The following is a 115,343-nucleotide window of genomic DNA, read 5'->3' as shown; positions in this document are numbered from 1 at the left end:
AACAACCTATTTATTTTTATAAGTGTTCTTAATATCATTACATATTGAGTTGACAACTTTGTTTATTAAAATTTATATTGCTCTACTCTTGTTTGTTAGACAGCTTCTATTTAATAAATATAAATAATCCTATGTTATCTTTATATTAATCACGACAAAATTTCTAAATTATTTTTTAATGTATAATAAAATAGAATTTATTCTTGTTTTCTGCAATATACTTTTGTTTAGAGACTTCGGATTCCAATTTTAAAAGCACCCCATTTTGTGATATTCCTCACTTCTTGAGATGCTTACTCTATAATTATATTTAGGTGTTTTTTACCTATATTCAAATACTATTACTAAATTAATATTTCGCTATAATAAATGAACGTTTTAAATGACCACACTGATATGTGCATGTGCATAAAAAGCCCCATTATCCCCCTTAATATTTGTTTAAAAATTTTTTAATAAATCAGTCAAGTGATTCATATCTGTGTTTTTAGTCTAATCATAATGACTTGTATGCATAGCTCACATTATTCATTTGCATTTTAACTTGTCATTTTTCCCTTTTCTAACCATAAAAAAAGCACTGAGATTTTCATCTCAGCGCTTAATCAATTAAAACTTAACTTAATATAAGAGATAGGATAAATGTCCAGATACACCAGAATATTAATAATCCTACACTATATTTTAAAGTCATTTTTAATAGTTCAGATTCTTTACCTACTTGTTTAACTGCTGCTGTTGCAATGGCGATTGATTGTGGTGAAATCAATTTACCAATCGCACCCCCTGCCGTATTCGCACCAACGAGTAATGCCCCGCTTGTGCCGACTTGTGGTGCTACAGAAGCTTGGATAGGTGCAAACAACGCGTTGTTGTTTGTTACTGATCCTGTCATAAATACGCCAATCCAACCTAAAATTGGTGACAAGAATGGGAAGACTTTACCTGTTTTAGAAATACCTTCACCCATTGCATTTGTTAAGCCACCGTATGTTGTAATTTTAGCGATGGCAAGAATGAAACAAATTGTTAAAATAGGTAACCATAATTCTTTAAATGCTTCGCCAAGTAATGCACCTGCACGTTTGAAATTGACTGTTTTCGAAAGCAAGATTGTAATGACACCTGCTAACAATAATGCTGTTCCTGTTTGGTTGATAATGTTGAAAGTCAACATTATTGGATGGCCAGAAACATCGTTGTTAGTGCCTGGAATGCCAAATTGAAGGTTGAAGAATGACAATGCGCCACCTTCAGCAAATAAACCTTTGAATGATTTAGAACTCCAAACAAGTACTAATGCTGTTAAGATAATAAATGGACTCCAAGCAAAAATGATTTCTTTTGCTGAGTGATGTGGCACTTCTAATTTTTGTTCGTCTTTATTCAAACGGAAAATGTTTTTCGGTTGGAATTTTTTAGAGAACAACGCTAAAGATGCCATTGATGCAAGTGGTGGAATAATATCCACTAACTCTGGTCCGAAAAATTGGTTAAATATGATTTGTAACACAACGAACGGAACAACAGTAACAATAATCGCTGGTAATGTTTCTTTGATACCTTTCATACCATCTAAAATAAAGATCAACATAAAAGGAACAATGATACTTAAAATAGGTAAGCTTAGATTTAATGCTTGCGATACTTGTAAAGCAGAAATGTGACCATGTAATGCTAATGTATCAATAACAGAAACCGGTAGACCGATGGCACCATAAGCACCAGCTGCACCGTTTGCAACTAAACAAAGCATCGCTGCTTGCAATGGTTTAAATCCTAATTGAATTAATAATACCGCACAGATAGCGATAGGTACACCGAATCCTGCAACACCTTCTAAAAATGCGTTAAATGCAAAACCGATGAGTAATAATTGGATACGTTGGTCTTCAGAAACCGTTGTAATACTGTCTTGAACGACTGAAAATTGTCCGCTTTCAACAATAACTTTATAAAGCCAAACTGCCATAATAACGATGAAGCCAATTGGTAAGATACCTTGGTAAAAACCTTCTACGATACCACCAGAGGCAACACCCACTGGCAATTTGAATATGAATAATGCAATCACAAGTGTCACAACAAGTGTTGTCACAGCTGCGTAGATTCCTTTCATTTTAAAGACTGTTAAACATAACAGGAATAAAATGATCGGGATACTTGCAATCAATGCAGAAATTGCAAGATTGTGAAATGGATCATAACTCTCTACTAACATCTCTTTTCATCTACCTTCAATATTTATTTTTATATGCAATCGTCATGCCAAAACATGTGATTGTTTTCACATAAAATATAACATTCTAAAGGCCGCAATTCAATATGTATATGAAAAAATCTGAAAAATCAAAAACAGACGTTTTGAACTGCACGCTAAAAATTTAAAATGAAATTTGTAATATAAATGACGATTTATTTAAGATTATATAAGTTGTGTTATACAATTGCAATGGTATATTTTCTATATCAGGTATGCCTTTCAAAGGGATTTGACATCGTGAACGAGTTTAAATCGCACGATTGACTGATAAATCCGAACTGTATTTTCCAATCGACAAAAAATCCTTACATTCAATTTTTATGCGATATATCCAGAGGTATAATCGCTGAATGTAAGGATTTCATTAAATTTGTTATTAAACTTTTAAATGATAGAATCACATTGTTTGCAAAATAGCCCTATTATTGACGGTATGTTGGGTCAATAATTTTTGCAGTACCTGTATAATCCACTGTGACAATGACATATGTGCCAGGTTGTGATTGATTAATAAAACTAAATAGGTAACTATATTGGCCACCAGCACCTTGTAATGCATAGTCATTATATGGGTTCTGTTGACCATTCAATTGGCCGACTTCTTGACGTGCTGAATCTAATGCGACTTGGAAGTTCGGTAAGTTTTGAAGTGCTTGTTGACGATTGACCTTTTCTCTCGCAATATTTTGAGCGACTGGTACAACATTTTCACCTTGGTAAGGTGCTACATATTGCGATTTTGTTTGTGATGTTTGTTCATTTTGGCTGTTATTTTGTTGTTGATTTGAAGCTTGTCCGTTGGCTTGTGTACTTGAGCTTTGATCATTCTGCTGTGCTTGTTGCTGCTTGCCTTCTGTGTTTTGGTTGTTCATTTCTGATTGCTGATCGTTGTTTTGATCATTGGCATCTGATTTTGACGTTTTTGCTTGATCAGATGAATTGGATTCATCTTTTGATTTGGACGATGCTTGTTCTTTGTGATCATTTTTGTCCTGTTTAGTAGACTGCTCTTGTTTAGCATGGTCATCTTTCTTCGGTTCTTTATCCTCATCATTAGAACATGCGGCTAAAACAATTGATAATGCAAACAAACTAGCAAGTACCTTTTTCATGATGATTCCCTCCAAATTCTATTCTATAGTATAAAATCGTCTATCACTTTTTTATACACTATTATTTTAAACGACAAACACTTTTTTTGTTAAATTTTTTCTAAATTATTTTTCCAATTGTTTCTTGATATCTATTTTTATAGTAGAGGAGATTCCTTTATTTTTTGTTCGTATTTTTAATAAAAAATAATAAAGTTATCATTATTTTAAAAAGAGCAACTTTATTGTTATTTGATTGACTTTTTGATAAAGTGTGTACGAATAAAAACTGAGGAGGATTAGAACCATGGCTCAAGCTTTTAGAGCATTTCTTGTTGATCAACACGAGGATCAATTCGTAGGAGATTTTAAAGAAATAACACTAGACCATTTACCTGACGGTGATGTGACAATTCGTGTGCATTATTCAAGTATCAATTTTAAAGATATGTTAGCCACACGTGCTCACAACAAAATCATACGAAAATACCCAATGATACCGGGTATTGATTTAGCTGGTGTAGTGATGGAATCTGAACACCCATCATTTAAAGAAGGAGATAAAGTTATCGCAACTGGCTATGACTTAGGTGTTTCTCATTACGGTGGATTTAGTGAAGTCGCACGTGTGAATGGCGATTGGCTAGTTCATCTCCCTGATGATTTAACACTTGAAGAAGCAATGATTATCGGGACTGCCGGTTTTACTGCTGCATTGTCAATCCAATTGCTAGAAGATAATAAAATCACTTCAACTAACGGTCCAGTACTTGTTCGTGGTGCAACTGGCGGTGTAGGTTCAATGGCTGTAATGATGTTGAACGAAATTGGTTACAAGGTCGTTGCTAGTTCTGGTCACAAAGATTACCACGAAAAACTTTTAGAATTAGGTGCGAGAGAAGTTATTTCTAGAGTGGAAGACGTAACTGAAAAAGCACTGGCACATACGCAATGGCAAGCAGCAATTGATCCTGTAGGTGGCGAAACTGTATCAGAAGTTTTAAAACGCATCCACCCACATGGTGCTGTTGCTTTAAGCGGAAACGTTAGCGGTAATACTTTCTCAAGTACTGTATTTCCATTTATTTTACGCGGTATCCGTCTCATCGGTGTTGATTCTGTTTCATTCCCTATGAAACGTAGACAACATTTATGGCGTCGTCTATCAAAAGATCTAAAACCACGTCATTTGCATGATGTAAAAAATGTGATTCCTTTTGATCACCTCCAAGACGGTTTAGATTGTGTACAAAATCATGATTTTATCGGACGCATTGTTGTAGATTTACGTCCTGATGCAAACAACTAAAATGTTGGAATGACAATAAAAAAATCAAACTACATCAGCGATTGCTTGATGCTACATTAATGGGTTGGAAACACGAAATCGATTTGATTTCTGTTCCAACCCATTAATGTTTTAATCCAAATTCCAACAAACTCAAAACTTCCCTTTTTTCGTCGTTCCCAACTGAAAATAAGCCATAAAAAATTTTGTTGTCTTCTCCTAAATTTTCTTTTGTCGATAATTAATATAAATTATTTTATTCTCATAAATTCAATATTTACAATTTACTAATATCTTATGAAAGCGTATACTTGTATTGCATAACAGTACGGGAGGTTACATAATGAAAATTAATAAAAAGCTTATTTTCTTCATTGGCGCACTCGGTGGACTCTTATACGGGTACGATATGGGTGTTATTTCTGGGGCGCTCCTTTATTTGAAAAATGATATTCATTTAAATCCTTTCACTGAAGGATTAGTCGTTTCATCTATGCTTGTCGGGGCAATATTTGGTTCAGGTTTTAGTGGTCCCCTCTCAGAAAAACTTGGACGTCGCCGTTTAGTTTTTATTATTTCTATCGTCTTTATTATAGGTGCACTCATTCTAGCTTCAGCACCATCGATGGAAGTGCTCGTGATTGGACGTTTAGTCATTGGCTTTGCGGTAGGGGGTTCTACAGCGATCGTGCCTGTTTACCTTTCTGAACTCGCACCAACAGAGGCTCGGGGTTCTTTAAGTTCTTTAAACCAACTTATGATTACCATTGGTATTTTATCTTCTTATCTTGTCAATTATGCATTTGCACCAATTGAAGGTTGGCGCTGGATGCTCGGCCTTGCTGTTGTTCCTTCATTAATATTAATGATTGGCGTTATCTTCATGCCAGAAAGTCCGCGTTGGTTATTAGAAAAACGTGGCGAGAAAGCAGCAAGAGATGTAATGAAATTAACATATCCCGCTTCTGAAATTGACGGTGAAATTGAAAATATGAAAAAAATTAATGCCATCTCTGACAGTACATGGACTGTTTTAAAATCTCCATGGCTGTTATCTACTATTATTATTGGTAGTGTGTTTGCATTATTACAACAATTGATTGGTATTAATGCGATTATTTACTACGCACCTAAAATTTTTGCGAAAGCAGGATTAGGTGACTCTACCGCAATTTTAAGTACAGTTGGCATTGGTGTTGTCAACGTATTAGTTACGATTGTTGCGATATTTATTATTGATAAAGTCGATCGTAAAAAACTGCTCGTTATCGGTAACATTGGTATGGTGGCTTCATTATTAATTATGAGTATCCTTATTTGGATCATGGGTGTGAACAGTGCCGCGTGGATTATGATGATTTGTTTAACTACATTCATTATTTTCTTTGGTATCTCTTGGGGCCCTATTTTATGGGTTATGCTTCCAGAATTATTCCCAATGCGTGCACGTGGTGCAGCAACAGGTATTGCGGCACTCGTTCTTTCAATTGGTAGTTTACTCGTAGCCCAACTGTTTCCACTTCTAACGGAAGTACTTGAAATTCAAGAAGTATTTTTAATTTTTGCGGTTATCGGTGTAATTGCACTCTTCTTTGTTGTTAAATTTTTACCAGAAACACGTGGACGTAGCTTAGAACAAATAGAGGCAGATTTACGTCAACGTACAAACGCAACTGTTGCGGATGTAAAAAAATAATGGATAAAGAGACAGTATAGATCTCCAATTTGTTTATATGAAAAATCAAAACAATTGATGACTGGGCTCTTCTTCGCTTTTTTAGCTCGAATAGCCCTACTCATCCTTGCCGGGGCAGGACAACGAAATCATGTAGATTTCTGTCCTGCATGATATGCTTTTTGTTATCTTTAAGAGCGCAGTAGATGACTGGGCTCTTCTTCGCTTTTCTAGCTTGAACAGCCCTACTCATCCTTGCCGGGGCAGGACAACGAAATCATGTAGATTTCTGTCCTGCATGATATGCTTTTTGTTATCTTTAAGAGCGCAGTAGATGACTGGGCTCTTCTTCGCTTTTCTAGCTTGAACAGCCCTACTCATCCTTGCCGGGGCAGGACAACGAAATCATGTAGATTTCTGTCCTGCTCCCTTTCTATTATAAAATTACATTGTGCTGTATGATTAGGAATATATGTATTTCAATGTCTAAGAAAGGAGAGTCTTTATGACCATTGATGTTCAATTTACAATTCCTAATGTTGAGGATTATTGTAATTTGAGAAAAGTTTGTGGCTTAAGTGAAAAGTCTAGAAGTGCTGCACAAAAGGGCTTAAACGGGGCTTGTTTTACCGTAACGCTTTATGATGCTGACCGACTTATCGGTTTAGGGCGAGTTATCGGTGATGGTGGCACAGCTTTCCAAATTATTGATATCGCTGTCCATCCAAACTATCAAGGACAAGGATATGGTAAAACTGTCATGACGCATATTATGAATTATATTGATTCCGTTCGTTTACCTGGAACTTATGTCAGTCTAATCGCCGACTACCCGGCTGATCAACTTTACAAACAGTTTGGATTCAAATCAACTGAACCTCATTCTGGCGGTATGTTTTTACATTTTCCTGTTACACCATAAAAAAGGGACGTCTATCAAAGAAGCGGTGGCCAAACATCCAATAAAAGATGTCGCCACCGCTCTATCACGATGCTTAAATATAAGAAAACTTGAATTAAATCGTAGCGCTATGAAATTTGCGCTACCTCATGACCTCGCACGCGTTTATCCTCACTTGATGACTTACTTCTCAATTTGTTCTTGATTTGCGCGTTTTCGATGTTTTCGGGTTAACGGTTCTCCGTCTCTAGGCTCTGTAATAATGGCCTGTCTCAATAAAAAGAATAGCAAAATGAAGCCGACTGTAATCGTCACGTGACCAATACCGGCAAAACCAGCAAACGAATCAGGTATCGGTTGACGTGCAATTTGTTTAAAACCTTTTAAAAATTGCATCGTTACTGTCACAATAACACCGATGTTATAAATAATGAAATACCAATTAAATAAATAATAGCTGCTAAGTTTAAAAAGCTTTTCAATAGGTATCAACATTAAAAACATAAACATCCCTAACGTTAACAAATGCGTGTGCATGACACTCATTTGTGTTGAACCTGTGAATTCATAATGTACAGTGAGTTCTCTATATGTAAAGCCACTGAACAACCCTAACATTGTATAGGTCATAAACGCGTATAATATACGTTTCATCCTTTTCACACTCCATCTTATTTCACACCGTCACGCCATTAAACACGGCTGAATTTTTCATTTCTAGCTCATTCAAATTTTCATTCGAGGCCCTTTACCAATCTCACTTCACTCAGCTTCACACTTTCGATTATCGTAATCTCGAAAGACGATGTCAATACTTATTCGTTGTCAGATTTCGTAAAGTTTTTACGTTTAAAGAGCGCTACAATTGAAATAATGAGTGCTAAGATAGAAATAATCCATACAAATGGTGATGTATGTGATGATTGTGCGTCATCATGGTGATCTGCTTTAACAGGTTCACTTTTTTTCACTTCTGTTGTAGGTGCGGGCGTTTCACTTTTTTCATCATCGCTTGTCCATTTCACTGTTTTACCATCTTTATATGTTTGCATGGCTTTCCATTTGAATTGACCTTCTTTTTCTGGATTTGCGACTACAATTGGAAAGTCCATATGTTCGTGTTTGCCAATTCCTTTATCTGTTGCTTTCCAAGTGATTTTAGTGATTTTTCCAGACTTGTCTTCTTTAAATTCATGTTTAAATCCTGGAACAGGCTCAACAGTTGATAAAGTTACACCATCTGGAACTTCTAATTCAAGTTTTACCGTATTTTGATCACGTTCAACTGGAACTCTGACTTGATATTCTTCGTATGAACCGGGTTCACTCACTTTTGGATTAAGCGTTACGTGAGCATCTGCTACAGATGTCATACCTAATAGCACAAGAAATGACACAGCACTTAATAAAAACTTTGTAATTTTCATATATATTGATCCTTTCAATTATAATGGAATTTCGATTTGACTCATGATGACGCCCGCTAAAATCAAACAAATACCTAAGGCGAATTCAAGATATAACAGTGGTCGATTCACACGACGGCGCTTTTGCATCGCTTTAAATGTTTGTAAACCACCTAAAATCATCATAATGATGGTGAATCCCACTTTCATAAACCATAAGCTACTATATAACGTAGGTTGGGTGACAATCACTTTTAACGATGTGGCATCAATGGACATTAAAATACCTGTCAGTATAACGATAATCACTGCGGTCACATTTGCTTTTAACAGCACATCTTTAATTATTAAAATGTAAGAATGCTTGTGCTTGGCAGACATGTATGCGATTAAATAAGCAAAACTGCCCAGCCAAATGGAAATCCCCATTAAGTGTAACGTCCGTAAAATGATAGAATACAACGGCACTGCTTGCGCCCATGCATGACCTGAAATCGCAAGACTCAGCATCAAAAAGAGCGGCATCACTTTATACCATATAGACTCCATTCGCCGTAATGAAAATAGGATTAACATGATGATTAAACTGACCATTGATAAAACAAATGGAAATTGCATCCAAACGCTGAAATCAAGCGTCAATATAGAATGAATGGCATCTTTAGGTAACGTCATTAAATAAACGATACCCGTTGTAAAAGCAACCATAATCAATAATAAAATCGCACTGCGATGACGTGGAATCATATCATATGTAGGTACTTCTTGACGTTTCATAAGAAGATTAATCATATATAAGCCCGTAAAAATAAGTAACACAGCTTGTAAAACAAATCGTACTAAGCCTAACCAGAAAAAAGCATCGGTGTAAAAAGGCTTCGCTGTTTCTATTGTATGAGCTGTTTTTTCTCCGATTGAAAAATAATACTGTCCACTTATCTCATGACCATCTAATGAGACAGTCTCCCATCGAACGGCATATGTGCCATGTTCAACTTTTGACGTATCAAAAGTCACTTTTTTTGAATCCTCTTGCTCTTTAGGCTTCAATACACCTACTTCTTTGCCCTTGTCATTATAAATTTTGACTTTAGTATATTGCGTATGAACAGGCTCATTGAACTCAAGTTGAATCGCTTCTGGTTTGGATTGTACGACTTCATTCTCAGCGGGTTGTTGTTTTTCTAAAGTGGCATGTGCAGAGGCTTGATTGAATGGTATACTCACACAGATCATCATGATAAATGCAATGAGCGTGGCTGCCCAAAATTTATTAAACGTACGCAATTTAACACCCCCTCAAGTGATTATAAAATGTAGATTTTAAGACATGGTTGCACATCACTTCCCTCATATGTGACATGCATTAACAAGTTGAATCGCTTGGATGACGACAACTTTTGGCCAATACCCAATACTTTCTTCCCTCCATGGCTCATCCTATAAGATTTTATCAAACTTATATGTGAATACAATGTATTTAGACTTGAACCGCCTTTTTTGTCACTGATTTGTCAAAATAATGACGTCATCTGTTTTTGATAGCTATTTTATATTTAATCAATCCACTAGAAATGCAAAAAGCCGAAAAGCAACGAGATAACATCGTTACTTTTCGACTTTTATCATCGATCTATTCAGAGTGAGGTGATTAACTTATACCGTCGCGATTTCTTCTTCGGTCGGTACATCATTGTTCAATCCCACCATTGCTTCAGTGATATTTCTAGAGTTATAGCCAATTCGTTCAAGAATCGCAATAATATCAACATATAGCAAGCCACCGTCAGTTGAACATTCACCTCTGTTCAATCTTTTAATATGACCTTTTCTTAATTTATGTTCAATGTTAAATGCTTCTCTACTCCGCTCCACCACTTCATCTTTTTTAGTCGTATCATAGACGTTTAAAGTATCAATTGCTTTGTGGAAGGACTCATCAACAAAGTTGAACAATTTTTCAATGCCTCGTTCAGCATCTTCAGTTAAAATAATATTTTTACTTTTTTGTCTTTCGATTTGCGCAATGTATGATTCTGTTAGTTCTGACACTTTCACAATCGAGCGATTGACATCAAACATCACGGCAAGACGTTCAACATCACTTTTATTAATATTTTTTGTAGAAATGCGCACCAAGTAATTTCGAATACTGTCGCTAATGGTAATCACTGCTTGATGTTTCTGTTGCACAGTTTTAATCATTTTCTTATCCATCGTCGCAGGATTACGGACATCGTCTAACATTGATTGAACAATATGCCCAATGTTTTGTAGCTCTTTTTGAGTTTCTTGTAATGCGACACCAGGCGCATGATACACTAAATCTTTATTAAGATGTTGAGGTTTATAATCTTCTGTAATGTCTTTACCCGGTACAATCTTAGTTACTAGCCAAGCAAGCGCACCTACAAATGGAAGTTGAATAAGTGTATTCGTTACATTAAATGCACCGTGAGCAAATGCAATCGCCATTGCTGGTTTAAGGTGCCATGCTTCTTGTAACATCCCTATCAAATGCGTTACAACCGGTAAAAATAGCGCGAAGATGATTACACCAATCACATTAAAAATAACGTGCACAAATGCCGCACGCTTAGCTGCTAATGAACCCGCTAAACTTGCTAACACTGCAGTAATCGTTGTTCCGATATTATCTCCTAGTAAAACTGGAATCGCACCTTTCAAGTCAACTAAACCTTGACTGTAAAATTCTTGCAGTATCCCAATTGTTGCACTCGAACTTTGAACTAACGCAGTTAAACCTACGCCGGCTAAAATACCGTACACCGGATGCGATGACATATCTAAAATGATTTGTCTAAACCCTTCTAATTGGGCAAGCGGCTTAACCGCATCTCCCATGAATTCTAAACCAAAAAAGAGTGAGCCAAATCCAAATAAAATTCGTCCAACATTGTTAATATTGGAACGCTTAAAGAAGAAAATAAGAAATGCCCCCAATGCCAAGATTGGCATTGCATATTCTCCTAAATCAATCCCAATTATAAAAGCAGTCACTGTCGTTCCAATATTGGCGCCCATAATAACACCAATCGCTTGTTTTAAAGTCATAAACCCCGCAGTCACAAGCCCTATTGTTATAACAGTTGTCCCAGAACTACTTTGTATTAAGATTGTAACAATCATACCGGCTAATACACCCAGTACTGGATTGGCGGTAAATTTATTTAAAATATTTCGCAATCGATCTCCTGCTGCTGCTTGTAAACCGTCCCCCATTACTTTCAAACCATAAAGGAAAATACCTAGGCCACCTAAAAAAGAAAAGATGACTTCAGTTACCGACATTTCCATTCTTTCACCTCAGTATTAAATTTCTGTTCATATACACATCATTGTCGAATGATTCATCTCGATTATCTCTTATAATTGTAAATTTAATGTTAAGATTTTATTAATTCTGACTTAACATTTCTATTTATGCGACTTTTATTAAGACATAACCCACTTTTTTCTTTATTTATGTTACATTATCTCCTTAATATTGACTACATATTCTTTACTATTTTCGTCGTCTCTTTATCGTTGCTTTCCACCTCCGCACACAAACAACAGTCCTCAAATCTTACTATATCCTTTATAAGATTTCAATCCGAACATGAATACGACAATTACAGTTTTTTCATCTCATTTATTTCCATTAAAAGTTAAGCCAATCCTCTTATGATTTAAAAATTATCTCCTTGACTCATTCGCTATGACCATGACAGATGGACAAATCTTTACTATAATATAGAAGAGTTTTTAGAAAAGGAAGTCCGAAAATGACACAAAATAATGATTACGCTTTACTTCTGTTTTATTATGCTTATCAAACATTTACAAAAACGGCTGATGATATCATTACTGAATATGGTATGAGTCGACAGCATCATCGATTCCTATTTTTTATCAATAAGCTTCCAGGTATTACAACGAAAAAATTATTAGAAAATCTTGAAATTTCTAAACAAGGCTCACATGCCACTTTGAAATTATTGAAAGAAAAAGGTCTCATCTTTGAGCGCCCTGATTTGACTGATCGCCGTTTAAAATGTTTGTTTCCAACTGAAGAAGGGAAAGCGCTCATAGAAGAACTCAACCAAGCACAAAATGACCTATTTAATCGAATCAAAGCCGAGCAAGGTGATGATTGGTATGCGATTATGGAGGGTTTTGCGTCTTATAGACAAGGCTACAAAGATATACAGCATTTGAAATAAGAGAATGAAGAAGGTGATTCGCTATGATTAAAGCGTACTACAATGATGCAAATTTGCATGTCCTAGAAACAGAAGAATGGCAACAAGCGCAATGGCTAAACGTTGTCAAACCGACACAAGACGAATTACAACAACTCATTGAAACATATGGTTTTCCACAAGACTTTTTGGAAGATGCATTAGATAGTGAAGAAAGTTCACGTATTGAATATGATGATGATAGCGGCTACTCTTTAATAATCAGCGACTTACCTATTACTGAAACTGGAAAGCATCAATTAAAAAGTTTCATGACGTTACCGTTAGGGATCATCATCGGTAAAAACATTATTGTTACGGTTTGTGCGAAACCTTTTCATTATTTTGACCACATCGTCAAAAAACCTATTAACTTAAAATACAAAAGTCAATTTGCTTTAAAATTAATGTACGATATGACTGCGCAATACAATAGAGGCTTACGCTTATTAAATAAAGAGCTCCGTCAAGTTGAATATAACTTGCAACAACGTGTCACAAATCAACGTCTTTATTTATTAAGCGACATTGAGAAAAGTTTAGTTTACTTTTTAGGATCACTTAAAACTAACTCTTCTACGATTCGAACTCTATTTCGTTTGCCTGCCATTAAACGCTTTGACGATGACGAAGAATTATTAGAAGACTTACAAAATGAGCACCAACAAGCGGTTGAAACGACTGAATTATATTTACGTATTGTTGAAAGTATGTCGAATTCATATGCGTCTTTGTTATCAAACCAACTGAATACCACTATGAAAACATTGACTATTTTTACCGTGCTGCTCACTTTACCTACGCTTGTATTTAGTTTTTTCGGTATGAATGTACCTTTACCTATTAATACCGAAAGCGCGCTTTCATGGATTATTATTATTGTAATTTCAATTATTCTCGTCGTAGTCATGTTTACATTTTTATGGCGCAACGACAAACTTTGACGTGATTCCGTAATCGTTTATCCATACAGGACTTGCCTATCCTCTATATCAATGATGGGCATGAGAAAATGCTTTTGCTACATCTTCACATGCCCATCATTGATTATCATTTTATTCTTTAATTCACTTTTCTTCGCACCATCATACTTTAACTGATTTTTTAACCCTCTATAAACAACGTCAGACTTTTTTAACACCTTGTTTAAGCTTTATACACACTACTCATATAACTCCCTATAAATATATGCCGTATTTTTTACTTATTTAAGCATTTAATTTAACTTTATTCCATTTCTTTAACACTTATGACACATTAATTATGCCGTTATTTTCTAATATGCGTCATTCCTTATACAATGCACACAATATTATTGTAGAAAAGGAATCGATATTTTTATAATGATGTATATTTATCAACTAGTTTCTCCGGACTTGAGAAACTTGAAAGAGGTCAACTATGCAAGGCATTAATATTGAACTAATGAAACAATATACGTCTTCTGCTTATCGTGTTTTTAATCATGTAGAATTATTTGTTTCGTTTGAAGGCGTTCTGACACTCGAGCTCAACGGTAAAGTGACTCACTTTCATCATCAAATTGCCATCGTGAATCACAATGACTTAGTCAAAGTGACCCAAGCGCAAGCCATCGTCAAATTGACAGTGCCTCTACAGTATTTTTCTGAATTTAATGCTGATTATTTCCTAGGTTATTTTAATCCTAATAAACTCTCTTCTCATAATAAAATTAAAGAAATCATAAAACATCTCATCGTTGAAGAAAACAGTGATATGTACTATGAAAACATTCAAACTTTGATTAAATTACTCTACAATGAAACATTCATTGAATTGGGTCGAATTTATATCCCGCATATACACGTGAATAGTATTTTATTTAATAATATGATTGATTATGTACATCAACACGCCAAATATCGCCTATCGTTACAAGAATTAAGTGAACATTTCTTTGTTTCCCAATCCTATGTGTCTATCCTTTTTGGCAAATACTTAGACTATAATTTTAAAAAATACTACGCTTCAATGAAAATCGCATTGTCTATGTACAACCTAGCCACATCGCATGATTCGATTAATCAAATTGCGACACAATACAGTTTTACAAACTACAACCATTATTCTAAGCAGTTTAAGCGTTTTGTAGGTATCAGTCCGATAGAATTTCGCAAACAAAGCCAAAAAAGAAGTCATCAAGTCACGGTCGTCCCTTTCGATACACAATATTTTGATACCCATTTGAGAAAATCCAGTACAATTCCTTCACCACATAAGGTGGACATATTTTTAGATCAACTCACTCCACCTCAATGGATTGAAAAGAAAGAAGTATTACTTGAAATCGTTAACTTAGACGACATCAGTCAAATATTTGGTAGTCAAAATCAATTAGAGGCACATCATCATGCACATGCCATTCAGTTGTTTTTTAATCCATCAGATCTTGAAACATTTCATTTTGGACATACACATCATATTGAATTACTCAGTCAATTGCTATGTGAATACGGTTATAAAGTGGCATATCGAATCCATTCATTACAAGCGTATGAAATCTTTAAAAATCAATTCTATTATCCGTTAATACGTATCATAGAACAGCAGCCTAATGATTTTAATCAGCATAAATTCAAGCTCAATATCATATTAGACCATGAATCTCTATCTGTTCATGAAATTCAATCTATCATTGAAAAAGTGAAAGCTTTACATTCGGATAGTCAGTTCACACTTGATATTGCGCTACCTTTAACACCAAGTAAAAAAGCGCAATTAAAGTTATTACTTCAACAACGCATCGTTTTTGATTATTATATGTTGGATGCTTTACAACTCAACCAAATTTATATGTATCACCTTGATTTACATACGCAATTTGAGTCAAAATTTGCGCAAGTGATACAAACGTTGCGACAAGAATATCAACTTGCGCAAACACCGATGATTATCAAATCAGTGCCACAACTTTTCACAGCGAAACAACATGCGATGCCACGTGAAGAGCAACTTCTTAAGCTTTGGCTGAATGTAGATGCGCTATGCTTACCACTGATTTCCAAGGACAGCCAAAATAACGGCTTTTATAATCGTTTCGGTCATCATAATGCCATTCAACATGTATTTAATTTATTGCAACCTTTTAGCCATACGTTTAGTGTTCGAACATCTACCTATCTCATTCATGAAACCGCGTATGCATATGAAATTTTGTTATTTCATGCAGATCAAGCGCCCAAAAATGTTTCTTTTGATTTATATGGTACCAACCAATTGCATCGTCATTTTGTGGTTGAATATACTTACCACCCCACATACAGCAACCTAGACCATATCATGCATGTGCAAACGCAAGATTATTACGTCCCAAGACACTTTGTCTCTTCTATTCATATGACAAATCATCTCTTATTTCATATTCAATTACATCACTTTGAACATACATCATACGAAACGACATTACCACAGGGAGTCATGAAACTCATTAAAATTATTAAAAATAAAGCAACACGTCACTCAGACGTGTTGTGAAATTCACATACGATATAAAAAAGGAACGCACGCACAAAATCTTCATTCAATGATAGATTTCTTAGCGACGTTCCTTTTTGCTTTATCGATCTTCAATATATGCATTTTGTGTGGCATACATCCCGGCAGCGAAGACACCGACGACCATCACAAAAAATAATATAATCGCGATGGTCCAACCATGAAAGTGATCATGCGCTACACCTAAAATAAAGGGTCCTAAAGCTGCAACCCAATACCCTATAGATTGCCCAAATCCTGACAACATCGTACTTCCAGCAGTCGTGCGCGAACGAATTGAAAAGAGTGTCATACATAAACTGAAACATGCGCCAATGCCCATTCCTGTCAATATCATCGCAATGAGCAAGACCACCACTTGCTGACTAAGTAATAAACTAAATCCCAATCCCATGAGGCATGTAATAATGATAACGAGACTTCTCTGTGTCTGCATTTTAGCAGCGATAATTGGAAACACAAAGGTCATCGGTAGTTGTGCGAATTGATTCAGCATCAGAAAGTAGCCCGCCGTCTCGGGTGCAATCCCTTTACTTACTAAAATAGAAGGATACCATGCGACAATACTATAAAACATCATCGATTGAAAGGCCATCGTCAAAGCGACTGCCCAAGCCATTTTAGAGCGATAAATTGGCTTTTTTAATCCATGACCTGTTTGTGTTGAAACATGGGGATTTTGTTTGAGTTGCGGAAGCCACACGATGAGTGCCAGTATTGCGAAAATAATCCAAAACGAGAGTGAAAGGCGATAAGACAAGGGCGATAAAGAAGCAAGCGGAAAACTCAATCCGCCTCCCAATCCTGCAGTAAAGTTCATTGTTGCACTATAAATGCCCGTAATGAGGCCAATTTGTAATGGAAAAGATGCTTTTGCGTATGCGGGTAAAGTCACATTCGCTAAAGCAATCGCTATACCTAAAAACAGTGTGCCAATGAAAAAGGCACTCACACCACCAGAAACTCTCACGACTAATGAGATGACAGTCAAAATCAGCGTCATAAATAAAAGTTGTGACATTGAAATACGAGAAAGGATACGTGCTACAAATGGTGACACCATACCGAAAATGATAAGCGGGATTGTCGTAATCAGTCCTGCAATTCCGTTATTAATATGTAAATCTTGCTTTATTGGGTCAATGACAGGTCCAACAGACGTAAGTGGCGCACGTAACGTCGAGGCAATCAACACGATGCCAATTACGCGTAGCCATTGATTTTGAATTTTATGATTCAGTAATTGTTCTGACATATGATTCCTCCTTACATGAAATGCAATGTCATCTTCAAATTAAGACTGCCTTTTAATTGTAAAACAAAACACGGATAAAACCTAAATAGGCTTTCCCGTGTCATATTCGACTGTAAACATGACTTTTACATGCTTTCATTATTAAATCGTATATCAAGTTATTTTGCCCCATACAATTGAATCGCACGTTTCACTGTTTCAATCAATTCATTATCTACAGTATTGAGTTGATTAAAGTAAAATAAAATTTCTTCAGGCTGAATTAATTCTCTAGGGTAAGATGGATCTTCTTCAAGATGTGCGGCCAACGTCCCAAGAGGTGTATCATCGCCTAAAAAATCTAACATAAAATCATAAAAACTCATAACAACACCTCTACTTTTTTGAGGTTAAAATGAATAGTACACTTTTAGAACGTATAATCAAATATATTTCTTTTACAGCCTAATTATATAATTTTTCAAAATAAATGCAAGACACAAAAACGACATATTTTACTCTAACTTTTACTTTCTGTCTTAAAACGAATTCGCTACAATGGAATATAAGAGTGTGACAAAGATTTGACGATTGTTATTTTGAGTCACCTCATACAACACTTAGAGTTCACATTTTATATAAAGGAGCGAGAAATAATGAAGCAAAAACAATCTCTTGGTATTATCATCATTATTGCGATGCTAATTGTGACGGTAGGTGTCGTTGTTGCGATGATGCTTTCTGGTCAAAAAGAAATATATTACGGATATATGAAAGACAGCACAACAGCTGAAAAAGTAATCAGTGAATCTGATAAGACGGTTAAAGAAAACGTCAAAATCCCTACGGATAATAATTTCCAACCTAAAAAAGGCGACTTTGTTAAATTAACAGCTAAAAAAGATGATCCAGATCATTTCGTTAAAAAACAAATCGTATCACATGATGATGTTCCACATGGCTTAATGATGAAAATTCATGACATGCATAACATGGACATGCATCACCATTAATTTAATATTTTTCGTATCATTAATAAGCAATGAAGAAAATGTTCTCAGCCATTTCCTTCATTGCTTTTTACTTTAGTATCACGATTTAATTACCAGATGATTTCATCAACAACATCATCATTGAGTGCACGAATGATTTCTGTCACCAGTTGAACTGCTTTTTGATAATCTTTTTGGTCAATAACAGATACATTTGAGTGCATATAACGTAACGGAATTGATAGCGCAATAGAAGGAATACCATCTAATGCGGTATGCATATTCCCAGCATCTGTTCCGCCACCCGGCATTGAATCCCATTGTAATTCAATGTTATGCGCTTTTGCGACCTTTTTAACATGGCGAATAAGCCCTACATGACCCACATTTGTAGCATCTAATGTTAAGACGATTGGTCCTTGACCTATTTTCACATCGCCATCACTTTCAAGTCCTGGTGTATCATATGCAACACCGACATCAACCGCAATGGCTAAATCAGGTTTCACTTTATGTGCTGCTACTTTAGCACCGCGAAGCCCCACTTCTTCTTGGACATTAGCGCCTGCAACTAAGTTAATATCGAGTGCTTCATTTTTCAATTCATCTAATACATCGACTGCTAAAGCACATCCAAAACGGTTATCAAACGCTTTTGAGGTTACATAATCTTCATTCAAGAGCGTTTCAAATTCTGAATAAGGTGTAATCATGTTACCTACTTCAATTCCCGCTGCTTCAACTTCTGCTTTATCTTTTGCACCGACATCGATGAACATATGTTTCATATCGACAGGTTTATTACGTTCTTCTGCACCTAAAACGTGTGGCGGTTTAGAACCTATGATGCCGCGTATTTCGCGACCTTCATCCGTTGTGATTGTCACTTTTTGGGATAACATCACTTGGTTCCACCATCCCCCTATTGGTGTAAATCGAATAAAGCCTTGCGCTTCGATTTTAGTCACCATAAAGCCAATTTCATCAAGGTGTCCCGCTATCATAATCGTACGCTGACCAGATTGGCTCTTTTTCTTGCCAAAGACACCACCGAGATTATCATAGATCATTTCATCACTATTGGGTTCTAATAATTCAACCATCGCTTTTTTAACCTGATGTTCATGTCCAGCGATTCCATTAAGATCTGTTAATTTTTTTAATAAGCCTTTTGTATTTTTCATCTAAGTTAAACCCCTTTCCGATTAAATTCTATTTAATTTTAACAAACTTTTCTGACAAAAGTATGATTTAAGCATTGTGCAACTTTTGTTTTTCATTGCATAGAAGAATTTTGAAAGTATATACTAGAGGTATCTAGAAAATTCTGAAATAAAAGACAAATTGTTGACATGCCTTTTGCGAATCGGATTCAGTTGATATCATCTTCATTCTCACTTAATGAATCATCAATGGAAATCCAACGCTTTTCAACAATAAGAGCCATGTCTAACTTTTTAGCATGCGCGCAATCGCACATATACACGATGTCAAATTTTGGATGGCACACACTAATATTTTGCTCATCCATGACATCCTCACTTTCTTCAGCGTCATGCTCATCATCAATATGATAGATCGATAAGGAGGTCACATCATGACACATAAAGTCGCTTTAATTGGACTCGGTCGTGTAGGAAGCCAAGTACTAACGGACATTCAATACACAGGCCTATTTCAAGAAATCATCTTAATTGATACCAATCTGAACCGTGCGGAAGGAGAGGCAATGGACCATCGCCATTTCCAATCTTACAGTGGGACACATCATACGAAAATAAAAGCAGGCAACTACACAGATTTAGCAGATGTTGACATGATTATCATCTCTGCAAGCATCCCTTCTACAGCAGATATGGCTGATCGCACAACGTTAACATTCGGTAATGCTGCGATTATCCAAGAGATTATGTCAAACATTACTGCGGTAACAACCTCACCACATATTATTATGATTTCAAATCCTGTAGATACGATGACTTATTTAGCAGAGATACAACATGATTATCCACATGAAAAAATTATGGGAACAGGCACATTATTAGAATCATCTCGCTTCCGTACATTGATTGCAGACCACTATGACGTTGATCCGAAAAGTGTCGAAGCTTTCGTTATTGGAGAGCACGGCAAAACGACTGTACCGGTATGGAGCCGTGTCCGTATTGCAGGCATGCCTCTCGATGAATATGAACAACTGAGCCATGCGCAAGCTATCTCGAAACAAAAGATTCGCGATGAAATTGACAAAGTGTCATTTGACGTGATGCGCAATAAAGGTTGGACGAATTCTGCTATCTCTCGCGCAACAATCGATCTTGTAGAAGCCATTCTTTATGATGAAAATCGTATTTTACCTATTTCGACAGTCCATCAGCACGTTTATGATTATCAAAATGTCGCATTTAGTCTTCCAACACTTGTTAATAAAGAAGGGCATCACACTGTCTTCCCGTTTGCACTAGATGCTGAAGAAAAACAAGCACTTGATCATGCGGTTCAATACATTCAATCAACAATTGCGTCTGTCACAGATTAAGTCACGCAATCATTTTAGACGGCACTACTTGCCATTTGAAATTCATTTATTTTGGCAGAGATGACACAGACAATGCAAATTTAAAATATCCACTTTAATTCATGTCTCCATTAAAAAAGCACTGAAATCCATAACCGATTTCAGTGCTTTACTTAATCAACGACCTTGAATTGCCATTATTTCATTTTATAATTTTCATTGAAATAATTGTATTTCGCTTTTTTATCATGCTTTTTCGTTTTTGAATCGAAGCCTTGTAAGAAAAAGCCGCGTTTGAGATGAATAGGCTGAGCAATATATGTATTTTTTTCGTCACCTTTTAAGGTTAATTCTTTATAAAACACACCTTTTCTTGGATCATACTCAGACTTTTCTTTAATAACTTTATCACTCAAATGATGTTCAGTTAAATACTGATCGATTAACTTTAGGTTTTGACTTTTTTGATAACCCTTATACGCAAAAAAGCCAGCCGCAACAATTACAAATAACAACACTAAAGCCAAAACGAGTTTTAAAATTTTCTTTGCCATTTCATGTGCCTCCACCTTATTACAATCTTATTATACATCTTATCATAAATCTTTTTCTTACATTACTTTCAGTATTTGTCGTCACATAAAAGTCATAATCCAATCGGTATCTAAATTGCGATTTCACAGCGAACCATCAAAAAGTAAAACTTAAAAATCACTATGTTACACATATAAAAACGTCTTTAAAGACGAGCGGTCACCCGTTTCAAAGACGTTTTTTATCATTCGATGATCATTTTAAAAGTGAGATTATTCGACTGTGGACACCGCTTGTTCGCGTTTAGATAAATTAAACATTGTTAATAATGCCACAATCCCAAAAATACTTAAGAATATAAAGGCAAGATGGCTTGACCCTGTGAGCGATGTCACTGCTGTAATCACTAATGGTGGGAAGAAACCTCCAAGACCGCCCATCATTGAGACAATACCATTTGCAACACCAGCTTCTGTTGTGAAATAAAGTGGAACGAGCTTAAACACTAAGCCATTACCGATACCGACACAGATACTCACTGTTAAACATCCAATTGTAAATAAGAAAATTTGACTGGAAACACCTAAAATGAGTGCACCTATAATCATAATTGAAAAGAAAATTTTAAGCATAGAGACAGCGTTAAACTTATCCCCTAAAATACCACCAAGTGGTCGTAAACATGTCGCTAAAGCAATGAAAACTCCCGTACGAATCCCTGCATCTACTTTATCAATGCCAAAGTTTTGAACAAGGAAGTTCGGTAAGAAAAGACCGAAAGCCACGAATGCACCAAATGTAATAAAATACCAAAAACTTAAATAATAAAGTTTGTAATTACGCATTAACTTTCTTGATTGTTCGACTAAAGGCACTTTGACTTTAGGTTCATTGCCGTCACCTAAGAAAAACATGATAACCGCAAACACAGCCATAATAATTAAATAGCTACGCACTGTATTTTGCCAACCAATCACACCTGCAATTGGAGGTGCTAAAAATGAAGACACTGCAGTACCGAGGTTACCCATACCATATATCCCATTCGCAAGACCCACTTTATCTTTAGAAAAATATTTAGGTAATGAGGTTACCCCTACTGAGAAGATTGCCCCACCCACACCGAGGAAAAAGCCTGCAAACATGAGCGCCCCTGGAGATGTCGCTTGGCTTAATAAGAATATAGGCACGAGTAGCACTAAAAAGCTTGTAAAGAATACCCATTTGGCACCGACAATATTCGTTAAATAACCAAACGGTACACGCAAGACGGAGCCTAATATAACTGGAATGGCTAAAATAATTGAAAGTTGACCACTCGAGATTTGAACATCTTGCGAAATAAAAGGAATCAATGGTGCGATAATACTCCATGCCATAAACCCTGCCACTAAACTCAATGTTTGAAGCCCTAATTGTAAACCCGCTTTTGACTTATTCATTGATCATTCACCTTTCTCGTTTGACTCCATTTCGGATCAAATTCACTAAATTTTCTCTACGCGTTGATAAAATGATAATTTAAACATTTCCAACTCAAATACAGTTTAACTTTATTGTGAAATTTATAACATAAGGACTTCCCCTATACGCAGTGTGGGGTATCCCCTAACCTGAAATTGATGTATAAACATTGTTAAAAATTAGACAAAATCGGGATAAAGACGGGATTGACAACACTTTATATTTAACAATCAGACATCTCATAAATCGCTTTTCCACCTGCCTAAATCAATGCGCAAAGACAGAATATTCATAATATAAAGGACAGCCAATAGGGACATGCGGAGGATTATGTTATACTCATTTATAATAGAGAATGACTACAATCATCAACATGCAATTATATTTAAAAAAGAAGGTGCATTGCTTGAAAAAAACAGTTGAGTGGCTCATCGCAATTGTCAGTGCCATTGCGATTGTGTTACTGATTAGAACTTTTATTGGAACACCCTATACCGTTAAAGGGCAATCTATGTTCCCCACTTTTCACGATAAAGATCGGGTCATTGTCAGCAAGATTTCAAAGTCATTGAACCATCTCAATCGGGGAGATGTCATTGTCTTTCATGAAAATCAGCATAAAGATTTTATTAAGCGATTGATTGGTCGTCCAGGAGACACTGTGGTGTATAAAGACGATCAACTTTACGTTAACGGTAAAAAAATAAAAGAGCCCTATTTGAATTCTAATAAAAAGTACAAAATCGGGGACTTTCTGACCGAAGATTTTAATGTGGAAGATTTAAAAAATGCGCAAGGTCAGTCTAAAATCCCTGCACATCGCTATTTAGTATTAGGGGATAATCGCCAAAATAGTATTGATAGTCGACGTCCTGAAGTGGGTCTGATTTCAGAACGACAGATTGTCGGTAAAGTGACCGTAAGAGTTTGGCCTTTCATCCGAATCCAATTTGGCTTTAACCCCGATACTTTTAAATAACAAAAGAGCCAACATTTCAATTTTTGATAATCTTGCCTTCATGAACTCGCTTGCTTAGGGGCTGAAGTCTCAACTAAATTTGGCTTAATTGAAGCTGAAAATTGATGAAGCCAAATTGGATTTTGGGCGCATTACAGAAATATCATGTGCAACAAATATTTCGTTGTATTGCCCCCGCAAAGCTGACTAGACTTCACAAAAGCAAGTTTGAACTCGTGTGAAGTCAGACAGCCACTGCGTAAAACAATGAATCACTATTAGAATAGGTAGACAAGTTTAATTTTTTCACTCTTCCCTCAAGCGTCTCGTTCATTGTGGCAATCATGCCATAATCATAAAGGTATAGAGGACAATTTTAGGAGACGATGAAAGCTTTTTAGAAAGTCAAAACTGTAAAAATTAGAGCGATGTATCAAAGTAAAGGTATTATCAATTAAATATCGCTTATTTTGATATGTGTACCTTTTAAATTCTAAACGTTTATGATATGGACAAATATCGTGGATTTTTTATCTTTATTAATTAAATGATACGAAAGTGACTTATTTTTTTAAAATTATAATAGTGAATGGTGACTTGCAGAAACGAAGTATTTATGACGAGACTCCTGAGGGAACAGGACGAGCCGAAGATTACAGGCTGAGGCTGTCCCCTCGGAAAGCGAAGTCATATAATACGAAGTTTCATCATATAAAAAGCGCTAAGACAATTTTCTATTAAAAATCATCTTAGCGCTTTTTATTTTGTAATTGATGTGCCGAACTTTTTTACACACACCTTTTGATTATTCAAAACCCTCCGTATATTGGAATTGTTTATGCTTCAAAAAACACTTCATTTTCGTCGACTAGAAATCTAATAGCTTTTTCTTTAATGCATACTCCACGAGCTCTGGCTTTGATTTTAAATTAAGTTTATCCATAATACGCGTTTTATGCGCTTCTACTGTTTTAACAGAGACAAATAGCTTTTCAGCAATATCTTTATTCCCATATCCTTTAGCAATTAACGGTAAAATTTCAAGTTCACGTTTCGATAAAATCTTGAATGGGTCATTTGAGTACGATTCATCTTGTGAAGATTGAACAAATTCTTTAACTAAAGACGTCGTCATTTTAGGATCAATATAAGTTTGACCTTGATAGACCGTGCGAATCGCTAACAATAATTGTTCATCTGGCGCATTCTTTAAAATATAGCCACTCGCCCCGCTTCGCAAGACGTGGAATAAATATTCTTCGTCATCGTACATCGTCAATATCAGAATTTTAGTATTCGGAAAACTATCTAAGATTTTACTCGTCGCAATTAATCCTGATTCACCCGGCGGCATACTGAGATCCATAATGAGTACGTCCGGCTCATATTTCATCACTTTTTGATACGCCTCTACGCCATCGGCAGCCGTCCCTACCACTTCCATATCCTCTTGAAAGTTGAGTATCATAGAAAAGCCTGTACGTACAACGGCGTGATCATCAGCAATTACGATTCTCATGCTTTATTCCCCTCACTTTTGACTAATTGGTACTTCGAGCGATACGATGGTGCCTTTACCTTTCTGCGTTTCAATATTCAAATGCCCGTTGACCAACTCAGCACGTTCATACATCCCATATAAGCCTAATCCAGAACCTTTAGGCGAATCGCTCGGTTCAAAACCTAAACCTTGATCTGAAACTTCAGCATAGAGATAATTTTGGTCTTTTCGTAAGATGACATCGACATCATCAACATCTGCATATTTCATCGCATTGAAAACCGCTTCTTGAACGATACGATAGACAACGGTTTCGATTTCAGTATCAAAACGTTCTGGTTCAATATCAAAGTGATAATTCACAACTAATCCATAATTATTTTCAAGCTGCTTAAAGTAAGACTTGAATGCGGCATCTAACCCTAAATCATCTAAAGAGGAAGGACGCAACTCTGATGATAAATTTCGAATATCATCAATTAATTTCGTCATTAAGCCTTCAATATTTCTAGAGTTTGCTAATAATGAATCCATATCTTGCTGATATTTGAGCAAGCGCATTTCAACATTCACATTAATCAACTCTTGAACTACACCATCATGCAGTTCTCTAGAGATACGTTTCCGCTCATTTTCTTGTGCTGCAATCGTCTTTTGAATCATGTTACGTTGATAAAGTTCTTCTTGTCTTTGCAGTTGTGCTGTGACATTTTGTAACGTAAACGCCTTAATCTGTTGTGCTTCATCAATCGTTTGATATGTGGCTGTAAAAGGCTCGATTTTATTGTCGGTCGTCTTCATAAAAACTTGAAAAGTCGTATTCCCTAACGTTTCTGAATGTAAAAAACAGTTTTGACATGTACGTAAATCATGTTCATTGGTATAGCCTTCACATCGGCCACATATTGTATTAGAAATGCCGCTCATATCATTATCTGGCGAGATGATACGTTTCGCTGCTTCATTCATATAAATCACTTTACCATTGCGGTCAATAAAAATAATCATTTCTGACGTCTTATGGTAATACGACAATAAGAACGACAATAAATCATGTGTCTTTTCTGTCATCATAACATCACCTTATCTTCACTCGTTAAACCACCAATACCTTTAATTAACGACAAGTCACGTGCAATCTGAGGCAACGGTTTTTGATTACGTTGGCCTAATAAGAGCACACCTTTCACACGGTGATTATGCCATAGAGGTATGGCAATTAATGCGGTAATCTGTTCACTCATTAAGATTGGAAAGTTAAAAAGTGAACTTTGAATTTCATGATGTGTCGTATCTGGAATTACCATAGGCTTCCCTGTCTTCATCACATTACCCGCCACACCATGACCATGACGTAAGACGATGCGTTGATAACGCTCATTTAAGTTGCCTGACACGTAACGCCATTTGATCTTTGTGCCAACATGATCTTCTGAAGGTAATGCGATACCGGCAAAGTCAAACTCATATTCATGACGTATTCTATCTATTTCATCTTGATAATCATGTTGAGAAAAATCAATCTGGTTCACGGTCATCACTCCAATTTAAATTTTGTGTTTACGATAAATAATATAACTGCGACTCGCGTAAGATAAAGGGACACTCCACACGTGCACAAGACGTGTGAACGGCCAACATGCCATAATCGTAAAGCCAAGTAAAATATGCAATTTAAATGTTAACGGAACACTTACCATGAGACTTGCATCAGGGCGCAACGTAAATAAACCTCTAAACCATATTGAAATCGTTTGTCGATAATCAAAGTCAGGTGTCGTTGCATTTGTCACTAATGTGGCATAACATCCAATAAAAACAATTAATAACAATAAGAAATTGACAAAAATGTCTGATGCAGAGCTTAAACGGCGCACATTTTGTTTAGTCACGCGTCTTGCAGTTAACAACAACATACCGATTAACGTTATTATACCAAAAATACTTCCGATATACACCGCTCCGATATGGTAGATATGATTGTTCACACCGATTGCCGTTAACCAATGTGCTGGAATCAACAATCCAACGACATGACCGAAAAATACAGGAATAATCCCTAAATGAAACATGAGACTGCCCCATTTAAGTTGCTTCTTTTCAATAAATTCACTCGATTTTGCAGTCCATGAAAACTGATCATATTGGTAGCGAACAATATGACCAATCACAAAGATTGCAAGACAGAGGTACGGGAAAATCACCCATAAAAATTGATTAAACATGATGTCTCACCTCTTCGACTTGTACAATGCATTGCTTTAACGTTTCTCTAAGACCTTTAATTAAGTGACGATAAGGATTGCCTTTTTCTTCAAGATATTTCATCATCGGATACGTGCCATCTTCAATAATCATCACTAATAATTGTGCATTTTCTTGTGCCCTGTCATCCCCGTCAAATTGGGCAGCGTATAAGAACTCCAACATCAATGGTAAATAATCTGACAGCTCAGATGAAGGCATCTCTAGGCCAAACATTTCATAAAGCACTTTTAATTTTGCTAACATTTGTCCGCGTTCTTTTTGTGTATCAAATTGATTAAATGTCATGTAGAGTGTCGCTTTTTTATTAAAATCAAACGTATCGGTATAAAGCATTTGAATTTCAGATAAACTCTTTTCATACATTTCTTCTCGATATTGTTTGACATAGGGATAGGCAGGGTGCGCTTCATGAAAAATTTCTTCAAAGACTTTAGGATGGAAGGTTAACTTTTCTGGAAAAATTAACTGCTGGCTCATGTAACCGAGCGTCTCTTTATAGCTGTTCAGCCGATCAAGATTAATCACGGAAAATCCCTCCATAGAAATTGTCGTTATAAATTTCACGTCCTGTTTTACCACCTGCACCTACAGGCACACCACAACCATCACAGTTCGCGCCGAAATGTTCACCACCATAGCCTTGACTGCCTTGCGCTGCATAAGTGTCCATGTATTGCTCTTTATGTGACGTTGGAATCACAAAGCGATCTTCATGTTTCGCAATCGCCAACAAACGGTACATGTCTTTTGCTTGTCTTTCTGTGAGACCGACACGTTCTAAGCGAGACATGTCAAACTCACGACCTGTATTTTGTGCACGCATATAACTTCTCATCATAGCCATACGTTGAAGTGATCCTTTCACAGCTTTTGTATCGCCAGCTGTGAAAAGTTCTGCTAAATATTGAACAGGCAAGCGCATTTCTTCAATTGCTGGGAAGATAGCATCAGGATTGTTTCCGGCATTTTGTCCTTCAAAATAATTCATTATTGGACTTAATGGCGGACAATACCAAACCATCGGCATTGTACGATATTCTGGATGTAATGGAAACGCTAACTTATATTCGATTGCCAATTTATAAATCGGTGAATTTTGAGCTGCTTCAATCCATTCTTGAGAAATACCATCTTTCTCAGCTTGTTCAATAACCGCTTCGTCATAAGGATTCAAAAATAAATCCAATTGTTTTTCATATAAGTCTTGTTCATTTTCAGCAGAAGCTGCTTCTTGAACGCGATCCGCATCGTATAATAGGACCCCTAAATAACGCATACGACCTGTACATGTTTCAGAACAAACTGTCGGAATTCCTGCTTCCACACGAGGGAAACAAAATGTACATTTTTCTGCTTTATTTGTTTTCCAGTTGAAGTATACTTTTTTATAAGGACAACCTGTCATACAGTAACGCCAACCACGACACGCTTCTTGATCAACTAAGACGATACCGTCTTCATCACGCTTGTACATTGCCCCAGATGGACAAGATGCGACACAGCTTGGGTTTAAGCAATGTTCACAAAGGCGAGGTAAATACATCATAAACGTTTGATCAAAGTTAAATTTAATTTCTTCTTCAATTTTTTGAATGTTAGGATCTTGAGGGCCCGTAATATGTCCGCCTGCTAAGTCGTCTTCCCAGTTAGGACCCCAGTCTAAGTCCATGCGCTGTCCTGTCATCAATGAATGGGCTTTTGCGACTGGAGAATGTTGGGCAGGTTTAGCTGTTGTTAAGTGCTCATAGTTATATGTCCAAGGTTCATAGTAATCTTTAATCACTGGCATATCTGGGTTATAGAAAATTTTACCAAGTGCTATTTTGTTCAAGCGTGTTCCTGACTTTAACTCCAGCTTACCTTTTTTGTTTAATGTCCATCCCCCTTTGTATTGTTCTTGATCTTCCCATCGTTTTGGATAGCCGATACCCGGTTTTGTTTCTACATTGTTAAACCACATATATTCTGCGCCAGGTCGATTTGTCCAAGTACTTTTACACGTCACACTACATGTATGACATCCGATACATTTGTCTAAGTTCAGAACCATTGCCACTTGCGCCTTAATCTTCAAGCCAATCCACCTCTTTCATCTTTCTCACTGCCACGTATACATCCCGTTGGTTCCCAATTGGACCATAATAATTGAATGAATAACTGATTTGGGCATAGCCCCCCATTAATTGTGTCGGTTTTAAGTGAATACGCGTTGGCGCATTGTGCGATCCACCACGTGTTCCCGAAATTTCAGATCCCGGTGTTTCAATATGTTTATCCTGTGCATGATACATATACATTGTGCCTCGAGGCATCCGATGTGACACAACTGCACGCGCTGTGACTACACCATTACGGTTATACACTTCTAACCAATCATTATCATTAATGTCATGTTGTGCTGCGTCTTCATTTGAAATCCATACCGTCGGCCCCCCACGGAACAACGTCAACATATGTTGGTTATCTTGGTATGTTGAATGGATATTCCATTTTCCATGTGGTGTTAAATAGCGAAGTACGAGCGTATCGACGCCACCTTTAACAGGCTTATCCTTCGTTCCAAATACCATTGGTGGTAATGTTGGTTTATAAACAGGTAACGCTTCACCAAATTGTTGGAAAACTTCATGATCAATATAGAAACTTTGGCGTCCTGTTAACGTTCTAAATGGCACGAGTCGCTCAATATTCGTTGTAAACGGAGAATAACGTCTACCTTGTTTGTTCGAACCCGGGAAGACTGCTGTTGGAATCACTTCACGCGGTTGTGATGTGATATTTAAGAATGAAATTTTCTCAGATGCACGTTCTGCTGAAATATCTTTCAATGGCATCCCTGTTTGTCGTTCTAAGTCTTCATAAGATTTTTGTGAGACCCGTCCATTTGATGCGGATGAAACATTTAAAATCACATCTGCTACTTTACGCGCTGTATCAATCCGCGGTTTATTATTTTTAATCGAATCATCTTCCCATGTCCCTACCATGCTTAGAAGTTCATCGTATTGTTCTTTGACCGAAAAGCTCACGCCATGAGCACCCACTTTACCGTTTTCTAGTAAAGGTCCTACAGAAATAAATTTGTCATAAACGTCAGTATAAGTACGATCAACCACTGCAAAGCCTGGCATCGTTTGACCCGGAATTGGTTCAATTTCACCTTTTGTCCAGTCGTGCACTTTACCGTAAGCAAGTGAGATTTCTTGCTTAGAGTCGTGTGCGAGCGGTGATGTTACAACATCTTTATAAGTACCAGTAAGGTGAACACGAGCCATTTCAGAGAATGTTCGGCTAATCGTTTTGAAAATATCCCAGTCTGAACGTGATTCCCATAAAGGGTCGATTGCCGGATTGAATGGGTGAATGAAAGGATGCATATCTGTTGAAGAGATATCATGTTTTTCATACCAAGTGGCCGCTGGTAAAACAATGTCAGAATATAAAGGCGTTGCCGTCATACGGAAGTCTAAAGAAACAAGGAGATCAAGTTTACCTACTGTATCTTCTCCCCACTCAATCTCTTCAGGTCGATCCGTTTCATTTGGCTCAGCCATTAATGCTGATTTTGCACCTAGTAAATGTTTCATAAAGTATTCTTGACCTTTAGCAGAACTTGAAATCAAATTCGAGCGCCAAACAAATAAAGTCTTCGGATGATTTTTACGTAAATCTGGATTTTCAACCGCAAATTTTGTTTTACGTGATTTCACATCTTCAATGGCACGTTTTAAAATGGCTTCATTATTAAATTCTCCCGCATCGCGTGCTTCTTCTCCCCATAAAAGACTATTGCGGTCAAACTGCGGATAAGAAGGTAACCAGCCATTGCGTGCAGCTAAAACATTATAATCAGCAGGATGTTGTAATTTGATATTCTCTGCAAGTGGCGAAGCTAAGCGATCTACACCTGACTCTTCATATTTCCATTGGTCTGTCGCAAAGTAAAACCAGCTTGTTCCATTTTGTAAACGCGGTGGCCCTTGCCAGTCTTTAGCGAAAGCAATCGTATTCCAACCTTCAATCGGACGACACTTTTCTTGTCCAACATAATGCGCCCATCCGCCACCATTCACGCCTTGACAGCCACATAAAACGACTAAGTTTAATACAGAACGATAAATGGTGTCTGAATTAAACCAATGGTTAATTCCTGCGCCCATAATAATCATGGAACGTCCACCTGTATCGATGGCATTTTGCGCAAATTCTTTTGCCACTTGTGTCACAACATTCGCTTTGACACCTGTAATCTTCTCTTGCCAAGCAGGTGTATAGAAAGAAGCCGCATCATCAAAACCTTTTGATTCTAGTTCATGATTAAAACGTTTCACACCGTATTGACTTGCCATTAAATCATAAACGGTTGCGATGTACGTTTCTTCACCGTTCGCTAACGTTACTTTACGCACTGGAATCACACGCTCAAATACGCCATTGCCCGCATTATCAAAATATGGGAATTGAATTATGATGTACTCAAAGTCACCCGTTGCAACTGTCATTGCAGGATCAATTTTAGCGCCCGCTTCATTTTCTAGTTTTAAGTTCCATTGTTTGCCATCTTCCCAACGTTGACCCATTGTCCCATTTGGAACTTGAATCGTGTCTGTCAAAGAATCTAAAACAACCGGTTTCCATTCACTATTCTCAGACTGACTGCCAAAGTCACTTGAACGGAGGAAACGTCCCGCTTTGTAACCTTTATCATCTTGATCTAATCGAATTATAAACGGCATATCTGTATATTGTTTGGCATAGTTGATAAACATTTCTGAAGGTTCATCTTCGTAGTAAGTTTGTAAAATAACATGCGTCATTGCTTGTGCCAACGCTGCATCTGTACCTGGATTAGGAGCCAACCAGTTATCGGCAAACTTTACATTTTCAGCATAGTCTGGCGCGACAGAAACGACTTTAGCCCCTTTATATCGAACTTCAGTCATAAAGTGTGCGTCTGGTGTCCGAGTGAGTGGGACGTTTGAACCCCACATCATAATATAGCTCGCATTGTACCAGTCGCTCGATTCTGGTACATCTGTTTGTTCACCCCAAATTTGCGGTGATGCTGGCGGTAAATCCGCATACCAATCATAGAAACTCAACATTTCTCCACCTAATAGCGAAATAAAACGTGCACCTGCCGCGTAACTAATCATAGACATCGCTGGAATTGGCGTAAATCCTGCGATTCTGTCAGGTCCATCTTTTTTGATTGTATAAATCAATTGAGCTGAAATAAGTTGTGCCACATCTTTCCAGCTCGCACGGACATGTCCACCTTTACCGCGTGCTGACTTATATATACGTGCTTTTTCTTCGTTTTCTACAATTGAGGCCCATGCTTTAATTGGATCTTGATACGTTTCCAACGCTTCTGTCCATAATTCCCATAACTTTCCACGAACGTAAGGATACTTTACACGGAGTGGACTATATTCATACCAGGAGAATGAAGCGCCACGTGGACAACCTCGTGGTTCAAATTCTGGCATATCTGGTCCGCAACTTGGATAGTCAATTTGTTGATTCTCCCAAGTAATCACACCATTTTTCACAAAGACTTTCCATGAGCATGAGCCTGTACAATTCACGCCATGCGTTGTGCGGACTACTTTGTCATGACTCCATCTTTCTCGATACATTTTTTCCCATTCACGACTTTTGTGTTCTAATACCGACCAATTCCCGTTAAATTTTTCAGTAGGCTTAAAAAAATTCAGTCCAAATCTAGCCATTGTCATCCTCCTCTTACACATAGACTTCAGTCATCACCCATATTGTACATTTATTCACAAGCGTATCCTATTAGGGATTTACCTATTTCATTAAGTGGAATCCCTATGCTTTTTCATACCTCACACGTGGTTCTAAATCGCTTGCTTAACGGCTAAATGCTCAACTCAATTTGGCTGAGATTCGGCAGTAACTTGGTGAAAGTAAATTGGATTTTGAGCGCAATACAGAAATATCATGTGCAACAAATATTTCGTTGTATTGCCCCCGCAAAGCTGACTAGACTTCACAAAATCGACTTGTTCTTAACTCTAATAGTGAATGATTATATGCATAAACGAAGTATGGATGACGAGACGCCTGAGGGAACAGGACGAACCGAAGACTACAGGCTGAGGCTGTCCCCTCGGAAAGCAACGTCATACAATACGAAGTTTTTATCATAAGAAGAAAGCGCTAAGACAATTTTTATGATAAATCATCTTAGCTCTACTTAATTAACGAGATATTTAAATTTTTTACAAATCAACGACCTGTGTAAAAGTCGTATCTTGAATGAGTTGGGTGATTTTTTCAATTTGAGAAGCATGTAAATCAGAATAGTGGCGATCATCAATCACGACCTGATGCCCCGCTTCGAAATAGTCAAAAGCACGCGCTATCGCTTCCAATCGCTCCCCTCTAATTAACACTGTTTCGTAGTTTCTTGAGGTGTTCGCGACGTCTGTTTGCACATCCCTGACGACTTGTCCCACAATGGTAACACCTGGCCCTAGACGTTCAGGCAACATTTCAATTTGTTCAACAATGGTATTCACTGTTCCACTTATCACGCGTTGGTTAGGATGTGTCGCATTAAAGACAATCGCTACTGGAAAATCGATGCCCATTTTATTTTTAATATCATGCATTAATCGAGGCAAACGTTTAATCCCCATATAAATAGCTAACGTCCCCCCATGTTCCAATGTCGTCATATCAATTTCATTTTCTTCGTTGTTTTTAAAGTGGCCCGTCGTAAAAGTAATATTCGTCGATACATTTCGTTCTGTTAAGCCTTTTCCTAGTTGACTTACTGCAGCACTCGCAGCCGTAATCCCCGGAACAATCTCATAATCAATATGGTGTGCACGTAACGTTTCAACTTCTTCAGCGACCCGCCCAAAAATAGCAGGATCGCCTCCTTTGAGTCTTACAATGGTTTGTGCGGTTTGTGCTTTTTCGACGATTAACTGATTAATACGCTCTTGCTTAATATATTTCGTATAAGGCGTCTTACCTACGTGAATCCATTCTGTCTCTGGTGAAGACAAATGAAGTAAAAAGGGATGAACTAACTGATCATATAAAATGACATCTGCCTTTTGAAGGCAACGCTCTGCTTTTTTAGTTAGTAAACAGGGATGTCCTGGCCCTGCGCCAATAAGATAAACTTTAGGTGGAGACGCGTTTAAGGCAGACATACGTAAATATCTCCATCTACAATTTCAACAGGATAAGTCGCAACACATCCCTCATCAGGCGCTTGAACTTCACCGGTATTCAAATCAATTTTCTGATCATGTAATGGACAAAAGACATAGTCTCCGCTCACTGTTCCTTCTGATAAAGGGCCTTGTTTATGAGGACAAACGTTATGAATAGCTTTAATTTCGCCCGCTTCAGTTAGAAACAAACCTATTTCTAAATCTCCGACAATGACTTTTTTACCAATTAAAGGTTCTAATTCTGAAACTTTAGCAACTTTAACTTTTTCCTTTAACATATGCCTCACACCTTCTCAACTTCAAATATTTTCTGTTTCATTTCATCTTGAACAATCTCATTCCATGGTTCTTTGGAAACGGCCGCTTTTGCTTCCATAATACGTTCATAGAGTGCTTCTTGTTTTTCAGGGTCCAAGACAACCGATTTGACTTGATCAAAGCCTATACGTCTTAACCATGGTGCTGTCCGCTCAGCATAAATCGCTGTTTCACGATAATACTGCATATAAGCACCACAAAGTTTAACCACTTCATCTTCTGTTTCAACCGTTGTTAAATGTTCAGCGATTTCCACAGTTGTACCGCCATTACCACCTACGTATATTTGGAAGCCATTTTCAACACCGATTACGCCAAAATCTTTGACTCCTGATTCTACACAACTTCTTGGGCATCCAGAGACACCCATTTTAAATTTATGTGGTGTATCAATATATTCGAATGTTTTTTCTAAACGTATACCTAATTTTGTTGTATATTGTGTACCAAATCGACAGAATTCTTTACCTACACAACTTTTAACAGAACGTGTTTTCTTACCGTATGCAGAAGCTGAGCGCATATCTAAATCTTCCCATACTTTTGGTAATTCTTCTTTTTTCACACCATATAAACCAATACGCTGAGAACCTGTCACTTTAACGAGCGGTACATCATATTTTTTGGCTACTTCACCGAGACGAATCAATTGATCTGCATCCGTCACACCACCACGCATTTGAGGAATCACAGAGAACGTACCATCATTTTGAATATTGGCATGGTAGCGTTCATTGGCAAAGCGTGATGCTCTTTCATCTTCATGATCTTCCGGATAGACCATATTTAAATAATAGTTCAGTGCAGGTCGACATTTTGGACAACCGCCTTTATCTTTAAAGTCCAATACATGACGTACTTCTTTTGACGTTTTTAATCCTTTTGCGCGAATTTGTGTCACAATTTGATCTCTTGATAAATCTGTACAGCCACAAATACCCGTTGGTGCACTTGCTTCAAAGTCATCACCAAGTGTATATTCAAGTAATTCTGCAATTTGTCCTTTACACTTACCGCAAGAATTACCGGCCTTTGTCACACGTGTGACATCGGCAACTGATGTTAAACCTTGTTCTGTAATCGCGTTGACAATTGTACCTTTAGAGACTCCGTTACAACCACAAATCGTCTCATCGTCATCCATTTCTGCCACACTAATGGCGTCAACTTCACCCGCTTTATGCAAGATGGATACTAATGTATAATCATCAATGGTTTCGCCTTTTTTCATCATATTGTAGAAGCGATTACCTTCTTCTGTGTCTCCATAAAGCACTGCGCCGACAATCGCTTTATCTTTAACGAAGACTTTTTTATAAATATTATCGACACCATTAAACGTCTCAATACCATGAACTTCATTGTTTTCAGTAATTTGACCTGCACTAAAAAGATCACATCCCGAAACTTTTAATGAAGTGAAAGTCGTTGAACCTTGATACCCTTCAGTTGGACGTCCTGTTATATGGTCCGCTAAAATTTTGCCTTGTTCATATAATGGCGCAACTAAACCATACACTTTTGAACGGTGCTCAGCACATTCACCTACCGCATAAATATTAGGATCACTCGTTTTCATAAAATCATCGACAATGATACCGCGTCCAATTTCTAATCCTGCTGCACGTGCTTCTTTTGTGACAGGTCGAATACCGACAGCCATTACAACCATATCTGCATCTAATACACGACCATCAGATAAGCGGATGCCTTCTACATTTTTCTCGCCTAAGATTTCTTGTGTATTGGCTTGAAGTTCAAATTTAATACCTTGTTTTTCTAAATCTTTTTTAAGGAGTTCACCGGCTTTACGATCTAATTGAACCTCCATGAGCCACTCTGCTAAATGAACAACTGTAACATCCATCCCTTGATCAACGAGACCTCTTGCACACTCTAGTCCTAAAAGTCCCCCACCAATGACGATTGCTTTTTGTTTCGTTTTCGCAATCTCTAACATTTTCTCTGTGTCATCAATGGTTCTAAAACCGACAACACCTTCTAAACGTGAACCATCAATCGGTAAAATAAAAGAATCTGACCCCGTTGCGATAATCATTTGATCATAGCCCACAATTTGACCTTGTTCTGTTTCAACTTGTTGTTTTTCGCGATCAATTTGAACAACCTTATCCCCTGTAATGAGCTGAATATGATTTTCTTCATACCATTCATAAGGATTCATTATGGTTTCTTTTACAGTCATTTTATTTTGTAAAATGTTAGATAACATGATTCGGTTATAGTTAGGATACGGTTCTTTACCAATAATTGTGATATCAAAGCGCTCAGGATCTCGCTCTAATATTTCTTCTATTGTACGGACACCTGCCATTCCGTTACCCACCATTAATAATCTTGTTTTACTCATGGAAATCCTCCTCAAGCGTTTCTAAATACGCTTTTATTTTTGCGCCGTATGCTTGTGTGCGTTGAATAGATTGCCCTTCAGAACTCACACTAATTGTCATTTCGTTGTGTACAAAATCGAATGAATTATAAAAATCAGATTGTCGTCGATCTCCGGTGTGATTTACCCACTGTTCAGGACGCGCATCATCACGTACTTGCTGGTTCACCTTTGCGTCATTCGTTGCGATGATGATGAGATTGGCATCCGCAATGTCTTTTGAATCATAAGTTTTTTTATCCAAAGTGATATGGGGTGCCCACGTCCTTGTGTAAAACGCCGGATTAAATTCAGGACTGACCACTTTAACCGTCTTCGCTTCATGCATGACCTTTTTAAATTTCCGCCAAGCGATTTTTCCACCACCAATGATGACGACCGTCTTATTCGATAAATTTAACTGTATTGGATACACGGGACACCTCCTCGACATTCAGATAAACGACTTAAGATGATTTCTTTTAATATCGGGTGAAAGTTGATGGCATTTGTAAATGTCACTTCACAAGGTAACTGCATCATTCTAATTTGCGCTTTTGTCCGTTGTACTAAAAAACCATCAAATAAGAAAAACGGAACAATACACAAAGTGTCATGTTGTCGTGCAATTTGTAGTAGGCGCGTTTTAAAATCTAATGCCCCATAAACCATGCTGGGATAGCAAGTTTCCTGCGCGGTCGAAAGTTGATTGGCAATACGGGTTAAGGCCAAATCTGGTTCATCGAATCTTTCACTCCCGTGAGCAAGAAGGACCACCCCTACATTTTGACCTGGTGTTCGTTCCATTGCTTCAATACGATAACGCGCCCATGTCTCCATCTTAAGATGTGTACCGAGTGGTTTCGTTAAATGAAAGACAACATTCGGATATTGCGCTTGCCATTCCTCTAAAGCCACGACAATATCTTCATAATAATGAGACGCTGAGAAAAGTAACAATGGGACAAGATATAAAGTGTCGGCACCTTGACGAATATGCTTTGTAAGCGTCGTGTTCAAATCTTTCGTTTCACTCTCTAAAAACGCAATATCATAATCTAACTTGTCACCTTCAAACAATTGGTCAACAAATTGAATTAATTTTTGGTTGAGCTCGCCTTTTCTCATACCGTGTACAATTAATATTACTTTTTCCATCACTTCACCCCCACGCTTTTATTGTAGACGAAATCCGTTTGTTTATGTGATAAAATTCACAGAAAACATAAAAACTAGGGAATCCCCTCCAGCTGAATTTGAGGGAATTCCCTAGTTCGATCATACCTTTATTTCGTATGCTTTAACGTTTGAGTTGCCACTACCACAACCTATTTGACCAAGTGATTACTCGTAACTTATCCATCTCAACGTATCTCATTTTAACCTCGTCTTTAAGCAAGACAAAACCCGAGATATTATCGGACTTTCATGAAAATCTCGGGTTTTTATAAATGATTAAGTTCATTTAACACGCTAATTAAATGTTATCCTAGTACGGTGTTTAAGACTCACCTTCAAACCATGGAGGTGGTGCTAATAATGAACGATTAAAACGTTCGGGTATTAATACTTTAACCATCATGGCACCTTGATCACCACTCGGTTCTTCAAGCGTAAAAAATGTTTCATAGCCACGTCTTTCATATACATCTTTTAACCAGCTCATTTTACGTGCAGATGTCCCTAACACAACGGCGGGCGCTTTAAGCGTATCACGCAAAATCGTATTTTCGACATAAGACATCATTTGATGTCCGTAGCCTTGTCCGCTATAATCAGGATCCGTTGCAAACCACCAAACAAACGGATATTTCGACACTGGATTTTTAGGCTCCCAAGGAAAGCGAATACTTAACGTTGAAATCACTTCTCCATCTTTCTCCAATACATACGCAGCATTGTACTTAATATTCTTTTCGATCATTTCTAAATCGACATTCACAGACGGCCAATCGATGCCCACTTCTCTTAACGGTGTAAATGCGCGATACATCAGTTGTTGCAATCTCTCAGCATCATCCAATGTCGCCAACCGGATATTGATTTGAGACATTTTCTCTCCCCTTTTCCCATAAGATTCATAAGTAGATTATCAAATATAAAGTAGGATAGAAAAGAATACGCTCCAACCGAAGCGTATTCACCGCGGGTCATTATATGACCATTCTATTTAAAAATGAGCGTTCTCTGTATTAATAAAGCTTTTTCAGAATAAGCATAGACCTTATTCCACGCGACGTGAACCGTTAAGATAAGCGTAAAGCAAGCCGACCATCAAGCCTCCACCAATATAGTTACCAATAAAAGCAAAGACGATGTTTTTTAATACGCCTAACCCTGAAAGGCCATCGAAATTGTAGAAAATCATACCTACAAATAAACCTGCGTTATATACGACGTGTTCATAAGCCATAAATACGAAAATAATAACGCCAACTGCAATAAAGAAAGCTTTTGAGAGACCTTCTTTAAATTGCATAGAGACATAAATCCCAATATTAATAAAAAAGTTTGCAAAAATGGCTTTAACGAGTATCGCATGCCACGTGGGTTCAACCGTTTTGGCTGTAACAGTTGCGGTTAATGCATGTACCATCTCTGGCGTCATTACTTTTGTAAAATACATTAAAATAAATAACACAAAAGCACCTAAAATATTGCCAATAAAACAAACAATAAACAACCACATCGCCTTTGTGATAGAAATTGTTCGATAGTACATCCCAACTGTCATATACATAAAGTTACTCGTTAATAATTCAGAATGTGTCAAGACGATTAAGACTAAGGCAATGCTGAATGCGATGGCGCCCATTAAGTTGACCACCCCGGGTAAAGCACCGGCCATTTGCGTTTTAATAGCTAACATAAAGACCGTTACAATCGCTAATAAAAATCCAGACATCATAGATTTAACCATATAACGTGGCATTGCGCGATCAAGCATGACCTCTTTCATCGCTACCGCATGGATAATGTCATTAATTGTATGACGCGACGCATAGGTATCCTCAATTGTTTTTGACGGTTTTTGAATCCCCATTTCAAAGCCTCCATTTTAATTTTTAAGTTGATGTTTTGTTTTAACCTTGCTGCTTCCATTTTACATGACGCCCTACAATGTTGTACATCATCATCAGCGAATAAAAAAAGGAAAGGGAATAGAAAATAAAATGTGTGATACAAGCTTTACTTTCTATTGCTTCCCTTTCCTTAAAAGAGGTGATTGCCACATTCTAGGTGACTTTTCAAATCAATATAATTAGGAATGTTTATACTTTTTCATTATTTTTAAGCCACTCGCAAAAATACCGTAGCCAATCACTGTTTTTGTAAACCACTTAAAGAAACAGTTTGATGAATTGATTTTATCGAGTAAAGCAGGAATTGCTGCACTGACAAAATAAAGACCTAAAACTTTCAAATAACGTTCGTTCATGACATCGTCCTCCTACGTAATAGATAATAAGTTTGCTTTAACTTGACGTATACCCGCCTCTTTTTTATGACTGTCAAACTCCACAAATAGCACCAAAACATATTTTTGATGATACACATCTTCAATATCTACGCGTGCCGCGCCCTTATATCCATGCGACAGCAAATGTGAAATTTGCACATGCGTTAACATTTCACGATGGTTCCATAAAAATAATTTGAATTGGGTTAAGTCTTCAAAAATACGTGTTTCATTCAAGATGATTTGTAGTTGCGTGTGCGTCATCACACGATCAAGCATGAGTGTATCATAAGTGATACAACCGATAATGAAATCACGCATTTTTTTCATTTTTGGTGCGTTTTCACAGTCTAAATCACATTCAATCTGAACGGGTAATTCTACATGGTGTGCATCTAAAGCAACGGGCTGCTGAAATGTATAGCCAGCGATTTGCATGTCGACTTCTAGTTGCTTCGCCTCTTCTTTATTGAGTTCCATTAGATTCGTGACGGTTTGAAAAGTCACATTCTCTAATATTTTTAAATCTTCAACACCAAACTGCCTTAATTTTCTATATAAATTCATGGTATCAACCCCACTTTGTTTGCCCCATTCTCATTTTATCACTTATTCATAATATTAATTTTTAATATTTTGACAATATCAGTAAAAGAAACTACACCCACAACTCATTTATATTTTATGGTAAGTCGTATAAAGGTCTGGAACATAATATTCTTGATTACCCTACATTCATGAAGACGCTTGCTTAGGGGTTAAAGTCTCAACTCAATTTGGCTTAATTGAAATAGAAGCGCGATAAACCCATATCAATTTGTCGTTTTTTTAATTTTTGTCGTGATTAATGATATGAGACGAAAGTGACTTGTTTTTAACTCTAATCGTAAATAATGATATACATAAAAGTAAGCCCTCAGACGAATTTCTATTAAAAATCATCTGAGCGCTAGTTATTTTGGGATTGATGTCTCAACACCTGGCATCATATAGTTAAAGCAACGGCATATCCTTTCACCTTTTATTCATTGATACTAAGGTGACTTTACAATAGGCTAAGCCATTGCCAATAAGTCATACTGAATAACACAACGAGCAAGTAGCCAATCACAGTAATCGGAATACCTGCTTTCAAGAAATCTTTAACTGTAAATGTTTCTGTACCGTATGCGAGCATACTTTGTGGTGAACTGACAGGCAATAAGAAACCAAAGCTAATCACAAACTGTTGGATAAGTACAAAGCCAATCGCATGATCTCCTAGACTTAAAGTTGAAGTCAATGAGATGAATACTGGAATTAATGCTGAAGCTAAACTTGTCGCACTTGCAAATCCGAGATGGATTAAAATATTAAATAAAGAAATTAACGCGATTGTCGCAACGATTGGCATTCCTTTTAAGCCTAACAATCCGAATGTTGCATCGCTCAACCATTGCGCGGCATGTGTTTGTAATAGTACATTTCCTAATGAAATCCCTACTCCAAAAACAATAATCGTTCCCCAAGGGATACGCTGTTCTGCTTCTTTCCAACTCATAACACCAATTTTTGGCGTTAACATCACGGCTAAAGCTAATAATGTGATTGATGATGAATCAATTGGATGTAATACTTTTTCCGTTGACCATAATACTAATAATAAGACAGAGATGATGATTAAACGCCACTCTTTAGGTTTTACAGGACCGAGTTCAGCGAGTTGTTGTTTAACGAGCTCTGTGCCACCTTCAATTTCATTTTTTTCTGGCGGTACGACTTTGAGCATGACAAAGTAAAGCACAATCGACATGACGATAGACCATGGTGCTGCATATAAAAACCACTCGCCCCATGAGACATCATGACCTAACTGATCATTGATAAAGTTAACTGCCACAATATTTTGTGCCGCTGCAGTTTTAATCCCAACATTCCATATCGAAACAGCTTGAACCGCTGTAATGATTAGTAAAGCTGCGAGTTTACTTTCTTTTGCAGCACCAAATGCAGCGACCATACCGAGTAAAATAGGCACAACCGCGCCTGCACGTGCAGTTGCAGAAGGTACGAAAAAGGCTAAAATAATTGAAACTAAAATGGCCCCAATGACGATGCGCTTCGTTTTATTACCTACAAGTGATAGAACTAATAAAGCGAGTCGTTTATGTAAATTTGTGACTTGCATTGCTGTGGCGAGAAACAGTGCGGCAGCAACTAACGCAACAGCACTAGATGAAAAACCACTGAAGGCTAGTTTTAACGCGTTTCCTGTGCCAAATACATCTGCCCCTTTTAAGACTTGGCCCCCAACTTTAGGATTTCCATGCGACTCAGTAAGATGTTGAATTGGACTAAAGCCAAGAAGTAAAATAATCAAACCGACAATCATTGTCGCTGATACCGGATAAGTGACCGCTTCAGTGACCCATAAAATGACTGCAAACGCTAAAATAGCTAACGCACATTTTCCCATCACTGGAAGCTGGTCTGATGTCGGTAATAAAAGCACTATAAAAAGTGCTACAAAACTTAAGATAAACCATAAAGGCTTAAATGTTGTTCCCTCTTTCTTCTTTGAAGATGTTGCCATACATGGCGCCCCCTTTGTTGAGATCTTTAACCTTATTGTAACAAGAAAGCGCTTTAAAAAGATATACGTGTTTTAACATTCACAAAATTTTAAAGATATTTTACTCACTTACATTTAACTTTTGATCCCCATCGTGAATCCATTGACGCTTACGCATAAAATGATAAATCACATAAGTCACTGCGATAGGTAAAATAAAGTGGAAGACAGCAATACGTATCCATGTATCTAATTGACTTCCCATCGTATGTATCGTCATAATTTGACCAACAAAGCCACTCGTTCCCATTCCTGCACCTGCCGCATTATTGGTCATCGGAAACATTGTTGTCATAATCGGTGCAATGATTGCGCTTGCGAGTGTAGGTGGGATAAGAATGAATGGTTTTAATAAAATATTTGGTACCTGCAACATACTTGTTCCAATCCCAATTGAAATCAAACCACTGATGCCGTTATCTTTATAGCCTGTAACAGCAAAACCAACCATCTGACAGACACATCCGATTGTTGCTGCACCTGCTGCTAATCCTGATAAATCAAGCATCAAGACTAACGCAGCGCTGGAAATCGGTGCAGTCAGACACAATCCAAAGATAACCGCAACTAAAATTCCCATTAAAAATGGTTGCTGCTCTGTAGAGATAACAATCACTCTTCCAATGGCACGCATCATTTGATTTAGAAAAGGGCCTAAAAACTTTGCCACAACGCCACCTATCACTAATGTTAAAAATGGAGAGACAATGATATCGATTTTTGTTTTAGATGCATATAATCGACTCACTTCAACGGCGACTAAAGTTGCAAAGTAGGCCCCTACTGCACCACCGGAAAACGTATCATAACCGAGCATCCCCACAATGACACTGGCAAAAATGACGAGGGGTTTTGCTTTCAACCCATAGGCAATAGCCGCACCGATTGCAGCACCAGTTAAACTTTGTGCTACTGTTCCTATCTCGACTAAAAAGCCTAAATGGAGATTAGGAAATAATGTTTGTTTACCTAACGTTTGCATAATTAATCCGATAATTAAGGAGCTGAACAGCCCTAACGTCATATAACTTAAACCTTCAATAAACCAACGCCTTAATAATTGTTTCACTTTTCTCACACTCTCTTCCTCAGTTTGTTAACATACAAAATTTTTATATTAACATCATACAAAAAAATCGTATTAAATAATAGAAACAGCAGCAATGTTTTGTCCTAGGAGATGATTGGAAAAATAGGCTGTACACTTTATATGGTGGTTATGTGTCTATAATAATTAAGTCGCAAACTTCCGAATGCTTCTTCGAGTCTCGCTTTCCCAGGCGCCTTACCTCAACTAATTTTGGCTTTTATTGTAGCTCATAAGAAGCCAAAATGGATTTTCGGTTTCGGCTCTATGCCTCGGGAGTCTCGACTCGGTACGCAATCTATTTAAGCAATTTCACTATTGAAAAGTGGCATTGCTTTTTTCTTTGGTCTTTTATACAGTCTAAAAATAATAAAAATGCGATTTTTGAAGTTATAAAAGTTGCGATAGCCATATGAAACTCTTTTAATCAGTTTAACTTTTTGATTAATTCCTTCAATCGCTCCATTATTGAATTGAGGGGTTCCAAGTGATTTTAATATTATTATCTTTAATTTTTAGTAACTTTAATATATCATTACACATAGGCGCAATATGTCTCCTTTATTTTTGGTTTAGTCACTTAAAATTATAGAGGCATTTGCGCTATTTTTGTACAAAAAAGCAGGATGACTTATGTCATCCCACCATAAAAAATGAAGAACCGAAAAATAAAATAAACGCCATTAAAAAAGAACCGATGCGCGGGGACACATCGGTTCTACACCAACTAAGGCTTAACTTATCTTATCTTTAAAGGAGGTTTAGGATACTTGATTTTTTATCGGGGTGATCAAGTATACTTACACTGAGATGAGTGTGAACAGTTTATCTAATGGGAATATTGATTTACTGTTCTATGTACAGTATACCCCTTGATTTTTCATGACACATCCGACAAGAGTACGGACTTTTTCTCAGACTCGAGAATGATAAATTTTTACAAATCGAAATGTTTCCTATTTACAAAAGTTTGGAACTCAGCTATAATTGCTTGCAGATACTTCTCACACATCTCTGATAAGATGAAGTGTCACAGGTAAATTTGATTGTTCATTTTTCCTCAAGAGTAATCATATTAAACAATTGAATTCATTACCTAACTAAGGTGTCAGTCATTTTCTAACATGAGTCTTCCATAAAAAACTCATGACTACAATGTTTAGAAGCATGAGCCGTTGATACGGTTTAACTTCTCTTTCCCCAGTATGCAAGCCTCCTTTTATGGAGGCTTGTTTTTTTATTACCCCGTCTTACGCATCAATCATTTTACCGCCTTTCGAAAGGCACATTTTTCTTAATGAGTCAGATTAATTTACCTTTTAGACATATCGATTTAAAATAAGACTATGAAAGATTTGTTTTGGAACATTTTAAAAAGTCGCTCACCAATGAATTCACAACACAAAAATATAACGCTTTTTATAATGTTGAACTAAAAGGAGGCAATATTATGGGTATCAATGTTAAGGATTATGTTTCTGATCAATATGAACTGTTTATTGGCGGAGAATTTGTAAAGCCAGAATCTGGCGAGTACTTAGATGTCAGCAATCCAGCAACAGGCGAAGTTTTAGCAAAAGTCGCTAAAGCCAATGAACAAGACGTCGATAAAGCTGTTAAAGCAGCGCAAGACGCATTTCCAGAATGGAGCCGCAAATCAAAACAAGAACGTTCAAATTTATTACGTCAAATCCATGATAAATTAATGGAGAAAAAAGATCATTTTGCGACAATTGAAACATTGAATACAGGTAAAGCAATTCGTGAGTCTGCAAATATCGACATTCCTTCTGCAGCACGCCATTACCAATATTTCGCAAGTGTTGTGGATACGGATGAAGGTTCTCTCAACAATATTGAAGACAATGTTATGAGCATTATTCAACACGAACCCATTGGTGTTGTCGGTGCTGTCGTTGCATGGAACTTCCCAATGTTACTTGCTTCATGGAAATTAGGTCCAGCTTTAGCTGCTGGTAACACAGTCGTTATTCAACCTTCTTCTTCGACACCGCTAAGTTTAATTGAACTGGCTAAAATCTTCCAAGAAGTTTTACCAGCAGGTGTTGTCAACGTCGTAACAGGTAAAGGTTCAGAATCTGGTAACGCGATTTTCAATCATGAAGGTGTCGACAAATTATCATTCACTGGTTCTACTGATGTGGGTTATCAAGTTGCAGAAGCAGGTGCAAAACGTATCGTACCCGCAACACTTGAACTTGGTGGTAAAAGTGCCAATATTATTTTAGATGACGCAAACCTAGATTTAGCTTTAGAAGGCATCCAACTCGGTATCTTATTCAACCAAGGTGAAGTATGTAGTGCAGGTTCTCGTTTACTTGTGCATGAAAAAATTTATGACACACTTGTACCACGACTTGTTGAAGCATTTAAACAAATTCGAGTTGGCGATCCACTTGATAGTGCAACACAAATGGGTTCTCAAACAGGCCAAGCACAAATCGATAAAATTCAAGGTTATATCGACTATGCGAAAGAAAATGATGCCAATATTCTTGTCGGCGGTCACCGTTTAACTGATAACGGATTAGATAAAGGTCATTTCTTTGAACCTACACTAATCGAAGTGAAAGATAATAAAAATAAATTAGCGCAAGAAGAAATCTTTGGTCCTGTATTAACAATTATTAAAGTGAAAGACGATGAAGAAGCGATTCAAATCGCTAATGACTCTGAATACGGCTTAGCTGGTGGTGTTTTCTCAACAAATATCAACCGTGCATTAAATGTAGCTAAAAATGTCCGTACAGGTCGTGTATGGGTCAACACGTATAACCAAGTTCCTGAAGGTGCGCCATTCGGAGGCTACAAAAAATCAGGTATTGGTCGTGAAACTTATAAAGATGCCATTGCAAACTATCAACAAGTTAAAAATATTTATATAGACATTAGCAACGAAACAAAAGGTCTTTACTAAATAACTTGAAACAACTTGTGTGAATAATAATTTAATAACGCTCTCCTAAAATAAATAGAACGACGGAATCTTGTAGTGCACTTGATTCCGTCGTTTTTTTATCGTTATCCACTGTATTTTACATACGCTTACGCTTTTGCAATCTATTTATTACTATAATTTAAATGCTGTGACAAGGCCAATGACATACTTTTATATTACACATGCTTGGAATCGTGTTGATTATCACTATCTGGAAGCTCAATCATTTGCAATGCGTCTTTGAGTTCTGTGTAGAGATCGCCACCTCTCCATTCTCGCGGATAGCCAAGACAAGGACAAAGATACGTCGTGCCATTTTCGGTGTATCTTTTTCTAAAATGAACATGCCCCATCACACTGTACGCCACGTCATAGTTTTCATAAATACAATCAAAATCTTGTGTCCCAATAAAACCGTTGAAAAAATCGAAAATCCGATGCGGTAAAGGGACAACGAATTTCGGATGTGTTACAACATGTGTGACTAAAATAACTTTATGATGTTGATAAGGCTCTAATTGATGGAACACTGATTCTGCAAAACGTTTGGATAGCATCTGATCAGATTGTTCAAAATTCGTATGGACTTTATCTTGCCATGTCGCCCCGTAATGCTTCCCTTTTTCCAATTTCTCCAAAGTATATTTGTCACTTGCATAGCGATAATCATACCAACCCATATGGCCAACGATGACATATTGTCCTAATTCAAGCGGTTGATTGATGAGGCACTGGGGATGCGCTGTATATAAAGCTAAAATTTCTTCCGAAGTGATTGTTTCATCAGCTTGACGCCAAATATCGTGATTGCCTGGAATAAAATACACGCTACACTCAACTTTATCAGTCAACTGTGCGATAAAGCGCAATGTAGTGCTATGGTGATTGGAAATATCACCTGCAATAATCAGCATGTCTAACGCTTTTTGACGCGTCAACTGCGCTAGCGCTTCAATATAATCTTCCATCCGTAATTGTTGATGTCGATCAAAATGGATATCTGATAAAGTACCGATTTTCATCATGCTTCCCCCTTATAAGTATTATCCCAGAATGGCATGACAAACGTGTAATATCTTGCTTTTTCCATTACCTTATCTTCTTATATTCGATATAGACAAAATTAAAAGACCTTTCTAAACGGAACATTTGAAACGTACCAGTTTGAAAGGTCTATGGTTTTATGAGTATATGCTTTTCCATCTATTCTCTTATTCTCTCTCGGTTAGTATTCTCATATTTTAAATATTATGCAGCAACGAGTTGCGCATAATCGTAAAGGCGTTCAGCGTCACGTAAACTAATATCATCTAATGTACGATAGCCAGAGCGGATGTCTGAAATAATACCTTGGCTTACACCAGTATGAATGTAAATTTCGTAACAACTTTGGTTAGAACGGATTAGTTCTAAAATTGCTTTTCTCATTTTTAACACATCCTTTAATTATTGCTTTCCTTTCCCTATTTGTATTATACACCTAATCCAACTTAATTTCATCATCTTTGTGATTCCATTCACATAATTATCATAATTTATCACTCACTACTTATTGCAGTATTTTGATTCAAATTGAGTAATTTTATAAGATTGAAAATTAATAATATTTAAACTTTTATTAATTCACAAATATGTCATATTAAATCAATTTGATTTATCGTATTAAAACTTTAATGTGAAATACTTAGATAAATTTTAGTATTATGAACAATTAAACACTACATTCATTTTCACAATCTATATAAATATATAATTAATTATGTTAACAACATGAAAAATTGCATTTTTAGTATAATGTAAGGGCTTGCACAGCATCTAAAATGCCTTTATGATGAGGGTGTTTTGATAGCTATCCAAAACTTAAAAAGCAAATTAAGAGAGAAGGAAAAGTTATGGATTTTATTTTAGGAATTGGAACACTACTGGTCGTCTTATTGGCGATGACATTATTCTTAAAATTTGCACCAAACGGTAAAGTCAGCTTACAAGCCTTATCGGGTGCAGCATGTGCATCATTTTTACCTGAAGCGTTTTTAAAGTATGCCATCGGTGGTGTATTACACTTGGAATACTTTATCAAATTAGGAGAAATTGCGGGTAGCTTAAGCGGGGTTGCAGTAGGTATTTTGACTTGCTTAAAGTTTGGTATCAACCCTGTCTTTGCGGTATTAACCGGTTTGGTGTTATATGATTTTAAACTTTTACCTGCATTTATCGCAGCTTATATCGTCGGTTTTGGAATTAAAGCTATAGAAAAATATGTTCCGGAAGGTTTAGATTTGATTGTCGTTATTTTAGTCTCCCCTGCTTTAGCTTATGGGGTTGCATCTCTCGTTTCACCAAGCGTGATCGCTGTTCTTAAACAAATTGGTTCTGCGGTAACTGCTGTTGGTGATAATAACCCTTATGCGCTTGCACTTGTTATAGGTGCGATTGTACCTGTTGTAGGTATGACACCGCTCAGTTCGATGGTTTTCACAAGTTTACTCGGTTTAACAGGTATTCCAATGGCAATCGGAGCCCTAGGATGTATGGGTAGCTCGTTTGCAAACTTTGTACTGTTTAAAAAATTAAAAATTGGTAACTCTGGTAAAGCATTTGCAGTCGCTATTGAACCCCTCACACAAATTGATATCATTGCAAAATATCCCATTCAGCTATATGGTACGAACGCAATTGTAGGCATGGTCAACGGCTTATTCATCACTTATATGGGTATTGTCGTCAATCAACCAGGTATGGCAACGCCAATTGCAGGTCCGATTGTTGCCCTAGGCTTTAATGATGCATTGCGCACAGCCATTACGATTGTTGTTGTCGCAATCATTAGCATCCTTTTAAGTTATATCATCAGTACATTTATTAGCAAAAAACGACTTACATTCAATGTGCATACACCTCAATTAAAACAACAAACTAGTTAAGGAGTGAAACGCATTATGGCTCGTACAAAAGATTATCAAAGTGCATTCGATATTATTGGTCCAGTAATGATGGGCCCTTCAAGTTCACATACAGCAGGCGCCGTTAAAATCGGAAAAGCTGCACGCGCAATTCTAGGTGATACACCTGAAAAAATTAAAGTACATTATTACGAATCTTTCGCAGAAACACACCGTGGTCATGGGACAGATTTAGCAATCATCGGAGGCTTACTTAATTTCAATACATCTGACCCACGTATTAAATCCTCTACAAAAATTGCTAAAGAACAGGGTATTGACTTTGAATTTATTGAAGAACCTGGAACGAGTTTAGGGGAACATCCGAATTGCGCCTTAATTCAATTAGATCACGGCTCGCGTCACGTCGAATTAAATGGAATTTCTATTGGTGGTGGCGCATTTAAAGTGAAAAGTATCCACGTCAATCAAATGTGTATTCTCATGTCACATACACCGAATATTCTCGTTATTGATGGCGAATGTACGATATCTGAAGTGAATCATTTGATCAATCAACTTGTCGAAAAAGAAGTAGATATTAATGAAGAAATTAAAACGATGAATGCAGGTCGTTGTCTTCTAGCACTACATTTAAATAAGCCCATTGATGAATCATTATTAACTTCATTAAAAACGGCTTATCCTTGCTTAAACTTTTCATATATACAATAAATGGAGGGATTTCTATGTTTGATACTATGGAAGAATTAATTACGTATGCTGAACAACACGACACAACTTTTGCAGAAATTATGATTGCGCAGGAGATGTCTACACGCGGCATGTCTAGAGAAGAAGTCCTCGATATGATGCAACAAAATTTAGATACAATGCGAGATGCTGTTGAAAAAGGAACAACGGGTAAAGGCGTTAAAAGTGTCACAGGCTATACTGGTCAAGATGCCATTAAAGTTCATGAATATAATCAAACTCATCAAGCGTTATCAGGTTACGATATGATGACGGCGGTCAAAGGAGCGATTGCTACAAATGAAGTCAATGCAGCAATGGGAATTATTTGTGCGACCCCTACAGCGGGTTCTTCAGGAACAATACCGGGTGTGCTCTTCAAATTAGAAGCTTCTCATGAGTTAAGCAATGAACAAATGCTCCAATTTCTATTTGCTGCCTCGATGTGCGGTATGATTATTGCAAACAATGCCTCGGTAGCAGGTGCTACTGGTGGATGCCAAGCTGAAGTGGGTACAGCTTCAGCCATTGCTGCAGCCGCTGCAGTCGAAGTGTTCGGAGGTACACCTCAACAAGCAGGTCATGCAATTGCTATCAGTCTTAGTAACTTACTTGGACTTGTTTGTGATCCAGTTGCTGGCTTAGTTGAAATCCCTTGTGTTATGCGTAATGCGATTGGTTCAGGTAACGGGCTCATTTCTGCAGATTTAGCTTTAGCAGGCGTTGAAAGCCGTATTCCTGTGGACGAAGTCATTATGGCAATGGACAAAGTGGGCCGAAACTTACCAGCTTCATTACGCGAAACAGGAATCGGCGGTCTAGCTGGAACACCGACTGGACAAGCAATCAAAGAAAAGATCTTTGGACATGCACAGAAAAAAGAAATATTCTCTTAATTAATTTGCAGGTTGAACAACAACCTAAAAATCAAATGGGACGAGACAAAAATTTTTAATCCACTCTCCCCCATAGATTTGCTTGCTTAGGGACTGAAGCCTCATCTCAATTTGGCTTAATTGAAACAGAAACGCGATGAGGCTGTCCCCTCGGTAAGCGAGTTTTTATCATAAAAAAGAAGCGCTGAGACGATTTTCGATTAAAAATCATCTTAGCGCTATTTTTGAGGATTGATGTCCCGACTTTTTCATACCATCGACTTTGTATGATATGTCATTACGATTCTCATTGTTTATAAGGATTCTATCTGTTATCTAATACAAATTGCAATAGATCTTCTTTAAATAAAAAGCCACCGCTTACTTTAGGATCATCTGCATAAAAACTACTGTTAATACCCACAACTTGGTTATTTTTATTAAATAACGGTGAACCTGATGCACCTGGACTTGCAAGAATATCAGATTTATAAGTACGATTACTATTAAAAGCGAAATCTAAAATTTTTCCGTCTGAACCCCACATAATGTTTCGATCTCCTAAATTTGGATAACCTGCAATATGTAATTGGTTGTTTGCTGTTCCAAGCCAGTTTTTATCGATAAAATCTGCATCAACAATATTCGCTGGTTTAACGACTTCACCAACATTTTTATTACCATTTTTAGGAACAACTGTTAAAATCGCAACATCATCATTTTGATTTGGCGCAAATTTAACACTTACTACACTAAAATCACCTAATGACTTAGGGCCATTATTCTTTTGATTGAACGCTAACTTAAACGTGCCACTATCTTTACCTTTAAAATTATTCGCAACATGTCTATTTGTAGCGACAGTATTTTTACCAATGACAAAGCCTGTACCAGAGTGACCATTTTTAAAATCAAGTCTTCCCACAATATTATGAGGTGCCTTATCAGAGCCGTTAATCGGATAGATTCCACTATTGGCCTTTGCTGTAAAACTGCCCTGTGAGAAAATAACAGGAACCATGGCTAAAAGAAGTACGACAAGCATAAAAACTTTTTTAAACTTTTCCATTCGGACACTTCCTTTTCTATTTGATGATTATAGTATAATATTTTTATAATTAATAATCAACAACTTTTTAAGTTATTTATCATTTAACTTATTTATTGGAAAAGTTTTTTGTACACACGTATTTTAAAACAAAAGAAGATAACTTACACATAAAGATAAAAATATAAACCGCTATCTATAAAGAATTCAAAGCTAGTCAGATAGCGCGAACTTGTCGATAAAAAAGGTAGGACTGAAATGGATTAGATTCCATCGTCCTACCTCATTATCAATGATACAAATTAAAGCACAGTGATACATAATGCAACTACTAAAACTTCACTTATTTGCGTACTACACGTTGGGTCACTTGCTCATGTTCTTCTCGTTCTTGTACTGCATGATGATGCTCATGGTGTGTTGCATCACGCTTTGACCCTAATTGAAATACAATGAAATGATAAATAAAGAATAGAATTAAACTTAATGAAAGTGATTGTAACAGTAAATACTGCCAAGTTCCTGCCACAAAATAAGTTTCTTTAATTGTTGTCGTAATGACCATTGCGAAAAATAGAATGACTAACTTTTTAAGCACTTTCATCACTCCCTTTGGTTAAACGTGATATCCCAATGACACAAGCCATAGCACCCTACTCAGACGTATTGTTTATCATGACTTGCGCAATCTATAAACTAAAAGCTGTTTTTAAATCGTTTTCTTTATTGTATCGTGTTTTAATCCATATGTGAAATGACTAAAAGAAAAGTCTTGTATGTGCTTAATCATTAACTATTAGATTGTTATCTCCATCACTTTCAATTAGCGATTCGATTTAGGATTCAGTGCATCTTTAAGCCCTTCTCCAATAAAGTTGATACATAAAATAGTTGTTGTAATGATAATTGCAGGTGGCATCCATATCCATGGTTTGCTTCTTAAAATATCGCCTTCTTGTGCATCTGTCAACATATTACCCCATGTTGGGACACTTTTACTAATACCGAATCCAAGGAAGCTAAGACCCGCTTCAGCTACAATTTGTACCGCAAATACGAGGGTCGCTTGAACAATGATTACACTTAAAATATTCGGCAGTAGGTGTTTGAGCAATATTTTATAAACCGGCGTCCCGATGGATTTAGCTGCCAAAAAGTATTCATTTTCTTTTTCTTGCATCACTTTACCGCGCACAATTCGGGCAATCCCAACCCAAGACAAAGCAATCAATACCGCACCTAAAACGATAGCTGAGCCATATTGATTTTCAATTTTACCACTGAAAGTCGCATTTAATACAACTGCAAATGGGATGAAAGGGAATAGCATTACAAATTCAGTGAAACGCATTAAGATCGTATCTACCCATCCGCCATAATATCCAGATATCATACCGATAATAATGCCTAATGTCATCAATCCTACAGAAGTGAAGAAACCAAACATTAATGAAACGCGTCCAGAATAGAGCAAGCGACTTAAAATATCACGTCCCCCTGAGTCTGTCCCTAACCAATGTTCTGACGACATATCCCCTTTAATTAATACAAGGTTTTGTTCATTTGGATTATATGGCGCTAATAAAGGCGCTAAAAATGAAATAATTACAATAAGGGCTAATATCATCGTTGCAATCATCGCAGGTTTATTTTTCAAGAATTTTTTGCGTGCTATCGCTAAAGGTGATTTACTTTTTACTTTTTTTAATTTATCCATCTCTTTTCCCTCCTAGTTACTCTTAATTCTCGGATCAACGATGCTGTATGTGACATCCGATATCAAATTGGCTAATAAGCCTAAAAATGAAAAGAATAAGAGCAACGCCATCATTAATGGATAATCTTTACCACTAATCGCATCAATAAGTAACTTACCGACACCCGGATAAGAAAAGATGGTTTCTGTAATCACCGCACCCCCAAAAACAGATAAAACGTCGGCACCAAAAAACGTAACGATAGGGATAATCGAGTTTCTTAAAATATGTTTATTGTAGATTTTAGATTCTGATAAACCTTTAGCACGTGCTGTGCGGATGTAATCTTTTCGAGAGTTTTCAATAATGTCATTTCTTAAAAACTGAACATAACTCGCTGTAGACAACAGGCCTAACACAGTACCAGGTAAAATGGCATGATAAATTTTACTTACATAATAAGGTGCCGTACCTGGCTCTAACCCAATTTCAACTGAACCTGAAAATGGGAAAAGGCCCAATTGAAATGAAAAAATATAAATTGCAAACACACCTGCAACAAATGATGGAATGGCAAGCATTAAATAATTCAATAATTGAATACTATAGTCATACAAACTGTACGGTTTTCGACCTGATAAAATCCCTAAAGGAAAGGCAATCAAATATGTAATCACAAGACTGATTACGCCAAGTAAAATCGTGTTCGGCATTCTTTCTTTAACTAAGTCCATAACTGGACGCTTATAACGGATGGAATCACCTAAGTCACCTTGTAAGACGCGCTCACCCCACTTGAGATATTGGACATGGATTGGTTTATTTAAGCCTAATTTTTCCCGTTCCTCTTCATAGTATTTAGGTCCTGCTTTCGGATCCATGTTGCCAGAAAATGCGTCACCTGGCTGTAACTTAGCAATTGTAAAAATCACGATAGACATCAATAAAAGCATTGGAATCATTAATAAAATACGTCTTGTAATCAATGTTGTCATTTTGTCATCCCTCCATCATTTAATAATACACATGCCGCATAATGGTCTTCGCTCACTTCGACATGGGCTGGTTTCATTTCAGCACATCTTGGCTCTGCCACAGGGCACCTTGTATGAAATGGACACCCTTTAGGGGGATGACTCGGCGAAGGCAAATCACCTTCAAGTAAAATACGTTTTTTTCTATGGTCTGGATTGATTTCTGGTATTGCGGAAATTAAAGACTGTGTATAAGGATGCGAAGGATTTTTATAAATTTCTTCAGCTGGTCCTTGCTCTAAAATATGTCCTAAATACATCACACAAATATAATCACTGACATGCTTTACAACACTTAAATCATGCGCAATAAAAAGATAACTAAGACCGAATTCTTCTTGTAATTCATCCATGATATTTAATACTTGTGATTGGACTGACACATCCAATGCACTGACCGGTTCATCGGCAATAATCAGCTTAGGTTTAAGTGCTAATGCCCGTGCAATACCGACACGCTGACGTTGTCCACCTGAAAATTCATGCGCATATTTATAATAATCAGCATCATTTAAGCCAACGCGTCTTAACAGGCCTTTCACTTCATCTTCAATCTCTCTTTGTTTTTTCTTATAATAGTTTCTAATTGGTTCTCCTACAATGTCACCGACCATTTGCATAGGATTGAGTGATGCATATGGATCTTGAAACACCATTTGAAATCCTTTGCGTGCCTCTCTCAAAGCTTTACCTTTAAGCTTTGTTAAATCTTGGCCACAAAATAGAATCTCGCCTTCATCCGCTTTTTGTAAACATAAAATTGTGCGACCTGCTGACGATTTTCCGCAACCTGATTCTCCAACCAAGCCTACTGTCTGCCCTTTTTTTATAGAAAATGAAATATCATCGACGGCTTTCACTTCACCCACTTTTCGTTGGAACACGCCACCTTTAATCGGATAATATTGTTTCAGATTCTTCACTTCCAAAATATTTTCACTTACCATGGACATTCCCCTCCTTTAGTTGTCCGTCATCATCGTATAAATGGCAAAACACTTGGTGTTCTTCGGCTATTGAAATAGCATTGACATTTTGTTTTGAACATATTGGCATCACATTCGGACACCTATTCGCAAAACGACAACCGACTTGGGGGAGTTCACTTAAACTCGGAACAGAACCTTTAATCGTTTCTAGCTTATCTTGTTGAACATCTAAACGCGGGATAGCTCTGAGGAGTAATTTTGTATATGGATGTTTAGGATGGCGGAAAATCTCCTCTACTGGAGCAGTTTCAACAACTTTACCTGCATACATGACGGCCACACGATCACAAATTTCAGAAATCACCCCTAAATCATGAGAAATAAAAATGACACCCATTTGCGTTTCTTGCTGAATACGTTTAAGGAGTTCTAATATTTGTGCTTGGACCGTCACATCCAATGCAGTCGTAGGTTCGTCAGCAATGAGCAACTGCGGTGAACATGAAATTGCCATTGCAATCATCACACGCTGACGCATCCCTCCGGATAATTGATGTGGATATTCATCTATCACTTTATCTGGTCGTGGGATACCCACGTCTTTCAATAATTGAACCGCCTTCGCTTTTGCTTCTTTTTTAGAAATTTTTAAATGTAACGTCAACATTTCCATAAGTTGGTTTCCAATGGTAAAAACTGGATTTAAAGATGTCATAGGCTCTTGGAAAATCATCGCAACTTCTTTACCTCGAACACGATTAAATTGATCGGCTTGAATATCATCGATACGTTCCCCTTTGTATGTCACTTCACCTGATGCAATTGTCGCAATTTTTTCGGGCAGAAGCTTTAAAATCGATAAGCTCAAAACAGATTTCCCCGATCCCGATTCGCCTACAATGCCTAAAATTTCACCTTTCTTTACTTCCAAATTCACATTAGAAATCGCTTGATGCGGTTCGCCTTCTATGTAAAATGCGGTTGATAAATTTTTCACTTCTAACAAATTGCTATTATTCATTTTTTCACCCCTAATTTGCCCATTTAAATGTTCGTCATATATTAAAACGTAAAATGATCCTTTAAAAACAAAACGCTATGCATTAATCACAACTTTTATACTTGAATATAAGAAAAGGAGAGGGACGTTATTCGTCACCCCACCCTTCTCACATTCATCCTAACAGTTGAACTGTTACTTTTTATCTTCAACAGTCCATTCATAAATAGGGTTAGAGCCCTTCAATGAAACTTCGAAGTTTTTCACTCTGTTATTTACAACTGTCACATCTTTCAATTCAACAAGCGGAATAACAGGTACATCTTCAGCCATAATCTTTTGCCATTCTAAATATTTTTCTTTACGCTTTTTATTACTATCTCCAACGACTTTCGAATCCAACGCTTCATTTAATAGTTTATCTGCTTTAGGATTGTTATAGCGTGATTCATTCCATAACGCTGTAGATTTATATAGATCTGATGGGTCTGGATCCGCACCTTGTGACCATGATCTGAAATAAACTTCTATATCTTTGTCAGCTTTTTCTAAGTCAGAAGAATACTTACCAAACTCTTCCATTTCAACTTTTGTTTTAAGTCCTACCTTTTCCCAATAACCTTTAAGTGCTGATGAGCGTGGTTCAAATGTAGGGTTAGAGCCCGAATAATGTTTCAATTTAACGACAAATGGTTTACCATCTGGATCTTCACGCCAACCGTCGCCATCTTTGTCTTTATAACCTGCTTCATCTAATAACTTTTTCGCTTTCTTAACGTTATACTCATATTCCTTCACGTCACCTTTTTTAGCACCACTCCAGTGCGCTGATGGGATGAGACCATTTAATGGTTTACCGTAACCATAAAAGAACGCATCGATCCATTCTTTACGATTGATTGCATAAGCCATCGCTTGACGTAATTTTTTATTTTGGTATTTCGGTCTTTCTTTGCCAATTTTCTGACTTTTCTTGTCATAATCGTTTAATACGAAACCGATAATCGCATATGATGTTGATGGTGACTCTAACAATTTCAAGTTACTTGAACCACTATCTTTGATTTCTTTAGCAATCGGAGCCGTAATGGAAGCCATATCAATATCGCCTTTTTCAAGTGCTTGCGTCATAGACGTTTGTTCTACTACACGTAAATTGATTTTGTCGAGTTTTGGTTCGCCTTGCCAGTAGTCTTTATTTTTAACTAATTCTATAGACTCTCCATCAACAATGTTTTTAACTTTATATGGACCAATACCGATAGGATGCTTACGAACCGCATCAGATTTTGCCATATCTTTCACTGGAATATTTTTAAATATTTTTTCACTAATTGGCGCTGACGTCCATAGTGCTAACAAATTATTAGCTTTATGTTCTTTAAATGTTAATTCAGCAGTATAATCATCAATTTTCTTAATTCCGCTGATGTTCTGTGCTTGACCTTTATGCTTTTCTTCTGCCCCTTTAATGATATCAACGCTACTGTATCTTGGACCATCATAATCAGGATCTGCAATTGTTTCTAAAGTGAAGATCCAGTCATTAATCGTTAAAGGATTACCATCTTGCCACTTAATTCCTTTTTTAATCTTGAATGTATAAGTAAGATCATTATCTTTATGCTTTTCCCATGACAAAATTTTAGGTTTGATTTGTAAGTGGTCATCCACCTCAATCAGTGAATCATTGAAATAGTCAATCACCCCTGAGTCACCAGTTGAACCTGCAAAAATAGATTGAAAATTACCTTCAGGTGCTTCAGCGATACCTACATTTAAAGTTCCTCCTTTAGCATCACTTTTTGCAGTTTTATTATTATCGCTCTTAGTCGTATCCCCGCCTTTTCCACAAGCTGATAATATTAAAACGACACTTAGTGCTAAAAACAACACGTAACGATAAGCCTTTTTCATTGGCGTTCCCCCTTAATATAATAATTAGAAAATGTCTTTTCCTTACTATTATTATATTTTTCTGAATTTTTTGTCAATAGCTATTTTTAAAATTAATTTTTGAAATTGATTTATAGCAACATATGTAAATATTTTTCTTATAAATTAAGTCTCAATCATCAATAAATAGAATATTTTACACAAAAAAAGAACAATAATACCTCTATTCATATAAGACATTATTGTTCTAAAAAAGTGATACCGTAGCGCAATATCAACTAACAAAAACAGTTATTTACAATGTTGATAATGCTTCGGCAATCGGCGTTTCACCTGTTAAAATTTGAAATTCTTTCCCCCAGTGTTGAGGGTTCGTCGCGACTTCAAATAAAACGGCTGCGACATCTTCTCGTGGAATTTTTCTATCATTCGGTTGATCAAAATACTGCGCAGCACGGATTTTCCCTGTACCCGAACCATTTGTTAATGCACCTGGATGTACGATAGTCGCTGTTAGTGCACTTCGTCTTAAATAGTCATCCGCATAATGCTTTGCGATAGTATAAGGTTTTAAATCTCCGTTCGCATCAAACGCTTCACGTCGAGAGTCGTAGGTTGAAACCATAATAAAGTTTTCCACTTTTGCCGCTTCACTTGCTTTAATCGCTTTGACAGCACCATCTAAATCAATAATGATTGTTTTATCTGCCCCTGTATGTCCTCCAGAACCGACTGAAAAAATGACCTGATTATAATCTTGAAACAACTTTGCTAACGATTCGATAGATTCTTTTTCAATATCAATATAAACTGTGGCAATACCTTTTGATTCTAACGCTTCTTTTTGTGCATGGTCACGCACACTCGCTGTAAAATCTGTACCGGTTGATTGGAATAACGTCACTAAATGTTGACCTACGCCACCATTAGCACCTAAAAGTAAAGTCTTTGTCATAAAGATTCCTCCTCTATCTGTTCATCTCACTTTTCATGATAGTACAAATCAATACACACGCCTTTGATTCTGCTCAATAAAGCGTGTATAAGATCTAACTTATCACATCCTCTTTCAATCAATTAAATTAGCGCGTACAACATGTAAGCAAATATTAAAATCAAAGCTAGTGGATAGACAGTAAATAGCATCCACTTGTTTTTATTCTTAATATCATGAGTCCTATTTAAAAAATATTCCATTCCCAATATGAAAAAGATAACTACAATATACATAAGAAAGTATAATTTTGTATTTTGAGAAAATTTTTGTGTCAGTGGGAAAGAGAAAATAGTTAAAAGAGTAAAAAAGATTAAAGTAAAATAATACCGGTTTACAAAACGTGTCAATTAAATCCCTCCCTTCAATCACACTGAAACGGATAGTAACATTTAAATACATCGTATCATTAATATTCTTCCCTTTTTAATCATTAAAAGGCTGTACACTTTATATGGTGGTTATGTGTCTATAATAATTAAGTCGCAAACTTCCGATTGCTTCTTCGAGTCTCGCTTTCCCAGGCGCCTTACCTCAACTAATTTTGGCTTTTATTGTAGCTCATAAGAAGCCAAAATGGATTTTCGGTTTCGGCTCTATGCCTCGGGAGTCTCGACTCGGTACGCAATCTATTTAAGTAATTTCACTATTGAAAAGTGGCATTGCTTACTTTATGAATCACACGTTTTACAGAAGATGCAGAAACGTTACAATCACTTGCGATATCAGTTTCTGAGCGAACTTGTGTTGCTTTATCTATAATGGCTTTCTGAACATGGTTTGAGATAAAACAGTTATCCTCAACAACATTTGTTTTAGAAGTAAAAGTCCGACCACAAACCATACATTTAAAACGTTGTTTTAACAGATTTAAATACACTGCTATCTCTTGGAATCTTAAAAAAGTAATTCGCGATAAACGTTTTCCGTGTTTGTGTATTCGGTTTGGATTCGAATGATAACAGTGAGGACAAGTCATAGGCTTGTAAGAAAGGGTACCAAAGATGACGTTAGATTTCTTACCTCTAATAACTACATCTTCTTCAACTTTAGTGATTTTAATATTATTATCTTTAATTTTTAGTAACTTTTAATATATCATTACACATAGGCGCAATATGTCTCCTTTATTTTTGGTTTAGTCACTTAAAATTATAGAGGCATTTGCGCTATTTTTGTACAAAAAAGCAGGATGACTTATGTCATCCCACCATAAAAAATGAGGTTCTTTGTCAACGTCGGTTGGCGAGACGATAACGCATTAAGCAACGTTATTTTGTTGTTTAATGCGTTTTTTATATTCACTTACAAATACCTTGGAAATGATTAAGATTCGATTCCTAAAATTCCAGAAATTTCTATAACCATAAGAAACCCGTTTAATCAGTTTTATTTTATTATTAATGCCCTCAATTGGCCCATTCGTTAAATGTGGATAACGCATCGTATTTGAGATATAGGGCAAATATTTGATGAATGTTTGAATGACGCGCTTGAGTCCTTGTGAAATATCTTTTGTTTTTGAATCCTGTAAGATGAAGCGTAATTGCTGGATATCGTTTACTTTCAGAGCACTTAAAAGACGATGCCCCGTTTCATATGTCTCTTTGAGCCTCTCATCAAGCTCCAATAAATACTGAACTAAACTGTATTGACTCTGCCAAGACTTAAAAAGTCCGTATGACTGATATATCATTCGATCTAAATCTAAGGGCGCTTTTAATAGTAACTTCCAATAACGCTTTAATTTATTATATTGAGGTCTATCTTTTGTCCTAAAACCATTCATAACTTGAACTCGGCATCGATTGATTTCACGATTGATAGCCTGCACGATATGAAAGCGATCCATAATTATCTCCGCATGAGGAAATAAGTCTTGAATGAGTGCGATATAAGGTGGAAACATATCTATAGAGATGGTTTTCACTCTTTCACGTTGCTTTCTAGAGAACTTTAAAAAATAGGCTTCTAATTTATGTTTGCGACGATCAGGTAAAATATCGATGATATCATGGGTTACACTATCACAGTAAATAAAGCTCATCGCACCTTCGACATCTTTCGTTGATTTGAATTCGTCAAAAGCTAAGTGCTCCGGTAAAACATGATGTGCCTGCGTCTTCACCGAATCACTTACCTCTTTTAAATGGCGATGGACAGTTGAAGGTGATACACATAGACTTTCAGCGACATCCTTTTCAGAGATGACTTTAGATAGTTTCCGGGTCATCATGCGTTTGACCTCATTTGAGATGGTACATCGGGGTTGAATATAGGGTGTTTGAGCTGTAAAGGTTTGTTGACAAGCTTTACAGTAAAAGCGCTGTTTCTTCAATTTTAAATAGGCAGGTCTTTCAAAAATTAATCCCATATAAACTTTCGTTTTACGAAAGCCATGTTTAATAATTAAATGGGCATCATTTTTAATTCCACAACACGCACAAGCACTGGGATGATATGTCAATTGGCCTTCGTATAATAATGCCTTTACGTTTTTATGTACATCTAATCCTAGATTTTGAGTGATTTTTAAATTTTTGACTTTAATTCCAAGCATTTCTGATATATCATTACACATAGGCACAATATCTCCTTAATCGTTGGTTTGGTCACTTACAATTATAGAGATATTTGTGCTTTTTTAATATCAAAAATTAAAATAACGGTCAGTGAATATTTCACCAACCGTTAAAAATATACAACCAAAAATGAAGAACCCATTAAAAAACCGCACACGTGAGGGGCGTGTACGGTTCGAAACATTATTTAAGGGTTATTATGATTCTAAAAGAGTGAATAAATCCATGTCTTATTGTTTTACCTAGCCGATAGGTGTTAAGGGGGTTACACCTTTAAAGTCAACGTATTGGTATGCTTTTTCAACTTCTTCATCTGTCGGGGGCTCGACATCATTAAGTTCATAAGGAACACCAAGTGCTTCCCATTTATGCACACCAAGCTGATGATAAGGTAAAATCTCAAACTTCTCAACGTTACCAAGTTTATTTATAAATGCGCCGAGTGCTACAAGGTCTTCGGGGGTATCAGTAAGACCTGGCACAAGCACATGTCTAATCCATATCGGTTGACCTTTATCAGCTAAATATTGAATATAATTTAATATATGAGTATTGGGTTTTCCAGTTAATCTTTTGTGCGTTTCATTGTTAATATGTTTTATGTCAACCATCAACAAGTCTGTATACTCGAGTAGTTGATCAAAATGTTTTTTAAACGCTTCAGTATCGTTTGCACAGCCTAATGATGTGTCAATACAAGTGTGAATGCCATGCGCATGAAGCTTTTTAAAGAGCTCTGTTATAAATGGCATCTGTAGAAGCGGTTCTCCACCACTAACTGTAACGCCGCCTCCAGATGCTTCAAAATATGGGAGGTACGGTGTGATTTCAGCCACAAGTTCATCTGGTGTTGCTGATCGTGATGGCTCATTAATCTTCCATGTGTCTGGATTATGGCAGTATAAGCATCTCAATAAGCAACCTTGTGTAAAGATGATATAGCGTAGACCTGGTCCATCTACTGTTCCTAAACTTTCAATTGAATGAATGTGTCCTCTAATCATTGTACTCCCCCATTTTACCTTCTCTTAAAATCTGTCACTCCGACTGTGACATCTATTGCTTAGCCGTTACATTGTTTCGTGGAATGTACGAGAAATAACGTCTAATTGTTGTTCGCGTGTTAATTTAATAAAGTTTACAGCATATCCAGATACACGAACAGTTAATTGTGGATATTCTTCTGGGTGATCCATCGCATCAATCAATGTTTCACGATTGAATACGTTGATGTTTAAGTGGTGACCATGTTGTAAGGCATAACCATCAAGGATACTTACAAGGTTTTGTTCTTGTGTGTATTCTTCTTTACCTAATGATTTTGGAACGATACTAAATGTATTAGAAATACCGTCTTTACAGCAATCATAAGGTAATTTAGCTACTGATGATAATGATGCTAATGCACCGTTTGAATCACGGCCGTGCATTGGGTTTGCACCTGGCGCGAATGGTTCGCCAGCTTTACGTCCATCTGGTGTGTTACCTGTTTTCTTACCATAAACAACGTTTGAAGTAATTGTTAATACACTCATTGTATGTTCTGAATCACGGTAAGTGTGATGTTTACGTAATTTTCTCATGAAGCTTTCTACAAGTTGTACTGCAATGTCATCTACACGTGGATCGTTGTTACCGTATTTAGGGAATTCGCCTTTAGTTTCAAAGTCAACCACTAAGCCATTTTCATCGCGTACTGGGCGAACTTCTGCATATTTAATTGCTGATAATGAGTCAGCTGCAACTGATAAACCTGCAATACCAGTTGCCATTGTACGATGCACATCTGTATCGTGAAGTGCCATTTCAATACGTTCATAACTATATTTATCATGCATGTAGTGGATGACATTCAATGAATTGATGTACACGCCTGCAAGCCATTCCATCATTTCATCAAATTGACGATAAACTTCATCATAGTCTAAAACTTCTGATTCGATTGGCGCAAAGTTTGGTGCAACTTGAACACCTGATTTTTCATCTTTACCACCATTAATTGCATATAATAATGTTTTAGCTAAGTTTGCACGTGCACCGAAGAATTGCATTTGTTTACCAATACGCATTGCAGATACACAACATGCAATACCATAGTCATCGCCGTAGCTTTCACGCATCAAGTCATCATTTTCATATTGAATTGAACTTGTTTTGATACTCATTTTTGTACAGTAACGTTTGAAGTTTTCAGGTAAACGAGTTGACCAAAGTACAGTTAAGTTTGGTTCTGGTGCTGGTCCTAAGTTGTCTAATGAATGTAAGAAACGGAATGAGTTTTTAGTTACCATATGACGACCGTCAATGCCGACACCACCAATAGATTCTGTTACCCAAGTTGGGTCACCAGAGAATAATGCATTGTAATCAGGTGTACGCGCAAATTTTACAAGACGTAATTTCATGATGAAGTGGTCGATAATTTCTTGTACTTCTTTTTCAGTAATTGTACCCGCTTCTAAGTCACGTTCAGCGTAAATATCAAGGAAAGTTGAAGTACGTCCTAAACTCATTGCTGCACCGTTTTGTTCTTTAATCGCTGCAAGATAAGCCATGTATAACCATTGAACAGCTTCTTTAAAGTTTTCAGCAGGACGACTTAAGTCAAAGCCGTAACGTTCACCGAGTTGTTTTAATTCTTGTAAAGAACGATATTGTTCTGATACTTCTTCTCTTAAACGGATAACATCTTCAGTCATTGTTGTTGATAATTCGTTGAAGTCTTTTTGTTTTTCTTCCATTAAGAAATCAATACCATATAATGCAACACGACGATAGTCACCAATAATACGACCGCGTCCATATGCATCTGGTAAACCTGTGATAATCCCTGCTTTACGACACGCTAACATTTCTTTTGAGTAAGCATCGAATACACCTTGGTTATGTGTTTTACGATATTCTGTGAAAATATGTTCTGTTTCTTTGTCTAATTCATAGCCATAAGCTTCACAAGCAGCTTTTGCCATTCTAATACCACCAAATGGTTGCATTGAACGTTTGAATGGTTTGTCAGTTTGAACACCAACAATTTGTTCTAATGATTTGTCTAAATAACCTGCATCGTGCGATAAAATTGTTGATGGTAATTTTGTATCCATATCCCAAATGCCGCCACGGTCACGTTCTTCTTTAGATAACGCCATCACTTGATCCCATAATTTTTCAGTTGCTTCAGTAGGTCCTTCTAAGAAACTATCGTCACCTTGATAACCTGTGAAGTTCAATTGGATAAATTCACGTACATCTACATTGCGAGTCCAACGTCCAGTTTTAAATCCTTCCCAAGCATTGCTTCGAGTATTCGTATCTTTAATCATGGTTACATACCTCCAATTAGGTTTTGTTCATCATTTCACAATCAGTATACCATCACTTGTGAATAAAATCACTTTAAATTGTAAGCGTTTTAAAATATGTCATTTTTTAGATTTATTTTGTATAAATTTTTGTCACAATTCTGGTCTTATATTTTTAATTTTTTAAGTATACAACTTTGTTGTGAAACATTGATTTTAATCCCCGCATGTTTCATCATTTCTCACTTGGACATAAAAATTTCGATAGACTTCATGAACGTGTTTGCTTAGGGGCTCAAGTCTCAACTCAATTTGGATTCATTGAAGCAGAAGCGAAGTCATACGATACAAAGTTTTATCATAAAAAATAGCACTCAGACGATTCTCTAATAAAAATCATCTGAGCGCTATTTATTTTGGGATTAATGTCCATCTTTTTTACTTACAAATCATAAGTAGAGCATGGTTTGATCATCAATTCAATTTTTAAAGGTGCATCTACAAACGCGTGCGAGCGACGCTATCATGTCTTTAAAATACTTTAATTTTGAAGCTCAACTTGTTATTTTTCAGTCGCTGTAAATTTGTATATCTCAGAAGTGTAAAGTTTAAACACTTTAGAAAGCAACAAATTGACTATAAAGCCTACAACAAGTGGGATAATAAAAAATACGGTAATCACAATCATCAGCGATGCTGCATGATTGCCTTCCATTAATTCTAATGCTTTAATCGGACCCACAAGTCCAACTATTCCAAAACCAGCCGTTTCTTTTGTTCCAGTGATACCGAGCAGTGCACCTGCCGCTCCTGTAATCGCAGCAGTAATCCCCACTGGTAAAAAGATAATAGGGTAACGAATTGTATTAGGAATCATCATTTTCATGCCCCCTAATAAGATCGCAATGGGCACACCAATTTTATTGACACGCAAAGTACCAATGAACAACACGATTGCTGTCGTGGCTACCCCAATAGCAGCTGATCCCGCAGCTAATCCAGAAATCCCAATCGCAAGACCGACTGCAATCGTAGAAATCGGTGAAATGATAATAAATGAAAATAATACTGCAATCAATACACCCATTAAAACGGGTTGTAAAGTCGTAAAAGTATTCACCAAACTTCCGATTGCTAATGTAATTTTACTAACATAAGGTAAGGTTAAAACACCGATGAGACCCGGTATGCCTCCGACTAAAATAGGCAATAAAATCACATTTAGGCTTCCTAATCGGTCACCAATCCATAATACTAGTAGCACGGCAATTGAAGCGGTAATCATCGTATTAATTAAATCTCCAATTCCTACGATTTGCCATCCAGCTTCAGTCACTTTAGCTGCACCAGAACCTACAAAAGATGCTGCACCTACTAAAGCTGTGCTCATCGGATCAAGTTTGAATTGTAAGGCGATGAGTACACCGACCATAACAGGTAAAGCAAACTGTATGCCTAACACGACGAATTGTAATGTACTAAATATATCTGCATATTGGCTTAAATATTTAAATAATCCACCTAATACAGCATTCGGAATTAGTCCTGCAATTATTGAAATTGCTAAGCCATTCAACACCTTATACATAAATTGTTTAAAGTTCATTCTTTTCTCTGTTGTTTCCATTTTATCTACCACCTAAAATGAGTTAATGAGATGTATTACATGGCTAAGTTGTGAAGTAGACAATAATAACAAGGGGTACGCCATCTGATTGGAGACATAAGTGTACATCGTCATGTACTATGCGATACACCAACACTTTCCGGCACAATTCCCTTTTTGAACATTCACCTTTAGCTGCATTTGAATACTCTTGTAGCGTACCGTAACCCTTTTTATTTTTCAATATCATTTTTTTGAATTTTCTTATTATTAAAGTGCTAAACATGGTTAATACGCTTTTGCACAAAAATATTAAAACACCCTTCGAAGTCTTCATTATACAATGACCACTTTGAAGGGCGCCTATTATGATGTTGTATATTTAAAACGGTACAAACTTAGATAAGCCTCAAATTTTCGATTTCTACACACGCCATCAACATCCCGTCGACTGTGGTTGTTATCCCTCAATCAGCACAAAGTTTTAGGTATGCGCACCAAAAAATGATATTTCAGGTTGTTTAAACATTTCAATGGGTACGTGTATCACGCAATTGATTGTTCGGCTTGGCTGAGTATTTACTGTGCACACGCATCATTGTATTGATTCTTGATTCAGCTAAATGCTCTGCCGCTTGTAATGGTAAAACATGCGTTTCTTTCGCAATTGTAAATATTTTATCCATTTGATCATAGACAGCTTTTACTTTTTTCTCAGCCCGCTCACGATGATAGCCGTTCAGTTCATCAGCCACGTTAATGACGCCACCACTGTTCACAACAAAATCCGGTGCATAAATAATGCCACGTTTTTCTAACATTTGACCATGACGATTTTCTTCTAAGAGCTGATTATTTGCACTACCACAAACCATTTTAGCTTTTAACGAAGGAATCGTTTCATCGTTCAACACGCCACCTAAGGCACATGGTGCAAAAATATCTGCATCGACACTATAAATTTCATCAATGCCGACTGCTTGCGCATCAAATGCTTCAACCGCATTCTGAACTGCTTCTTCGTTAATATCAGTGACGATCAAATGTGCTCCTTCATCATGCAAATATTGGCACATATGAAAAGCAACATTGCCCACACCTTGGACAGCAACTGTTTTTCCTTTTAACGAATCTGACCCGAAGGCTTCTTTCGCAGTTCGCTTCATTGCGTAATAAACCCCCAATGCGGTCATCGGGCTTGGATTGCCACCTGAACCATAAGATTCACTAATCCCACAGACATGCGGTGTTTCTAAGTAAATCATATCCATATCTTCAACCGTTGTGCCTACATCTTCAGCAGTGATATAGCGTCCATCTAAACTATGAATATAGCGACCTAGCGCACGAAAGAATGCTTCGGACTTATCTTTTTTAGGGTCGCCAATGACTACTGTTTTTGCGCCACCTAGATTTAAACCAGCAGCTGCATTTTTGTATGTCATCCCTTTTGCAAGTCGCATCACATCAGTGATTGCTTCTTCTTCCGTTTCATAGTTCCAAAAACGACATCCCCCTAACGCAGGACCTAAAGTCGTATCATGAATACATATAATTGCCTTCAATCCTGTCGTTTCATCATGACAAAAAACTAATTGCTCGTAATCAGCTTGTGCCATTTTTTCAAAAATCATTGCCATTCCTCCTCTGTTATTACATTTCCCGTGGATGAAAACGCGAGTCATGGACACATTCGAAATATGTCTTCCCCTTTTTAAAAGTGCATCTCAATCACACTTTCAAACCCGTTCATTCACTCAAGCAACAGATTTCATTTGAAGAAATATCAGTCACTTAATGTAAGCGTTTCCAACCTTTGAATATCATAACATAAGTCGGTCGTTTTTTCATAGTTGACTACTTATTGAACTAGGAAAAAAATTTTAAATTTAAGCATGCTTTGCAGAATCTAATCTTTTTTCTACAAGACGTAAAAGCACATCAATGCCTACAGCAATTAAAGCAATAGGAATTGCGCCTGCTAAAATAAAAGTGGTACCATCTGTCGCGTTTGTCCCTCTGATGACGACATCTCCTAATGTTGGTGCACCGATAAACGAACCCACTGCAACCACACCTACTGCGACAACAAGCGCAATTCGTACCCCACCAATGATGACTGATAATGCGAGTGGGAGTTCAATCATTCTGAGCACTTGATTTTGTGTCATGCCCATACCTTTCCCTGCATCTTTAATGTTGCTATCGACGCCCGTGATGCCTGTGTACGTATTTTTAATAATCGGTAACAGTGCATAAAGAAATACAGCGACAACAACTGTCGTTGTTCCGAGTCCCATTTGTAACATCAAAATGGCAAGCATCGCAATAACTGGGACCGTCTGTATGACATTCGCTACCGTAATGACGAACCAAGCCATTTTGTTGTAACGTGATAATAAAATACCTAAAGGAATACCGATAAGAGAAGCGAATAATACGCCATACACAGACATTAATAAATGATTCAAAAATAATGCCCATAAGTAGCCAATATTATTTTGATAGTATTGGAATAACTGTTCGATTAAGTTTCCTGACATTGTTTGACCTCCTATTTATTCATTATCTTCCGCTTATTTCTCAACTTTTAACCCTTTAGGTATCGTCCATCTTTCAACTAACGCTAACAACATATCAGCAATCAAAGCGAGCGCCGTTACTAAAATTGCCGCTACAATAATCATATTGGCATTATATAAATTCAACCCATTAAAAATAAAATCACCCAAGCCGCCAGCGCCCACGTAACTAGCTAGCGTTGCCCAACTAATGACATAAACGCTTGATAAACGAATCCCCCCCATAATTAATGGGAGCGCTAGAGGAAGTTCAACACTCTTCATGAGCTGAAAACGTGTCATCCCCATACTTAAACCTGCTTGCTTAATGTTCTCATCAATATTTTGAACACCTAATACGGTATTACTTAAAATAGGTAAAAGCACATATAAAAATAAAGCAATAATCGCTGGTGTTTTCCCTACACCAAAAATTGGAATCATCAATGCTAGAATTGCCAATGTCGGGATGGTTTGTAAAACACCTGCTGCTGTAAGGACTACATTGGCAACTTTCCGTGTTTTCGCCAATACAATACCCAGAGGTACTGCAATAATAATGGCGATAAATAATGCCATTAATGATATATAAAAGTGCTCAATGGTTTTATTAAGGAGTTCACCGCTATATTCATGTAAGAATTGAATCATTAGATCCCATCTCCTATATTATTTTCAATATTGACTTGTTCCGCTTCAGCATCTTCACCCCATATCGAGTCATAAACAATATCGACTAAATTGGCACGTGTAATTAAACCGACAAGTCGGCCTTCATTATCAACGACCGGAATATTACGCACGTTTCGTTTTAAAATTGTTCGCACAGAATCTTGTAGCTTACTGTCTACATGCACATGGTAGACGTCCCGTTGCATCACATCAATTAACTCTGCTTGCTTCCGTAGTCCTTCGTTTATATCCTCTATGTCTAAATAGCCCAATAATTTATTTTGCTTGTTCACAATAAATATCGTATCAATTCGTTTTTCTCTCATAAGGGAGACCGTATGATTGAGCGAATCATCCGCATTAACGGTAATAGGCTTAATCATCGCATCTTGTACTGTACGTATATTCGGTCTTTCTTGTATCAAACGATGATCACCAATAAACGTTTTTACAAAATCATTCGCCGGATGACGTAAAATATTATCTGGCGTATCATACTGTACGACTTTCCCTTCCGACATTATACAAATACGATCTGCCAATTTTATCGCTTCGTCCATATCATGTGTTACAAAAATAAACGTTTTGCCAAGTTTTTTCTGTAATGATTTGACCAAATCTTGCAGTGTATCTCGTGTAATCGGATCGAGCGCACCAAAAGGCTCATCCATCAATATAATGTCTTGTTCCGCTGCTAAAGCTCTAATAACGCCAATACGTTGCTGTTGTCCTCCTGATAATTGCGCAGGATACTGGTCTAAGTAAGACTCAGGTAAATCCACTAATTTGATGAGTTCTTTAGCTTTTTGTGTTTTCTTTTCTTCTGACCATTTTAATAACTTGGGTACTAAAACAATATTCTCTTTGATTGTCATATGCGGCATAAGACCAATTTGTTGTATCACATAGCCGATACTTCGGCGTAATTCTACCGGATTCATCTTACGGACATCTTGATCCCCAATTAAAATTTTGCCACTTGTGGCCTCAATCATACGATTAATCATTCGCAATGCTGTCGTTTTTCCGCTTCCACTTGTCCCTATAAATGCTACAAATGAGCCTTCTTCAATATCAAGACTCAAATTATCCACGGCTTTCTTTCCACCTGGATAGATTTTAGTTAAATTCTGAATACGCAACATATACTTCTCTCCTCTAGATTCGATGCTTCGATGGCATACTGTAATAGGTGTCTCATTAGCAGTCACATACTGAATGATAACGATATTCCCTGTTTAACTGTTTTTACGATTTTTTCAAATTCAACTCTATTACTATTTTAACATAATTAATGAACTATTAATTGAAAAAGCATGAATAATTACACTCAGTCAATTTACGATATAAACTTATCCACTTTCTGAACTAAATAAAGTAAAATCCCTAATGTTCATTTTTTCACAAAGACTTTAATCTAGACTTATAAGATTTAAACAGAAAGGATGAATTTTGATGATACAAACACAAGAAAAGGTCGCAGATATTGTAACGCAATACCCTAAAACAGCAGATGTTTTCCGTAAATATGGCATCGATTTTTGCTGTGGTGGACAAGTTTCAATCTTGAAAGCCGTTGAACAACATCCTCGTATCGATGTAGACGCATTAGTCAATGAGTTAGAGCAAGCAAGTCAAATTCAAGGAGCAGGTATAGATACACGTTATTTAGATGTGCCCTCATTGATTCAATACATCCAATCACGTTATCACGATACTTTAAGAGCAGAATTCAAACAACTCTCTCCTTATGTAACAAAGCTGGCAAAGGTACATGGTCCTCAAAACCCTCATTTAATTCAATTAAAATCGGTCTATGATACTTTTAAAGATGAGATGTTAGCGCATATTGAGGAAGAAGAACAAATTGCTTTTCCAAAATTGGTTGCGGCGTATCAAGGAGAACAAATTGAAGATCTCGAGGCAACGATCGATTCGCTGATAAGTGAACATCTGAATGCAGGACAATTACTACAAGAGATACGTCAACTAACAGATGATTTTGAAACTCCAAGTACAGCGTGTGGGACTTGGCGCTTAGTTTATCAACGCATTGAAGACTTAGAAAAAGAAACACATGCACATGTCCACTTAGAAAATCATGTGCTATTCCCTAAAGTAGAACATTTACGCTAATTTTGGTTAAATCCTTCTATATAAAAAAACAAAATAACGAGAGGGCAGTTTGCATCAATTGATTGTCAACTGTCCTCTGATTGGTTTAAACCCATTTTATAGTTAAAATATTTATACAGACCCATCCGTTTGATGTCAATCTGTTTAACTCGATGAAATATCATCTAACCATAGGGATTATTGATAATGGATCATAGAGAACTTAGCCATATTGCGGGCCCATTCCGTCAAATCATCAGGCCCTCTTTTTAAGGCAGATTCTACTGACCTCGGACCTGTCGACAAACTAAACACTGCATCGATGCCATGCATTTCAACCGCTTCATATCCTTCGCCTAATACACCGGCTACTGCAATAACAGGCTTATGATATTTTTTCGCAGCTTTTGCGACGCCAATCGGTGTTTTACCATATATCGTTTGCCCGTCAATAGCGCCTTCTCCAGTAATGACTAAATCAGTATTTAAAGCAGAATGATAAAAATGTGTCGCATCTAAAACGATATCAATCCCTCGGCGTAATTCCACATTTAAGAAAGCACATAGCCCTGCACCTAAACCACCTGCTGCACCGGCACCAGGTATGTTTTTGACCCTTTTATTGAGAGTCTTTTCAATGACGGTGTTCCATTGTGTTAAGGCAGATTCTAAGATAACCTGATCTTCTGCGGTTGCCCCTTTTTGTTGGCTATAAATCGCCGTTGCACCACGATGGCCTAATAGTGGATTATCTACATCACACGCCACTTCAAAAAGAATATGGTCAAAACGTGGATCTTGTCCCTCTCTGTCAATACGCGCAAGATGTTGCAACGCTTCACCACCAAATGGCAAATCGTTTCCTTGTGCATCATATAAACGAACACCTAGTGCTTGAAGTAAACCCGCACCGCCATCGTTTGTTGCACTTCCACCTATACCTAATATAATATGAGAGACACCTTGATCTACTGCATGTCGTAAAAGTTCACCTGTCCCATAGGTGGTCGAGATTAAAGGATTACGGTGTGCTTTTGGAATCAAATCTAAACCAGACGCAGCTGCCATTTCTATTACTGCAGTTCGTCCTTCATTAGCAATACTATAAGTGGCTTCTACTGGACTGCCTAATGGCCCAGTGACTGTAGTTGTTACAAACTTTCCTCCTAACGCATCGTGTAAGGATTGTGTTGTCCCCTCGCCACCATCTGCCATTGGAATTTTTTTAAACGTGTCACATTCCCCAGTCACTGAACGCCATCCTTTTTCAATGGCATTTGCTGCTTCCATTGCAGTCATACTTTCTTTAAACGAATCCGGTGCAATTAAAATACGCATTTCTATCCTCTCCCGTTCACCCTCATTTGTTAGATTCATTTTACACCGTCCCTGCTTGAAAACAAAATGATGTATAACTAAAAAAGTGACTTAAATCTCTAAACATCTCTGTTAGAAATCTAAGCCACTTTTCATCTCGTACATTTATTCATTTAAAACAATTTATGATGATTAAGCCACTTGTTCTGCAACATATATTTTACGCGTTAACCATTGACCTGTATTTTCATCATAATCATCACATGTAATTAACGTCAATTGATCTTTTTTCTTTTTCATTTCGTCTAAAACTTCGACTTGCTCTGGTTTGACATCTTTAATTGAAGTGATTTTATAGCGCCGCGTTTCATCTCCAATTTTAAAAGTCGCTTTTGCACCTTTTTTCGCCTTATGCAAGTTTGTGAATTGATAATTCAACGTATAATCCGTATGACCTGCAATGGAAATATTTTGCTGATCTAATGTCTCATCGCCTTCTGCAAAACTTACACCTCGGTTGAGTTGCTCAGGTGTTGCTGGTCCCGGATAAACAGCTTCTTTAATGTCTACTGATGGAATTTCAAGAACGCCAACAATTTTTGATGGATCTTTCGGAACTTGAGGTGTTTTCTTCTTTTCAGAAGCTGGTGCTTTTTTTTGCTCTGACTGATACTGTTCAATCTTCTTTTCATTATCTTGCTTCGTAAAATAGGCATCGATTTTCGGCTTAAATACAAGATAAATACCACCGATAATCAGCGCAATACCTATCAGCGGAAATAACCATCGTGTCAATTTTTGCATCATTTAACCTCTTTTACAAATAATTTATGTCATTTTATTATATACTGTTACGCTCAAATTGAAAACAAAACAGAACAGATAAAAGAAGCGCCATAATGCTGAACATACCTTGTCACACCTCATTTTGTTTAGGTTTGAGTCCTTTGGATCTAAATGATAATCTTTGTCTTATCCATCCACTTGATCTTTAATTAATGGTTCATCAGGCTTCACAAAAAACCAAAGTGCTATAGCAATGATTACAAGTAATGCCATCGAACGTAATATCGTTACCCAGCCTAGATAATCCGCTAAAAAGCCTGCTAATAAAGGCCCTAACATCGCGCCGATATTGCCCCATAAGTTCATCCAACCAGAAACTGTACCAGAAAAGTTGCGTCCTAAATCCGTAGCTGAAACCCAGCTCATCACCATCGATAAACCAACCCCACTTAGGCAAAGTGACATCCAAATGATATTGCCTACAAGCGTCGCAGATGAAATTGCAAAATTTAAAGAAACACCGAACACAATAAAACCAAATATAGCAATTAAAGCACGCGCTGTAAAACGCGACTTACCTGCGCTCAAAATTTTGTCAGAAATCGTACCCCCTAGCATAATCAAAATAAACATACAGAACCAAGGAATACCTGCAATCTTACTCATCGTCATTGCATCTATTTTAAACTGCTCAATTAAATATGTCGGTAACCAAATTAAAAATAAAGTAATCACAAATTGAACAATAAAATATTGTGCAGCTATGGCATAAAAACTAAAACGAGAAAAGAACATCCCCCATGGTGCAGATGATTTTTCCGTCTTCATAATATCTCGATTTTGTAGAATGTATTGCTTTTCTGCTTCATTTACCATTTGATGATGTTCTGGTAAATCTTTTGCGATAATGCCCCATAAAATAGCAATGACAAAGCCCACCGCCCCAAAGATGTAAAAAACAGCTTGCCAACCAAACGCATTATAGATGGTTACAGTTATAAAGGGTGCTAATACGGGCCCAAAATATGATCCTGCGAGCAATGCACTAGATGCACGTCCTTTTTCATTTTTACCAAACCAAAACGTATTGAAGACAGCATTAGATGGAAACATCGGTGCTTCACCTATACCAAATAAAAATCGAACAAGAAATAAAAAGCCATGCTGTCTGACAATACCTGTAAAAATTGTGAAAGCACTCCACCATACCAGTGCAATCGTTAGCATTTTTTTCGGACCATACTTTTCAGCCAAAAATCCTGCTGGTACTTGCATTAACGCATAACCAAGTGAGAAAAATGATGCAAGTAATGCAAACTGCCCTTTCGTTAAACCTAAATCTTTCATCATAGGACCCGCAATATAAGAAATATTGGATCGGTCCATATAGGCAATGACACCGACTAGAAAGAAAATCCCTGCAAACATCCAACGTATATTTGTTTTCTTTTGACTCATAACTTTTGCCCCGCTTTCATAATGATGCACGTTTGTCGTTTTACATAGGTTGATATGCATCCTCAGGCAAAGATGAACAGTCTTCAAAAGTAAGCACGCATCCCACTCATTCTTCCCGACATCTTTTGCCATAATATAATTGATCTATGAATGGAATGACGCTCATCGCAGATATTAATCCTTTCATATTAGTATCTGAATATAGCATGTTGAGAAAGCGGTTACAACATATTTTTTCAGATTTTTTATTTTATTCAGACTATTTATCGTAATAAAAATTCGCAAGTGCTTGTAGTCTAAAATAAGAGACTTCAAACACTTGCTTTTTTGAATTTTAATGCTCTTCTATTTTTCGATGGCGATGTCTTTGTCCATGTAAAATGCTATATAACAATATACATATCAACATCAATATACCGATGCCTAAATACATCGTACGGTAACCGATAGATGGCACAATGATACCGATTAATGCTGGTCCAAAGCCAATGCCGATATCTAATCCGATATAGAAAGTTGATGTTGCTAAGCCGACTTTATCCGGATCTGACATTTTCACTGCGACAACGTTACCTACAGCTGTCATACTTCCGTATCCGATACCTACTAAAGCACCAGAAACTAATAATCCCCAACCCGCATGCGCTGAAGCTAAAATCAAGAGCCCTAAGCCAAAAAGTAACAAAGCGGGATACGCAATCCAGTTTTCATGATATTCATCTAAAATGTGGCCGACGATAGGTCGCGTCAAAATAGAAGTGATGGCATAACAAATAAAGTAATAACTTGCGACTTCAGTCAAATGAATTTGCTCTGCATATAATTGTAAAAATGATAAAACAGAGGCATAACCTAAACCACAAATCAGTATAACAAACGCGATAGGCAGCGCTGGTAACGAGATGAATTGAGAAATATGGATTCTATGATGTTCTTCATGTTTAGGCTCAATTTCAACTTTGACTTTCAAAAATAACGCGATGACAAATGCAGCTATCGCAATCACAAGACAAAATGTAAAAAGAACAAACGCTGGATAGAAATGGGCTAAATAGAGCCCTAAAAAGGGGCCTACTGCTGCACCTATCACTAGGCTGAGACTAAACAAACTAATCGCTACACCGCGACGTTCCGGTGGTGAAATAAGCGGAACAATTGTCCCTGTTGCTGTCGTAGCAACCGCAAGTGCAAGACCATTTAAAAATCGAGTGATTAATAAAAGAGTCAAGCTCCCTTCAATAAAATAAAGTCCCTGTGTCAAAATGAAAAATATAAGACCCACGATTAATATTTTTTGTGGACCAATCTCATGAATATAGCGTCCTACGACGAACCGTCCAATTAATGCACCTACAATAAATATCCCTGATACAAGTCCTGCCATGCCTGCAGTCACATGGTATTGTTTGATCGAATACTGTGCAATGACCACAATGAGTAAATACATTGTTAAATAAACAAGAAAATTGACTACAAAATTTAGTATATAATTTTTAAGAAATTGACTCCCCTTATCCGCAGTCATTCAAAATCCTCCTTCTAAAATAGTAAGCTAGGCTAACTAATAACTTGACCATTATACCGTTTTCGATAAGGTAAATCAACCTCTTGAAATGATTAAAAGACCTATGAAAGCGCATCCCATAATCAAATTTTGCACTATCTATGGCTTGTTTTATGTCTTTTCTATAGATTCTAAAGTATTAAGCTTAAACGCTTGGAGTACATCCAGTTCCTATAAGGCCTGTTATTCTCCACTCCAAACAAGTCCGTTTAACTTCACAAAAGAATATGGTTTAATAGAATTGAAACCGCTTAAAATAAAATAATTGTGTCATTCATTAACGATTGGGGCGATTGGACAATGAAGCATTGATTCTGTCATGTTTTAAAAGCAATCTGAAAGCACGCTTCAACGCGTCACTTTTAATTCAACGGCTTCATCCCCATTCATACATACGATGAATATTAAAGGAGTCAATACTATGTTATCTGATACAGAAAAAGAGCTAAAAAAGCAATATCTTGATTTGCTCGCTGAGAAATATGATTCTGAAGAAAAAGTAGCCACTGAAATTATCAGTCTCGAATCTATTTTAGAGCTTCCAAAAGGCACTGAGCATTTTGTCAGTGATTTACACGGTGAATTTCACGCCTTTCAACACGTATTGCGAAACGGATCTGGTAACGTACAAGCGAAGGTTCACGATATTTTTGACAATCGACTTGATCAAAAAACGATGAACGAATTGATTGCACTTGTTTATTATCCAGAAGAGAAAATAAAGCGAATTAGAGGCCAGTTTAACAGTAAAGCGGAACGTCATGAATGGTACGAAAAAACAATTCAACGCTTATTAGAAGTCATAACTTATACATCTTCAAAATATACGCGTTCCAAATTACGTAAAGCTTTATCACCAGAATATGTTTTTATTATTGAAGAACTTTTATATAAAAGTAATAAATACAATAACAAAAAGGATTATTACGAGACGATTATTCGCCAAATCATTAAGTTAAATCAAGCTGAAAAACTTATCATTAGTTTGGCCAATACTATTCAACGACTCGTTGTGGATCACTTACATGTTGTTGGTGATATTTATGACCGGGGACCTCATCCTGATAAAATCATTGATACGTTAATCGATTATCATTCTGTTGATATTCAATGGGGAAATCACGACGTTTTATGGATGGGCGCCTATTCTGGATCAAAAGTATGTTTAGCAAACCTTTTACGAATTTGTGCCCGTTATGATAATTTGGACATCATTGAAGATGCATACGGGATTAACTTGAGACCTTTACTGACTTTAGCTGAAAAATATTATGATGATAATCCCGCATTTCGTCCTAAAAAGCATCCTGAAAAGACACCATCAGAATCTGAAAGACTACAAATCACTAAAATTCATCAAGCCATTACTATGATTCAGTTTAAATTAGAGGCTCCAATTATTAAACGTCGTCCAGAGTTCGAAATGGAGTCAAGATTACTATTGGATCGCGTTAATTATCAAGATAGAACAGTTGAAATAGACGGTGTCGTCCACCCTGTTGAAAATACATGTTTTAGAACCGTCGATCCAAGACAACCCAGTGCACTTCTTGAAGAAGAAAAAGAAGTTATTGATAAACTATTAATTTCATTCCAAGAATCTGAAAAATTGCGTCGTCATATTGATTTTCTAATGAAAAAAGGTAACCTTTATTTGCGTTATAATGGCAATCTTTTAATTCACGGTTGTATTCCTATTGACGAACAAGGTGAAATGGAAGGCATGGTCATTAATGGGCAATATGAATCAGGGCGCGCATTAGTGGATGAATTTGAAAAACATGTTCATTATGCATACGAACATAAAGATGAACACGACGACCTTTCTACCGATTTAGTTTGGTATTTATGGACAGGTAAATATTCTTCACTTTTTGGAAAACGTGCGATGACAACGTTTGAACGTTATTTCATTCAAGATAAAAAAACGCATAAAGAAAAGAAAAACCCTTATTATCATTTGCGTGAAGATGAAGCTGTCGTCAAAAAAATGCTACAAGAGTTTGATTTAGATCCAGAACAAGGCCGAATTATTAATGGACATACACCTGTAAAAGAACGTGATGGTGAGACGCCTATCAAGGCCAATGGTAAAATGCTCGTCATCGATGGTGGCTTTTCGAAAGCTTATCAATCAACAACAGGGATTGCTGGTTATACTTTACTCTACAATTCATTCGGTATGCAGTTGGTGGCGCATCAACAATTCAACTCAAAAGAAAATATGTTAGAAACGGGTGAAGATGAGCTATCCATACGACGTGTCGTGGATGAAGAATTAGAACGTAAGCTTATTCGCGATACCAATAAAGGTGCAGAATTACAGAAAGAAATCGACATGTTGAAAGCCCTCATGAACTATCGTTACATGAAAAAATCTACGCATTATTAATTCAATATAGGGACTTTGTATGAGAGAGCAATTGATTTTACAATCTTAATTTGAAACCTCTTTGATTGCTTTTCATTATTGTCAGTTCGATCAGTTATCATACATGTATGAGGGGCGAGACATCATTATGTCTTGCCCCAATTTTGTTGCAAATAAAAGTGGTAATGTTCAAAAGAAAGGTGTAAAATTTGAGAGTGCGCATTGAAGCGATTCAAAATGAAGTATGAAATCATGGTAAGCGAATTCGAAGGCAATGACGGTCGATTGTAAGCACAAAGTGCGTGTTATTGCACGCTTGGATAAAGACATGGTCCAGTTCTTTTCTCATTATAAATTGACTTTGACTATACAACCAAAATGTTTCATGACTTCAAAATGCTATCTATATAAAATCAAAAATAATAACTTTTTAATCTCAGAAATTTTTCATATGATAGATTGGAAATTCAAATCATACGACTAGAGCAAAAATCAAATTTTTACAATATTTTACTTTTTAAATCGTGGTGTATTATAATGTTGAAAGCGTTTACTTATGAAATGCGAATCATTGGAGGGAGAAATTTTGATTGATATTCTACAAAAACTCAATGCAATATTGTGGGGTGCACCGAGTTTAATTTTATTAACAGGGACGGGATTATTTTTAACCATCTTACTAAAAGGGATGCAATTCACAAAATTATTGCATGCATTTAAACTGGCATTCGTTCCAAATGAAAGTGACAAAGACAGCGAAGGCGATATTAGTAACTTTAAAGCTTTAATGACATCACTAGCTGGAATGATTGGGAATGGGAATATCGCCGGTGTAGCAACTGCTGTCACTTTAGGGGGTCCCGGCGCCGTATTTTGGATGTGGGTCGTAGGCTTGCTTGGCATGACAACGAAATATGCGGAAGCTTTACTCGCAATGAAATACCGCGTTCAAAATGATAAAGGGGAATTTTCAAGTGGTCCGATGTATTACATAGAAAAAGGTCTCGGTCACCGCTTTAAATTTTTAGCGGTCGCTTTCGCTATATTCGGTGCTTTTGCTGCGCTGGGTATTGGTAATAGTGTGCAATCAAATACGATTGCCGATGTCATGAAAAATAGCTTTAATGTGAGTGGTTTTGTGACTGGCATCGTTTTAGTGATATTAATCTCATTGATTATTTTTGGTGGTTTAAAACGCATTAGTAATGTGGCAGGCTTTTTTGTTCCAATGATGGCCATTTTTTATATTGGTGCTGCCATCATCATTTTAATCATTAATTACGATCAAATTATGCCATCGTTTGGTTTAATTTTTCAATATGCCTTTACACCCGTTTCCGCTGCAGGTGGCTTTTCAGGTATTTTAGTTATGCAAGCCGTTCAAAATGGGGTTTCTAAAGGGATTTTCTCCAACGAAGCAGGTTTGGGTACGGTCGCTTTAATTTCAGGAAATGCTAAAGCTGAAAAACCAGCCATTCAAGCGTTAGTCGCAATGACAGGAACTTTTATCGTAACGATTGTCGTTTGTACAATGACTGCACTCGTTCTTCTCGTTACAGGATTTTGGGATCCAACAGGTGGCATACTTTCTGGTGTGCATCATGATGCAAGTTTAGAAGCAGGTGCGCTTACAAGTAAAGCTTTTGGCACAAGTTTGGGTGCGATGGGTGAATATGTTGTATCTCTATCGGTCATCTTCTTCGGCTTTTCAACGATTATTGCTTGGTTCGTCTATGGAGCAAAATGTTTTGAATATCTGTTCGGCGTAAAATTTGTCATGTTCTATGGCATCATCTATGTCATCGCAACATTCATCGGTACAGTAGCCAACTTAAGAACGGTTTGGATGTTTGCAGATACAGCGAATGCTTTAATGATGATTCCAAACTTAATTGGTATTTTATTCTTATACAAAGTGATTAAAGAAGAAACAGATCTTTACTTTAAACCATCTGTACGTCAATATTCATAAAATAAAACAAGAAGCTGTGACAGAATTCTAAAATAATTAGCGCTCCGATGATTTTTAATAGAAAATCGTCTGAGCGCTATCTTTTTATGATAAAACATTGTATTGTATGACTTCGCTGTTCGAGGGTACAGCCTCATCCAGTAATCTTTGACTCGTACTGCCCCCTTTCCATGCTTTCGTTTGATTCTACTTTAGGAGGGTATGGATACATTGAGGTGAAAAATCAATGAAACAAAAAGTTATTGATCAAATGAAACAAGTGTTTGAAAAGTCTCGTATCGGTGTTCTTTCTACTGCAATTAACAATGAGCCTAATAGTCGTTATATGATTTTTTATAATGACGACTTAGATTTATATACAAAAACAAGCCGTTCTTCTCAAAAAATTGAAGAATTAAAACAAAATCCAAAAGCACACGTATTACTTGGTTATGAAGAAGGTTCTGGTCATCCTTATGTCGAAATCGATGGTACAATTGATATTATTACGAATTCAAAAGAAATAGACTGGTTATGGCAAGAACAGGATAAAACATTTTTTGATTCAAAAAATGATCCGGATTTAGTTGTTATCCGTGTCATCCCATCACATATCAAGCTGCTCAACAGTGAAGATTTAGATACACCTTTCGAAATTGACGTCAGTGCCCTTTAATTCATTCGTTCAGATTTATTAAGCGCGCACTGAGGAAGCTGTCAGTTTTTGAATCATTAACTTATTCGGGAGCGGTCGAGGAAATGCTTTCAATTTCCAACTGCCGCCATTATTATGTTTTTGCTTATATCAAATGGCTAGTCCTTATATATAGCCGTATTCCACACAAAAAGGCAGTATACAGAACTACATGACATCACATGCTTCTGTATACTGCCTCTGTACATTACGCGCCGTTAAGCTGTAATTGATACATTTTGTAATAAATGCCTTCTTGCGCAATTAAGGATTCATGCGTTCCTCTTTCTACAATTTTCCCTTTATTCAACACTAAAATTTGATCGGCATCTTGAATCGTCGATAAACGGTGCGCGATTGCAATCGTTGTTCGTCCAGTCCGCATACGATTGAGTGACTGTTGAATCGCTTCTTCCGTTTCTGAGTCAATATTTGCCGTTGCTTCATCAAGAATAAGCACTTTAGGTTGAATCGCCATCGTTCTTGCGAAAGCAATTAATTGACGTTGACCACTTGAGAAAGCACTCCCCTTCTCAATTACTTCGTGCGCATAGCCATTTTTCAACTGACGAATAAATTCATCTGCATGGACAAATTGGGCTGCTGCTTCTATTTCTTCTTGGGTCATCGTCGGATGATATAGCTTAATATTAGAAGCGACCGTTCCATAAAACATAAATGGATCTTGCAACACAAGTCCGATATTTCGCTTTAATTGTGCCGGTGGAAAATCTTTAATCGATTGCCCGTCAATTAAAATTTCACCACGGTTAAATTCATAAAAGCGCATAAATAAATTAATGATAGAGCTTTTACCGGAACCCGTATGACCTACTAAAGCTACTGTTTGGCCGGGTTCCACTGTGAATGAAATATTTTTAAGTACATCATGTTGGCCATCATAACTAAATGAAACATCTTTAAATTCAATTTTTCCGTCTTTAATTTCACCTTCACTTTGCGCATTTTGTAACGGCGCTAAAGTGGGGTCGTCCATCATTTTGAAAACACGACTAGCTGAAACTATGGCTTGTTGGAAAATATTTAAATTTTGACTCACTTGGTTGACAGGTTCAAAGAAGCGTTGCATATATTGAATAAATGCATACACCACCCCTGCTGTGACAGTGGTTGAAAAACTTAAAATACCAAAATACGCCAATATCACAACGATTGCAAATGTTGATAACATCGTAATCGCAGGTCGTAATAATAGACCGTCTAAACGTATTGTTTTAATTGAATATTGATAATGTGATGTATTAATGGCTTCGAATTCATTTCGTAAACGTCGCTCTTGATTAAACACTTGGATGATTTTCATACCTTCTATAGATTCACCTAGTTTGGCATTCAAATCAGACAAGCGCTGACGTGTTTCATAGAAATAAATGGAGGCATATTTCCGATATATTGCGAGCACAACAATTACAATCGGGATAAACAACATTGCGAAAAACGCCATTCGAATATCTAAAACAAACATCATGACAAAACTTGCGATAATCATGAAAAATGCAATTAAAAAGGAAGATAGCACGCCTGTAAACATTTCGACGATTGCCTCAGTATCATTTGTTAAACGCGAAACAATACTCCCACTCGGCGTTTCATCAAAAAACTTCATTCCTAATTGACTGATATTATGAAAAGCATCAATACGCAGTTGTTGGATGACTTTAAATGCGAGATATTGTAAGTAATAAATACTTAAATACGTAGTGACTGCCCCTATTAATTCAACTGCAACAAAAACGACTAACAAAATCGTAATTTCATTTCTCGGGAAATGTTGCGGTGTTAAATATTGGTCAATAAACATTTTGACAAGATAAGGGACTGACATACTTGCCATCGTTGAAAAAGTGAGCATTGCTAAAGTTAGAAAAATTAACTTTTTAAATGGAAATGTATAACGAATAAGTCGCATTAAAGTTTGTGTTTGTTCTTTCGTCGTCAATTGAGATTTAACGTCTTGTTGCATCATTTTCGCTCACCTCCATCAACTTCACTTTCTAAATCGTGGGTAAGACGACTTTGCATCGCTTGTGAACGGTACGTCTCCGCATACCAACCCTCATTTGCCATGAGTTGTTCATGTGTCCCCCGCTCAATGATAGTGCCATGTCGCATTACAATAATCATATCTGCATGCATGACCGCACTCATCCGATGCGCCGTAATAATATTTGTTTTACCTTGACGTTCTTGTTTCAAATTGTTCAGGATGGCTGTTTCAGTTTCTGCATCTACAGCGGATAGGGCATCATCTAAAATTAAAATTTGTGGATCCGTCATTAACGCCCGTGCAATGGAAATCCGTTGCTTTTGTCCGCCTGATAATGAAACGCCTCGCTCTCCGACAACGGTGTTATAACCTTCAGGCAAACTTAAGATGTCTTGATGAATATGACTCATTGAACTAGCATGAAAGATTGTTTCATCTGCAACATCCGGTTGACTAAATGCGATGTTCCCGCGAATTGTTGATGAAAATAGAAAATGTTCTTGTGGTACATAGCCGAACTGCCCTCTAAGTTTGTTAATTTCATAATCACGGATAGGTCGTCCACCATACTGAATATCTTCAGGGTGTTTCGTATCAAATTCACGAAGTAAAAGACGTATTAATAAACTTTTACCGGAGCCCGTATGTCCAACAATCCCTAACGTCATCCCTTGTTTAATTTGGAAATGAACATCTTTTAAATCAGGTTCTGTTTCGCCTTCAAATTGAAATGTATCAATATTGAAATCAATATCACCTTCAGGAACTGCCGATGTTTGAGATGTTGTCACAATATCACTTTGTACACTTTCTATTTTGCGTATCCGGTCATAAGATGCCGACCCTCTTTGAACGATATTAAAGAAAAATCCAAGCGCTAATAACGGCCAAACGAGCATACCTAAATAAGTCGTAAAGGTAATGAGTTGACCAATCGTGATGGCATCATGAATCACCATCAATGCCCCAAAAACCACACTTAAAAGGTAGCTTGCACCAATGACCAATTCAATTGTAGGATCGAAAAGTGCATCAATTTTGGATACAACTAAGTTTTTAGCTACGACACGGTCACTCAATTGTCGAAAATCCGTTTCATCTGCTTGTTCATAACCAAAAGATTTTGTCACTTTGACCCCTGCAATACTTTCTTGCGTTTTATCATTTAATTGACTAAAAGCCCCTTGCGCTTCTTTAAAACCCTTATGCAACAAGTGGCCGTAATAACTCGTCAATATAACCAACAATGGCAAAGGTATCATCATAATGAGTGTCAGTTTGGGACTAATCGTCACACACATCATTATTAATGTGATGCCACCCGTAATGACTGCTTCAGATATCGTAAACACACCGATACCCGCAGTATTTTGCACCGCTCGAATATCATTTGTCGCATGCGCCATTAAATCACCCGTACGGTAATTTTGATAAAACGATGGACTCATACGTGTATATTTTTCATAAAGTTGATTTCTCAAAATTCTTCCTAGTTTTGCACTTGCGCCAAAAAATCGCGTACGCAAAAAATAACGTAACGCATAAACTGCTAAACCGACAATAAAGATAATCACAAGATACATTGTTAAATTTTGAGGTGTCAACGTGTGTTGTGCGATATGGTCTATCACAAAACCTATAATTTGCGGTGGAATCAAGCTACATAAAGCTGTAATGACTAAAGCAATCAGAGCACTTATATAGCGCCATTTTTCTTGCTTGAAAAACCACCCGAGTTGCTTAAAAACTTTCATGTTGCCACCTACTCTTTCTAAGCACAGACTGTACTTTCATATTGGTTTGTATTAAGAACAATAGCATCGACACGCTTTTACTGTATTCTATTCAAACCATGCACCCATCATCGTTAAAACAACATCAAATCCATTTTACGAAACACTCACGTCTCTTCTATTCCCTATTCTGGGGGCGCGTGAGCAAGGGCTACATAGACATAGATACCAGTGTCGCTTATATCATCTGGATCGCTACTATTCTATTGTTTGGCTAGAATCATTTCATAGATTAAGAAACCTCTATCCTAATCCATAACGTGAATGGTTAAAGCGATGGTTATGCGCTTTTGCGCTATTATTGACACAAACGCTCGACGCAATTCGCTTTAAACCTTATCTACATCCTACATGTTTTCGCCCCTTTCTAAAGCTATGCTATGTGCTGAGATAAGCCCTTTACGCGTTGCACAAATAAATTAGACACTCTTTATTTATCTATGCTTTGATACTTTAATGAAAACTTCTACATTTACCAGCGGTATCATATCCACTCAATTTTTCTAACTTCCACCTTTTTACTAAGCCCTCTTATTATAGCACGCTGTCTTTTTACACTTTCCATTTTCTGCTCATCCTTCATCCTGCTTCCCCCTTCGACTACGTTTAAATGTCAAAATATTTCGATAACATTTTAAACCATTTTATCATACTTTATCTCGCCCAACATGACGATCTTGTATTTATTGCTTTAATTTTTAGGAAATACAATCTGCACTGCCTATGAGTAGCTATCTATAGGCTAGAATTTAAGGTGGGAGTTAATGCGATATTTACCATTGAGACTCATAAAAGTGATTGCGCCATTTAAAACGAATGATAAACAAAGCGAGATAAGCCGGGTGAAAAAATGGATGACATAGCAGCAAAACGGAGAGGGCTACACAACTTTATTGTTCATATGTTAAGCTAATAAAAAAGAGAGGAAATGAGGTAACAACATGACAAAATTCGATCATGTACGTCCACCGCAACATTTTGCACGCCATCACAAAACGCTCATTGTTATTAAGCATTATGCGTTCACGTGTGATAATCGTGTTTATTTTTCTGATACACGCTATGTAGATTTAGAACAACATACGTATCAACTAGAGGTTGAACTATGGTCAAAAACAGATGACCAAGGGATGGCTGTGGACTTTAAAGAAATCGATGCTGTCTATAACCATTATTTAGCGCCTAAACTTGAAGGACAGTTGATTAACGATACTTTACCTGAAATGAACACCACTGTAGAAAATATTGCCCATTGGATTTGGCAACAATTCCATGCGCACCTACCAGAAGGCGTCTCATTGAATACAATCACATTATTTGAAACACCTGATCAAGGCACAAAATTAACACGTAATATTATGGCACAATAAATAGACTGAATCTTGCCGTTATCTATAAAGCATTGAAATGCAACAACACCCCCATCTTCTCATCATTTTGAAAAGATAGGGGTGTTGACGTTCCGCATCGTTAGTTATTGTTTTGTTTCGAACAATGCTTTAATGGTTTGGAATAACTCTTCTTCGGTCATCACAATATGGTCAGGGTGGTATTGCTGATGCGTCATAGGCCGGTTTCGACGATTAAACCAAATACTATGCCAACCTGCATCAATGGCACCGATGACATCATTGTCAAAATGGTCTCCGATATAATAAATTTCATGTGGGGCAACCTCTAACTGCTGCTCGACAACTTTAAAAAGGTCTCGTTCTGGTTTCGATAGACCGAAATCTGCAGAAATAAATTGATGTGATTCAGGAATAAAAGCATCTAACTTTAATGCTGCTATTTTACGACGTTGACGATTAGATTCACCATTTGTCAAAATACCTAATTCAACTTGTTGAGACGTTAAAAAGTTGAGTATTTGTGTCATCGTCTCTGATAAGTTGATATGTTGTTGTGCAGCTTCATAATCCTGTTGGAACGCAATAGCCATGCGCTCTGGTAAATCAATATCAAAATCTTGCACTGCTTGTGTAATGCGTGCAATATGCATAGCCTTCAGTGACAATTCACCAGTTTGTGTCGCTTCAAATAATGCATCACTATAAACTCTAAAGTGGCGATACAATGTTTCTGCACCAATATCACTATCCGCAAAATGACGATGATATGCAAATTCAAAAGCTTCCAATTGATTGTAAAGCGTGTCATCTAAATCAAATAATATGACCTTCATCATCCAATACACCCCCTATATTCGTCGCAATTCAATCCGTTTATCTTTGAGATTATTATATAATTTCCACATCGGCATGAACAGTTTTTCAAACCGTTTAATCGTTTTATTTGTTCATTAAAATGATCAAATAATAGGACTATGTTTCTTACGACTCAAGAGCCACTTTAATTGTTTTTAAATACGCTTTTGTCGCGTCGATTCCCTCTTCTTTAAAGCGTCTTACAATTTCACTACCGATAATGACACCATCTGCCACTTCTATAATTTCACGCACGTGTTCGGGTGTTCGGATTCCAAAACCAGCAAACACAGGAACTTTACTCTGTGCTTTAACATCCAAAATATTGTTTTTGAGTTCAGGATGAAAATGACCATTTTGCCCTGTCACTTTATTCATTGTAATCGTATAGATAAAGCCTTCCGCAGACGCTGCGATACGTTTACGTCGTGAAGCTGCAGCTGTCATCGCAATTAAGGAAATGATTTGCAACTGACGCTCTGGATGACGTGCTTTTAGTTGTTGCACATATTCAAAAGGTAAATCTGGAATAATCAGACCTTTCACACCTGCTGCTTCGGCATCTTTTATAAATGCCGCTTCACCATACGTTTCGATAGTGTGATAATAGGTCATTAAAATGGTGCGTGTCTTTAATTCATGCTGTACCGCCTTTAATTGGTTTAAAATTTTCTGTGCGGTCATACCAGCTTGAATAGCAGCTTGTCCTGCCTCCATAATGACAGGCCCATCAGCGACAGGATCAGAAAATGGAATCCCTATTTCAACATAATCAGCACCTATTTCATCTAAAGCTTTAAGTTCGTCAATAAACTGAGGCCCCCCCATGATATAAGCGACAAATTGCTTCGTAGTCATGATTAACGCTCCCTTTCTTCAAGATAATTTTTAATTGTTTCCATATCTTTGTCGCCTCGACCTGAAATTGTAACCACAAGGATTTCATCTTTATCCATTTTAGGCGCAAGTTTCTCTACATAGCTCAATGCATGTGCACTTTCAATTGCTGGAATAATTCCTTCCGCTTGTGTGAAACGAACTAATGCGTCCATAGCTTCCTTATCATCTGCCGTCACATAGTCAACACGACCGATATCGTGATAATAACTGTGCTCAGGTCCAACACCAGGATAATCTAACCCAGCTGAGATTGAGTGCGCTAATTTAATTTGATGCTGTTCATCTTGAATAAGATACATTTTAGTACCATGCAGCACGCCTTTACTTCCTTTATTGATGGCTAGCGCATGACGGTCGGTATGCACGCCTTCTCCAGCTGCTTCCACACCGTACAGCTTAACCGCTTCATCATTGACGAAAGGATAGAAAGTCCCTATCGCATTAGAACCGCCACCCACACAAGCTACAATCGCATCAGGTAATCGTTGTTCTTTTTCATCAAGTTGCGCTTTAATTTCATCACCAATCACACGTTGAAAATCACGTACCATTGTCGGAAATGGATCTGGACCAAGCGCTGAACCCAATAGATAATGTGTGTCCTCAACATGCGCCACCCAATATTGTAATGCTTTGTTGACAGCATCCGATAACGTTCCTTGCCCATCTGTCACAGGCACCACTTTAGCCCCTAATAATTCCATACGAAATACATTTAACTGTTGTCGACGGATATCTTCTTTTCCCATAAAAACAACCAGTTCCATATCAAATAATGCCGCAACGGTTGCACTGGCCACACCATGCTGTCCTGCGCCTGTCTCAGCAACTAATTTCTTTTTGCCCATTCTTTTCGCTAGAAGGGCTTGTCCAAGTGCGTTATTAATTTTATGTGCACCCGTATGATTTAAATCTTCGCGCTTAAGATAAATTTTAGCGCCGCCAAGTTGTTCAGTATAAGATGCCGCAAAAGTTAATGGAGATTCACGTCCTACATAATGTTTTAAATAGTCATGATACATGGCTTGAAATGCGTCATCTTGTTTCGCCTCTAAGTAGGCTTTCTTGAGTTCATCTATCGCTGGCATCAATGTTTCTGGTACATACTTGCCACCATATTCTCCAAAGAATCCATTTTCATCTACTTCTAATTGAATATGTTTCATCTTATTGCTCCTTTCACAATTGCACACATCTGTTTCATTTTGATTGGGTCTTTAATGCCTTTATCTATTTCGATACCACTCGCAATATCGATTCCGTCAATGTGTGTATGCGTTTTTAATAATTGCGCTACATTTTGTGTATTTAATCCCCCAGCAATCAGGTACTTTGCTTCGGGTAAGTCATTTAAATATGACCAATCAAACACTTCCCCTGTCCCACCAAACTGTTGTGAGGGCGTATCAATCAAAAACTTGTCAACAGCGTCACGATACAACATCATATGAGAACGCAACATGTCGTCAGCAGGAAGTGCTTTGAACACTTGTATCTGTGGATAGCGTTTTTTAAATGTACGTAATGTCTCTACAGATTCATCACCGTGAAATTGGAGGGTGTTAATATTCGTCTGTTCAACGATATTTTGTAAAGTTTGCATTGAAGCATTTACAGCCACAGCCACGCGATCAATGTCATCGGGCACTTGCTTTGAAAGTCTGTGCAATGTTTCTAAATTAACGTACCGTGCACTTTTAGGATAAGTAATAAAACCGATTGCAGATACATCACATTGAATCGCAGCTTCAATATCTTGTCGTCTCGTAAAACCACAATATTTTAAATACATATTAGACACCCTTTGTTAATTTAAAAGCTTGAATTTGTTTTTGAGGTGCTTTTGCTTTCATTAATGATTCTCCTACTAAAATGCCTGCAATACCTGTGGAAATCAGTTGAGCGACATCTGCAGGAGTCTTAATACCGCTTTCCGAAATATAATGCACACCCGCTTGCTTACGCGTAAGTATTTGAGAGGTGTGTGCAACGTCAGTCTTAAAGCGGCGCAAATCTCTGTTGTTAATCCCTATCAGTTGTGGATTGAGATGATGTGCACGCTCAAGCTCTTCACGGTCGTGTACTTCAACTAATACTTCTAAGCCTAATTCAGTCGCGTAATGGTATAATTGTTGGAGTTGTGCATCTGTTAAAACATGGACAATTAATAAAATAATCGAGGCCCCTGCTTTATGCGCAAGGTCTATTTGGCGTTCGTCGACAATAAAATCTTTACAAAGTACGGGTAAGTTTGTTTGCTGTGTTAACTCTATCAACCTTTCGTAACTGCCTCCAAAGTACCTTTCATCTGTTAAAACAGAAATGGCCGAAGCTCCTCCTTCCGTATAAAGTTGCAGTTGTTCAGTTAAATCACGCTCAGGAATGTCTGACACTGTTGGACTTTTTGACTTAATTTCTGCAATGACACCTATTTTCGAATCCTCCGCAAGCAGTTGCGCAAGGCGTGGCTTGTGCGCCACATTAATGGCATCTATCTGAGCCAATTTCTGTTCATAATAGCCCTCTGCTAATAATGCTTTTTTATATGTGATGATTTCGTCTAAGATACTCATACGATGACACCTCTCGCTAGTTCATATTGGTGATAAGCTGCACCTGAATCAATACATTCAGCCGCATAGATAATGCCGTCTTGAATAGATGCTGTTTTTTCAGCAGTATAGAAAGCAATCCCCGCATTCAATAACACCACATCTCTCCGACAAGAGCGATCTTTTCCCTTTAAAATATCTAAACTAATTTGCTTATTTTGTTCAGGTGTGCCTCCTTTTAAAGCGTCATCAGGCGCGTATCGCAATCCGTAATCCATGGCATTAACGGTATAAACGTCAATCCCTGTATGTTGGTTCATTTCTACAATTTGATTCTCTCCAGATAACGTCGCCTCATCCATGCCATTTGCACCATGCATCACAATCGCTCTCTTACGTCCTAATTTTTGAAGCACCTCTGCAATTTTCACCATTCTTGATGGATCAAAGACCCCCATTGCTTGATAATCTAAGGCATAAGGATTAATGATAGGGCCGATCAAATTCAGAATCGTCGGCCGACCTAATTTTTTACGTACAGGTTGCATATTTTTCATTAATGGATATGCTTCTGTCGCATTGACAAATGCTAAACGGGATGTCGCCAATTGTTGTGAAACTTGCTGAACTGGCGTTGTTGGGATTCCCATTGCCTGTAAAATATCCATGCCACCCGACTGCGAAGTCACGCTTTTATTTCCATGTTTGACAACATGAATGCCGCCACTTGCAGCAACAAATGAAACGGTCGTAGAAATATTAAAACTATTCGATCCGTCTCCCCCTGTGCCACAGACACACATACTTCCTGCATATTGTGGTTGTTCTTCATACATGGTTTGAATCAAACGCGCACATAATGCATACAACTCGTCAGTTGTTTCACCTTTCATCGTATATGCGACGAGCAATCCTACTTTATCTTCTATCGGAGTTGTTTCAGAGATTAAAGTATTGACGAATAATGCCATATCATCTGCATTTAACGTTTCAAAATTCATTATTTTATTGAGCAATGTCATGTGACTTCACACCTTTCTTTGCGATGGATATAAAATTCTCAACAACCTTCGCCACATCTTGACTTGCAAAAGACTCTGGATGATATTGAAGACCAAAGTGTGGCCGACTTCGGTGTTCAAATGATTGAATGCTATCTCGCGTACGTCCTGTAATTAATAACGAAGCGGGTAATGTGGTTTCTTCACAAATCAGTGAATGGTAGCGCATAATGTCAGAATGTTCTGAAATCCCATTGTATAAAGCGCTCGGTGCATCAAAAGATAACTGATCAATTTTACCGTGCATAACTTTCTGTGCAACGTTCACTTCCCCACCGTAATAACAGTAGAGGGCTTGAGCCCCAAGGCAAATCCCTAAAATAGGTACATGTTCGAACGATTGAATAATCCGATGCAAATCATCGCTATCGTTTGGATGACCCGGTCCGGGCGAGATGACGACTGCATCTGGGTTCAAATCAAAGAGTGATGCATCATCTGGATAAAGAACGCGCACATCATCAAATGGACGTAACATATCCACTAGGTTGTAAGTGAAGGAATCATAATTATCGATGACTAATATCATAGTGTGACCTCCAATAAACTTTTCGCTTTGAGTTTCGTTTCTTCTAATTCTTTCTCCGGCACAGAGTCATAGACAACCCCACAACCCGCTTCGACATGGACCTCGTTATCATCAATGACCATCGTTCGAATGGCTAGGGCTAAATCCAACGTATGATCACAATTGATATAACCTACACCCCCGCTGTAAACGCCTCTTTTATACGGGTGATTCTCATAAATACGTTGAATCGCACGTAATTTCGGCGCACCCGAAACTGTTCCTGTAGGTAAAAGACTCGCAATAATATCAAGAGGAGAACGCTTGGCATCAATTTCACCTATGACCTCTGTCACAATATGCATAACATGTTCATAGCGTTCTATCGTCATTAACTTCGGTATCTCTAATGAGTTAGGTTGAGCGATTCGCAAAATATCATTACGCCCCAAATCAACTAACATGCGATGCTCGCTTAATTCTTTTTCATCTTCCAACAACATTTGCGCATGTTTAAAATCTTCTTCCTCTGTCGCACCTCTTTTAATTGTGCCTGCGATTGGGTTGGTCATGACTTTGCCCTCTTTTACTTTAACGAAGCTTTCTGGCGAACTCCCGATTAAAATCGGTCCTCCCATATTTACGTAAAACAGATAAGGACTTGGATTTTTACGCTTTAATTTTTGATAAAGCCGATACGTTAATGGATGCAAATGATGACCAAAGCCGTGTGCATATTTGTAAACTCGAGAAGGAACGACTTGAAACATATCCCCTTCTTGAATTAATTTTTTAAACTGCATAATTTGATTGATAAAAGTCGCTTCGTCAATATTGGTTTCAATTTTCCGTTGTGGCAAGTTGTATGCTATTTCCTCTTCAAACAGTTGAATGTGATTAAATACATCAATCATCGCATCCAAACGTTGTGCCATCTCTTGCTCTGAAGCACCTGAGAAAAGATTCGTCACAATCGCATAAATCTGCTCTTTATAATGATCAAAGACATAGACCGATTCAATCATGTAAAAATGGACGTCTTCTGTTTCTCCTTGAACTGGATATTGTTGAAGTATGGGAAATGCATGTCGCACTAAATCAAAACTGCAGTAACCCATGAACCCTGAAATAAAAGGAAGTTGTTGTAATGCTTCATACGTAATATCTGATTGATGCGCGCCTACAAATGCCTTTAGTTTTTCAAACGGCGCGTCTGTGTCGTATTTTGAATATTGAGGCGTCGAAATATTTAAACCCGCTTCAGTCAATGTCACTTCACCATACGCATCAAACGCAACAACTGAATAACGTCCTTTGGTTTGAGATGTTGTGGCACTTTCTAATACAATTTTTTGTTGTCTATGTCGTGCTAGTGTTTCTGGATTAATGGGTGCATCTAAAATGCGATATAGGATCTTCATTGTTCTCCCCCTCAATTTTTAAAATAAAAAAACGCGTGTGTCTCCTTAAAAAAGGACGCTCACACGCGGTACCACCTTTGTTAACAGATATACTTCCGTTCACTCAAAATTTTATAAAATTGGCTGCTTCCAGTAAAACCCAATTCATTTGAAGTCGGTATAGACTCTCATCAACCGTCTATTTTCTGATGCTACCGATGATTCAAACTACTTCATCTTACCTCACTATTTATCTATATCTCACTAAAAAATAAAAAAAACACCACGGTTTCCCATCCTCTATAAGGACGCGTTACCGTGGTGCCACCTTAGTTAATATGACTACTGTGCCATATTCGCTTTTAAAATCAAGATTCAATTATTACGTTAATGCGTGATTGCCCAATTCATTTTTAACGCCGTGCTAACTTTCATCAACCGTTAGCTTTCTGCATGCTACAAACGATAAAAACTACTTTCAATCTAACGTATATTAAGTTAAGGCTTACTATAACACCATTCAGAATCTCATGTCAACAACTGACTTTGAAAATCATCAGAATATAGAGAATTTAGTAATGGTTTTGCCTATTTATTTTGATTTGCAAAGGCTTTTGAAATGATGTTCAGTTTTTCTGGTGCGTCCATCACATCCATGTGGACCTCTACAAAATGCATTGTATTTGGATTTTGTTCAATCGCATCCATTGTTTCTTTTAAGGCTTTTGTTGATTTCACATCATAAGTTGGAATATCTTGGCCTCCGAATACAGCTGGTAACATTTTGTAATCCCACATTTGAATATCATTATAATGTGCTTTTTCACCATGAATTTTTCTTTCAACAGTGTAACCATCGTTATTGATGACAAAAATAACTGGATTCATTTTTTCTCGGATCATTGTTGAAATTTCTTGTACTGTTAATTGTAAAGAGCCATCACCAATAAGTAAGATGTTACGACGTTCTGGTGCAGCTAATGTTGTTCCTAAAGTAGATGGCAATGTGTAACCAATTGAACCCCATAAAGGTTGACCAATAAATGTTGTTGAATCTTCAATACCCAGACTATATGAACCAAAGAATGACGTACCTTGTTCAGCTAAAACAACATCACCTTTTTTAAGAAAACCTTGCATTAATTTAAAGTAATTTTCTTGTGTTAACGGTTCATCATTTAAGTCTACATTTTCAGCTTTTGGCCATACAAATTGAGGGAACTGACCTTCATAGTGATAATCGATTTGTCCAAGTGCTTCCACAATTTCAGGAAGTGCTGGTGAAGTCGATTCAAATGCTCCTATACGAACTTGACGATGATTTAAAATCATCACAACGTCATCTTTAAATTCTTGAGAAAAACCTGCAGTAGCTGAGTCTGTTAATTTTGCCCCTAAAGTAATGACGACATCGCTACCATTTACATAATCACGAATCGCTTCATCTGCAATATTGCCATCAAAAATACCCATATATTGTGGGCTTTCTTCATTAAAAGCACCTTTCCCAAGTGATAACTGTGCAACGGGTATGTTTAAACGTTCAGCTAATTGTTGAACTTGATCTTGTAAACCAAAGCTATTGATTTGATGTCCTACAATTAAAGTCGGTTGTTTCGCATTTTGAAGTGTGTCAGTTACTTTTTCAATGATACTTGATAAGTCCTCTGACGCTTTTACTTCAGGATATTCAATTTGATCTGGCACTTCAATTTCTTTCATCGCTGTATCGATAGGTAAATGAACATGTACAGGGCGTTTTTCTTCTATTGCGACTTGGATGATTCGAGGTACCTCTGTTAAAGCGTTATCTGTTGTTAAATACGTTTGTGCTTCTGTGATATGTGCAAACATTTTACGATATGAATCAAAGATACCTGTTCCTAATGAATGGTGGACATATTTTTTAGCTTTCTCAACGACTGTTGTAGGGCCACCTGTAATGGCAATCACCGGCACATTCTCAGCGTAAGATCCTGCAATACCATTTGTTGCACTTAATTCTCCTACTCCAAATGTGGTTACCATGGCTGCTAAGCCGTTGATACGTGCATAGCCATCTGCTGCATAACTCGCGTTTAATTCATTTGTATTCCCTACCCATTGTAAGGTTTCATGTGATTCAATGTCGTCTAAAAAGGCAAGGTTAAAATCTCCAGGCACACCAAAGATTTTATCAACACCGTGTTTTGCAATTTCGTCAAATAAAAATTGTCCTACTCTTTTTTTCATTTTCATCCCGTCCTTGATTGATATTTTTTTTACAATTAGAATTCTACACGTCACTTTTAAATAAGTCAATGATATTGACCTAATAGCACTAAATCTTCTATTGAAATAATATAAACGCCGTTCTGCACTTAACATGCGGGCAACTTAACAGACACATTAGCGACTGTACTAATGATTACAAATATAAGTTAAAAGCTTATAACGACGGGCGTTTAACTGTCATAAAATATAAAAATAAGCGTCAAAAATCCATTGTTTCTATCCACCAAAAAAAACGGATTAGATTCCTCCCCTTATTTGAGTGGGGAAGACGTTTAGATAATCAAAAAAGATATATGTTTAAAGGGAAAACAAAGATTAAAGATTTGGTTTTAAATAATCATTTTGATATGTTTTGGACTCTTACTTTTGATCCGAAAAAAATGTGTTGAATCGGTTGAAGATGAGTATCGTTTTGTTGAAATGCGGAAATGGTTAAATAAGATGCGCAAAAGACATTCTAGAAAAAGTGATAAGCCGTTTATGTATATAGCTATACCAGAAAGGCATAAGAGTGGTTTAGTACATTGGCACATGGTAACAGACAATTTGGAGCCTAATTTAATTGATTCAGGTAAAACACATAAAAACAAAAGATTTATAATTGTATTGATTGGGGACATGGTTTTTCGAATGTGCATATGATGCGTTCTAAATCAAAAATCAGTAGTTATGTAACGAAATATATTACGAAAGATTTATTAAATACCCCCGCACGAAAAAACAAACGTAAATATTGGAGTAGTAATAATTTAACATTACCAACTATATATGGTGTTTCTAATGATTCTATAATGGATTTCATGCGTGATGAGCAAGATAAAGTGATAGAGCCTAATTACAGCACAGATGTGTGTGATATTTGGGTGCTTAGAGTATGATAATATGCTTTGCGACCGTGAAAACGCAAAGGGTGGAACCCGTTAAGCGTTTGGGCAGCGCGCATGAACGCAAAGCGACGCGATAGTGTTGGACTGAGATGCTATTATATTTTCATTTGTGTTGTTATACTAAAAATCATTTGTATTTTACTTTCACATATTTTGCATGTGTTTTTTGAGTTACAAAGTTTACAGTATTAATTTTTGTCTCGGCTTGATAATATATTCTTTGCTTTTTCGTTAATGTTATATCTTAGTAACCTGCTAATCTACTATATCGTTTTGAATTTGCTTTTATTGTTGTTACACCATAAGTTCTACCAAATCCTAAAGTGAGATTAATACCTTTATATTGGGCACCTGTACTAAATTTTAAAGATCTTCCTGCATGTGTTGTGTATTTTGAGGCTTTTGTCCAATTAGGAGTCATATTAGAATATCCCGAAAATCTCATATTGTATCTTGTTGAAGATATAGTTTTTACTTTTTGTGATAAATCAACGGCTCTTGATTATATATTGTTGTTTTGGTTATTTAAGTACATTTTTTTATCTTCTTCGCTTTCAAAGCAGATTTTGTCTCCATTTTCTTCAGTAATTGAAATATCATTTGTTATTATATCTTCTTCATAAGTAGATAACTAAGAATTATCTTGTGTTTCTGCGTTGGCAACTGACTGTGTTTTTAGTAAATTAAAACTAATTAAACAAGTGAATAAAATGCATATTATCAATTTGTTTTTCATTTTTTGTTCTCCTGTATCTTTTTATTTTTAGTTTTTTGTAGTTATAACTCAAATAGGGAGGGTTTTTATGAAGTTTTTTAATTTTTTATTTGTTTTTGTTGTGGCTTTTCTTTTAGCTGATTTGGGGATTATATATTGTTTGTATACATGGAATTTAAATTTGTGGGTTTTTGTGATTCCGTTGTTCCTTTTGATATTTTCCCTGATTTATTTAAAAGAATATAATCATCAGAAGCAAGATGAAAATAAACAGTAGCGTTACCTTTATGCCGAAAAAATTTTTGTGCTTGGAATAGAGCTATATGTTATTACAGCTTGTCTGTAAAAGTTGGTGGGGTTGAATTGGGATTAAACCAAGTTAACACCAACTAAAAAACATATAGCTCAAAGGTTCCAAGTCAAAAGGAAATTGGAATAAATAATAAAAGAGCGTGTACTAGTCTGATTAGACTGTACACGCTCTTAGTGCTATATTATAGCTAAATTAAATAAAAATTGAAAAGGAGTTTTTTTGTCTTGAGTAACAAAATTAAGTTTGTTGAAGATGATGAAAAAATATGGAGGAGTTGCAAAAATTTTTGATGGGTGGGTTGCCCGTTTCTTACTTGATTCAAAGTAATTGATTGCGCACTTTAGTACATCATCGTGTTCAAATTGTTTCCAATTCATAATAATTGCGCTAAAAATAGTCACGTATTTATCACCCATTGATTGTGTTTTCGTGCATTAATGTATGACTTAACAATTTGAGAAAGGAAGGTCCATTGTGTCTAAAATTAAAGGTCTCATGCTTACATTGAGTATTGCGATAGTTGCCACATTGCTCGGTCATTTCTTTCCTATTATAGGAAGTGCTATTTTCGCAATGCTTATTGGTATGGTGCTAAATAACTGTATTCAATTGCCGCAAACGTTAAAACCAGGGATTCAATTCAGCAGTAAAAAAATATTACATTACAGCATTATCGCCCTCGGTTTCACACTTAGCTTTCAGTCGATTGGTTCCATTGGACTTAAATCTTTGCCAATCCTTATCGTGACACTACTCGTCGCGCTCGTCGTTGTTACAGTATGTGTTAAACTATTAAAAATTGATACCCACACCGGTATACTCATAGGCGTCGGTACATCTATTTGTGGGGGTTCTGCAATCGCAGCAACAAGTCCAATCATTAAAGCCAAAGATGAGGTCATTGCTTTTAGTTTATCAACCGTGTTTCTATTCAATTTAGTTGCAGTGATTATTTTTCCACCAATCGGTCATTTTTTACATATGAGTCAAGAAGCTTTTGGTTTTTTCAGTGGGACAGCGATCAACGATACGTCTAGTGTTGTCGCTGCGAGTGCCCTTTACGGATCAAAAGCGCTTGAGGTTGCAACGATTGTTAAACTAACACGAACACTCTTTATTATTCCTATTACGATTATTCTTGCCCTATGGGTTACACAACGGCAAGAAGCTCAAAAACAAGGGGAGCGTCCTACCATTATTCGTGCGGTTCCAGGATTTATTATTTGGTTTATTGTAGCCTCACTCATCAGTACGCTGTTTAACTTTTCACATGATGTCATTCAAATTTTTAAAATGATTGCGCTCTTTCTTATCACTGTCGCTTTAGCGGGTGTCGGATTATCTGTGAAATTCAGTCAATTTAAAAAAGCAGGGCTAAGACCTATTTTGCTTGGCCTATTAACTTGGGCTGCTTTAATTGTGACAAGCCTTATTGTGTTGAGCCTATTCGGAATGCTATAAAAATGAACAAGCAAGGGGAACAGAAATCAATTAGATTTGTTTTTTTCAGTCTGCTCTTTGCTTGTTTTTTCATGTTTTCATTTCTTATTCGGTTTTTCTGTTAACTCTTGTAAAGATGAAGATTGAATCACCATTTGTCAGTTTCAATCCACAGTACAAAACCTTGTACAAATGTAAAATCAATAGTATTTATAAATTCAAAAAAATATTCAATATAATTTGCATATGAAGATAAATGTGCTTTATGATATAAGAATAGGTAAAATGTACAATCAAGGAAACTTATTCACATTCAAATATGGACTCATACTTTTATGTTTTGGATATTAATCTAAGTTTTAAATTATTTAACAATTTTAACGAAATTATGTTTTAAGCATAGACGTAACGGAAATGTAATAATATGAAACACGTACGAAACATTGTTTTAAATAAAAATCTTTATAAATAGAATCAAGTTGTTTTCTAGTGTGTCACTACAACAAATGCTATGATAGTTTCATTGATGGGTTTTGATTGTTGATGAAAACAATTTGTTTCAAACAATGGTATATCGATTCATATATTGAAAATGACTAAGGGATTCTGAAAAAAATTTTTAAACCAGAGCGGATACGTTAAATCGTGTTATTCTCTTCCCTATCAAAAGATTTAGAGCATAGTCATGCTTAAAAAATACACATCGTTGACATAAAGTCTGCTGTATTTTTATCTCTTTTATAAAGGAGGATGCTTTCACATCCTACTGGCGAAATACATAACAATAGGAGCTGGAATTAATGATTAAACAACATTGGGCTCAAAAAGTCGTAAAAAAAGCATCATCAATTATTAAGTCAGATGTACTGATCCTGAATAGAAGCGGTTACGTCATCGCAACATCAAATTCAGATAAAATAGGCGTTTTTTACCCTGCTGCCCGCCATTCTATACAACGAAATCTCCCTATCGATATTGAAAAAGAGGATATGAAATTTTGGAAGGTTAAACAGACTGGTGTCATTATTCCGATTACACATAGTGGGAAAACGTACGGCGCACTTTTTGTAGTAGGAGAGCCAGATGAAATTAGAATTTATTCACATTTATTAAAATTAAATGCAGAGTTCATCGTCGAACAAGAATTCGAACGTTCCACGCGCTTTGAAGAAACATTATCTCGAACACAGATGCTTGCACATATATTATTTAATCCACAGCGACAAATCCAAGCCTATAACCGTAAAAATGTCATTGAAAAGTTAGGCTTAAATGAAGACTTTACTGTCGCACTCATCTCGATTAATAGTACAAGTAAAACGAAAATCATGACATTGCGCCGCGCTTTAGAAGACTGGAAATTACCAGGCGATGACATTATTGAAATTTCTCCTTCTGAATATGTATTCATACTCAAATCCAATGACAATCGTGGTCAAACACAATCTGAAATCAGAGCCTCCATTGAGAGTGAGATGAAAGATGACATCTTTTCCCGCACATTAATTACACTTGGCTCCATTACTAACGGATTACAAGGACTCATACAATCTTATAATGAGGCGACAGCCCTTAAAGTGCTGATGCACGATTTAAAAATTCAAGAAGGCTTGCATACGTATAAAAGCCATGAACTGGCGACAATTTGTAATAACATTAAAAAATTCACGCCGTCGAATGAAATGTCACTTGTGTCTAACTACAAAAAATTGTTAGATTTTGGAGAAGATAAATATCTCAATGAAACGATTGAGGCCTACTTTAGAAATCACGGTAAACTCGTCAAAACGGCAAATGACTTATTTATTCACCGCAATACGCTGAACTATCGCATTAAAAAAATCCATGAAATTACAGGATGGGACCCCAATACGATAGACGGGATTGTATTATTACGAATCGCACAAATCTTATATGAAAGTGCACAATGCTAATTCAAATGATAAAAAAATAAATCATGAGGTCGAATCCAATTTCCGAATAGGGCTTCGACCTCATGATTTTTTTATGTCATTTACGGTATTCAAAGTGCCTGCAGACTATGCATGTCGTCATTTATTAGATATAATGCGGGTGTTAGGAGCGATTTTAATGAATAAAATTAAGCAATGGATTAATTCTTTTTTTGAAAAGGTCGGCCCAAAGGTGATGAAAATTATTTTTGTCACAGTTTTTATCCTTGCGATTCTTTTTATAGGTATGGCAACCGTTATACCTGAACTAAATCATAAAACTTATCAAGGGGTCGTCGTTGAAAAATATAAAGAAAATCATGGTCTAACGACTGGAACAAGTCGTTTTATCGTTTTAAAACATGGTAAAGAGACGATAAAAATTCAAAATGATGATATATTGTTGCATGGTAAATTTAATAGCCAAAGCATTCAAGAAGATATTGTAGAAGGTAAAAAAGCTGAAATTAAAACGATAGGCTTTAATTTCCCTCGAATTGGTTTTTATCCTAATCTATACCAAATCAAGCAATAAAAAATAAAACAGCTTACGTTAGCTCCAATTTATTGGAAAATAGCGATAAGCTGTTTTATTTTTTAACGTTCGTAAGTATCAATCCATTGCTGAACAGCCGGTGCAATGCGGTCGACATCGTCTATATGGACCCAATCAATATCTGTAATTTCTGCATTGATTGAAACGCGAGACCAATCAATAGCATGATTCACTTTAAAGCCATTCAATTCCGTTTGCTCATCATGTTGCGGATAAGCTTGTCCTACAACGGTTCCGACATAAATGATATTTTCAGGTTTAAACTCTAACTGTAATTCTTCTTTCACTTCTCTAATTAATGCCGCTTCCATCGTTTCACCCGGTTCAATTTTGCCGCCTGGGAAGTACATTTTATCTCTATGTCTCACTTGAACCAAGCGTAAGTGATCTGCCTTTCTATCTACTAAACAAACACACTTAATCATGCTTGCCACTCCCCTTTTCCAATCGTTTTTAAAGAATAAGACATCTTTACACACATATTCTCATCTTATAACGAATGGCATTATGACGCAATTTGAATGTCCAACTGAAACGAGGCATGAGCGTTAACTTACTGCTTGTTGATACGTTGCGATTCGATTTGAATAAACCTTTCCAATTCTTAATGCAGCTTGACGGCCTCCCATAATATTTCGCGCAAAAGGACCTAATTGTAAATCGGCTAACATTCCTGAGACAAATAAATGGGGTAACCATTCTAGCTCATCTGAAATACGAGGATAACCTGAGACTAATTGTGCTTCTGGTAAAGCCAAAATGTCTCGAAGTAAAGGCTGTGTCATTAAATCTGGCACAAAACCTGTCGCTAAATAAATGCCATCATAATGCATTTTTAAGTCTCCCGCGATAATCATATGATCTTCGACGTGATCAATGGCTGTATGATGAACAATCAATCGACCTTGTTTTTCATAATTTTTTAAAGTCATACACATATCTTTAGGCATCGAACCTTTATGGCGTTCTTGGCGATTAACAAGCGCGCGTTCAGAAAGTGGCTCTTCTTGAAAATGTTTCATATTTTTCGGACCTAACCAACCCGGATCTGCATCAAAATCATGGATCTCATAGTCTTTCTTCATCCACAAATGAATCGTCTTATCTTGATTTTCTTTAATCAATTTGATAGCTAAATGTCCAGCTGATATCCCACTGCCGACCACATGTGAAACTTCAGCAATAGGCTCTAATTGTTCACTATGAATATGTTGAACATCAGGTTGATGTTGAAATATTTGAGGTATGAATGGCGTATGATGTGTTCCCATCGCTAAAATTAATTGTTGCGCTTTAATTTTTTGCCCATCCTCTAATTCAATTTCCCATAACGTATCACATTGACAAAGGTGTCGCGCCTTTTGACAAATGTGACATGTTTCTAATTCATATGCATCTATCCAATAACGCGTATGATCAAAAAACATATCCAAACGTGGCCGTTGATATTGTCCAATCATCGCCTGAACATAGCCTTCTTTTTTCGCAAATTTTTTCAAATCAAACGGCTCGGGATGACAATGATGCACTAATGGCGATCTTAAATAAGGCATACCAATTCGCCCCGTTTGCATTTCAAATTGTCCTAACAATCGCTCATGTGGATCAATCATTTTCAATTGTTCTTTCGGTAGCCCCAGGCTTCTTAATTGTAACGCAATCGTTGTCGCTTGTACGCCACCTCCGATAATAACCCATTCGTATGTCATCTTTTTCACCTATCTCAAATAGTAATAATTACGATTTATGATAAATGAAATTCGTTCTCAAATCAACTGTTTATTTATGCGAATAGCGCTTTTGATTCGATTTTTAAAGCATCTGACAATGGATGACTCTCGAACTGCAAAGGAAATCCAGCATAAAAAACCAGAAATCGAAATACGCTCGACTTCTGGCTCTTATATAAAAAGATGTGTGTACGTGTAAACCGATTAATTAATCGGTGCACCACCTGTTACACCATAAACTTGTCCTGTAATATAGCTTGCATTGTCTGACGCAAGTAACACATAGACATCTGCAAGTTCAACAGGTTGACCTGCACGTTGCAGTGGTTGATTTTGACCAAATTTTGGAAGGCTTTCTTGTGGTTGACCTCCGCTTACTTGAAGTGGTGTCCAAATAGGGCCTGGAGCAACCGCATTAACTCGGATGCCTTTAGGTCCTAATTGTGCGGCTAAACTTTTCGTCATTGAAATGTTAGAAGCTTTTGTCATCGCATAATCCACTAGATGTGCACTCGGTTTTACACCTTGGATAGATGCAGTTACGATGATGCTCGCACCAGGTTCAAAATATTGCAATGCTTCTTGAATTGAATAAATATTTGAGAAAACATTGACTTCAAATGTATCTGTTAATTGATCTGCAGCTAAGTTTTCAATTTCATATTCATATTGTTGCATACCTGCATTTAATACAAGGATATCAAGTCCATTTAATTGACTGTGGGCATCCTTAACCATTTGTTTTGCATATTTAGCATCACGTAAATCACCAGGCAGTAATACCGCTTTTTGACCTGCTTTTTCAATCACTGCTTTGACTTCTTCAGCATCTTCTTGTTCATCTGGATGATAAGCAATCGCAACATCCGCGCCTTCTTTGGCATATGCAATTGCAGCAGCACGACCAATACCTGAGTCGCCACCAGTCACTAATGCTTTTTTACCTTTTAATTTATTGGCACCTTCATATGTTTCTTCTCCACAATCTGGGACAGGCGTCATTTGTTTTTGAATCCCAGGATATTCTTGAGGTTGTTCTTCAAAATCACCATTAAAAAATTGCTTCAACGGATTATTATTAGACATGATAAAACCCCTTTCAATAGTATATGATTTCCATTCCCTTTTTATGTGTTTAAAAACATACACACCTATAAAATTATTTGTATCGTCATCTATATATAGTTTTACTTATTAAATAGTTAACAAATAAACATAAATCTTAAAAACAAAATTTCATTGTCGAATAAATATCTTATTTTTTAGAAAATTTTAACATCTACGAACTATTTATCTACACTTAGGCAAAATTTGTATTTTAAACTTATAATTTTATTAAACTTCTGTTGTATTAAAAATTAATGGAGTTGATAAAATGTATAAAATTTCAAAATTAGTATTATCTAGTTCTTTATGCTTAAGTCTTTTACCTATCTCTGACACTGCTCACGCTGAATCGAAAGCCGATATTCCTCTCAAACATGACTTTAAACAACCTGTTCATAGTCAATCTGAAGCACACGAAGTGCTTAAAGAATTACCTAGCGACATTAAAAAGAACTATGAAGATTACGAAGTCGTTAAAGCAGAAAAGGACAAACTTGGTTTTACACATTACACATTACAACCCGTTGTTGATGGTGCATTTGCGACAGACAAAGAAGTCAAAGTCCACGTGAATAAAGATAATAAAGTCGTTCTTGTCAATGGTGAAGTTGAAGCTAAAAAAGTCAAACCGACAAACGAAGTTGAAATTTCAAAAGATAAAGCCATCGACCGTGCATTCCAAAGTGTTGATGTCAAGTCATCAGAAGCTAAAAATATTGATGATCACGTTGTTAAAGAAAACAAAGTCGAAATCGATGGTGAAAAGAATAAATTCGTTTATAACATTGAATTAGTTATGACAAAACCAGATGTTGCCCATTGGGATATTAAAGTCGATGCACAAACTGGAGAAATTATTGAAAAAACGAATTTAATTAAGCATGCCGCTGCAAAAGGAACTGGCCGTGGGGTACTAGGTGATACTAAAGAGATCAACATTAACAGTATTGGTAATGGTTATAGTTTAGAAGATGTCACAGCACCTGCTGTTATGTCTGCTTATACAGTTAATGAAGCAACAGGCTCCGCTCAATTAATTACTGATAGAGATACAAACTTTACAGATAAATATCAAAGCGCAGGTGTAGATGCAAACTACTATGCGAAACAAGTTTACGATTACTACAAAACGAAATTTGGTCGTGCTTCGTATGACGATAAAGATAGTCCAATTGTATCTATTACGCATGTCAACCGTTTTAATGGACAAGACAACCGTAATAACGCCGCTTGGATTGGCGATAAAATGATTTATGGTGACGGCGATGGTGTAACTTTTACAAACTTATCTGCTGCGAATGATATCGTTGCACACGAAATTACGCACGGTGTGACACAAAGTACAGCAAACCTCGTATACCGCAACCAACCAGGTGCACTTAATGAAAGTTTCTCTGACGTATTCGCTTATTTTGTAGATTCAGAAGATTTCTTAATTGGGGAAGATGCATACACGCCAGGACGTGATGGCGATGCGTTACGTAGCATGTCTTCACCAGAACAATATGGTCAACCTTCTCATATGAGTCAATATGTCCATACTTCAAGTGATAATGGTGGCGTTCACACAAATTCAGGTATTCCGAACAAAGCAGCTTACAATACGATTCAACGTATCGGTAAAGACCGTTCAGAACAAATTTATTACAGAGCCTTATCTCAATATTTAACTTCAACTTCTAATTTCAATGATGCAAAAGCATCTCTATATCAATCTGCTTTAGATTTATATGGACAAAATGTAGCGAGTCAAGTTGCTCAAGCTTGGGAAGATGTTGGCGTATAAAAAACATTTCATCTCCTTGTAACTGTATTGCCATAACATATAAAAACGCTTATTTTTCCAAATATAGATAAAAATTGATGTTGTTAAAAGTTGTTCAATAAACCCCTCAATACATTGAACTGAATCGATAAAGGAGCGGAACAGTCATTATTTTGAACCTGTTCCGCTCCCTATTTAATATTAAAGACGCAAATGCCTTTTATTATCTTCCTATTTGAATCGCATCTTTTCTTGTGTTTGCGATCCAATCTTTCACATATAAAAAATTCTGCCAATCCGCTTCACTATAGAGTAAAATTTCATTCTTTTCTAATACCTTTTGTACCGCTTCCCTAAATGATCGACTCATATAATAAAACGCACCTGGATAATAGCGTTCATAAAAATTGAAATCACATTGAGCAACTAACGCTTCTGCAGAAACTGGAATATCCCGTACTAATTTTTCAGCTTTTTCACGTCCCCCATATTTTAAAATATAGAGTGCGATAAAATCTAAACGCGCATCTGCTCCCCACACGATTTGGGTCGGTTGAAGATCTCGCGAATGGATTCTCAAACCTAGATGATTACGTTCATTTTCAATTTCTACTAATAATCTCTGTAATGAACTGACATGTGATTCTGACAGTTTAACCGAGTTAATAGCACTTTCTAACATATTAGACCAACGGCGACAAGCAATTTTTGTATGACCGACAACAGTTAATCCTAGAGAATGTGGCAAATTAATCATACCCGCTATCGCTTGCTCTGCTTCTATTTTAGTCATATTAAAAGTTAACGGATTAAGTTGTAAACCTGTAATCATATAGGTCGTATTAAAAAAATCTTTGTATAAAATACTACCTATCATATAATAATCAGACGTGATTTTTGGAAAATGGGTTGCCATCACATTCGTTTTAACGATTCTACTATTCCAGCGATCAAACATTTCATACATTCGTAGTGATTCTTGACCGAAGTCTAGCGACACTTTATTCACTTCGCCTGGCGTTAAAGCTAAAGCCGATAAATTAGACAAATCACCATTGAAATTCAAAGTCTTAATATCTTGTCTCATCATCTTGTTAATATTCCAAAATAACATACCTACTTTACAAATCAATTGCGCACCGGTACGCGCTTCTATTTGTTTTTTGGTTTTATTCGATACTTTTAGCGCCATTTCAATGGTGTCATAATATTGTCCACACAAAGCAGCAAGCGCTTCAGCTACTAAATCATCACGCACATCGATTGCATCTGACATTTCAAAACGAATGCATCCTTCATGTAAACCATCATTATAATCCGCTTGTATCCAGCCGCGTCGATTTTGTATCGACTCGAAAGTGATTTTCACCTGAGATACTCCCTTCATTTGTCTTTACTTTCATCATAACGTAAGGATATTAAATGAATGTAAAGATGAAACGAATGTGAAAAGTGAACGAACGTCGTATAGCACATGTCAGACTGTATTCTGCTTTCCAAATTTTATCAATATGGCAAGACGTCCTATTGTTTGGAATGCGTTTTAAAGAAACGTCGTGTCATTAAGCTCAATCCCACACATGCCAATAGTAAGCCTTTCCACTGTATATTTTCAGATTGCCCCGCAGCAGGTAATTGTGATGCAGTGGATAACCTTTGTTTTTCGTCACTAACACTAACATGCGCGACCGGTACAGTTTTACGCGTTAATGTTAAATGCGTCTTCGTCACTTCTGGTGCTTTATAATCATGAGTAACGTTCGTCTTAGCCTTCACAAACTGGACTTTGGCATCGCCGTTCTGTTCATTATATTGGTTTTGGTAATCCATTTCTTCTATCATAGGTCCATCTTGTGACTCAGGCTTTTCTAGAGTTGTTGAATTTTCTTCAATTTCCTGAGCCTCAGATACTTTATCGTTCTCCACTGTTATTTCCGCTTCAGTTGGACTATCATGTTCTACTGGTGTTGTCTTTTCTAATTCTTCTATATGTCCAATAGTGTTTTCCACTTGCGACGGACTGATTGTTTCTAGGATGTCTTCCTCTGATGGACGCGTTGCTTCTGTTAAAGTTGATTCCTCAGTCACATCGTCTTCCTCTATGACTACAACATTGTCGTCAGTCTGAGGCCGTTCTTCTACTTCAACCGGTTCCTCAGTCTCTGGTGTTTCCACAATGTCTGCAGGTGTTACTACTGTTGGCGTATCTTCTTTAACTGTTGGTTTCTCCAACTTATCGACTTCTTCTGTCGGTTCTACTTTATTTTCAGCTTTTGGTTCTTCTACTATTTCTGGTGTTTCTACAGGACCTGAGGCTATTTCTGTTTCTACTGGCATTTCTTTCTCTGGTGCTTCCCCTGTTTTGGTTGGCTCAGTGTTACCTTCAGTCTTTGGTGGTTCTACTACTGATGATGCTTCAGATGACTCCTCGCTCGTAGATGGATTTTCGACTTTCGGTACATCTATACTTTCTGCAAGCGCTACTACTGTTGGCGTTTCTTCTTTAACAGTTGGTTCCTCTGGCATTTCCGCTTCTTCTGTTGATTCTACTTTGTCTTCGGCTTTTGATTCTTCTACCATTTCAGGTGATTCTACAGGACCTGAGGCTACTTCTGTTTCCACTGGCACCTCTTTCTCTGGTGTTTCCTCTGTTTCTGTTGCCTCGACGTTATTTTCAGTCTTTGGTTGTTCCATTACTTCTGGTGTTTCTACAGGGACAGACGGTGTTTCTGATGCATTTGTATGCGCTGAAGTTTCACTGTCTTTAACGGATTCTATCGTCTCAGGTGCTTTTGTCATCGGTTGAACTTTAACAAATATGAGCGGTGAAACATTTGCGCTTTCATCGACAGCTTTGACTGAAACGTTGTCATCAGCTTGAATCGTTGCGATGGCAGGATTATTAATTTCCCAAGTTCCATCTTGATGGACCTGTGCTTCTAGCATGGTTTTTTCATTAATCGTCACAATGATTTTACTTTTCGGCTCTGCTTTCCCTGTCAATACCGGTGTTCCTTGTTGTAATAAATCGACTGTAGGCGTTTGAGGTGGTGTCGTGTCTACAACTTGTCCTATGCCCGGTTGAGATCGATTGCCAGAGCGATCTATTTCTATAACTGATATTTTGGATCCTGCACGCAGTTCAGTATGAAATGGGACACCAATCATCCAAGTTAAATTTCGTCCTACTTTCGTTTTGATGATTTCATTGTTTGGTAATGTCACTTCTATTGTGTCTTTATATTTTTCACCATGCCCCCAAATAATATGTTTGCCCGCTTCAGTGACTGTAACTTGCGGTTGAACAGGTGGTGTATTGTCAATAGGTGTTACATAGTTGATTGCTGAACGATTGCCTACATCATCTATCGCTTGGACAAAAATCGTATCATCTGCAGTTTGAGGTGTACTTGGCGGTATTTCAATGGACCATTTACCTTCTACAGTATTTGTTTGTAAAGTTTTCTTGTTCGGTAGTGTAACCAATATAGTCGTATGCAACGCTGATGTACCCGTCATTGTTGATGTATTTTCTACAAAATCATCCACTTGTGGCGGCGGTGGTGCAATAGTATCCGTGACTTTAACGTAAAGTGGCGGAGAAGGAAATTTCCCGGGCAATGTAGCAACAATTGCCAATTGATCATTGACTTGTAATGCTTCTCGTTCAGGAATTGCAGTTTCCCAATAACCATATTCATCTGCTTGAACTTTTGTCATAGTACCTGATGGATAAGTTACAGTGACCCATGCATTTTCAGATGCATCTCCCGTAATAAAACCTTTATCCCGTTCAGTTGAAGACACTGTGGGTTGCTCAGTATGATTCGTCACCATTTCTTGTAAATAAGGTTGTAATTGTTGCATCAATTTTTCTTTTTCAATGACATCCATATGTTGAACGCCTTGAACAATACGGTATAGTGGAATGCGGTAATCTCGATTTGGCTCTGCTTTCAATCGCTGAATCAGCTGTGTCACATCTTCTTGCATTTGCTCAGCATATCTTTTTTCTGCTGCCTCAGTAGTTTCTCCTTCCACGATAAAGCCTTTGTCCGTTAATGTGTAAGTGACTGTTTCCTTTTCTGGTTGCGGTAATTTTAATTGTGTATGATTTTCGATACGCCACACTTGTCGACGTGATTGAGGTTCACGGTGTTTAACCGTAATGGTGTCACCGTCTTTCAAATCAAATGTAGCAACTTTGCCTTCAGCTGTCTCTTTGCCTATTAATGATTGGTCCAATAAAATCTTTCCATTTTGATTTTTTATCGTAATATGCGCATATTCATCTGTAAAATAAAAATGCGGTTGAACATTATTTTGACGATAGATCACTTTTTGATGTTCAGGTTGATATTCAATATTCACAAATTCTCGGTTGGAGATTCCCTGTAATACAATGCGTTCAGTCATTGCCGTTTGTCTATGTTGGAGGGCAGGGTATGTCACTGTGGCTACGTTTTCCCCTTTTTCTTTCACTATCAAATACGCATGCTCTGGCAACGCTGCATCTTTTGATAACGGGGCTACGATTTTGTATATCCCTGGACGAATTTGTTCAAATTGTGCTTTTCCATTTACAATTGTAGCTTCAGCTACTTGTGTCGTTCCATCTATTAACTTAATCGTACTGCCATCAGGTAACACTTGCCCTTGCTGATCCACTGTCACCGTTGCACTCGCTTTGATAGTGCTCTCTTTTAAATCCGAACTACGCACAAGTTCATAGGCAGTCGACAAGCCTAACTGCTTCACATATTTTTGACGTTCCGTTTCATTCTCGATTAATAATGCTAATGGATAAATGTAACTATTAGGATATGCATTTACAGTATCTTTTAAACTTGTTGGAATATCGATATGATATAAATCAAAGTATGCCAGTCCGTTGTACCCACGATTCGCAAGCCAATACGTATTAATCCAGCGTGGAACATCTTTTGTTACTGGCCCTTGTGAGGCCTCTTCACGTACAGATTGAAGCATCTGAGTCAAACCTTCAATTCCCGTCAAACGAACCATCCGCGTCATAAAATCCAATCGATCACGTAAACCGATATTGGCGTATGAAAATTGTTGTGGATTCTTTAATATTTGATCATGAATGCGCTGTTGAAAAGCTTGTTGACGGTTCTCATATAACCAACCATTTTTAATGCCTTGAACTTTTGTTTGATATTCATTCGCAAAAATATTGTTCCATACTTCGAGCAATTCCATTCGACTATCGCCGACCATCCAACCATCATATCCGTGCCCCACTTCATGTAAAGCGAGCCATCCTGGTTGCAAATAGCCATGTAATGATGCGCTGTTAGAACCCATATGATCCCATGTCCAATAAGCTAAGCCATAGCCGTTTTTATCTGCCATCGTAAAATATTTCATTTCCACATTATAATTTGGCGATTGCGGGTCTTCATTTAACCCTGCCCATTGACTATATTTCGAAATCACATCATCATAATAGTCAATCATTTCATCTAAATTTTTAAAAGCGGAACCTTGACTCTGTTTCATTTTACTAATGCGTTGACGATCTTCTTTTGGAATTAAAAACGAGATATGTTCACCTTCTACAAATGCATAGCTCGCATCTTGCTTTTCCCATTGCGCTTCAAAATCACTTTGACTTTGTCCACGCCGATAAGTAGGCAAAGCGCGTCCTAAATTGTTTTGAATATAGAAATCAACGAGCGGCTGATGATTGAGGCCTCTAGGTAAATTGACAAACGCCGCACTGTCGATCGCTGCTTCTACACTGACCCATTCTCCAGTTTTAGGGATAACTTTACTTTTATTTTGCTGACTATCATCCGTCATCAAACTTACGTGAAGCTCATCATTATTTTGAGGATGTACTTGACGGATGTACAATTTCGTATGTGCAGGTACAATCACACCTAAACTTTCGCGTCCTTGTCCAATGCCTCTTCCCATCCCTAATGTTTGTGCATTTTTAGGATGCTTCATGACTGGGATGCTTTTTTCATAAACTTTCTCTGGAATCTTTTCTACTGTTTTTGGCTGAGCTTGTGCTTGAGGTGCGGGTGCATGTATGTCTGCTTCATTTGCTTCTGGTACAGATGAATCCGCTGCACGAAAAGTGGTTTCACCCGTTTGTTGACCTATCTCTGCATCTTGTTTATCAGATTGTGGTGCCTTTGCCGTTGTGTCTCTTGTGGCTGTAT

92 protein-coding genes and 2 pseudogenes (1 of these 94 cut by a window edge) are annotated in these 115,343 nt (G+C 37.0%); 23 read left to right on the top strand and 71 right to left on the bottom strand.

The window, feature by feature from the left end; genetic code table 11:
• Positions 1 to 616: 616 nt before the first annotated feature.
• Both MUA40_RS02395 and MUA40_RS02390 read right to left on the bottom strand, forming a co-directional pair.
• A complete protein-coding gene (locus tag MUA40_RS02395) occupies positions 617 to 2,221 on the bottom strand; it encodes an L-lactate permease (RefSeq protein WP_016426220.1) in 1,605 nt (534 codons plus the stop codon).
• Between the two features lie 464 nt (positions 2,222 to 2,685).
• Positions 2,686 to 3,375 (bottom strand): hypothetical protein, encoded by a 690-nt coding sequence (locus MUA40_RS02390; RefSeq protein WP_155976520.1) that lies wholly within the window; start codon positions 3,373 to 3,375, stop codon positions 2,686 to 2,688.
• Positions 3,376 to 3,661: 286 nt separating this feature from the next.
• Between MUA40_RS02390 and MUA40_RS02385 the strand changes: the two genes are divergently transcribed.
• The 3 genes from MUA40_RS02385 to MUA40_RS02375 all read left to right on the top strand — a co-directional run bounded on the left by MUA40_RS02385 (position 3,662) and on the right by MUA40_RS02375 (position 7,239).
• The gene (locus tag MUA40_RS02385) at positions 3,662 to 4,663 is read left to right on the top strand and encodes an oxidoreductase (protein ID WP_167733064.1); all 1,002 of its coding nucleotides are present in this window, start codon (positions 3,662 to 3,664) and stop codon (positions 4,661 to 4,663) included.
• Positions 4,664 to 4,985: 322 nt separating this feature from the next.
• Complete coding sequence (glcP, locus tag MUA40_RS02380; RefSeq protein ID WP_016426217.1) at positions 4,986 to 6,338, top strand: glucose transporter GlcP; 1,353 nt, start codon at positions 4,986 to 4,988, stop codon at positions 6,336 to 6,338.
• Positions 6,339 to 6,822: 484 nt separating this feature from the next.
• Positions 6,823 to 7,239, top strand: a complete 417-nt coding sequence (locus MUA40_RS02375) for a GNAT family N-acetyltransferase (RefSeq protein ID WP_016426216.1) — start codon at positions 6,823 to 6,825, stop codon at positions 7,237 to 7,239.
• A gap of 162 nt (positions 7,240 to 7,401) precedes the next feature.
• On the opposite strand, the gene MUA40_RS02370 is transcribed toward MUA40_RS02375, so the two are convergent.
• The 4 genes from MUA40_RS02370 to MUA40_RS02355 form a co-directional block, all read right to left on the bottom strand.
• A complete protein-coding gene (locus MUA40_RS02370; RefSeq protein ID WP_016426215.1) occupies positions 7,402 to 7,872 on the bottom strand; it encodes a DUF2871 domain-containing protein in 471 nt (156 codons plus the stop codon).
• A 161-nt stretch (positions 7,873 to 8,033) separates the two neighbouring features.
• Positions 8,034 to 8,645: a YcnI family protein gene (locus tag MUA40_RS02365; RefSeq protein WP_016426214.1), complete on the bottom strand. Its 612-nt coding sequence runs from the start codon at positions 8,643 to 8,645 to the stop codon at positions 8,034 to 8,036.
• Positions 8,646 to 8,663: 18 nt separating this feature from the next.
• Positions 8,664 to 9,911 (bottom strand): copper resistance CopC/CopD family protein, encoded by a 1,248-nt coding sequence (locus MUA40_RS02360; RefSeq protein WP_262569824.1) that lies wholly within the window; start codon positions 9,909 to 9,911, stop codon positions 8,664 to 8,666.
• A 369-nt stretch (positions 9,912 to 10,280) separates the two neighbouring features.
• On the bottom strand, positions 10,281 to 11,936 hold the full coding sequence (locus tag MUA40_RS02355; RefSeq protein ID WP_126496461.1) for a Na/Pi cotransporter family protein: 1,656 nt from the start codon (positions 11,934 to 11,936) through the stop codon (positions 10,281 to 10,283).
• 476 nt (positions 11,937 to 12,412) lie between these two features.
• Here MUA40_RS02355 and MUA40_RS02350 point away from each other — a divergent pair, with 476 nt between their 5' ends.
• The 3 genes from MUA40_RS02350 to MUA40_RS02340 all read left to right on the top strand — a co-directional run bounded on the left by MUA40_RS02350 (position 12,413) and on the right by MUA40_RS02340 (position 16,363).
• On the top strand, positions 12,413 to 12,850 hold the full coding sequence (locus MUA40_RS02350; RefSeq protein ID WP_016426211.1) for a MarR family winged helix-turn-helix transcriptional regulator: 438 nt from the start codon (positions 12,413 to 12,415) through the stop codon (positions 12,848 to 12,850).
• Positions 12,851 to 12,873: 23 nt separating this feature from the next.
• On the top strand, positions 12,874 to 13,812 hold the full coding sequence (locus MUA40_RS02345) for a magnesium transporter CorA family protein (RefSeq protein WP_016426210.1): 939 nt from the start codon (positions 12,874 to 12,876) through the stop codon (positions 13,810 to 13,812).
• Positions 13,813 to 14,269: 457 nt separating this feature from the next.
• Entirely contained in the window at positions 14,270 to 16,363 is a 2,094-nt protein-coding gene (locus tag MUA40_RS02340) for a helix-turn-helix transcriptional regulator (protein WP_016426209.1), read from the top strand.
• An 82-nt stretch (positions 16,364 to 16,445) separates the two neighbouring features.
• Here the strand turns inward: MUA40_RS02340 and MUA40_RS02335 are convergent, their stop codons facing one another.
• Positions 16,446 to 17,639 carry a CynX/NimT family MFS transporter gene (locus tag MUA40_RS02335; protein WP_167732921.1) on the bottom strand — a complete coding sequence of 398 codons (1,194 nt, stop codon included), beginning with the start codon at positions 17,637 to 17,639 and terminating at the stop codon, positions 16,446 to 16,448.
• A gap of 158 nt (positions 17,640 to 17,797) precedes the next feature.
• Positions 17,798 to 18,004, bottom strand: coding sequence for a YozE family protein (locus MUA40_RS02330; RefSeq protein ID WP_016426207.1), 207 nt, complete (start codon positions 18,002 to 18,004; stop codon positions 17,798 to 17,800).
• A gap of 270 nt (positions 18,005 to 18,274) precedes the next feature.
• On the opposite strand from MUA40_RS02330, the gene MUA40_RS02325 reads away from it, so the two are divergent.
• Positions 18,275 to 18,631 carry a DUF4889 domain-containing protein gene (locus tag MUA40_RS02325; protein ID WP_016426206.1) on the top strand — a complete coding sequence of 119 codons (357 nt, stop codon included), beginning with the start codon at positions 18,275 to 18,277 and terminating at the stop codon, positions 18,629 to 18,631.
• Positions 18,632 to 18,720: 89 nt separating this feature from the next.
• Here the strand turns inward: MUA40_RS02325 and MUA40_RS02320 are convergent, their stop codons facing one another.
• Both MUA40_RS02320 and MUA40_RS02315 read right to left on the bottom strand, forming a co-directional pair.
• A complete protein-coding gene (locus tag MUA40_RS02320) occupies positions 18,721 to 19,794 on the bottom strand; it encodes a M42 family metallopeptidase (RefSeq protein WP_126496457.1) in 1,074 nt (357 codons plus the stop codon).
• Between the two features lie 188 nt (positions 19,795 to 19,982).
• The gene (locus MUA40_RS02315; protein WP_126496456.1) at positions 19,983 to 20,204 is read right to left on the bottom strand and encodes a hypothetical protein; all 222 of its coding nucleotides are present in this window, start codon (positions 20,202 to 20,204) and stop codon (positions 19,983 to 19,985) included.
• Positions 20,205 to 20,207: 3 nt separating this feature from the next.
• Here MUA40_RS02315 and MUA40_RS02310 point away from each other — a divergent pair, with 3 nt between their 5' ends.
• A complete protein-coding gene (locus tag MUA40_RS02310) occupies positions 20,208 to 21,149 on the top strand; it encodes a lactate/malate family dehydrogenase (RefSeq protein ID WP_016426203.1) in 942 nt (313 codons plus the stop codon).
• A 176-nt stretch (positions 21,150 to 21,325) separates the two neighbouring features.
• Here the strand turns inward: MUA40_RS02310 and MUA40_RS02305 are convergent, their stop codons facing one another.
• Positions 21,326 to 21,682, bottom strand: coding sequence for a DUF3139 domain-containing protein (locus MUA40_RS02305; RefSeq protein WP_016426202.1), 357 nt, complete (start codon positions 21,680 to 21,682; stop codon positions 21,326 to 21,328).
• 252 nt (positions 21,683 to 21,934) lie between these two features.
• Positions 21,935 to 23,104 (bottom strand): nitrate/nitrite transporter, encoded by a 1,170-nt coding sequence (locus MUA40_RS02300; protein ID WP_167732922.1) that lies wholly within the window; start codon positions 23,102 to 23,104, stop codon positions 21,935 to 21,937.
• A gap of 428 nt (positions 23,105 to 23,532) precedes the next feature.
• Here MUA40_RS02300 and lepB point away from each other — a divergent pair, with 428 nt between their 5' ends.
• Complete coding sequence (gene lepB, locus MUA40_RS02295) at positions 23,533 to 24,105, top strand: signal peptidase I (protein ID WP_016426199.1); 573 nt, start codon at positions 23,533 to 23,535, stop codon at positions 24,103 to 24,105.
• 847 nt (positions 24,106 to 24,952) lie between these two features.
• On the opposite strand, the gene nreC is transcribed toward lepB, so the two are convergent.
• The 19 genes and pseudogenes from nreC to MUA40_RS02200 all read right to left on the bottom strand — a co-directional run.
• Positions 24,953 to 25,603 (bottom strand): nitrate respiration regulation response regulator NreC, encoded by a 651-nt coding sequence (gene nreC, locus MUA40_RS02290; protein WP_016426198.1) that lies wholly within the window; start codon positions 25,601 to 25,603, stop codon positions 24,953 to 24,955.
• 12 nt (positions 25,604 to 25,615) lie between these two features.
• Complete coding sequence (locus MUA40_RS02285) at positions 25,616 to 26,659, bottom strand: sensor histidine kinase (RefSeq protein ID WP_016426197.1); 1,044 nt, start codon at positions 26,657 to 26,659, stop codon at positions 25,616 to 25,618.
• The gene (gene nreA / locus MUA40_RS02280; protein WP_016426196.1) at positions 26,656 to 27,117 is read right to left on the bottom strand and encodes a nitrate respiration regulation accessory nitrate sensor NreA; all 462 of its coding nucleotides are present in this window, start codon (positions 27,115 to 27,117) and stop codon (positions 26,656 to 26,658) included. Before nreA ends, MUA40_RS02285 begins: the two co-directional genes overlap by 4 nt.
• Before the next feature lie 15 nt (positions 27,118 to 27,132).
• Entirely contained in the window at positions 27,133 to 27,810 is a 678-nt protein-coding gene (gene narI, locus MUA40_RS02275) for a respiratory nitrate reductase subunit gamma (protein ID WP_016426195.1), read from the bottom strand.
• Positions 27,803 to 28,378 carry a nitrate reductase molybdenum cofactor assembly chaperone gene (locus MUA40_RS02270; RefSeq protein ID WP_016426194.1) on the bottom strand — a complete coding sequence of 192 codons (576 nt, stop codon included), beginning with the start codon at positions 28,376 to 28,378 and terminating at the stop codon, positions 27,803 to 27,805. The genes narI and MUA40_RS02270 overlap by 8 nt, the downstream gene beginning before the upstream one ends.
• Positions 28,371 to 29,927, bottom strand: coding sequence for a nitrate reductase subunit beta (gene narH, locus MUA40_RS02265; RefSeq protein WP_016426193.1), 1,557 nt, complete (start codon positions 29,925 to 29,927; stop codon positions 28,371 to 28,373). The genes MUA40_RS02270 and narH overlap by 8 nt, the downstream gene beginning before the upstream one ends.
• Complete coding sequence (locus MUA40_RS02260; protein WP_262569811.1) at positions 29,917 to 33,588, bottom strand: nitrate reductase subunit alpha; 3,672 nt, start codon at positions 33,586 to 33,588, stop codon at positions 29,917 to 29,919. The genes narH and MUA40_RS02260 overlap by 11 nt, the downstream gene beginning before the upstream one ends.
• Before the next feature lie 516 nt (positions 33,589 to 34,104).
• Positions 34,105 to 35,049, bottom strand: a complete 945-nt coding sequence (gene cobA, locus MUA40_RS02255) for a uroporphyrinogen-III C-methyltransferase (protein WP_016426191.1) — start codon at positions 35,047 to 35,049, stop codon at positions 34,105 to 34,107.
• Positions 35,037 to 35,351 carry a nitrite reductase small subunit NirD gene (gene nirD / locus MUA40_RS02250; protein WP_016426190.1) on the bottom strand — a complete coding sequence of 105 codons (315 nt, stop codon included), beginning with the start codon at positions 35,349 to 35,351 and terminating at the stop codon, positions 35,037 to 35,039. Before nirD ends, cobA begins: the two co-directional genes overlap by 13 nt.
• Before the next feature lie 5 nt (positions 35,352 to 35,356).
• Positions 35,357 to 37,762, bottom strand: a complete 2,406-nt coding sequence (gene nirB, locus MUA40_RS02245; protein ID WP_016426189.1) for a nitrite reductase large subunit NirB — start codon at positions 37,760 to 37,762, stop codon at positions 35,357 to 35,359.
• Positions 37,755 to 38,216, bottom strand: a complete 462-nt coding sequence (locus tag MUA40_RS02240; RefSeq protein WP_016426188.1) for a precorrin-2 dehydrogenase/sirohydrochlorin ferrochelatase family protein — start codon at positions 38,214 to 38,216, stop codon at positions 37,755 to 37,757. The genes nirB and MUA40_RS02240 overlap by 8 nt, the downstream gene beginning before the upstream one ends.
• Complete coding sequence (locus tag MUA40_RS02235) at positions 38,198 to 38,938, bottom strand: sirohydrochlorin chelatase (protein WP_126496050.1); 741 nt, start codon at positions 38,936 to 38,938, stop codon at positions 38,198 to 38,200. The genes MUA40_RS02240 and MUA40_RS02235 overlap by 19 nt, the downstream gene beginning before the upstream one ends.
• 343 nt (positions 38,939 to 39,281) lie before the next feature.
• Positions 39,282 to 39,833 (bottom strand): GNAT family N-acetyltransferase, encoded by a 552-nt coding sequence (locus MUA40_RS02230; RefSeq protein ID WP_167732928.1) that lies wholly within the window; start codon positions 39,831 to 39,833, stop codon positions 39,282 to 39,284.
• Between the two features lie 171 nt (positions 39,834 to 40,004).
• Entirely contained in the window at positions 40,005 to 40,823 is an 819-nt protein-coding gene (locus tag MUA40_RS02225) for a formate/nitrite transporter family protein (protein WP_126496052.1), read from the bottom strand.
• Positions 40,824 to 41,042: 219 nt separating this feature from the next.
• Positions 41,043 to 41,219 (bottom strand): hypothetical protein, encoded by a 177-nt coding sequence (locus MUA40_RS02220; RefSeq protein WP_016426184.1) that lies wholly within the window; start codon positions 41,217 to 41,219, stop codon positions 41,043 to 41,045.
• A 12-nt stretch (positions 41,220 to 41,231) separates the two neighbouring features.
• The gene (locus MUA40_RS02215) at positions 41,232 to 41,807 is read right to left on the bottom strand and encodes a hypothetical protein (protein WP_016426183.1); all 576 of its coding nucleotides are present in this window, start codon (positions 41,805 to 41,807) and stop codon (positions 41,232 to 41,234) included.
• Between the two features lie 478 nt (positions 41,808 to 42,285).
• A pseudogene (locus MUA40_RS02210) lies at positions 42,286 to 43,817 on the bottom strand (SLC13 family permease); the annotation flags it as partial.
• Between the two features lie 95 nt (positions 43,818 to 43,912).
• Complete coding sequence (locus tag MUA40_RS02205) at positions 43,913 to 44,920, bottom strand: PTS sugar transporter subunit IIC (protein ID WP_167732930.1); 1,008 nt, start codon at positions 44,918 to 44,920, stop codon at positions 43,913 to 43,915.
• A 320-nt stretch (positions 44,921 to 45,240) separates the two neighbouring features.
• Positions 45,241 to 45,417: pseudogene (locus tag MUA40_RS02200) on the bottom strand (transposase); the annotation flags it as partial.
• 971 nt (positions 45,418 to 46,388) lie between these two features.
• Here MUA40_RS02200 and MUA40_RS02195 point away from each other — a divergent pair.
• Complete coding sequence (locus MUA40_RS02195; RefSeq protein WP_016426180.1) at positions 46,389 to 47,876, top strand: aldehyde dehydrogenase family protein; 1,488 nt, start codon at positions 46,389 to 46,391, stop codon at positions 47,874 to 47,876.
• A gap of 197 nt (positions 47,877 to 48,073) precedes the next feature.
• Here the strand turns inward: MUA40_RS02195 and MUA40_RS02190 are convergent, their stop codons facing one another.
• Together MUA40_RS02190 and MUA40_RS02185 are read right to left on the bottom strand one after the other, a co-directional pair.
• Complete coding sequence (locus MUA40_RS02190) at positions 48,074 to 48,919, bottom strand: metallophosphoesterase (protein WP_016426179.1); 846 nt, start codon at positions 48,917 to 48,919, stop codon at positions 48,074 to 48,076.
• A 226-nt stretch (positions 48,920 to 49,145) separates the two neighbouring features.
• On the bottom strand, positions 49,146 to 49,325 hold the full coding sequence (locus tag MUA40_RS02185; RefSeq protein WP_016426178.1) for a hypothetical protein: 180 nt from the start codon (positions 49,323 to 49,325) through the stop codon (positions 49,146 to 49,148).
• Positions 49,326 to 49,789: 464 nt separating this feature from the next.
• Between MUA40_RS02185 and MUA40_RS02180 the strand changes: the two genes are divergently transcribed.
• Genes MUA40_RS02180 through sdaAA form a run of 3 tightly spaced genes read left to right on the top strand, consistent with a single transcriptional unit; the run spans position 49,790 to position 52,428 of the window.
• Positions 49,790 to 50,821: a PTS sugar transporter subunit IIC gene (locus tag MUA40_RS02180; RefSeq protein ID WP_016426177.1), complete on the top strand. Its 1,032-nt coding sequence runs from the start codon at positions 49,790 to 49,792 to the stop codon at positions 50,819 to 50,821.
• 15 nt (positions 50,822 to 50,836) lie between these two features.
• Positions 50,837 to 51,514: an L-serine ammonia-lyase, iron-sulfur-dependent subunit beta gene (gene sdaAB / locus MUA40_RS02175; protein ID WP_016426176.1), complete on the top strand. Its 678-nt coding sequence runs from the start codon at positions 50,837 to 50,839 to the stop codon at positions 51,512 to 51,514.
• A 14-nt stretch (positions 51,515 to 51,528) separates the two neighbouring features.
• Positions 51,529 to 52,428 carry an L-serine ammonia-lyase, iron-sulfur-dependent, subunit alpha gene (sdaAA, locus tag MUA40_RS02170; protein ID WP_126496054.1) on the top strand — a complete coding sequence of 300 codons (900 nt, stop codon included), beginning with the start codon at positions 51,529 to 51,531 and terminating at the stop codon, positions 52,426 to 52,428.
• Positions 52,429 to 52,732: 304 nt separating this feature from the next.
• On the opposite strand, the gene MUA40_RS02165 is transcribed toward sdaAA, so the two are convergent.
• The 17 genes from MUA40_RS02165 to MUA40_RS02085 all read right to left on the bottom strand — a co-directional run bounded on the left by MUA40_RS02165 (position 52,733) and on the right by MUA40_RS02085 (position 72,870).
• Entirely contained in the window at positions 52,733 to 53,476 is a 744-nt protein-coding gene (locus MUA40_RS02165; RefSeq protein ID WP_016426174.1) for a trypsin-like serine peptidase, read from the bottom strand.
• Positions 53,477 to 53,798: 322 nt separating this feature from the next.
• Positions 53,799 to 54,059 (bottom strand): hypothetical protein, encoded by a 261-nt coding sequence (locus MUA40_RS02160; RefSeq protein ID WP_207554598.1) that lies wholly within the window; start codon positions 54,057 to 54,059, stop codon positions 53,799 to 53,801.
• 219 nt (positions 54,060 to 54,278) lie between these two features.
• Positions 54,279 to 55,172, bottom strand: coding sequence for an oligopeptide ABC transporter permease (gene opp4C / locus MUA40_RS02155; protein ID WP_016426172.1), 894 nt, complete (start codon positions 55,170 to 55,172; stop codon positions 54,279 to 54,281).
• A 12-nt stretch (positions 55,173 to 55,184) separates the two neighbouring features.
• A complete protein-coding gene (gene opp4B / locus MUA40_RS02150) occupies positions 55,185 to 56,147 on the bottom strand; it encodes an oligopeptide ABC transporter permease (protein WP_016426171.1) in 963 nt (320 codons plus the stop codon).
• The gene (locus MUA40_RS02145) at positions 56,144 to 57,133 is read right to left on the bottom strand and encodes an ABC transporter ATP-binding protein (protein WP_126496055.1); all 990 of its coding nucleotides are present in this window, start codon (positions 57,131 to 57,133) and stop codon (positions 56,144 to 56,146) included. Before MUA40_RS02145 ends, opp4B begins: the two co-directional genes overlap by 4 nt.
• On the bottom strand, positions 57,123 to 58,136 hold the full coding sequence (locus MUA40_RS02140; RefSeq protein WP_016426169.1) for an ABC transporter ATP-binding protein: 1,014 nt from the start codon (positions 58,134 to 58,136) through the stop codon (positions 57,123 to 57,125). The genes MUA40_RS02145 and MUA40_RS02140 overlap by 11 nt, the downstream gene beginning before the upstream one ends.
• Before the next feature lie 174 nt (positions 58,137 to 58,310).
• Positions 58,311 to 60,032: an oligopeptide ABC transporter substrate-binding protein gene (opp4A, locus tag MUA40_RS02135; protein WP_126496057.1), complete on the bottom strand. Its 1,722-nt coding sequence runs from the start codon at positions 60,030 to 60,032 to the stop codon at positions 58,311 to 58,313.
• Positions 60,033 to 60,306: 274 nt separating this feature from the next.
• Entirely contained in the window at positions 60,307 to 60,966 is a 660-nt protein-coding gene (locus MUA40_RS02130) for an SDR family oxidoreductase (protein ID WP_016426167.1), read from the bottom strand.
• A 685-nt stretch (positions 60,967 to 61,651) separates the two neighbouring features.
• Positions 61,652 to 61,984, bottom strand: a complete 333-nt coding sequence (locus tag MUA40_RS02125; RefSeq protein WP_155976525.1) for a transposase family protein — start codon at positions 61,982 to 61,984, stop codon at positions 61,652 to 61,654.
• Positions 61,985 to 62,266: 282 nt separating this feature from the next.
• Positions 62,267 to 63,586, bottom strand: a complete 1,320-nt coding sequence (locus MUA40_RS02120; protein ID WP_016425360.1) for an ISL3 family transposase — start codon at positions 63,584 to 63,586, stop codon at positions 62,267 to 62,269.
• A gap of 243 nt (positions 63,587 to 63,829) precedes the next feature.
• Positions 63,830 to 64,591, bottom strand: coding sequence for a pyruvate formate-lyase-activating protein (gene pflA / locus MUA40_RS02115; RefSeq protein ID WP_167732842.1), 762 nt, complete (start codon positions 64,589 to 64,591; stop codon positions 63,830 to 63,832).
• A gap of 66 nt (positions 64,592 to 64,657) precedes the next feature.
• On the bottom strand, positions 64,658 to 66,907 hold the full coding sequence (gene pflB, locus MUA40_RS02110; protein WP_167732841.1) for a formate C-acetyltransferase: 2,250 nt from the start codon (positions 66,905 to 66,907) through the stop codon (positions 64,658 to 64,660).
• A gap of 541 nt (positions 66,908 to 67,448) precedes the next feature.
• A complete protein-coding gene (locus MUA40_RS02105) occupies positions 67,449 to 68,513 on the bottom strand; it encodes a PTS sugar transporter subunit IIC (RefSeq protein WP_262569800.1) in 1,065 nt (354 codons plus the stop codon).
• 509 nt (positions 68,514 to 69,022) lie between these two features.
• Positions 69,023 to 70,126 carry a Glu/Leu/Phe/Val family dehydrogenase gene (locus MUA40_RS02100; RefSeq protein ID WP_016426163.1) on the bottom strand — a complete coding sequence of 368 codons (1,104 nt, stop codon included), beginning with the start codon at positions 70,124 to 70,126 and terminating at the stop codon, positions 69,023 to 69,025.
• Between the two features lie 255 nt (positions 70,127 to 70,381).
• Complete coding sequence (locus tag MUA40_RS02095) at positions 70,382 to 71,035, bottom strand: ABC transporter permease (protein ID WP_016426162.1); 654 nt, start codon at positions 71,033 to 71,035, stop codon at positions 70,382 to 70,384.
• A 33-nt stretch (positions 71,036 to 71,068) separates the two neighbouring features.
• Positions 71,069 to 71,704, bottom strand: coding sequence for an ABC transporter permease (locus MUA40_RS02090; RefSeq protein ID WP_126496027.1), 636 nt, complete (start codon positions 71,702 to 71,704; stop codon positions 71,069 to 71,071).
• Entirely contained in the window at positions 71,704 to 72,870 is a 1,167-nt protein-coding gene (locus tag MUA40_RS02085) for a betaine/proline/choline family ABC transporter ATP-binding protein (RefSeq protein WP_167732840.1), read from the bottom strand. Before MUA40_RS02085 ends, MUA40_RS02090 begins: the two co-directional genes overlap by 1 nt.
• A gap of 310 nt (positions 72,871 to 73,180) precedes the next feature.
• On the opposite strand from MUA40_RS02085, the gene scdA reads away from it, so the two are divergent.
• Positions 73,181 to 73,861: an iron-sulfur cluster repair di-iron protein ScdA gene (gene scdA / locus MUA40_RS02080; RefSeq protein ID WP_016426159.1), complete on the top strand. Its 681-nt coding sequence runs from the start codon at positions 73,181 to 73,183 to the stop codon at positions 73,859 to 73,861.
• A 177-nt stretch (positions 73,862 to 74,038) separates the two neighbouring features.
• On the opposite strand, the gene MUA40_RS02075 is transcribed toward scdA, so the two are convergent.
• The 4 genes from MUA40_RS02075 to MUA40_RS02060 form a co-directional block, all read right to left on the bottom strand.
• Positions 74,039 to 75,178: a glycerate kinase family protein gene (locus MUA40_RS02075; protein WP_262570066.1), complete on the bottom strand. Its 1,140-nt coding sequence runs from the start codon at positions 75,176 to 75,178 to the stop codon at positions 74,039 to 74,041.
• A gap of 171 nt (positions 75,179 to 75,349) precedes the next feature.
• The gene (gene srtA / locus MUA40_RS02070) at positions 75,350 to 75,961 is read right to left on the bottom strand and encodes a class A sortase SrtA (protein ID WP_016426157.1); all 612 of its coding nucleotides are present in this window, start codon (positions 75,959 to 75,961) and stop codon (positions 75,350 to 75,352) included.
• Positions 75,962 to 76,129: 168 nt separating this feature from the next.
• Complete coding sequence (locus MUA40_RS02065; protein WP_262569796.1) at positions 76,130 to 77,401, bottom strand: pyruvate MFS transporter; 1,272 nt, start codon at positions 77,399 to 77,401, stop codon at positions 76,130 to 76,132.
• Positions 77,402 to 77,735: 334 nt separating this feature from the next.
• Positions 77,736 to 78,926: an MFS transporter gene (locus MUA40_RS02060; protein ID WP_262569794.1), complete on the bottom strand. Its 1,191-nt coding sequence runs from the start codon at positions 78,924 to 78,926 to the stop codon at positions 77,736 to 77,738.
• A gap of 460 nt (positions 78,927 to 79,386) precedes the next feature.
• Here MUA40_RS02060 and MUA40_RS02055 point away from each other — a divergent pair, with 460 nt between their 5' ends.
• The 3 genes from MUA40_RS02055 (at position 79,387) to MUA40_RS02045 (ending at position 83,963) form a co-directional block, all read left to right on the top strand.
• Positions 79,387 to 81,357: a fructose-bisphosphatase class III gene (locus tag MUA40_RS02055; protein WP_016426154.1), complete on the top strand. Its 1,971-nt coding sequence runs from the start codon at positions 79,387 to 79,389 to the stop codon at positions 81,355 to 81,357.
• Positions 81,358 to 81,922: 565 nt separating this feature from the next.
• On the top strand, positions 81,923 to 83,308 hold the full coding sequence (locus tag MUA40_RS02050; RefSeq protein WP_016426153.1) for an alanine/glycine:cation symporter family protein: 1,386 nt from the start codon (positions 81,923 to 81,925) through the stop codon (positions 83,306 to 83,308).
• Between the two features lie 226 nt (positions 83,309 to 83,534).
• Positions 83,535 to 83,963 carry a pyridoxamine 5'-phosphate oxidase family protein gene (locus MUA40_RS02045; protein WP_016426152.1) on the top strand — a complete coding sequence of 143 codons (429 nt, stop codon included), beginning with the start codon at positions 83,535 to 83,537 and terminating at the stop codon, positions 83,961 to 83,963.
• Positions 83,964 to 84,189: 226 nt separating this feature from the next.
• Here MUA40_RS02045 and MUA40_RS02040 read toward each other — a convergent pair whose 3' ends face one another.
• Positions 84,190 to 85,968 carry an ABC transporter ATP-binding protein gene (locus MUA40_RS02040; protein WP_016426151.1) on the bottom strand — a complete coding sequence of 593 codons (1,779 nt, stop codon included), beginning with the start codon at positions 85,966 to 85,968 and terminating at the stop codon, positions 84,190 to 84,192.
• Entirely contained in the window at positions 85,965 to 87,743 is a 1,779-nt protein-coding gene (locus tag MUA40_RS02035; RefSeq protein WP_016426150.1) for an ABC transporter ATP-binding protein, read from the bottom strand. Before MUA40_RS02035 ends, MUA40_RS02040 begins: the two co-directional genes overlap by 4 nt.
• Before the next feature lie 980 nt (positions 87,744 to 88,723).
• Between MUA40_RS02035 and MUA40_RS02030 the strand changes: the two genes are divergently transcribed.
• Entirely contained in the window at positions 88,724 to 89,152 is a 429-nt protein-coding gene (locus MUA40_RS02030) for a 6-pyruvoyl trahydropterin synthase family protein (RefSeq protein WP_165545247.1), read from the top strand.
• A 104-nt stretch (positions 89,153 to 89,256) separates the two neighbouring features.
• On the opposite strand, the gene MUA40_RS02025 is transcribed toward MUA40_RS02030, so the two are convergent.
• The 9 genes from MUA40_RS02025 to MUA40_RS01985 all read right to left on the bottom strand — a co-directional run bounded on the left by MUA40_RS02025 (position 89,257) and on the right by MUA40_RS01985 (position 98,642).
• On the bottom strand, positions 89,257 to 89,970 hold the full coding sequence (locus MUA40_RS02025; protein ID WP_016426148.1) for an HAD family hydrolase: 714 nt from the start codon (positions 89,968 to 89,970) through the stop codon (positions 89,257 to 89,259).
• Between the two features lie 145 nt (positions 89,971 to 90,115).
• Positions 90,116 to 90,847, bottom strand: a complete 732-nt coding sequence (gene trpA / locus MUA40_RS02020) for a tryptophan synthase subunit alpha (RefSeq protein ID WP_167732839.1) — start codon at positions 90,845 to 90,847, stop codon at positions 90,116 to 90,118.
• Positions 90,848 to 90,849: 2 nt separating this feature from the next.
• A complete protein-coding gene (gene trpB / locus MUA40_RS02015; protein ID WP_016426146.1) occupies positions 90,850 to 92,055 on the bottom strand; it encodes a tryptophan synthase subunit beta in 1,206 nt (401 codons plus the stop codon).
• Positions 92,052 to 92,681, bottom strand: a complete 630-nt coding sequence (locus MUA40_RS02010) for a phosphoribosylanthranilate isomerase (RefSeq protein ID WP_016426145.1) — start codon at positions 92,679 to 92,681, stop codon at positions 92,052 to 92,054. The genes trpB and MUA40_RS02010 overlap by 4 nt, the downstream gene beginning before the upstream one ends.
• A 1-nt stretch (position 92,682) precedes the next feature.
• Positions 92,683 to 93,462 carry an indole-3-glycerol phosphate synthase TrpC gene (trpC, locus tag MUA40_RS02005; protein WP_016426144.1) on the bottom strand — a complete coding sequence of 260 codons (780 nt, stop codon included), beginning with the start codon at positions 93,460 to 93,462 and terminating at the stop codon, positions 92,683 to 92,685.
• Positions 93,459 to 94,463 (bottom strand): anthranilate phosphoribosyltransferase, encoded by a 1,005-nt coding sequence (gene trpD, locus MUA40_RS02000; RefSeq protein ID WP_016426143.1) that lies wholly within the window; start codon positions 94,461 to 94,463, stop codon positions 93,459 to 93,461. Before trpD ends, trpC begins: the two co-directional genes overlap by 4 nt.
• Positions 94,447 to 95,031, bottom strand: a complete 585-nt coding sequence (locus MUA40_RS01995) for an anthranilate synthase component II (protein ID WP_016426142.1) — start codon at positions 95,029 to 95,031, stop codon at positions 94,447 to 94,449. The genes trpD and MUA40_RS01995 overlap by 17 nt, the downstream gene beginning before the upstream one ends.
• Positions 95,028 to 96,431: an anthranilate synthase component I gene (locus MUA40_RS01990; protein ID WP_167732837.1), complete on the bottom strand. Its 1,404-nt coding sequence runs from the start codon at positions 96,429 to 96,431 to the stop codon at positions 95,028 to 95,030. Before MUA40_RS01990 ends, MUA40_RS01995 begins: the two co-directional genes overlap by 4 nt.
• Positions 96,432 to 96,998: 567 nt before the next feature.
• Positions 96,999 to 98,642: an alpha-keto acid decarboxylase family protein gene (locus tag MUA40_RS01985; protein ID WP_262569787.1), complete on the bottom strand. Its 1,644-nt coding sequence runs from the start codon at positions 98,640 to 98,642 to the stop codon at positions 96,999 to 97,001.
• A gap of 462 nt (positions 98,643 to 99,104) precedes the next feature.
• Between MUA40_RS01985 and MUA40_RS12110 the strand changes: the two genes are divergently transcribed.
• The gene (locus tag MUA40_RS12110; RefSeq protein ID WP_420833315.1) at positions 99,105 to 99,326 is read left to right on the top strand and encodes a rolling circle replication-associated protein; all 222 of its coding nucleotides are present in this window, start codon (positions 99,105 to 99,107) and stop codon (positions 99,324 to 99,326) included.
• Positions 99,327 to 99,815: 489 nt separating this feature from the next.
• Here the strand turns inward: MUA40_RS12110 and MUA40_RS01980 are convergent, their stop codons facing one another.
• Complete coding sequence (locus MUA40_RS01980; protein ID WP_262569785.1) at positions 99,816 to 99,992, bottom strand: hypothetical protein; 177 nt, start codon at positions 99,990 to 99,992, stop codon at positions 99,816 to 99,818.
• Positions 99,993 to 101,073: 1,081 nt separating this feature from the next.
• On the opposite strand from MUA40_RS01980, the gene MUA40_RS01975 reads away from it, so the two are divergent.
• The 3 genes from MUA40_RS01975 to MUA40_RS01965 all read left to right on the top strand — a co-directional run bounded on the left by MUA40_RS01975 (position 101,074) and on the right by MUA40_RS01965 (position 104,526).
• A complete protein-coding gene (locus tag MUA40_RS01975; RefSeq protein ID WP_016426135.1) occupies positions 101,074 to 102,060 on the top strand; it encodes a YeiH family protein in 987 nt (328 codons plus the stop codon).
• A 779-nt stretch (positions 102,061 to 102,839) separates the two neighbouring features.
• On the top strand, positions 102,840 to 103,973 hold the full coding sequence (locus MUA40_RS01970; protein ID WP_016426134.1) for a sugar diacid recognition domain-containing protein: 1,134 nt from the start codon (positions 102,840 to 102,842) through the stop codon (positions 103,971 to 103,973).
• Positions 103,974 to 104,130: 157 nt separating this feature from the next.
• Positions 104,131 to 104,526, top strand: coding sequence for a hypothetical protein (locus MUA40_RS01965; protein WP_037559440.1), 396 nt, complete (start codon positions 104,131 to 104,133; stop codon positions 104,524 to 104,526).
• Positions 104,527 to 104,588: 62 nt separating this feature from the next.
• On the opposite strand, the gene MUA40_RS01960 is transcribed toward MUA40_RS01965, so the two are convergent.
• The 3 genes from MUA40_RS01960 to MUA40_RS01950 form a co-directional block, all read right to left on the bottom strand.
• Positions 104,589 to 104,972 carry an NUDIX hydrolase gene (locus tag MUA40_RS01960; protein WP_016426132.1) on the bottom strand — a complete coding sequence of 128 codons (384 nt, stop codon included), beginning with the start codon at positions 104,970 to 104,972 and terminating at the stop codon, positions 104,589 to 104,591.
• A 123-nt stretch (positions 104,973 to 105,095) separates the two neighbouring features.
• Positions 105,096 to 106,256 (bottom strand): FAD/NAD(P)-binding protein, encoded by a 1,161-nt coding sequence (locus MUA40_RS01955; RefSeq protein ID WP_126496033.1) that lies wholly within the window; start codon positions 106,254 to 106,256, stop codon positions 105,096 to 105,098.
• 225 nt (positions 106,257 to 106,481) lie between these two features.
• Complete coding sequence (locus tag MUA40_RS01950) at positions 106,482 to 107,363, bottom strand: SDR family oxidoreductase (RefSeq protein WP_016426130.1); 882 nt, start codon at positions 107,361 to 107,363, stop codon at positions 106,482 to 106,484.
• A 289-nt stretch (positions 107,364 to 107,652) separates the two neighbouring features.
• Between MUA40_RS01950 and MUA40_RS01945 the strand changes: the two genes are divergently transcribed.
• On the top strand, positions 107,653 to 109,170 hold the full coding sequence (locus MUA40_RS01945; RefSeq protein WP_016426129.1) for a M4 family metallopeptidase: 1,518 nt from the start codon (positions 107,653 to 107,655) through the stop codon (positions 109,168 to 109,170).
• A 202-nt stretch (positions 109,171 to 109,372) separates the two neighbouring features.
• On the opposite strand, the gene MUA40_RS01940 is transcribed toward MUA40_RS01945, so the two are convergent.
• Positions 109,373 to 110,518 carry a hypothetical protein gene (locus MUA40_RS01940; protein ID WP_262569784.1) on the bottom strand — a complete coding sequence of 382 codons (1,146 nt, stop codon included), beginning with the start codon at positions 110,516 to 110,518 and terminating at the stop codon, positions 109,373 to 109,375.
• Between the two features lie 155 nt (positions 110,519 to 110,673).
• Positions 110,674 to 115,343, bottom strand: partial view of an Ig-like domain-containing protein gene (locus MUA40_RS01935; RefSeq protein WP_016426127.1) — the 3' portion only. It continues 346 nt past the right edge of the window; the window shows 4,670 of its 5,016 coding nt (coding positions 347-5,016); the start codon falls outside the window, past its right edge; it ends in the stop codon at positions 110,674 to 110,676.

The sequence above is a fragment of the Staphylococcus schleiferi genome, assembly GCF_025558325.1.
Classification (GTDB): Bacteria; Bacillota; Bacilli; order Staphylococcales; family Staphylococcaceae; genus Staphylococcus; species Staphylococcus schleiferi.
The sequence above is the reverse complement of the archived record's forward strand: the minus strand, read 5'-3'. Positions and strand labels throughout refer to the sequence as shown.

What these genes read in the sequence shown, in the direction of transcription:
- MUA40_RS02395 (WP_016426220.1), bottom strand. Translation starts at nt 2,221, where the DNA reads ATGTTAGTAGAGAGTTATGATCCATTTCACAATCTTGCAATTTCTGCA.
- MUA40_RS02390 (WP_155976520.1), bottom strand. Translation starts at nt 3,375, where the DNA reads ATGAAAAAGGTACTTGCTAGTTTGTTTGCATTATCAATTGTTTTAGCC.
- MUA40_RS02385 (WP_167733064.1), top strand. Translation starts at nt 3,662, where the DNA reads ATGGCTCAAGCTTTTAGAGCATTTCTTGTTGATCAACACGAGGATCAA.
- glcP (WP_016426217.1), top strand. Translation starts at nt 4,986, where the DNA reads ATGAAAATTAATAAAAAGCTTATTTTCTTCATTGGCGCACTCGGTGGA.
- MUA40_RS02375 (WP_016426216.1), top strand. Translation starts at nt 6,823, where the DNA reads ATGACCATTGATGTTCAATTTACAATTCCTAATGTTGAGGATTATTGT.
- MUA40_RS02370 (WP_016426215.1), bottom strand. Translation starts at nt 7,872, where the DNA reads ATGAAACGTATATTATACGCGTTTATGACCTATACAATGTTAGGGTTG.
- MUA40_RS02365 (WP_016426214.1), bottom strand. Translation starts at nt 8,645, where the DNA reads ATGAAAATTACAAAGTTTTTATTAAGTGCTGTGTCATTTCTTGTGCTA.
- MUA40_RS02355 (WP_126496461.1), bottom strand. Translation starts at nt 11,936, where the DNA reads ATGTCGGTAACTGAAGTCATCTTTTCTTTTTTAGGTGGCCTAGGTATT.
- MUA40_RS02350 (WP_016426211.1), top strand. Translation starts at nt 12,413, where the DNA reads ATGACACAAAATAATGATTACGCTTTACTTCTGTTTTATTATGCTTAT.
- MUA40_RS02345 (WP_016426210.1), top strand. Translation starts at nt 12,874, where the DNA reads ATGATTAAAGCGTACTACAATGATGCAAATTTGCATGTCCTAGAAACA.
- MUA40_RS02340 (WP_016426209.1), top strand. Translation starts at nt 14,270, where the DNA reads ATGCAAGGCATTAATATTGAACTAATGAAACAATATACGTCTTCTGCT.
- MUA40_RS02335 (WP_167732921.1), bottom strand. Translation starts at nt 17,639, where the DNA reads ATGTCAGAACAATTACTGAATCATAAAATTCAAAATCAATGGCTACGC.
- MUA40_RS02330 (WP_016426207.1), bottom strand. Translation starts at nt 18,004, where the DNA reads ATGAGTTTTTATGATTTTATGTTAGATTTTTTAGGCGATGATACACCT.
- MUA40_RS02325 (WP_016426206.1), top strand. Translation starts at nt 18,275, where the DNA reads ATGAAGCAAAAACAATCTCTTGGTATTATCATCATTATTGCGATGCTA.
- MUA40_RS02320 (WP_126496457.1), bottom strand. Translation starts at nt 19,794, where the DNA reads ATGAAAAATACAAAAGGCTTATTAAAAAAATTAACAGATCTTAATGGA.
- MUA40_RS02310 (WP_016426203.1), top strand. Translation starts at nt 20,208, where the DNA reads ATGACACATAAAGTCGCTTTAATTGGACTCGGTCGTGTAGGAAGCCAA.
- MUA40_RS02305 (WP_016426202.1), bottom strand. Translation starts at nt 21,682, where the DNA reads ATGGCAAAGAAAATTTTAAAACTCGTTTTGGCTTTAGTGTTGTTATTT.
- MUA40_RS02300 (WP_167732922.1), bottom strand. Translation starts at nt 23,104, where the DNA reads ATGAATAAGTCAAAAGCGGGTTTACAATTAGGGCTTCAAACATTGAGT.
- nreC (WP_016426198.1), bottom strand. Translation starts at nt 25,603, where the DNA reads ATGAGAATCGTAATTGCTGATGATCACGCCGTTGTACGTACAGGCTTT.
- MUA40_RS02285 (WP_016426197.1), bottom strand. Translation starts at nt 26,659, where the DNA reads ATGATGACAGAAAAGACACATGATTTATTGTCGTTCTTATTGTCGTAT.
- narI (WP_016426195.1), bottom strand. Translation starts at nt 27,810, where the DNA reads ATGTTTAATCAATTTTTATGGGTGATTTTCCCGTACCTCTGTCTTGCA.
- MUA40_RS02260 (WP_262569811.1), bottom strand. Translation starts at nt 33,588, where the DNA reads ATGGCTAGATTTGGACTGAATTTTTTTAAGCCTACTGAAAAATTTAAC.
- cobA (WP_016426191.1), bottom strand. Translation starts at nt 35,049, where the DNA reads ATGTCTGCCTTAAACGCGTCTCCACCTAAAGTTTATCTTATTGGCGCA.
- nirD (WP_016426190.1), bottom strand. Translation starts at nt 35,351, where the DNA reads ATGTTAAAGGAAAAAGTTAAAGTTGCTAAAGTTTCAGAATTAGAACCT.
- nirB (WP_016426189.1), bottom strand. Translation starts at nt 37,762, where the DNA reads ATGAGTAAAACAAGATTATTAATGGTGGGTAACGGAATGGCAGGTGTC.
- MUA40_RS02235 (WP_126496050.1), bottom strand. Translation starts at nt 38,938, where the DNA reads ATGGAAAAAGTAATATTAATTGTACACGGTATGAGAAAAGGCGAGCTC.
- MUA40_RS02230 (WP_167732928.1), bottom strand. Translation starts at nt 39,833, where the DNA reads ATGTCTCAAATCAATATCCGGTTGGCGACATTGGATGATGCTGAGAGA.
- MUA40_RS02225 (WP_126496052.1), bottom strand. Translation starts at nt 40,823, where the DNA reads ATGGGGATTCAAAAACCGTCAAAAACAATTGAGGATACCTATGCGTCG.
- MUA40_RS02220 (WP_016426184.1), bottom strand. Translation starts at nt 41,219, where the DNA reads ATGAACGAACGTTATTTGAAAGTTTTAGGTCTTTATTTTGTCAGTGCA.
- MUA40_RS02215 (WP_016426183.1), bottom strand. Translation starts at nt 41,807, where the DNA reads ATGAATTTATATAGAAAATTAAGGCAGTTTGGTGTTGAAGATTTAAAA.
- MUA40_RS02195 (WP_016426180.1), top strand. Translation starts at nt 46,389, where the DNA reads ATGGGTATCAATGTTAAGGATTATGTTTCTGATCAATATGAACTGTTT.
- MUA40_RS02190 (WP_016426179.1), bottom strand. Translation starts at nt 48,919, where the DNA reads ATGAAAATCGGTACTTTATCAGATATCCATTTTGATCGACATCAACAA.
- MUA40_RS02185 (WP_016426178.1), bottom strand. Translation starts at nt 49,325, where the DNA reads ATGAGAAAAGCAATTTTAGAACTAATCCGTTCTAACCAAAGTTGTTAC.
- MUA40_RS02180 (WP_016426177.1), top strand. Translation starts at nt 49,790, where the DNA reads ATGGATTTTATTTTAGGAATTGGAACACTACTGGTCGTCTTATTGGCG.
- sdaAB (WP_016426176.1), top strand. Translation starts at nt 50,837, where the DNA reads ATGGCTCGTACAAAAGATTATCAAAGTGCATTCGATATTATTGGTCCA.
- sdaAA (WP_126496054.1), top strand. Translation starts at nt 51,529, where the DNA reads ATGTTTGATACTATGGAAGAATTAATTACGTATGCTGAACAACACGAC.
- MUA40_RS02165 (WP_016426174.1), bottom strand. Translation starts at nt 53,476, where the DNA reads ATGGAAAAGTTTAAAAAAGTTTTTATGCTTGTCGTACTTCTTTTAGCC.
- MUA40_RS02160 (WP_207554598.1), bottom strand. Translation starts at nt 54,059, where the DNA reads ATGAAAGTGCTTAAAAAGTTAGTCATTCTATTTTTCGCAATGGTCATT.
- opp4C (WP_016426172.1), bottom strand. Translation starts at nt 55,172, where the DNA reads ATGGATAAATTAAAAAAAGTAAAAAGTAAATCACCTTTAGCGATAGCA.
- opp4B (WP_016426171.1), bottom strand. Translation starts at nt 56,147, where the DNA reads ATGACAACATTGATTACAAGACGTATTTTATTAATGATTCCAATGCTT.
- MUA40_RS02145 (WP_126496055.1), bottom strand. Translation starts at nt 57,133, where the DNA reads ATGGTAAGTGAAAATATTTTGGAAGTGAAGAATCTGAAACAATATTAT.
- MUA40_RS02140 (WP_016426169.1), bottom strand. Translation starts at nt 58,136, where the DNA reads ATGAATAATAGCAATTTGTTAGAAGTGAAAAATTTATCAACCGCATTT.
- opp4A (WP_126496057.1), bottom strand. Translation starts at nt 60,032, where the DNA reads ATGAAAAAGGCTTATCGTTACGTGTTGTTTTTAGCACTAAGTGTCGTT.
- MUA40_RS02130 (WP_016426167.1), bottom strand. Translation starts at nt 60,966, where the DNA reads ATGACAAAGACTTTACTTTTAGGTGCTAATGGTGGCGTAGGTCAACAT.
- MUA40_RS02125 (WP_155976525.1), bottom strand. Translation starts at nt 61,984, where the DNA reads ATGACTTGTCCTCACTGTTATCATTCGAATCCAAACCGAATACACAAA.
- MUA40_RS02120 (WP_016425360.1), bottom strand. Translation starts at nt 63,586, where the DNA reads ATGTGTAATGATATATCAGAAATGCTTGGAATTAAAGTCAAAAATTTA.
- pflA (WP_167732842.1), bottom strand. Translation starts at nt 64,591, where the DNA reads ATGATTAGAGGACACATTCATTCAATTGAAAGTTTAGGAACAGTAGAT.
- pflB (WP_167732841.1), bottom strand. Translation starts at nt 66,907, where the DNA reads ATGATTAAAGATACGAATACTCGAAGCAATGCTTGGGAAGGATTTAAA.
- MUA40_RS02105 (WP_262569800.1), bottom strand. Translation starts at nt 68,513, where the DNA reads ATGGAAACAACAGAGAAAAGAATGAACTTTAAACAATTTATGTATAAG.
- MUA40_RS02100 (WP_016426163.1), bottom strand. Translation starts at nt 70,126, where the DNA reads ATGATTTTTGAAAAAATGGCACAAGCTGATTACGAGCAATTAGTTTTT.
- MUA40_RS02095 (WP_016426162.1), bottom strand. Translation starts at nt 71,035, where the DNA reads ATGTCAGGAAACTTAATCGAACAGTTATTCCAATACTATCAAAATAAT.
- MUA40_RS02090 (WP_126496027.1), bottom strand. Translation starts at nt 71,704, where the DNA reads ATGATTCAATTCTTACATGAATATAGCGGTGAACTCCTTAATAAAACC.
- MUA40_RS02085 (WP_167732840.1), bottom strand. Translation starts at nt 72,870, where the DNA reads ATGTTGCGTATTCAGAATTTAACTAAAATCTATCCAGGTGGAAAGAAA.
- scdA (WP_016426159.1), top strand. Translation starts at nt 73,181, where the DNA reads ATGATACAAACACAAGAAAAGGTCGCAGATATTGTAACGCAATACCCT.
- MUA40_RS02075 (WP_262570066.1), bottom strand. Translation starts at nt 75,178, where the DNA reads ATGCGTATTTTAATTGCACCGGATTCGTTTAAAGAAAGTATGACTGCA.
- srtA (WP_016426157.1), bottom strand. Translation starts at nt 75,961, where the DNA reads ATGCAAAAATTGACACGATGGTTATTTCCGCTGATAGGTATTGCGCTG.
- MUA40_RS02065 (WP_262569796.1), bottom strand. Translation starts at nt 77,401, where the DNA reads ATGAGTCAAAAGAAAACAAATATACGTTGGATGTTTGCAGGGATTTTC.
- MUA40_RS02060 (WP_262569794.1), bottom strand. Translation starts at nt 78,926, where the DNA reads ATGACTGCGGATAAGGGGAGTCAATTTCTTAAAAATTATATACTAAAT.
- MUA40_RS02055 (WP_016426154.1), top strand. Translation starts at nt 79,387, where the DNA reads ATGTTATCTGATACAGAAAAAGAGCTAAAAAAGCAATATCTTGATTTG.
- MUA40_RS02045 (WP_016426152.1), top strand. Translation starts at nt 83,535, where the DNA reads ATGAAACAAAAAGTTATTGATCAAATGAAACAAGTGTTTGAAAAGTCT.
- MUA40_RS02040 (WP_016426151.1), bottom strand. Translation starts at nt 85,968, where the DNA reads ATGATGCAACAAGACGTTAAATCTCAATTGACGACGAAAGAACAAACA.
- MUA40_RS02035 (WP_016426150.1), bottom strand. Translation starts at nt 87,743, where the DNA reads ATGAAAGTTTTTAAGCAACTCGGGTGGTTTTTCAAGCAAGAAAAATGG.
- MUA40_RS02030 (WP_165545247.1), top strand. Translation starts at nt 88,724, where the DNA reads ATGACAAAATTCGATCATGTACGTCCACCGCAACATTTTGCACGCCAT.
- MUA40_RS02025 (WP_016426148.1), bottom strand. Translation starts at nt 89,970, where the DNA reads ATGATGAAGGTCATATTATTTGATTTAGATGACACGCTTTACAATCAA.
- trpA (WP_167732839.1), bottom strand. Translation starts at nt 90,847, where the DNA reads ATGACTACGAAGCAATTTGTCGCTTATATCATGGGGGGGCCTCAGTTT.
- trpB (WP_016426146.1), bottom strand. Translation starts at nt 92,055, where the DNA reads ATGAAACATATTCAATTAGAAGTAGATGAAAATGGATTCTTTGGAGAA.
- MUA40_RS02010 (WP_016426145.1), bottom strand. Translation starts at nt 92,681, where the DNA reads ATGTATTTAAAATATTGTGGTTTTACGAGACGACAAGATATTGAAGCT.
- trpC (WP_016426144.1), bottom strand. Translation starts at nt 93,462, where the DNA reads ATGAGTATCTTAGACGAAATCATCACATATAAAAAAGCATTATTAGCA.
- trpD (WP_016426143.1), bottom strand. Translation starts at nt 94,463, where the DNA reads ATGACATTGCTCAATAAAATAATGAATTTTGAAACGTTAAATGCAGAT.
- MUA40_RS01995 (WP_016426142.1), bottom strand. Translation starts at nt 95,031, where the DNA reads ATGATATTAGTCATCGATAATTATGATTCCTTCACTTACAACCTAGTG.
- MUA40_RS01990 (WP_167732837.1), bottom strand. Translation starts at nt 96,431, where the DNA reads ATGAAGATCCTATATCGCATTTTAGATGCACCCATTAATCCAGAAACA.
- MUA40_RS01985 (WP_262569787.1), bottom strand. Translation starts at nt 98,642, where the DNA reads ATGAAAAAAAGAGTAGGACAATTTTTATTTGACGAAATTGCAAAACAC.
- MUA40_RS12110 (WP_420833315.1), top strand. Translation starts at nt 99,105, where the DNA reads ATGCGGAAATGGTTAAATAAGATGCGCAAAAGACATTCTAGAAAAAGT.
- MUA40_RS01980 (WP_262569785.1), bottom strand. Translation starts at nt 99,992, where the DNA reads ATGACTCCTAATTGGACAAAAGCCTCAAAATACACAACACATGCAGGA.
- MUA40_RS01970 (WP_016426134.1), top strand. Translation starts at nt 102,840, where the DNA reads ATGATTAAACAACATTGGGCTCAAAAAGTCGTAAAAAAAGCATCATCA.
- MUA40_RS01965 (WP_037559440.1), top strand. Translation starts at nt 104,131, where the DNA reads ATGAATAAAATTAAGCAATGGATTAATTCTTTTTTTGAAAAGGTCGGC.
- MUA40_RS01960 (WP_016426132.1), bottom strand. Translation starts at nt 104,972, where the DNA reads ATGATTAAGTGTGTTTGTTTAGTAGATAGAAAGGCAGATCACTTACGC.
- MUA40_RS01955 (WP_126496033.1), bottom strand. Translation starts at nt 106,256, where the DNA reads ATGACATACGAATGGGTTATTATCGGAGGTGGCGTACAAGCGACAACG.
- MUA40_RS01950 (WP_016426130.1), bottom strand. Translation starts at nt 107,363, where the DNA reads ATGTCTAATAATAATCCGTTGAAGCAATTTTTTAATGGTGATTTTGAA.
- MUA40_RS01945 (WP_016426129.1), top strand. Translation starts at nt 107,653, where the DNA reads ATGTATAAAATTTCAAAATTAGTATTATCTAGTTCTTTATGCTTAAGT.